Source organism: Pseudomonas sp. C6002, from assembly GCF_013385805.1.
Lineage (GTDB): Bacteria > Pseudomonadota > Gammaproteobacteria > Pseudomonadales > Pseudomonadaceae > Aquipseudomonas.
Window position 1 is genome coordinate 157,646 of sequence record NZ_JACAPH010000027.1, and the last position, 105,570, is coordinate 263,215.

Consider the following 105,570-nt stretch of genomic DNA (forward strand, 5'->3'; position numbering starts at 1 on the left):
CGCCCTGCTGTATACCGACTTCGATCCACAGGCGCTGAGCACGGAGTTATACACAGGCTTCAAGCAGCATGAGGTGACGGAGGTGGCGCGAATTCACGCCATGCTGGATCTGTTCGCCACAGAGGAGTGCCTGGGTTACCGCCTGGCGCACTATTTCGGCGATGAAAACGCGCCCCGGCAGTGCGGGCACTGCTCGGTGTGCCACGGTAACGTCGCCCACTTGCCGGCGCCGCCGAACTTGCCGCCGCTTGTGGATAAAAACTTTCTCGCGCTGTGCGGTGAATTTATCCACAGCCACCATGAATACAGCGGCGACTTGCCGAGCGCGGAGCGGCTGACACGGTTTTTATGCGGTCTCAGCGTGCCGTTGTTTACCAAGCTGAAGGCACGAGGGATTCCAGGTTTCGCGGTACTGGAGGAGTATCCCTATGCAGAGGTTCGTGAATGGGCGGAGGCAGGGTTGGAGGCACTCTGATTTCCGGTCTGGAGGGTCGCGCTTTCCCTTCCAGTGGCAGACGCCGCCGACAGCCGGACCGTGCCCGCAGGTGAGAAGGTTTGACGCTTCACTTCTTCTGCAAAGGAATTGCCCATGGCTTTTGGTTTTTCTCGTGGTGTTGTCCCCGGCGTCTTGCTGTTCGCCGGGTTGCTGGTCGCACAAGGCACGCTGGCCTCGGTCATCCCGTTGAGCGTGAATGACTGTCGGCAGATGCAGCTTCGCAACACTATCACCGCCGCCAATCCATTGCCCTGCGCACGCCTGGCGCGGGTGACGTTCAGCTATGTGGACTTTGGCGGAGTGCTGCATAACAACGGGCAGCTCGTGGTGCTGGATGCCATCGCACCCCATGTGGAGGAGATCTTCAGGCAGTTGCTGCAACGTCGGTTCCCGGTGCATCAGGCGGTCAGGCTGGAAACCTATCGAGGCAACGACAAGGTCTCGATGGCCCGCAACAATACCAGTGGTTTTAATGGGCGCCAGGTCAGTGGCGCTTCGGGGTGGTCGCTGCACGCCTATGGCGCCGCAATTGACCTTAACCCTCTGCAAAACCCATTCGTTTTGTTCGGGCGTAACCCGCGAGGTGAATTCACCGGCCAGGCCACTGTTGAGCCCAGGGCAAGTACCGCAAATGCCGTTAACCGCCTGGATGCCCGCCCCGGCAAGCCGGCGCGCCCTGGCCGGGCAGAAGAGGTGATTGACCTGTTCGCCGAACACGGCTTTTTGACCTGGGGTGGTTATTGGGATTTTCCGCTGGATTACCAACACTTCCAGATCGGCCGGCGTTCGTTCGTGGAGTATCTGGCGCGGGTCACGCCGCAGCAGGCCAGCGCTGCCGTCGAGACCTATATCACCGCCTATCGCCAGTGCCTGCAGCAATCGGCCGAGACGGATCAAGCGCTCAAGCGTATGGCGTGCGTCCAGCAAACGATTGAGCAAAGCCCAACCTAGGCTTGCGGGTAGTGCTTGAACCCAGTATCAAGAGAGCCTCCTCCTGCCCGGGTTTTACCGATGACCAACGCCATGCCACAACGCGCCGATTACCGCCACTTCCAGCCGATCATCACGCGCTGGCACGACAACGATGTATATGGCCATGTGAATAACGTCACCTACTACAGCTTCTTCGACACCGCGGTGAATACCTACCTGATCGAGCAGGGCGGGTTGGATATTCATGACGGCGAAGTGGTTGGGTTTGTGGTGAGTTCGGCGTGCGACTACTTCGCCTCGATTGCCTTTCCGGACCGCATCGAGATCGGCCTGCGGGTGGGCAAGTTGGGCAACAGTTCGGTGCAGTATGAGTTGGCGGTGTTCAAGGCGGGAGAAGAAGATGCCTGTGCTGCGGGGAGGTTTGTGCATGTGTTTGTGGATCGGGCGTCGAACCAGCCGGTGACGATCCCGGGGATGTTGCGCGAGGCGTTACAGCGATTGGTGATCTGAATACGATCTGCGAAGCAATGAAAATCAAATGTGGGAGCGGCGCACCGCCGCTCCCACATTAAACCCGCGTTGTTCTTTCGATTCGCGCGTTACCGGTGGTGGCGATAGTGATGCTTGTTTTTGCGATGCCCATAAGCATGGCCGCGCCCGCGATGGTCGTCGCGGTCATAGCGGCGGTTATCACGCCCACGGTAACGACGATCATCGTCATCGCTCTTGTTGCCCATGTAGTTGCCCAGTGCGCCACCGGCGCCACCGCCGGCTGCTGCGCCGATCAGGCTGCCGGTGCTGCCGCCGACACTGCGACCCACCACGTTGCCGCCGGCCGCGCCCAATGCGCCGCCGATGGCTGCTTCACCGCGGCTGCGCTTGTCTGCGCCCACCGCACTGCCGCCTGCGCCGCCAAGAGCCGCACCGATAGCTGAACCAGTGTTACCGCCCAACTGCTGACCTACGACAGAACCTAGAACCCCGCCCAATGCGCCGCCCACACCGGCTTCGGTGGTGCCACCGGCCATGGCTGCGCCACTGACCAGGCCAAGGGACAACAAGAGAATCGAGGAGAACTTCATAGAGGAACCTCAAGAGGATGACGGCGCGATCCTGAGGTTGTATCGAGACGGTGACAATCGAAACCCGACCAGTGGTATGGGTTGTATACAATTCTCTAAGTTACTGTTTTGTATGAGGAACTTAAATGAGTTTTGCGAGTCTTTAGTTACTTCGGAACGGCCGCTTTTATGCAAAAGCGGCCTTTTTTGTGCCCGTAAGAAACTCGGGTGCTGTCTGTGGCGAGGTGTCGCTTAGGCCGACTTCGCCATGATCAAGCCGGTTGCACTCGCTGCTTCCAGGCGGATCGCTACAAACTTCGACGTAGGCGTATGGCTGCCATCCCCCGTGCTTTCCAGCGGCACCAGCGGATTCACTTCCGGGTAATAAGCCGCAGCCTGCCCCGCCGGAATATCAAATGCCAGCAAGGTAAAGCCCTTCACCCGACGCTCACGGCCGTCGTCCCAGATCGACACGATGTCAGCCTTCTGCCCCGGCTTGAAGCCCAGGCGGATGATGTCGGCTTCGTTGACGAACAACACATCCCGCTGGCCCTTGACCCCGCGATAGCGGTCGTCCAGGCCATAGATGGTGGTGTTGTACTGATCGTGGGAGCGCATCGACTGCATGATCAGGTCCGGCAATTGCCCGGTGTTGCGGGTGCGTTCGTGCACCAGGTCCTTGGGCAGGATGTTCGGGCGGAAGTTGGCGCGGCCCGACGGGGTGTTCCAGCGACGGGCGCCAGCCGAGTTGCCCAGGTAGAAACCGCCCGGGTTTTTCAGGCGCTCGTTGAAGTCCTTGAAGCCCGGAATGGTGTCGGCGATCAGGTCGCGAATACGGTCGTAATCGGCCACCAGCCAGTTCCAGTCCACCGGCTTGCTGCCCAGGGTGGCGGCGGCAATGCCCGCCAGAATCGCAGGCTCGGATTTCATCTGTTTCGACAGCGGCTGCAGCTGGCCGTTGGAGGCGTGGACCATGCTGAACGAGTCTTCAACGGTCACGGCTTGCGGGCCTTCGGCCTGGATGTCGATGTCGGTGCGGCCCAGGCATGGCAGGATCAGCGCGTCCTTGCCATGCATCAGGTGGCTGCGGTTGAGCTTGGTGCTGATCTGTACGGTCAGGTCGCAATTGCGCAGTGCTTCAAAGGTGCGTGGGCTGTCCGGCGTGGCTTGGGCGAAGTTGCCGCCCAGGCCGATAAAGACCTTGGAGCGGCCTTCGAGCATGGCGTGAATCGCTTCCACCACGTTGTGGCCGTTATCGCGCGGCACCTGGAACTGGAAACGACGCTCCAGGGCATCGAGGAACGCCACCGGCGGGCGTTCGTTGATGCCCATGGTGCGGTCGCCCTGCACGTTACTGTGGCCACGTACCGGGCACAGGCCCGCGCCCGGGCGGCCGATGTTGCCGCGCAGCAGCATCAGGTTGGCGATTTCCTGGATGGTCGGCACCGAGTGGCGATGCTGGGTGATGCCCATCGCCCAGCACATGATCACGTTCTTGCCTTTGGCGTACATGCGCGCCGCTTGCTCGATCTCCACCAGGGTCAGGCCGGACTGCTCGACGATTTCATCCCATGAGGTGTCGTCGATCTTGCCCAGGTAATCCAGCACGTTGGCGGTGTGTTCGTTGAGGAAGTCGTGGTCGAACACGGCCTCCTTACCTTCGGCCTGGGCCTGGCGTTCCCACAGCAGCAGGAACTTGGCCATGCCCCGCAGGATGGCCATATCGCCTCCCAGCGCCGGGCGGAAGTAGGCGGTGTTGGTTGGCTTGTCGCCGTTGGTGAGCATTTCCAGCGGGTGTTGCGGGTGCTGGAAGCGTTCCAGGCCACGCTCTTTCAGCGGGTTGATGCACACCACCTGGGCGCCGCGTTTTACCGCTTCGCGCAGTGGCTCCAGCATGCGTGGGTGGTTGGTGCCGGGGTTCTGGCCCCAGACGAAAATCGCATCCGCATGCTCGAAGTCATCGAAGGTCACGGTGCCTTTGCCCACGCCTACGCTTTGCGCCAGGGCGACGCCGCTGGCTTCGTGGCACATGTTCGAGCAGTCCGGGAAGTTGTTGGTGCCGTAGGCGCGCACAAACAGTTGATACAGGTAAGCCGCTTCGTTGCTGGCCCGGCCCGAGGTATAGAACTCGGCCATGTCCGGGTTTGGCAGCGCATTGAGGTGCTTGCCGATCAAGTCGAAAGCCGATTCCCAGCTGATGGGTTTGTAACGGTCGGTTTCGGCGTCGTAGCTCATCGGCTCGGTCAGGCGGCCCTGGTACTCCAGCCAGTAGTCGCTCTGCTCCAGCAGCGCGCTGACGCTGTGCTTGGCGAAGAATGCCGCGTCGACCCGGCGCTTGGTGGCTTCCCAGTTGACCGCCTTGGCGCCGTTCTCGCAGAACTTGACCATGCCGCTTTCCGGCGAGTCGCCCCAGGCGCAGCCCGGGCAGTCGAAGCCGCCGTTCTGGTTGGTCTTGAGCATCATGCGGATGTTTTTCAGCGCGTTGTCGCTGGTCAGCCAGGCTTGCGCCACGCTGATCAGTGCGCCCCAACCACCCGCCGGGCCTTTATAGGGCTTGTAGCGCGGGGTGGGTTTGTCGTCGGCTTGATGATGATTGCTCACGCTTGATTCTCCATCGCAGGGCTATAGACCCGCGGCGCACTTTTCTGCGGCAGGTGGATGAGATTGAGGTTGTGCCGGCGAGCCCATTGCAGGGCCAGGCCGGTGGGCGACGACAGGCTGACCAGGGTCTGGATGCCTGCACGCAGGACTTTCTGGATCAGTTCGAGGCTGCAGCGACTGGTAACAATCGCCAGGCCGCCGTCGGTCGGAATGTTTTGGCGGATCAGCGCACCGATCAGCTTGTCGAGGGCGTTATGCCGACCGATGTCTTCACGGCCCAGCAGCAATTCGCCCTGGTTGTTCATGAACACCGCCGCATGCACCGCGCCGCTGTACTGGCCCAGCGGTTGGAACGCGCTGATGCGCTGGCGCAGGCCATCCAGCCATTCGGCAGGCGGCAACGGCGCGCCGGGCAACACCTTGAGGTTGGGCAGCGCCTGCTCCACGGCTTCTACGCCGCACAGCCCACAGCCGCTGGTGCCGGCGAGTTGCCGGCGCTGCTGCTTCATATTCCAGAACGCGCGGCTGGAAATCTGCACCTGAGCGTATTGGGTCGAGCCCGAACCGCTGATTTTCAGGTCATAAATGTCGCTAACGTCTTCGATAATGCCGCTACCGATGCTGAATCCGACGATAAAGTCTTCAAGGTCGGTCGGCGTCACCAGCATCACCGCCTGGCTGATGTCGTTATAGGCAATCGCCAACGCAACTTCCTCGGCAAGCGCGGTGCGGGCCGATTCGGTGTGTTCGAGATTACAAAACTGGTAGCTCTGGCTGGCGGCGGGCGCGGGCGTTTCGAGGGCGGGCGCCGCGCAGACTGGGCGCTGGGCGTTCATTGGGCATTACCACCGGGAGTATTCAGCTGTAAGACTAGGCGCGACAAAGGGTCGCGTCTAATCGTCAGTACTGATCTACCGATAGATGCCGTCGATCAAGTCTCGATCAGCGATTTCTGGTACAGCGCAAAACACGCTTCCGCCAAGGCCGAACGGGGTGCACTGCGGCGCATGATCAACCCCAGGCGAGCCAAAGTTTGAGCATCTTCAATGGGTTGCAGGCGCAGGTGCTCGGTGAGGGCGTCGAGGCCGCCGTCCAGTGGCATCACCGCGCAACACAGGCCGCCGTGCACCGCTTGTAACAATTGATGGACGGCATCGGTCTGCAACAGCGGCTGCGGGTTGAGGCCACGGCTGTGGAAGTTATGGTCGATGGACTGGCGAAAGTGCATGCCGCTGGTGAGCATGCCCAAGGGCAGTTCGATCAGCGCCTCCCAACTCAGGGGCTTGTCGCCGAAGCTGAAGAACCGTTGGTCGTACAGCAGGCCCATGCGGGTTTCGCCCAGGGCCAGGGAGTCGAAACGTTCGGCGTCCAGGCGCTCGAGGTACGACACACCGAGGTCCAGGCGGTTGCTGGCAAGTTGTTCAAGTATTTGCTCGGAGCTTAACGCGGACAACTCAAAGCGCAGGCTGGGGTGTTCCTTGTGCAGCTTCTGCATCAACGCCAGCGGATCGAAGCTCGACAACGGCACCACCCCCAGGCGCAACGTGCCTACCAGGTTGCCGCGACACGCAGCGGCCTCGGCCTGCAAGCCGTCATAGGCCGCCAGCACCGTGCGTGCCCAGGCCAGCACGCGTTCGCCGGGGGCGGTAAAGCCTTCGAAGCGCTGCCCGCGATTGACCAGCGGCAACTGCAGCTCGTCCTCCAGGCTGCGCAGGCGCATCGACAGGGTCGGCTGGGTAATGTGGCAGCGCGCCGCCGCCTGGCCGAAGTGACGGGTTTCGTCGAGGGCGATGAGGAATTTCAGCTGTTTGATGTCCATCTTCGCTCCGGGCTTATTCCAATGCGGTGGGATTCTAGCGTGTTTGGGTCTTTGGTCAGGCTGGAACCCAATTCTGTAGGACTGGTCTAGTCTTTGGCATCTGGAAATTAAATCCCAAGGAGAGCGCACCATGAGTCTTTTAAGCTTTGTTAAGGAAGCAGGCGAGAAGTTGATTGACCTGTTGACACCGGGTAATGCCAACGCGAGCGAGCAGTTAAAAGAGCACGTGGCCAAGGTTGGATTGGGTAACCCCAATGTGCAAACCACCGTCGACGGTGACAAGGTGACCGTGACAGGTGAAGTCGCCAGCCAGGAAGAGAAAGAGAAGATATTGCTGGCGCTGGGTAACATCGCCGGCGTTGCGAGTGTTGATGACCAGATCACTGTTTCCGGTCCTGCTGTCGCGGCGGCCCGCTTTGTCGTGGTGAAAAAGGGCGACACCCTGAGCGCTATTTCGCTGGCGGTGTATGGCAACGCCAACCAGTACAACAAAATCTTCGAGGCCAACAAGCCGCTGCTGTCCCATCCGGACAAAATCTATCCAGGGCAGACGCTGCGTATTCCTGAGTAATCCGCGGACCCAATGTGGGAGCGGGCTTGCTCGCGAAAGCGGTGGATCAGTCAATATATTCAGTGGCTGACACACCGTATTCGCGAGCAAGCCCGCTCCCACATTGGACCTTCAGTGTTGTTACAAACCTACGATCAAGTCCCGGTAATCCCCAACCGCTGCAAACTCCGCCGTGTCCTTGGGCCCCTTCCGGCTGTCCGGTTCCTTCACCGCCAGCAAGTGCCCCACGCCAAAATCCCGGGCGCTGCGCAGGATCGGCAAGGTATCGTCGATAAACAGGCTGCGGGCCGGGTCGAAGGCGATGTCGGCGTGCAGGGCGTCCCAGAACTGCGGGTTTTCCTTGGCAAAACCATAGTCATGGGAGCTGATCAGTCGCTCGAAATAAGGCGCCAACTCGATGCGTTCCAGCTTCAACGACAGCGAATCCCGATGGGCATTGGTGATCAGAATCACCCGCTTGCCCGCCTGTTTGATCGCCGCCAGGAAGGTGTCGGCATCCGGGCGCAAGGCAATCAGGTGCGCGGTTTCCAGCTTGAGCTCGCGCACCGGGATCTTGAGTTCGGCGCTCCAGAAATCCAGGCAATACCATTGCAACTGTCCGGCGTTACGCTCGAACAGCGGCTGCAGCTCCATCTCGGCCATGGCCCGGCTCACACCATGCAACTCGGCATAGCGCTGGGGCAGGTGCTCCATCCAGAAATGGTTGTCGAAGTGCAGGTCGAGCAAGGTGCCGTCCATGTCCAGCAGGACGGTGTCGATGGCGTGCCAGGGCAATGGAGGCATAAAGAACACTCATGTAAGAAAAGATATCCGACACAGACAATCGGAAAAGCCACGGTATAGTAACCCGATCACGCCAAGGAGCCGCTCATGCGCCAGAAACCCACCGTCCTCGCCCGCGAAATAGTCGCCAGTAGCCGTTTGTTCCGCGTGGAGGAAGTGCAATTGCGCTTTTCCAATGGCGTGGAGCGGACCTACGAGCGCCTGGTGGGCAGGGGTGCCGGATATGGCGCGGTGATGATCGTGGCGATGATCGACTCGGACCATGCGTTGCTGATCGAAGAATATTGCGGCGGCACCGACGAGTATGAACTGTCACTGCCCAAGGGCCTGATCGAACCGGGCGAAGACGTGTTGGCGGCAGCCGACCGTGAGCTCAAGGAAGAAGCCGGTTTCGGCGCCCGCCAGCTGGAGCACATCACCGAGCTGTCGCTGTCCCCCGGCTACATGAGCCAGAAAATCCAGGTGGTGCTGGCCACCGAACTGTATGAAGAGCGCCTGGAAGGCGACGAGCCCGAGCCGATGCGCGTCGACCGGGTCAACCTGCGGGAGCTCTCGCAGTTGGCGCAGAACGAGCAGTTCAGCGAGGGCCGCGCGTTGGCCGCGCTGTACCTGGTACGCGACCTGTTGACTCAACGTGGAGCGTTCCAGCCATGAGCGAACTGTTCCTGGGTCACCCGTTTATTGCCCCCGCGATCGAATTGGCCCGCCAGGCTGGCGAGGTCATCCTGCCGTATTGGCGCGCCGATGTTGCCGTCACCACCAAGACCGATGATTCACCGGTCACTGCCGCCGACTTGGCTGCCCATCACTTGATCCTCGCCGGGCTGACTGCCCTGGACCCGAGCATTCCGGTGCTCTCGGAGGAAGACGCGGACATTGACCAGAGCGTGCGCGCCGGTTGGCAGCGCTGGTGGCTGGTGGACCCGCTGGATGGCACCAAGGAATTCATCTCCGGCAGCGAGGAGTTCACCGTCAACATCGCGCTGATCGAAAAAGGCCGCGTGGTGTTCGGTGTGGTGTCGATGCCTACCAGTGGTCGGTGCTACTTCGGGGGGGCCGGGCTGGGTGCCTGGCGTTCCGATGTAGGTGCTGCGCCCAAGCAAATCCAGGTGCGCCAGACCCCGGCGAGCGGTGAAGCATTTACCGTGGTTGCCAGTCGTCGCCATACGAGCCCTGAACAGGATCGCTTGCTCGCTGGCTTGAGTGCCGGATTGGGCGAGTTGAAGCTGGCCAATATCGGCAGTTCTTTGAAGTTTTGCCTGTTGGCTGAGGGCAGCGCCGATTGCTACCCGCGCCTGGCGCCCACCTCGCAGTGGGACACCGCTGCGGCACAGGGTGTGCTGGAAGGAGCGGGCGGTGAAGTGCTGGAATTGAATGGGCAGCCGTTCAGTTACCCGGCGCGGGAATCGCTGTTGAATCCATTCTTTTTGGCACTGCCGGCCAAGGCTGAATGGCGTGAGCGGTTGCTGACTCTGGCCCGTTCTTAAACACAGCGCCGGTCAAAAATGTGGGAGCGGGCTTGCTCGCGAAGGCAGTGTGTCAGTCACCAGATGTATTGGCTGATCCACCGCTTTCGCGAGCAAGCCCGCTCCCACATTTGTTATGTGTGCAGGACGTACTGCCCGGTAAAGGCCACGGCCCGCTCTTCACTGCCCTCATTGACGATCCACGTCTCCAGCGCCAAGCGCGCCCGGCCATAACGCTTGTAGGTGGCGACGAATCGCTTCCACACCTTGTCATCAGGTGCCTGGCAAATCGCCGTCGCATCGGTGGTCACCGGCAGCGGATAACTGATCTGCCCTTCCTGAATCACGATGTGCCCGTCTTCAATCCCTTCCTCGCGCAACTGCAAATGCAGCCAGCCCCAACCTGCCAGAACGGCGCCGCAATACAGGCTGCCGCCAAACATGGTGCTCTTGTGGTTGATGTTGGCGTCGAGCGGCAAGCGCAGTTGCAGCTGCCGGTCCTGCCAGTCGATAACCTTGAGGCCCATTTCCCGGGTCAGGGGAATGTCGTGGTGAAGGATCGATTCCAGGTAACGGCTATCGCGACTCATGGTGGCCTCGTGGCAGGGGGAAAAGGGTCATTCGTCGTCAGCGTGACTGTTGCCGCTGTCAGCGAAGTTCAGCCCGTGCTTGCGCAGTTTGTCGTGCAGGGTTTTACGCGGCACGCCCAATGCCTCGGCGAGGCTGCGCATGGAATTGTGGGTGCGCGCCAGTTCGGCGGCGATCAGGCTTTTTTCAAACTGTTCGACCTGTTCGCTCAAGCCGCCGGGCGTGCTGGTGAGGATGCCCGGCGAAGGGCTGTCGGGGGTGCTGTCCAGCGCCAGTTCAAGGCCCAGGGCGAAACGCTCGGCGGCGTTTTGCAGCTCGCGCACATTGCCCGGCCAGCTGTGACGCAACAACAACGCGCGCTGGCCCGGTTGCAGCTCTTTCATCGGTAGCCCGTGGCGTGTGCTGGCTTCGTCGGCAAAGTGCTGGAACAGCATCAACGCATCCTCACCCCGTTCGCGCAGCGGTGGAATGCGCAGCGGCGCAACGTTGAGGCGGTAATACAAGTCCGCCCGGAAGCGCCCCTGGTCGGCGGACTGGCGCAGGTCTTCCTTGGTGGCGGCGATGATGCGGATATCCAGCGGGATCAGCTGGTTGCCCCCCAGACGCTCCACCACACGCTCCTGCAACAGCCGCAGCAGCTTGACCTGCACATCCAGGCTCATGCTTTCGATTTCGTCGAGAAACAGCGTGCCGCCGTTGGCGAATTCGAATTTGCCGATGCGCCGCTTCTGGGCGCCGGTAAAGGCCCCTGGCTCATGCCCGAACAACTCGCTTTCCACCACCGACTCGGCCAGGGCGCCGGCGTTGATCGCCACAAACGGGCCGCTGCGGCGGTTCGACAGATCGTGCAGCGCACGCGCTACCACTTCCTTGCCGGCACCGGTTTCACCGAGGATCAGCACATCAGCCTTGGTCGCCGCCAGCGCGCCAATCTGCTCGCGCAGGCGCAGCATTTGCGGGGAGTGGCCCACCAGGCGCGTACTCAATTGCTGACGGTCGCTCAGGGCCAGGCGCAGGCTGCGGTTGTCCAGCACCAGGCGGCGCAGGGCCAGGGCGCGGCGCACGCTGTCGAGCAGGGCGTCACTGGCGAAGGGTTTTTCCAGGAAGTCGTAGGCGCCGGTGCGCATCGCCTGCACCGCCAGTGGCACGTCGCCGTGGCCGGTGATCAGCAGTACCGGCAGCTCCGGGTCCTGGGCGTGGAGTTCCTTCAACAGTTCCAGGCCGTCCATGCCGGGCATGCGGATGTCGCTCACCACAACCCCCGGCCAATCCCGGGACAGGCGCGCGGTCAGGCCCTGGGCTTCGCCGAGGGTCAGGACTTTCAGCCCGGCCAGGTCCAGGGTCTGGCAGAGGGCCTGACGCAGGTGTGGATCATCGTCGATCAACACCACCTGAATCTGGTTATCGATACTCATACACTGCGGTCCTCGGACGGTTGCAGACTGACACCCGGTGCTCCGGCGCGCAGTTTCAAGGTTAACAGTGCGCCGCCTTCCTTGTGGTTAGCGAACAACAGTTCACCGCCAAAGGCGCGCATCAGGGTGTCGCAGATCGCCAGGCCCAACCCCAGGCCCTGGGTGCGGGTCTTGGTGGTGTAGAACGGCTCGCTGGCGCGGCCCAGGGCTTCCATGCAGAAACCCGGGCCGTTGTCGCGAATGTACAGGTTGACGCCCTGTTCGGTGGTTTGGGCACTCAGCCAGAGTTTGCGCGGCGGGCCTTTTTCGGTCAGGGCGTCCAGAGCGTTGGCCAACAGGTTGCCCAGCACCTGGCGCAGGCGGGTTTCGCCGGCCGCCACCCACAAGGTGGCCTCGGGCAGGTCGCGGATCAGTTCCACTTCCATTGCCCGCCGCCGCTTGGCCAGCAGCGCCAGGGCATCGTCCAGGGCCGGTTGCAGGGCCACGCTTTCCGGCGCATGCCGGTCGCGCCGGGCGAAGGCGCGCAAGTGGGCGATGATCGAGGCCATGCGCCCGGTCAACTCGCTGATCAGCTTGAGGTTGCCACGGGCGTCGTCGGTGCGCTCATGGTCGAGCAAAATCCCGGCGTTTTCCGCGTAGCTGCGAATCGCCGCCAACGGCTGGTTGAGTTCATGGCTGATACTCGCCGACATGGTGCCCAGCGCCGACAACTTGCCGGCCTGCACCAGGTCGTCCTGGGCGCGCACCAGTTCCTGCTGGGCATGTTCACGTTCCAGCACTTCCTGTTTCAGGCGTCGGTTGAGGCCTTCCAGGTCGCTGGTCCGCTCGATCACGCGCATCTCCAGTTCGCGACGGGCCTTGGCTTCGAAGGCGATGCGTTCCAGGTAGTGACGACGGCGCTGCATCATCAGGCCGAGCAACAGCATCAGCACCAGCAAGGCGGCGCCACCCACCGCGACCACGGTGCGCACCGGGCGGCTGATCAAGGTGCGCGGCGCGAGAATCTCGACTTTCCAGCCGGTTTCGGCGATGTCGGTGGATTGGCGCACCCACGCCGTCGGGCTGAGGCTCAGCGGCTGCGGGTCGCGGGTCGGATAGGGCTGGATGGCGATGATGGCGCGGCGTTCTTCATCCGTCAGCGGCCGGGTGGCGCGAAAGCGCCATTGCGGGCGCGAGGTCAGGATCACCACGCCGTTGTGATCGGTGACCAGCAGTTGTTCGGGGGTGTTGCCCCACAGGCTTTCGGTGTGGTCCAGGTCGACCTTTACCACCAGCACACCGATGATCTTGTCGCCATCGCGTACGGCGGCGGCGAAGAAGTAACCGCGCTTGGCCGAGGTGGTGCCCAGGCCGAAGAAGCGCCCGAGGCGCCCGGCCATGGCTTCGCTGAAGTAGGGGCGAAAGGAAAAATTACGCCCGACGAAGCTGTCCTGCTTGTCCCAGTTGGACGCGGCGAGGGTCTTGCCGGTGGTGTCCATCAGGTACATCACTTCCACCCCGGCCTGGGCGGCGACGTCCTTGAGCAGGTGGTTGGCGTTGACCAGGTTGGTGCTGACGTGAGGCGCGTCGATGGCGGTGCGCAGGGCCGGCAGGTCACCGAGGATTTGTGGCAACACTTCGTAGCGGTGCAGGGTGCCCAGCAGGTTGGCGACGTACAGGTCCAGCGTCTGGCGGTTCTGACCGGCCAGTTCGTTGCGGTAATAACGCTCGGCCAAGTGCTCCAGCGGCCACAACAGCGGTGCCAGGCATAGCGCCAGCAATGCCAGGCTGCGCCAGCGGGGTCTTCGCGGAAGGGGTGGAGTCATGGGAGTCGTGCGCCTGTGGGTACAGGCGCATTATGCCTAGTGCTGCTCGGCAAGACACTCGCGCAATGCGTCATGCCACTGCGGTTGCGAGACATGCCATTGCTGTTGCAGGCGGCTGCAATCGAGGCGTGAGTTCAGCGGGCGCCTGGCCGGCGTTGGATAGGCGCTGGAGGGAATCGCTTCCAGCTCGGCGCAGGCACGACCGTTGGCCCGTAGTTGCTCGCCGATGGCCTGGGCAAAGCCGAACCACGAGGTCTCGCCCTGGGCCGTCAGGTGGTAGACACCCCAATCACCGGCCTGGCCCGCCTGCCAGCGCTCGATCAGTGCACGGGTGCTGTTGGCGATGGTCCCGGCCCAGGTCGGCGCGCCGATCTGGTCGGCGACGATGCGCATCTGCGGTTTTTCCTGCAGCAGGCGTTGCATGGTCAGCAGGAAGTTCTTGCCGTGGGTCGAGTAGACCCAGCTGGTGCGCAGGATCAGGTGTTCACCGCCGACGGCCGCGATCGCCTGTTCGCCCGCCAGCTTGCTTGCGCCATAGACGCCCAGCGGGTTGGTTGCGTCGTCCTCGTTGTAGGGCGCGGCCTTGCTGCCGTCGAACACGTAGTCGGTGGAATAGTGAATCAGCGGAATGCCCAGTGCCTTGGCTTCCTCGGCAAAAATCCCGGGCGCGGTGGCGTTGATGGCGAAGGCCACGTCCGGCTCGCTCTCGGCTTGATCGACGGCCGTATGGGCGGCTGCGTTGATGATCAGGCCCGGGCGATGGGCGCGTACTTGGTCGCGGACCTGCTCGGGATGCGCCAGGTCCAGTTGATCGCGGCCCAGCACGATCAACTCGCCCAGGCCCCGGAGGCGCTGTTGCAACTCCCGGGAGACTTGGCCATGTTGGCCGCTGATAAGGATTTTCATGGGAACAGGTCGGCCTCTTGCAGGCTTTTCCCGGCCTGGTCCTTGGCGGACAGTTGCGGCGTCTCCGTCAGTTCCCAGTCGATGGCCAGCGTCGGGTCGTTCCAGAGGATGCAACGCTCGGCGCTCGGCTGATAGTAATCGGTGGTCTTGTAGAGGAACTCGGCGTAGTCGCTCAGCACCACAAAGCCGTGGGCGAAACCTTCCGGTACCCACAACTGACGATGGTTATCGGCGCTAAGCCGCACGCCCACCCATTGCCCGAAGTTGGGCGAGCTGCGGCGGATGTCGACGGCCACATCCAGCACTTCGCCGGCGATGACGCGCACCAGTTTGCCCTGGGTATGTTCGAGCTGGTAATGCAGGCCGCGCAGCACGCCTTTTTGCGAGCGCGAGTGGTTGTCCTGCACGAAATCACGCTTGAGCCCGGTGGCCTCTTCGAAGGCGCGGGCGTTGAAGCTTTCGTAGAAAAAGCCGCGCTCGTCACCGAACACTTTCGGTTCGATGATCAATACGCCCGGCAACGCCGTGTCGGTGACCTTCATTTTTGCTCCCCGGCCAGTGAATACAGGTATTGGCCGTAGCCGGTCTTGCCGAAGTACTTGGCCCGCTCCAGCAAGTGGTCACGGTCGATCCAGCCGTTCTCGTAGGCGATTTCTTCCAGGCACGCCACTTTCAAACCCTGGCGGTGCTCGATGGTCTGCACATACGTCGAGGCCTCCAGCAGGCTGTCGTGGGTGCCGGTGTCGAGCCAGGCGAAACCACGGCCGAAGCGCTCCACGTGCAGGTCGCCACGATTGAGGTAGGCGTTGTTGACGTCGGTGATTTCCAATTCGCCGCGCGGCGATGGCTTGACCGCCTTGGCGATCTTGATCACGTCGTTGTCGTAGAAATACAGGCCGGTCACCGCGTAGCTCGACTTTGGCTTGGCTGGTTTTTCCTCGATGGACAGCGCGCGGCCCTGGCTGTCGAAGTCGATCACGCCGAAACGCTCCGGGTCCTTGACCCAGTAACCGAATACCGTGGCGCCAGATGGGCGTTCGGCAGCAGTGCGCAGTTGTTCGCCGAAGTGCTGGCCGTGGAAGATGTTGTCGCCCAGGATAAGGCATACCGGGTCATCGCCGATAAACTCTTCGCCAATCAAAAACGCCTGGGCCAGGCCGTCCGGGGACGGCTGCTCCGCATAAGTGAACCGCACGCCAAACTGGCTGCCATCGCCCAACAGGTTGCGGTATTGCGGCAGGTCTACCGGGGTGGAGATCACCAGGATTTCCTTGATCCCGGCCAGCATCAGCACCGAGATCGGGTAGTAGATCATCGGCTTGTCATACACCGGCAACAGTTGCTTGGAAACGCCCAGGGTAATGGGGTGTAAACGCGTGCCGGAGCCACCGGCCAGTACGATTCCCTTCATCATGCGATCAGATCCTTAAAGTCGGTGTTGCCCAGTCGTTCGCCTTGATAACTGCCGTCCTGGACCCTGCGGCACCATTCCAGGTTATCGAGGTACCACTGCACGGTTTTGCGCAGGCCGGTTTCAAAGGTTTCCTGCGGAACCCAGCCCAGCTCGCGTTCGATCTTGCTGGCGTCGATCGCATAGCGCTGGTCGTGGCCCGGGCGATCCTTGACGAAAGTGATCAGGTCAGTGAATTTCTCCACGCCCGCCGGGCGTTGTGGTGCCAGTTCTTCCAGCAGGCCGCAGATGCTGCGCACTACGTCGATATTCTTCTGCTCGTTATGGCCGCCGATGTTGTAGGTCTCGCCTACCACACCTTCAGTCACCACTTTGAACAGCGCGCGGGCGTGGTCTTCGACGAACAGCCAGTCGCGCACTTGCAGGCCGTCGCCGTACACCGGCAATGGTTTACCTGCGAGGGCGTTGAGGATCACCAGCGGAATCAGCTTCTCGGGAAAGTGGAACGGCCCGTAGTTGTTCGAGCAGTTGGTCAACAGCACCGGCAGGCCGTAAGTGCGCTGCCAGGCGCGTACCAGGTGATCGGACGCGGCCTTGCTGGCCGAGTACGGCGAGCTTGGGGCGTAGGGCGTGGTTTCGGTGAACAGGTCATCGACGCCGTGCAGGTCGCCATACACTTCATCGGTGGAGATGTGGTGGAAGCGGAAGGCACTCTTGGCCGGTTCTTCCAGCTTCTGCCAATAACCGCGTGCGGCCTCCAGCAGGCTGTAGGTGCCGACGATATTGGTCTGGATAAAATCCGACGGGCCGTCGATGGAACGGTCCACATGAGACTCGGCCGCCAGGTGCATGATCGCGTGGGGCTCAAAGCGCGCCAGGACGGCGCTGACGGTGGCCTGGTCGATGATATCGGCCTGGACGAACTCGTAGCGGCTGTTGCTCGCGATGCTGGCCAGCGACTCAAGATTGCCGGCGTAGGTCAATTTGTCCAGGTTGAGCACTTCGTGCCCGGTGTGTTGAATCAGGTGCCGGATCAGAGCGGAGCCGATGAATCCGGCGCCGCCGGTGATGAGAATGCGCATGTCGGAGGCCCTTTTCCTTAGACAGACATTAAGCGAATGGAGCATAGCTTGAGTTGTGGAGCCAAGTGGTGCAAGGGGCCACAGTCAGATTGACGGCACTGCGCGGGACTGGGGGTTGCGTAACCCCCGTCAACAATGGCGATATAAGCGCCTGATAAAAAAGCCAGGGGTCTTCACATGTTGCTCGCCACGTTGATTCATCGCGCCAGCCTGCCTTGCCCGCAAGTCGGGCCTGTGCCTGCGACGCAGCTACTTGAGCAGCATTACGGCCTGGGTGGGGCGTTGCAGTCCCTCGGCAGCCAGCAAGACCTCAACTACCGTATCGACAGCGAGCGTGGCCGCTTTGTGCTGAAAATCTGCCGGGGCGACTACGCCGCCGTCGAGTTGCAGGCCCAGCACGCAGCCCTCAAGCATCTGCAGGGCCATTCGGATGTACGGGTGCCCAAGGTGATCTCGTCGCTTGCTGGCGAAGAACTGCTGACCGAGACCGTCGCCGGGCAAACCGTGCACCTGCGGCTGCTGGACTACATCGACGGCCAGCCCCTGACCCATCTGCCCCATCTGGGGCGCGAGGTGATCGCAGGCTTCGGCGAACTCTGCGGGCGGATGAGCCAGGCGCTGGCCGACTTCGAGCATCCGGGCCTGGAACGTACCCTGCAATGGGACCCACGCCATGCCCTTGAGCTGATCACTCATTTGCTGTCGACCCTCGAAAACCTCCCGCACCGGGCCGGGCTGGAGCGCGTGGTGGAGCAGGTCGGGCAGCGTCTGCGGCCGTTGGCCGACCGCCTGCCCTGGCAAGCCGTGCACATGGACATCACCGATGACAACGTGGTCTGGCAGCGTGATGCCCAGCGGCATTGGCAGATTGAGGGGGTGATTGATTTTGGCGACCTGGTGCGCACCTGGCGCATTGCCGACCTGTCGGTGACCTGCGCGGCGCTGCTGCATCATGCCGAGGGTGATCCGTTCGCAATCCTGCCGGCGATCCAGGCGTGCCACCGGATCACGCCGTTGCAGCACGAAGAGTTGCAGGTGCTATGGCCGCTGATCGTCGCGCGGGCCGCGGTGTTGGTGCTGAGCAGTGAACAGCAGCAACGCCTGGACCCGGATAACGCCTACCTGTTGAAGAATGCCGAGCATGAGTGGGAAATTTTCCACGTAGCCACCTCGGTGCCCTTTGAATTGATGGAGGCGGCGATCCTGAACTGCGTCGGTGCCGAATTGCCGCCGATTGTCGGTGAAGGCTTCGCGCCTTTGTTGCCGGGGCTCGTTGGGCGTGAATTCGCGTTGATCGATCTGGGCGTGCTCAGCCCGCATTTCGAGGCCGGTAACTGGGAGCAGGAGGGCATTGATCGCCGATTGCTGGAACAAGCGGCCGTGGTCCATGGCCTGGCAGCCAGTCGTTATGGTCAATACCGTCTGTCCCGCACCCAACCCGACAGTGCCGTGGAACCGGACACCTTCGCGCTTCACGTAGAGCTGCACATGCCCTTGGGCGCCACGGTGGAAGCACCGTTCGCCGGCACCTTGCGCCATGGCGCCGATGGCCTGCTGAGCCTGCATAGCGCCCAGTTGAGTGTTCGGTTGTGGGGCGTGAACGCCTTGTTGAAGCACGGCGCCGCAGTGGTAAAAGGCCAGGTAATCGGCGACGTGGTCGCGCCGCTGACAGTACAACTGTGCCGCGCCGAGCTTGAGCCACCGCTGTTCTGCTCGCCTTCCCGGGCGGCGGCATGGCAAACGCTCTGCCCATCCCCGGCTACCTTGCTGGGACTGGCCTGCGACGCCGAGCCGGAGCTGGACCCCGAAGCCCTGCTGGCGCGTCGGGACGCCAGTTTCGCCCGCTCGCAGAAGCACTATTACGTCGACCCGCCGCGCATCGAGCGCGGCTGGCGCAACCACCTGATCGACATGCAGGGCCGTTCGTACCTCGACATGCTCAACAACGTCGCCGTCCTCGGCCACGGTCATCCGCGCATGGCCGAGGTGGCAGCGCGGCAATGGTCGCTGCTCAACACCAACTCGCGCTTCCACTATGCGGCGATTGCCGAATTCTCCGAGCGTTTGCTGGCGCTGGCGCCGGACTCCATGGACCGGGTGTTCCTGGTCAACAGCGGCACCGAGGCCAACGACCTGGCGATTCGCCTGGCCTGGGCCTACAGCGGCGGGCGCGACATGCTCAGCGTGCTGGAGGCGTACCACGGCTGGTCGGTGGCGGCGGATGCGGTGTCGACCTCGATTGCCGACAACCCCCAGGCCTTGAGCAGCCGCCCGGACTGGGTGCACCCGGTGACCGCGCCGAATACCTATCGCGGCGAGTTTCGCGGGCAGGACAGCGCCCCCGACTACGTACGCAGCGTGGAACACAACCTGGCGAAAATCGCCGCGCAGAATCGCCAGCTGGCGGGTTTCATTTGCGAGCCGGTGTATGGCAATGCCGGCGGGATTTCCTTGCCGCCCGGTTATTTGCAGCAGGTGTACGCGCTGGTTCGTGAGCAGGGCGGCGTGTGCATCGCCGACGAAGTGCAGGTGGGCTACGGGCGCATGGGGCATTTCTTCTGGGGCTTTGAAGAGCAGGGCGTGGTGCCGGACATCATCACCATGGCCAAGGGCATGGGCAATGGCCAGCCGTTGGGCGCGGTGATCACCCGCCGGGAAATCGCCGAGGCGCTGGAGGCCGAGGGTTATTTCTTCTCCTCATCGGGAGGCAGCCCGGTGAGTTGCCGGATCGGCATGGCGGTGCTGGATGTGATGGAGGAAGAAAAGCTGTGGGAAAACGCCCAGGAGGTGGGCGGACACTTCAAGGCGCGGTTGGAGGCGCTGGTCGAGCAGTATCCATTGGTGGGCGCGGTGCATGGTTCCGGGTTTTACCTGGGGCTGGAATTGGTCCGCGATCGACAGACCCTGGAGCCGGCCACCGAAGAGACTGCGCTGCTGTGTGACCGGCTGCGGGAACTGGGGATCTTCATGCAGCCCACCGGCGACTACCTGAACATCCTCAAGATCAAGCCGCCGATGGTCACCTCACGGCACAGTGTGGATTTCTTCGTCGACATGCTGGCGAAGGTTCTGGAGGAAGGCTTGTAACAATAAACTCGATTGTTATCGGTAAAATTTGATCATTTTTCGATGAGCGGATATTTATTAGCTTCAAAAGCCGATTTTTATCCGCTATAAAGGCGTCCACTTGCCCGCCGCCGAGGAGATGATTCATGAGCCGTATCGTTACCGTTGCCGCGACCCAGATGGCCTGTTCCTGGGACCTTGATGCCAATCTCGAAACCGCTGAAAGGCTGGTGCGTGAGGCCGCCGCCAAGGGCGCGCAGATCATCCTGATCCAGGAGCTGTTCGAGGCCCCGTACTTCTGCCAGAAGCCGAACCCGGACTACCTGCAACTGGCGACCACGGTTGAAGATAACGTCGCGATCAAGCACTTCCAGAAGGTCGCCCGGGAACTGCAGGTGGTGTTGCCCATCAGTTTCTATGAACTGGCCGGCCGCGCCCGTTTCAACAGCATTGCGATCATCGACGCTGACGGCTCCAACCTCGGGATTTATCGGAAAAGCCACATCCCGGACGGCCCGGGCTACCATGAAAAGTATTACTTCAACCCCGGCGACACCGGCTTCAAGGTGTGGAACACCCGCTATGCGAAGATCGGCGTGGGCATCTGCTGGGACCAGTGGTTCCCGGAAGCCGCACGCAGCATGGCGCTGCAAGGCGCGCAAATCCTGTTCTACCCGACCGCCATCGGCAGCGAGCCACACGACAAGACAATTTCGTCCCGCGACCACTGGCAGCGGGTACAGCAAGGCCATGCCGGCGCCAACCTGATGCCGCTGATCGCCAGCAACCGCATCGGTAACGAAGAGCAAGACGGCTACGACATCACCTTCTACGGCTCGTCCTTCATTGCCAATCAGTTCGGCGAGAAAGTAGAAGAACTCAACGAAACCGAAGAAGGCATCCTGGTGCACCGCTTCGATCTCGATGAACTTGAACACATTCGCAGCGCCTGGGGTTCGTTCCGCGACCGCCGTCCGAACCTGTATGGTGCGCTTAAAACCCTCGACGGTTCCCTGGAGTCCTGAATCGCCATGACCACTTTGCACAGCACACCCCGCGCCGACGGCTTCTACATGCCTGCCGAATGGGCGCCACAGACCCAGACCTGGATGATCTGGCCCGAACGCCCGGACAACTGGCGCCTGGGCGGCAAGCCGGCGCAGGCCGCCCATGTGGCGGTGGCCAAGGCCATCGCACGTTTTGAACCGGTGACCGTGGCGGTCTCGGCCGGCCAGTACGAAAACGCCCGGGCGCGCCTGGACGTGCCGAATATTCGCCTGGTGGAAATGTCCAGCGACGACGCCTGGGTCCGCGATACCGGGCCGACCTTCGTGATCAACAACAGCGGTGAAGTGCGTGGTGTGAACTGGGACTTCAACGCCTGGGGCGGTTTTGATGGCGGCTTGTACTCGCCGTGGAACCGCGACTCCCAGGTGGGCGGCAAGATCCTCGAGATCGAGCGCAGCCCGCGTTATCGCACCGAAGGGTTTGTGCTGGAAGGCGGTTCGATCCACGTCGACGGCGAAGGCACCCTGATCACCACTGAAGAATGCCTGCTTAACCGCAACCGCAACCCGCACCTGCAGCGTGAGGAAATCGAAGCGGTGCTCAGCGCCAACCTGGCGGTGGATAAGATCATCTGGTTGCCGGATGGCCTGTTCAACGACGAAACCGACGGGCATGTGGATAACTTCTGCTGCTACGTACGCCCAGGCGAAGTGTTGCTGGCCTGGACCGACGACCCGCAAGACCCGAACTATGCGCGCTGCCATGCCGCCATGGACGTACTGCAAAGCAGCACCGACGCCCAGGGCCGCTCGTTCACAGTGCATAAAATGCCGATCCCGGGGCCGCTGTACGCCACCGAGGAAGAATGCGCAGGCGTGGACCCGGTAGACGGCACCCAGGAGCGCAATCCCACCGTGCGGTTGGCCGGTTCCTACGTCAACTTCCTGATCGTCAACGGCGGCATCATCGCGCCGAGCTTCGACGACCCGCTGGACAGCCGCGCCAAGGAGATTCTGCAGAGCCTGTTCCCGCAGCATGAAGTGGTGATGGTGCCTGGCCGCGAACTGTTACTGGGGGGTGGCAACATCCACTGTCTGACCCAGCAACAGCCGGCGCCGCATAAAAACTGAGTGCACTTGTAACAGCCTGGTGCCGGGTTTAACGGCAATCGAGTGCGCCATGTTTTGCGCGCTTACAGCAAGCCCGCGGCCCGTCAGGTTCGCGGGCTTTTTTGTGTGCAAGTGCCGACAAACCGGGCACATTGGCATAGCTCTTGTATCGCTGTTGCGACACACAGCACGGTGTATGACTAAGCGGTTCTGTCATAAACCTTGAGTAAGTTAGCCGCTCATGCCGTCGGAGAGAGCGCTGAAATGAATGCCGATATCAACCTGATGTACACGCGCACGTTCCACCCTTTGCGGGTGAACGGTGACGCGATCCACGCGCTGGCGCTCTGGTTGAAGGCAAACGGTTCGCGGCAGATCAGGACGCCCGACCCGCGCCGGGTGATGAGCGAACGGTACCCGGCGGGACTGTTCAGCGAGGACGAGGTGCAGGCGTTGTGTGAATTGATGCAAGGCTGACGGTTGTTTTCAATGTTGCACTGGACCTTGTGGTGAGGGAGCTTGCTCCCGCTGGGCTGCGCAGCAGCCCCAAAACAGATCATCGAGTTCTATCTGAAAAAACACAGTCGCCTATTTTGGGGGCGCTTCGCACCCCAGCGGGAGCAAGCTCCCTCGCCACGCAAGCCTGTTAGAAACTGTAGGTTCCGGTCACTACCAGACTGCGCGGGTCGCCGAACTGAATCTGCGCCGCACTCGTCGCTGACGCGTAGTATGTCTTGTCGCTGATATTGTTCAGCGCCGCCCGCACATCCCATTCCTTCTGCCGGAACCCGGCCAGTGCGTCCCAACGCCCATAACCCGGCAACGCCACCGTGTTGGCGTTATCCGCATAACGCTCACCCACCAGCGTCAGCCCGGTTTCCGCGTACCAGCCCATCTCCGGTTTCCAGGTGACGAACAGGCTCGCGTTGCGCTTGGCCACGTCGCTGATGCGCTTGCCTTCAAAGCCATTGTTGTCTTTCACCACCGTGGCGTCCTGCAGGCCGACGCCACCGCGCACGTACCAGTTGCCGATGATCTTGCCGGTAGCGGTCAACTCCACGCCACGGGAACGCTGCTCGCCGCTGAGCAGGGTGATGGTCGGGTCCAGCGGGTCGCGGGTGCGGCGGTTGTAGAGCTCCAGTTCATACACCGCCAGGGTGGTGCTCAGGCGGTCGTCGAGCCAATCGCTCTTGACCCCGATTTCCTTCTGTTTGGTCAGCTCCGGGCTCAGGTCGTTGGCGTTGCCCGTGGCATTGGGCGTGATGCCGATCAGGCCGCCGCCGGTCGGCGAGAACGTCTTGCTCCACGAGGCATAGAACGAATGGTGTTCCAGCGGCGTCCAGACCAGGCCCACGCGCGGGCTGGTGCTGTGGCTCACGACCTGTTCCGAGGCGTTGGTCAGCTTGTTGGTGGACTCCACATCAAAGCGGTCATAGCGCAAACCGGCGAGCAGTTGCCATTGATCGTTCAGGCGCAGTTGGTCCTGCACATACACGCCCTGGCTTTGCGCTTCGGTGTGACTGCTGCTGAATGCCGGCAGGCGACCGTAGTGGCGCAGGTCCGGGTTGGGGTTGTACACATCCACGCTCGGCACAGCGGCGAGCGGCGCTCGATAGAGTTTCGGGTCACGGCGCTGGTTGCCCAATTCCACTCCGGTGAGCAAGCGATGCTCCAGGCCGAAGGTGGTGAAGCCGCCTTCCAGTTCGACGTTGTTGAGGATGTTGCGGGTGGTCAAGTCCTGCTGCCAGCGCTGGCGCCCGACCTTGCCGGTTTTTGGGTCGTAGCTGACGGCGTAAGTGTTATCGAAGTCGCTGTCCAGGGTGAACACGCCCAACGTATGGCGCAGTTGCCAACTGTCGTTCAGCTCATAGGCAAGCCGCGAACGCAGGGATTGTGACGTGTCGTCGATGTAATCGCGCTTGTCACCATAAGTGGTGCCGCGGCTGACATCTGCCGGCCGCCCATTGACCCCGGGAATGCCCCGGTCCGGCGTGCGGTTGTAGCGGCTGTATTCGTACTGCACCAGCCAGTTCAGGTCGGGGCTCAGTTGCCAGCTCATGGACGGCGCAAACAGTTGGCGATTGCCGCTGACGCCGTCGCGGAAACTGTTGTTGTCCTGGTTGCCCATGTTCAGGCGCAGGCTGATGGTGTCGGTGGGGTCGGTGCTGAGGTCGGCGTACAGGCTGCGCAAATCATTGCTGCCGCCCTGGGCCTCGATGCTGGAGGCGCGACCGGCCTGGGGCAGCTTGCTCACACGGTTGACGATGCCGCCCTGGCCGCCGCGGCCGTACAACACGGCTGCCGGGCCTTTGAGCACCTCGATGCGTTCGATGTTGTGCAGGTCGCGCACGTATTGGCTGTCGTCGCGAACGCCGTCCAGGTAGAAATCGTTGCTGGCGTCGAAGCCGCGGATGCGCAGGCTGTCGAACCGTGTGTCGGCGCCGCTGCTGACGTTGGGTATACCGCTCAAGGCCTGGCCCAGGTCATTGGTGCCGTAGGAACGCAGGTTGTCGGTTTTTACCGAGTCGATGGCCTGGGGCACATAACGCACGGGTGTGGCGGTGCGGGTGGCGGTGCTGGTTTCCTTGACGCGCGGGTCGTCCTCGTCAGCTTCGGCGCTCACGGAGGTTTCCGGCAGGACAGTGGCAGCGCAGGTAAATCCGGCAGACAGCAGAACAGAGAGCCCAAGGGTCATGGGCGTCAGGCGAAGGGCAGGCATCGGGGTGTGTATCCAAAAAGGTTGGCAGGATAAAAGTGCGTTAATGGTAATGCTTACTATTTGCGCGGGTTATCTATTCCTAGGCGGACCTTTCTGAAAAATGTTACGGCGTATGTTTTTCAAGGGTATTCGACCGATTCTCGAAACAGTCTGAAAGCCGATCCGGGGTTTTTCCCAATTGTGCGTAAGACTAATCTGCCGGTCATCAACATCCATCGGAGCCCGTCATGTCGGCAGCCACACTTCACTACATTTACGACCCGCTGTGCGGCTGGTGTTACGGCGCCGAGCCGCTGCTGAGCGCCGCCCGGAGCGTGTTACCGATCCAGTTGCATGGCGGCGGCATGATGACCGGCGCAAATCGCCAATCCGTATCGCCGCAGTTGCGTGACTACGTAATGCCCCACGACCGGCGCATCGCCGAGTACACCGGGCAACCGTTTGGCGAAGCGTATTTCGAAGGTTTGTTGCGGGACCACGGTGCGGTGTTCGACTCAGCCCCGCCGACCAGCGCCGTGCTGGCCGCAGAAAAAATCGCCGGTCGAGGCCTGGAACTGCTGGCGCGTCTGCAAACGGCGCACTACGTCGAAGGTCGCCGAATTGCCGATAAGGACGTGCTGCTGACCCTGGCCGAATCCATCGGTTTGGATCCCCAAGCCTTCACCGCCGCTTTCAGTGAAATCCTTGGCGCAGCAACTCAAGCGCACATCAATGACAGCCGCCAATGGCTGGCAAAAGTCGGCGGCCAGGGCTTCCCCACACTGGCCCTGGAGCAGAATGGGCAACTGCAATTGCTCGATATCAGCCCCTGGTTGGGCAAGCCAGAAGCCTTCGTTGAGTGGCTGAGACAAAGAGTCGCAATTTCGATTCAACCCACCCAATCGAGTGCACCAATGTGTGGCCTGCAGGGGGGTGCAGATCCAGGAAGCGCTTGATAGAGCCTTGCGCAATGATGGCTATTTAATGTTTCTTAGACTTTTTTAGCCTAAATACAGAAGATTCACGAAATTGACACACAGTAAAGGGCGCGGATAGGATTCGCCCCAACGCCTGTGGCTAACCGCCATGACTTCCCCAATAAAAAAAGGCCCGCGGCATTTCACGTCGTCCGCGGGCCTTTTTTTATCTGGGAAAGTCGACACCAGAAAAGCAACACGGAGCCTGGTGTCACAGCGCGTACTCAACCAGTAATAAGGAATATAAGAAAATGTTGAAGCAACGGATGGGGCTGATCGCTCTGGGGATTTTGAGCGCTACGCAAGCAATGGCTGACGACCAATCCCAATCGAAGGGTTTTGTTGAAGACAGCCACCTGAACATCGCGGCACGCAACGCTTACATCAGCCGCGACTACAAAAACGGCAAGCAAGACAAAGCCGAATGGGGCCAGGGCTTCATCGGCAAGTTCGAATCCGGTTTCACCCAAGGCACCGTTGGTGTGGGTGTGGACGTGATCGGCCAATACGCCATTCGCCTGGATGGTGGTAAAGGTCGCAGCGGCGCTGGCGGTATCGACTTCTTCAAGCAAGGCGACAGCGGCGAAGCGGCCAACGACCTGGCCAAGGGCGGCGCTGCCGTCAAGGCACGCATCTCCAACACCGTGATCAAGTACGGTGATCAGATGCCAGCCGTGCCGGTCCTGGAATACGACAACTCCCGCCTGTTGTCCGAAACCTATACCGGTACCTCGATCGTCTCCAAGGAAATCGCCGGCCTGCAACTGGACGCTGGTCACTTCACCAAGGAAGCTCGCAAGAGCGCCGAGGGTTCCGACAGTGGCGCGCTGAAAAGCATCGACTACATCGGCGGTAGCTACAAATTCACCGAAAGCCTGTCGGCAGCGCTCTACGCTTCCAACATGCAGGACGTGCTGAAGAAGCAATACGTCAACGTCAACTACGTGCTGGCCCTGCCAGAGAAGCAATCGTTGACCTTCGACTTCAACGGCTACAAGACCAAGCTCGACCGTAGCTTCGCCCTGGAAAACCAAGGTGACGCCGACGCTCGCGACAACAAAATCTGGAGCCTGGGCGCCACGTGGGCCGTTGGCCCGCACAGCTTCACCGTGGCTCACCAGCGCAGCACCGGTGACACCGGTTACCTGTACGGCGGCTACCGCAACGCAGGCGGCATCGGCGACGGTGGCAACACCATCCTGCTGGCCAACTCCTACTGGTCTGACTTCAACGGCAAGGACGAGCGCTCCTGGCAAGCAGGCTACGGCCTGGACTTCAGCGCCTTCGGCGTGCCTGGCCTGACCTACAACATCGCCTACGTGCGCGGCACCAACATTGACGACGGTTCCAACCGCGGCAGTGGCACCGAGCGTGAAATCTTCAACCAGTTCAAATACGTAGTACAGAGCGGCCCGGCGAAAGACCTGAGCCTGCGTGCCCGTGCGTCGTGGTTGCGCGTTTCCAACAACGCCAGCAACTACAACGTGGGTGGTAACGAGATCCGCCTGTTCGCCGACTACCCAATCAACGTTTTCTAATTGATTCGGCGTCGCGCCTGATTCAAGGCGATAAAAAACCCCGACTGGTTCGGGGTTTTTTTATACCTGCGATCAGCGCTTGCTGGCGGCTGCGATGATCACATCTGCGACCTTTTGCGGCTGCGACAGCATCGGCACATGGCTGGTTTGCACCACGGTGGTGGTGGCATTGATTTTCTTCGCGTAGGCCTGCTCCAGGCCCGGGTCGATCATGCGGTCCTTGGCGGCGACGATGTAATAGTTGGGTTTGGTTTTCCAGGCGGCGACCGTGATTTTATCGTCGAACGCCTTGCCCAGAATCGGCCCCTGGGTCACGGCAATCAGGTTGGCCTGGTCGGCAGGCAAGTCCTGGGCGAAGTTTTTCGCCACGGACGCGGCGGGCAAATACAGGTAGCCGGAAGCGTCGGCACTGATGGTCTCGATACCCGGCGGGGTTGGGTAGCCTTTCTCGGACTCGGCAGAGCTCTGGCCCTCGGACGGCGCGAACGCGGCCACATAAACCAGTGCCTTGACCTTGTCGCTGGTGCCGCCCTGTGTGATCACACTGCCGGCCCACGAATGGCCCACCAGAACCACTCGCCCACTCTGGGCATCAATCACCCGCTGGGCGGCGGCCACATCATCGGCCAGGGACGTCAGCGGGTTTTGCACCGCCACCACCTTCAAGCCTTTGGCCTGCAACAGCGGAATCACCTTGTTCCAGCTGGAGCCATCGGCAAAGGCGCCGTGCACCAGCACCACGGTGGTGTCTGATGGCGCCGGGGTGGCGGCATAGGCCTGGCCGGTGAGCATCGCGGCGGCCATCAGTGTAGGCAGCAACAGGGTTTTGACTGTGGATTTAAGCATGTGGGGCACGTCCGTAAGTGAGGGGTTATCGGCCAGCACTCAAGGCGTTTGCAGCCTGCCTTAAGCATGTAGGCAAGACGCGCGGGGAGGGCGGTTATTCCAGGGAGCAGTAAAAAAAACGCAGCGCCGGACGTCTCGATTGATTACATAGCATCACTAATGAAGTACTCCGCCCCACCTTTATCCACCTCAGGCAACCTCTTAAATTGGCCTCACTGCCTGCCCACCATGTCGATGGGCAAGTCACTGGAGCCTTGTCATGCCATTTGTCAGCGTACGTATCACCCGCGACGGCGTTACCTCGGAGCAGAAAGCCCAGGTCATTGCCGAAATCACCGAAACCCTCGAACGCGTCCTCAACAAACGCCCCGACCTGACCCACATCGTCATCGAAGAAGTCGACACCGATAACTGGGGCTACGCCGGCATCACCACCACCCAGTACCGCAAACAGCTCGCGGAAAACCCTTCATGAGCACGCCCGTCACCATCGACTTCATCTCCGACGTGGTGTGCCCATGGTGCGCCCTCGGCGCCACCGCCCTGGAGCAAGCCATCGACAACCTGGCGGGCGAAGTGAAGGTTGAACTGACCTTCAAACCCTTCGAACTCAACCCCGACATGCCGGCCGAAGGCGAAAACGCCGTCGCCCACATGATGCGCAAATACGGGCGCAGCGCTGAAGAAGTTGCCAGCGGCAAAAGGATGTTGATGGAGCGCGGCGCGGCCATCGGCTTCACCTTCGACCTGGAAAAACGCAGCCACTTCTACAACACCTTCGACGCCCATCGGTTGCTGTTTTGGGCGTTGCAGCAAGGGCGCCAGCTCGAGCTGAAAAAGGCGCTGTTGCGCGGGTATTTCAGCGATGGCCAGAACGTCAGCGACCACGAAACCCTGGCGCGTCTGGCCGCCGAGGCCGGGCTGGACATTGAAGGCGCACGACGGGTGGTGGGCTCTACCGCCTACGCCAATGAAGTGCGCGAGCTGGAAGCGTTCTACCGCGAGCACGGCATCAACTCCGTACCGGCCATGGTCCTCAATGGCCGCCAGCTGGTCTCCGGGTCGCAATCCGTCAGTTACTACGAACAGATGCTGCGGGAAATGTCCGCCGCGGCTGCTTGAACCATCCCATTTTCCCTATAGAGGTTTCATCATGAGCAATTCGAAAAAAGTCGTTGTGATCACCGGCGCATCCCAAGGCCTGGGCGCTGCTGCAGTGAAGGCTTACCGTGAGCTGGATTACCGCGTGGTTGCCACCTCCCGGTCGATCAAACCGTCGACGGATCCGGACATCCTCACCGTGGCCGGCGACATCGCCGACCCGGCCACCGCCGAGCGCGTCATCCGCGAAGGCGTAGCGCGTTTTGGCCGCATCGACAGCCTGATCAACAACGCCGGGATCTTCGTTGCCAAACCGTTCACCAGCTACACCCACGAAGACTACGTAAACGTGTTGGCGGTGAACCTGAACGGGTTCTTCTACATCACCCAACTGGCGATTACCGAGATGCTGAAACAGGGCGCCGGGCACATCGTCAACATCACCACCAGCCTGGTGGACCACGCGATTGATGGCGTGCCTTCGGTGCTGGCCTCGCTGACCAAAGGCGGGCTGAACTCGGCGACCAAATCGCTGGCGATTGAATACGCCAAGCGCGGGATTCGCGTGAACGCGGTGAGCCCAGGGATTATCAAGACGCCGATGCATGGGGAAGAGACGCATGCGGCGTTGGGCAGCCTGCATCCGGTGGGGCACATGGGTGAAGCGCGGGATATTGCGCAGGCGATTGTGTACCTGGAATCGGCTGGGTTTGTGACCGGGGAAATTCTGCATGTGGACGGTGGGCAGAGTGCTGGGCACTAAGCGATACGGCTGAATAAAAAACGCCCCGGACCGTGATGGTTCGGGGCGTTTTTTGTGTGGCGGCTTCAAGCCAGGCAATCTAGAACAAGCAACAAAGATCCAATGTGGGAGCCGGGCTTGCCCGCGATGGCGATGGCCCAGCCAACACTTCCACAACCTGACACACCTACAGATTATTGCCCGGCGACTCCAACACCTTCACCACATCATCAATCACTGCCTTGCTCATCTCCTGCAGATAGTGCGAAGCCCAGGCGTAGCGATCCGTATCCCGAATCATCGCCGCATCCTCCGCCAACAGCTTGGCCACATGCAGCAAATCGGAAACGTGAGACAGCGCTTCGCTCAGAGAAACCCCGCTGTTAACGCGGAACAGAGGCTGGTCGGAATGAAATGAAAAAGGGGTAACGCCGAGGGTAGTGAAGCCAGACGGATTTGGAGCGCTCATCGGTAAAACTCCCATATCAAGTGAGAGCTACCACGTTCGTTCTCAGGCGAATGGGTGGCAGCTGTGCGCAGGCTGAGAACCGGAGATACAGGAACCCGGCAGACCCGAAGGTCTCCCACGCACAGCCGCCATTGCACGAAACTACGGGCATAAAAAAACGCCTGCAAATCGTGATTGGTGGCGCTGTTGCGCCTGCATCATGTCGGGTTCTCAGGCCCGGTCGCTGAATTTGCAGCGACGGGGCGAGGGTAGCGTGGTGGTGGGGTGGGTGCAACTGGGGAAATAGTTGTTTCGTTTTGCTGCTGCCGGGCTTGGTTCTGGCGGCCTGAATATGAGTCTGTCGCGTCTTCTCAAAACGCTGAGCTTGAAGGGCAGGTTTGCCATTCCTGCAGCCAGTTCAGGACGCAAAATCATGCGGCTCGTGCAGTTATGCCGTTTTATGGGTAAGCCATAATTATTGGCTATCCATAATTCTGCATAAAACGCTGAAGGCGGGACTTCGCTACGGGAATTGGTCTATCTGGAGGCTCACCGGCTTGTTCAGTTGGAGCGCCAGGCGTAGACAGAATATGAACACCCCCAGAAACAACAAAGCCCCCGCATTTCTGCGAGGGCTTCGTTTTGTATGGTGCCGGCACCAGACGAACGGTATGTTTCGGCGAGACGAGGTTTTTCGGGCGTCTGGAGTTCGTTGGAAAATTCGACGTACCCCAACTAGTAACTATAAATAAATCAGCTAGTTATGGCTTTCAGTGGAATCGAACCGGGGCCAGCAATTCTCGACCTTGGGTAGTCGTCAAAATATTGATACGGATGCTAAATCCTAGGTCCGAATATCTTTGACTAACACCAAGGGGAACGGCACGCCAAAAATGCTCGCCCATCGAATCGACCGATCAAGGAAGCGGCTCAGATCTGGGCGATGAACGAGCTGAAGCCGATTCAGGACCGCTTGCAGCAGATCAATGACTGGCTGGGCGAAGAAATTATTCGGTTCGAATCCTTTGAGTTAGGGCAGGGGTAGTAAGTATGCCCCTAACTAACAGGGCAGTGGCGTTATTTAATTTAGATTTATAGCATTCCAATTAGCTTGGAAATACCTTTCCAGAGAATAGTAAATAAAGTCGGGATGAGTAGCAGATAGATTATAAAAACAGGTATGCGACCAATTAGCGGGTGTGATGCAAGTAGCAGCATGAAGCTTGATTTCGGCTTGTGTTCATCCCACGCTGATGGAACTATTTGTTCATCTTGAATCAGGGGGCGCCAATACTTTTCAGCATGGTTGTTTTTAAGTTCGAAAAAATCGCTGTGTTCATAATCAAAGTAACGATCTGTTACACTGACGTTTTGAAATCCTCTACGACCAGAACTGCCATAGCCAAGCGTTGTAATTGTAGCAACTATCGGCCATATATCTCTTGTCCCCACGTCATTTACTATTGCATCTTTGCGCATACCCTTAGCATAAAGCGCCCAAGGAAAGTCTCTGCGAATAATAGAACCGCACAATATTATTTTTTCGAAAGAAATGTCAGGGTGTTCTGCGAGTATTTTGCTAGTTATATATGTGCCAAAGCTATGAGCTATCACAAAAATTTTTGCCATTGGCTCTTCGCTTTTTATTGTTCTAATATCTCTGACGACTTTGTTAATTGGGCCGGACCGAAATGGACACGCAAGCTGTATTCCCGTTACTACGTCGTAACCCAAATCGTGGACTTGCAGGTTCGGCACCGTTTTCATTTGTGCCTGAATCTGTTTTTGCCACGACCCATCAGTATGTATACCGTGGATTAAAACAAGAATTTTAGAGTTTGGGCTATCTTGCAAGCCATTTCTCTTGTTGTCTACTAGACCATCAAATAAAGTTAGATGCTCTGGTGGTACTGTAGTTCTTAAATATTTAAAAACTTCCCTTCTTTGATTGGGTACTGTGGCGTGCCAAAATTTCTCTACAAGCTCAATAACTTTAGTGCAGTCCATCTTTTACCACGCTATACATGGTTTCAAGGTCGTTATCACTAACTTCCATTGTTACATCTCGGAGCGGGTCATAAACTGAAAGTGGGCAGTCGTACCAACTGTCGACTTCCATAATGGCTGGGCCGAGCGGGGATCTAATTACATACTTTCGCTCTAAAATGCCAGCCTGTATCAATATAGTTGTGACTTTCGCAAATCGCGCGGAGCTTCCTGCTTGAGAGACGTCAAACAGCCGTCCTGGATTCATCTCGACGTCGAGAACTCGAATCCCATCACGCAATTCAATGCTGCCAAAGTGCTCGGCAACCCTTCTAATTGCGTCTGCCTCCTGTGGGAAGGCATTAATTAAGGGAGAGAATCTGTCCGCAAACATATGAATATTCTCCAGGAGTACAAGCCGCAGTCACCGCAAACTCATTAATTTCACCATTCAAAAGAACATGAATTTGCCGTTCTTCCTCGCCATTGATTATAAACCAAATATTGCTACCCGTCACAAAGCCTTTTTGTGCTAGAAATTCCTTCATCGCCGCTGATGAACCGTCATCTTCAGAAAGGTTCTGAGACAGGTTTGACGCTGCAAGGTTCATTGCGATGCCATAATCATTTCTAGCAGTTGTGCTGCTGTAACGAATAATGCCTTCAAATTCTTCCTTTTTCAAAAACAAGGTGTCTTTAGCCTTGCTGAGCGACAGGATTTCAAAAGAATCCATTGGGAAGAATTTGCTTGCCATTCTAATGACATCTGAAACTTGCTCGTGATACTTGGTTGAGTTATCTCGTGACGCAATGCGTATTTCAAGAAGCCCATCTAGAGTCAATGTTGCAATGTTAACCGCGCGCTTTTTAGTTACTTTGTAAGTTTTCGTACGAGAGCTGGTTACTGGGTCGTAATCATCATTAACAAGTTTGCTGGTTTCGCGGCATTCACTGATCTTTACGGTAAGAGAGACGGGGCCCGTACCGTTCGGGGCCTCTGGAAGTCGAATGTCGACAATCTTGGCCTCTTCAGGCATTTCGATATGCAGTGGGTGGGACAGCAACTCTGCAACTCCAAGGTCTTTAGCTATGGAGTGAATGCGCGTTTTGTTAAGTATTGCGCGTGCATCTGCTGTGCTGCACTTATACAGAAAAATATGCTGTCTACCGTGCTCTTCTACATCTTGTAGCAACGTTGCAAGATCTACTAGGTTAAGCTTTTTAGATTGAAGCGCAGGCAATATCCGATTGGAATATAGCTCGTCCCAGTTGGGTGCAGTAATTGCTATATCTTTTTCTCGCAAAAATTCACGAACAACTGTTTGGCTAGTTGCTTCTTTTAGCAGATTGAAAATTACCTGCGCTTGTTTCTCTTCCGCCTCACTCAGCACTTCTTCACTCCAATAGGGGACGTTTAATACTTTGCTCTCAACTATGTTGTAAGCATTATTAAGAAGGCTTGGGGCGTGCAGGGACTAAGATAAATAAAGCATCCTGCTGAACGATCCATGACCTTCCATAGACGCCCAGTTTCGCCTTTCACACGATTTTCTACAATGGCACATAGTGGCTTTTTGCTTTGAAAATCCCTTTTTGTCCGGACATTCGTCGGATGGGGAAGTGACGTGCTTCAAGATATGTGTAGCACCATAGTGGTGCGTGCAAAGGAAGTTCTACACCTGGCGCGCGCCGTCGTCCCCCCGCCACGCCGCGGGCTAAATGTGTCGTTTTTTCTGCCCCCCCCCTGCACTCAGTTCAAGCCGGCCGAAAAACGGGGTCAGGCCCCTATTCCCATGATGAACGCGTAAAGGGGACGGATTTATTTATCGCTCTGCGCTGTTCCGTCTCAACCCAAAATTTCGCATGCAAAGATCGATGCGAGCGTCGTTACAGAAGGTGGGGGTTTTGCAGAGGGCGTGGGAGCACGTAGATGATCAGCGGAAAGTAGAGAGGCTGCCAGATCAGGATCTGTGGTAAGAGCAATCCAGAAACAACAAAGCCCCCGCATTTCTGCGAGGGCTTCGTTTTGTATGGTGCCGGCACCAGGAGTCGAACCCGGGACCTACTGATTACAAGTCAGTTGCTCTACCAACTGAGCTATACCGGCGTGTTAGGGCGACGATTATAGCGATTGGCAAGCATCTGTAAACCCCTGAATTCTGACTATTTTTGCAACCGACCGGGTTTTCTCTGCGCGGCCTCGTTTCAGCCACCCCAACCCCGCCAATCCCACGCGCTGGATCACTGGAAAGGCCTGCGTGCAGAAAGCGGCAAGTGCCAGTTCCTGTCCTGGAACAACAACCTCAAGCCCGACGGCCGCTTCACCATCACGTTTGTCCGCGATGCGCAGCAAACCCAGCCGATTCAAACCGAACGGCACCTGGTGTGGCGGCGGACCCGACTGGCGATTGCCAGGAGGATTATGAGTTCACCGAGCACCGTATTCGCGGTTAATCCCATTTAGCTTCAGATGAAATTTTGTGGCGAGGGAGCTTGCTCCCGCTGGGCTGCGCAGCAGGCCCAAAACAGTGGGAGCGCTGCGCACTCCAGCGGGAGCAAGCTCCCTCGCCACAGGTTTTGTCGTTCAGCTTTTAGCTGCCTTCGTTACACGAATCGGCAAATTTCTTGTACTCAAACACCCGCTTCTGCCCATGGGAGTCCAGGTAGGTCATCCGCGCATTCACCACGCCACACGCCGCGCCTCCATCGTCCACGGTCGACAGTACCTGCTGTACATCCAGCTTGGGGCTGGCCTGGGCCGAAAAGGCGGCAACGTTGAGCAAGGCAAACAGGCTGCTGGCGATGAGGGTGTTGCGGTTCATGGTGGTGTCCTCTGAGGTTCAATAGGGTGTGTGTTGCGTTGGAGCCTATTGAGCGCCCGGGAGGTATCCGGCCTGTGTCATGCACCCCGGCGTTTTGCCTCGGCATGTGTTGAGAAGGGGATTGCATACAACTTGATACAGAAACATATCCATTAGAGGTATTAGTGCCTCAGGGTCTTTCTCTTAGATGTTTTCGACATAACGGTCATCGTTTTTCCCTTGAATAAGGTGAGTGTTACCGTATTCTGTTTCGAAATATTAAACGTCATATAAATAGCGGAATCGTTTAACCCGGTTTACGGAACGTTGGCGGTTAATTACTAAGTTGTAATTTGATTCGTCAGCTAAGCAATTTTTCCTGACCAGGCGGCCAGAAAAATTGTTAGAAGCCGCCGCAAGCTTCTGATCTGAAAGAAAATGATAAAAATTCGCCAAATAAGTCAAAAATACGGCACTAAGCCGCTCGTCTGAAATAATTAATCCAAAAGCATCAAAATACTGACACCATCAATCTGATATCACAGAATGCCGCCAGCCAACACATAACTAGAAAAACCAAGGTCAGCCCAACGGGCTGACCTTTTTAACGCCTTTAAAGCGTAATAACCGGGGAGGGCCGTGGGTGAGTCGCGCAGACGATATTTCAAAACTATTCAATAAGCTGGGCGCCAATCCAAATGGCTACCGGGAGATGTACGCCGTCCATGATTATCTTGAGGATGACGTGGTGGTCGAGCGTTTCGACGCCGTGCCCATCCCGGCCCAAACCGCTTGCACCGTCGCGCTGGATGAGCCGCCGTCGGCGCCATTGCTGCGCTTGCTCGAAGAGCTGACCCAGGGCGAAGCCGATCACCTGCAACCTCCCGAAGTGGTCGAAGGGCCGACCGGTGAGGTGTACTCGGATCAATCGTCACCCAAGGTGATCGTGGTGGTCTCGCTCAAGGGCGGTGTCGGTCGCAGCACGCTGACCGCGGCCATTGCCAGCGGCTTGCAGCGTCAAGGCCACCCGGCCGTGGCGCTGGACCTGGACCCGCAAAATGCCCTGCGTCATCACTTGTGCCTGGGCCTGAATTTGCCCGGCATCGGCGCGACGAGCTTGAGCAATGAGTCTTGGGAAGGCCTGGCTGAGCGCGGCTTTGCCGGTTGCCGCCTGGTGGCCTTCGGTGAGACCAACAACGACCAGCAAAAAAACCTCAATCGCTGGCTCGGCGAAGACGCCCAATGGCTGCCCCGGCACCTGGCCGGTTTGCAGTTGAATGGCCAGGACACGTTGGTGATCGACGTGCCCGCCGGCAACACGGTGTACCTGCACCAGGCCATGGCCCTGGCAGACGTGGTGTTGGTGGCGGTGCAGGCGGATGTTTCCTCATTCAGCACCCTGGCCCAGATGGACAGTGTGCTGGCGCCGTACCTTGAGCGCGAAAAACCGCCACTGCGTTACTACGTGATCAACCAACTCGACGGCGCCCACCGCTTCAGCCTGGACATGGCCGAAGTGTTCAAGGCCCGCCTCGGCGATGCACTGCTCGGCACGGTCCACCGTGACCCGGTGTTCAGTGAAGCCCAGGCCTGCGGCCGCGATCCCCTCGACCCTACCGTCAACAGTCTCGGCTGCCAGGACATTCATGCCCTGTGCCGCACGCTGCTCGAACGAATCGATTCGGACCTTCCATGACCGACACTACGTCCTCTACGCCCCACACTCCGGGGCGCGCCGAGCAGCGGCTGGACGCCGCGATTTCGCGCTTCAATCGCTGGCCCGATACGCTGCGCAAAGTGCTGGTGGTGATCAGTTGTGTGGTCGGCACCTTGCTGTTGGTGAGCATTGTCAGCGCCCCGCTGGACCTCTACAGCCAATGCCTGTTTGCCGCCGTGTGCTTCCTCGCGGTGCTGGTGCTGCGCAAGATTCCCGGGCGCATGGCGATCCTCGCGCTGGTGGTGTTGTCGCTGGTGGCGTCGCTGCGCTACATGTACTGGCGGCTGACTTCCACCCTGGGTTTTGAAACCTGGCTCGACATGCTGTTCGGCTACGGCCTGGTGCTCGCCGAGTTGTACGCGCTGGTGGTGCTGATCTTCGGCTACGTGCAAACCGCCTGGCCGCTGCGCCGCGAGCCGGTGTGGCTCAAGACCGAACCGTCGGAGTGGCCCACCGTCGACGTGTTCATCCCGACCTACAACGAGGCGTTGAGCATCGTCAAACTGACCATCTTCGCCGCCCAGGCGATGGACTGGCCCAAGGACAAGTTGCGCGTCCACGTGCTCGACGATGGCCGTCGCGACGACTTCCGCGATTTCTGCCGCAAGATCGGCGTGAACTACATCCGCCGCGACAACAATTTCCACGCCAAGGCCGGCAACCTCAATGAAGCGTTGAAGGTCACCGACGGCGAGTACATCGCGCTGTTCGACGCCGACCACGTGCCGACCCGTTCCTTCCTGCAAGTCAGCCTCGGCTGGTTCCTCAAGGACCCCAAGCTGGCGATGCTGCAAACGCCGCACTTCTTCTTTTCACCCGACCCGTTTGAAAAGAACCTCGACACCTTCCGCGCCGTGCCCAACGAGGGCGAGTTGTTCTACGGCCTGGTGCAGGACGGCAACGACCTGTGGAACGCGACGTTCTTCTGCGGCTCGTGTGCGGTGATCCGCCGCAAGCCCTTGCTGGAAATCGGCGGCGTGGCCGTCGAGACCGTCACCGAAGACGCCCACACCGCGCTCAAGCTCAACCGCCTGGGCTACAACACCGCTTACCTGGCGATCCCGCAAGCCGCGGGCCTGGCCACCGAAAGCCTGTCACGCCACATCAACCAGCGCATCCGTTGGGCGCGGGGCATGGCGCAGATTTTCCGCACCGACAATCCGCTGCTGGGCAAAGGCCTGAAGTGGGGCCAGCGCATCTGCTACGCCAACGCCATGCTGCACTTCTTCTATGGCTTGCCGCGGTTGGTGTTCCTCACCGCGCCACTGGCCTACCTGATTTTCGGCGCGCAGATTTTCCACGCCTCGGCGCTGATGATTGTCGCCTATGTGTTGCCCCACCTCGTGCATTCGAGCCTGACCAACTCGCGGATCCAGGGGCGCTTCCGCCACTCGTTCTGGAACGAGGTCTACGAGACCGTACTGGCCTGGTACATCCTGCCGCCGGTATTGGTTGCATTGGTCAACCCCAAGGCGGGCGGCTTCAACGTCACCGACAAGGGCGGGATCATCGACAAGCAGTTCTTCGACTGGAAACTCGCCCGGCCGTACCTGGTACTGCTGGCGGTGAACCTGGTCGGGCTGTGCTTCGGTCTTTATCAGTTGATCTGGGGCGACGAGTCCACCGCGGTCACCGTGGCGATCAACCTGACCTGGACCCTCTACAACCTGATCATCACCAGCGCGGCAGTGGCGGTGGCTTCCGAAGCGCGGCAAGTGCGCTCCGAGCCGCGGGTCAGCGCGAAATTGCCGGTCAGTGTGATCTGCGCCGACGGTCGTGTGCTCAAAGGCACGACCCAGGATTTCTCGCAGAACGGCTTCGGCCTGATCCTCGCCGACGGGCACCAGATTGCCCGGGGCGAACAGTTGCAGTTGGTGCTGTCGCGCAACGGACAAGACAGCCTGTTCCAGGCGCGGGTGGTGTTCAGCAAGGGCGCGCAGATTGGCGCGCAATTCGATGCACTGTCCCTGCGCCAACAAAGCGAACTGGTACGCCTGACGTTTTCCCGCGCCGACACCTGGGCCGCGAGTTGGGGTGCCGGCCAGCCCGATACACCGTTGTCAGCCCTGCGTGAAGTCGGTGCCATCGGCATCGGCGGCCTGTTTACCCTGGGTCGCGCCACGCTGCATGAATTGCGTCTGGCCCTGCGCCGCACTCCCTCACAACCGCTCGATACGCTGATGGACAAGCCATGACTTCCACACTATTTGCCCGCCCGCAGTCGCGCGGCGTGCTCGCGCTGATGATCGCTTCGCTGCTGGGCCTGGGCTCGCAGGCACAGGCCGCTGCACCCGCTGTTGCGGTGCAGAGCACTGACGACGGCTACAGCCTGACCCTCAAGCAACTGGGCCGTCGCGACACCATGAACCTGCAAGGCGTGGAAGCGTCCGACAGCGTCAACTTCGACATCCGTGCCGATGAAGTGGTGAAGGGCGCGCAACTGTTGCTCAAGTACAGCTACTCGCCGGCGCTGCTGGCGGACCTGTCGCAGATCAACGTGCTGGTCAACGACGAAGTCGCCGCCAGCCTGCCGCTGCCCAAGGAAGGCGCGGGCATCCAGCAGGAAAAACTGGTGCAGATTCCGGCGCACCTGATCACCGAATTCAACCGCTTGAGCCTGCAGTTCATCGGCCACTACACCATGTCCTGTGAAGACCCGCTGCACAGCAGCCTGTGGGCCAAGATCAGCAACAGCAGTGAGCTGAAAGTGCAGGTGCAGCCGATCGTCTTGAAAGACGACCTGTCGGTGCTGCCGCTGCCGTTCTTCGACAAGCGCGATGCGCGCCAGGTCAGCCTGCCGTTCGTGTTTGCCAGCGCGCCGGACAACGCCGCGCTGGAAGCTGCCGGCGCGCTGTCGTCGTGGGTAGGCGGCTTGGCCAGCTACCGGGGTGCGACGTTCCCGACGACCCTTGGCGAGATTCCGGCCAAGGGCAACGCCATCGTGCTGGTGCAAAGTACCCAGGCCGTGGACGTACACGGTGTGGCGGTCCCTGAGCCTAAAGGGCCGACCCTGACCCTGATCACCAACCCCAACGACCCGAATGGCAAGCTGCTGATCGTCTCCGGCCGGGATGGCGCCGAACTCAAGCGTGCCGCCACCGCCGTGGTGCTGGGCAACCCGGTGTTGACCGGCAACAGCGTGGTCATCACCAGGCTCGACACCCTGGCCCCGCGCAGCCCTTACGACGCGCCGAACTGGCTGCCCAGCAACCGTCCGGTACGCCTTGGCGAGCTGGTAGAACTGAAAAAGCTCAACGTCTCCGGCTACAACCCGGGCCCGATCAGCGTCGACCTGCGCCTGCCGCCCGACCTGTTCAACTGGCGTGAAGAGGGCGTGCCGCTCAACGTCAAATACCGCTACACGCCGCAGCAGGTGTCCACCAACTCCTCCTTGCTGATCGGCCTGAATGACCAGTTCATGAAGTCTGTCGCGTTGCCGTCGGTGAGCAACCTGGGCGGCGGGCAGAGCCTGCTGGACCAGCTGAAGAAAGACGAAACCCTGCCCCGTGAAGTGACGACCCTGTTGCCGATCAGCTCGGCTTCGCCCAAGTCCAAGCTGCAACTGCGCTTCATGTACGACTACATCAAGGAAGGCGAATGCCGGGACATCATCGTCGACAACATGCGCGGTGCGATTGACCCGGACTCGAGCCTGGACCTGAGCAGCTACCAGCACTTTATCGCCATGCCGAACCTCGGCGTGTTCAACGATTCCGGCTTCCCGTTCACCCGCCTGGCTGACCTTTCGGAGTCGGCGGTGGTGATGCCGGACAACGTCGGCACCGATGAGTTGAGCGCCTACCTGACTGTGATGGGCCGCTTCGGCGAGTCCACCGGCTACCCGGCCACCGCCGTCAAAGTGGTGCAGGCCAAAGACGTGCAAAGCGTTGCCGACAAAGACCTGCTGGTGCTCGCCACCGGCGGCAACCAGCCGCTGCTGCAGCAATGGCAGCAATACCTGCCGGCCACCAGTGACGGCCTGCAGCACCACTTCCTGTTGTCTGACCTGCCACGTTATGTGCGCAGTTGGATCAGCCCGGACGCCGCGGCCAACCAGCATACGGCCAATGCCGGCATCACCTTCAGCGGCCTGAGCAACAGCACCTGGTTCGCCGGCTTCCAATCGCCGCTCAAGGCCGGGCGCAGCGTGGTGCTGATCGCCAGCAACCAGCCTCAGGGCCTGCTTGAAGCGACCTCGGCGCTGATTGGCGGTGACGACTACAAAGACTCGATCCAGGGCAGCCTGGCGGTGGTGCAGGGCACGCAGATCAGCTCGTTGGTCGCGGACCAGCAGTACTACGTCGGCGACCTGAACTACTTCAAATTCATGCAATGGCAGCTGTCCCAGAACCTGGGCTGGATGCTGGCGATTACCTTCCTGGGGCTGCTGGTGCTGACCTGCCTGATCTACCTGGCACTGCGTGCCCGTGCAAAACGGCGGTTGGCATGAGCCCTTTGCGTAGCGCGATCCTGGCGGTGATTGGCAGCACATTGCTTGCCGGTGCCGCCCAGGCACAGACCTGCGATTGGCCGCTGTGGCAGAACTATGCCAAGCGCTTTATCCAGGACGATGGCCGGGTGTTGAACTCGTCCATGAAGCCGACGGAAAGCAGCTCGGAAGGGCAGTCGTACGCGATGTTCTTTGCCCTGGTGGGCAACGACCGGGCGACCTTCGACAAGCTCTGGACCTGGACCAAGTCCAACATGGCGGGCGCCGACATCGGCCAGAACCTGCCGGCCTGGCTGTGGGGCAAGCGTGACGATGGCAAGTGGGGCGCGATCGACAGCAACTCCGCCAGCGACGCCGATTTGTGGATGGCCTATGCGTTGCTCGAAGCCGCGCGCGTGTGGAACGCACCGCAGTACCGCAGCGACGCGCAACTGGTGTTGGCCAACGTTGAACGCAACCTGATCGTGCGCGTACCGGGCCTGGGCAAGATGCTGTTGCCGGGGCCGGTAGGCTATGCACACGCGGGAGGCCTGTGGCGCTTCAACCCCAGCTATCAAGTACTGCCGCAACTGCGCCGCTTTGCAAAAGAGCGCCCGAACGCCGGCTGGAACGAAGTGGCCGAGAGCAACGCGAAGATGCTCGCCGACCTGCCGAGCAATCCCCATGGCCTGGCGGCCAACTGGGTCGGTTATCGCGCCACCAGCGCAAACACCGGGCTGTTTATCGTCGACCCGTTTTCCGATGACCTGGGCAGCTACGACGCGATCCGCACTTACCTCTGGGCCGGCATGACCGCCAAGAGCGACCCGCTGGCCGCGCCGATGCTCAAGGCCTTGGGCGGGATTTCCCGTGCCACCGCTGCGTCGGTCAACGGTTTGCCGCCGGAGAAAGTCCACGTGCTGACCGGTGAAGTCGAGAAAAACAACGGCTACACGCCGACGGGGTTCTCGGCCTCCACCATGGCCTTCTTCCAGGCCCGGGGCGAAACCGCCCTGGCGCAATTGCAAAAGCAGAAAGTCGACGACGCCCTCGCCAAGGCGCTCGCGCCTTCGGCCCCGGACAGCGCCCAGCCGATTTACTACGACTACATGCTCAGCCTGTTCGGCCAGGGCTTCGCTGATCAAAAGTACCGTTTCGAACAAGACGGCACGGTGAAATTATCCTGGGAGTCTGCATGCGCCGTCACACGCTAGCCATTGCGATTCTGGCGGCCCTGGCTTCCAGCGCCAGCTTTGCCGAAACCACTGACCCGCAAAGCCTGCTGATCGAGCAGGGCTATTACTGGCAGTCGAAAAAGAACCCGGAACGCGCCCTCGAGACCTGGCAGAAACTGCTGCGCCTGAGCCCCGAACAGCCGGATGCGCTGTACGGCATTGGCTTGATCCAGGTGCAACAACAGCGTCCGGCCGAAGCGCAAAAGTACCTGGCCCGCCTGCAGGCGCTGAGCCCGGTACCGCGCCAGGCCTTGCTGCTGGAGCAGGACATCACCGTCAACATCCCGGCCAACGCCAAGTTGCTGGAACAGGCCCGTGAACTCGGCGAGCCTGAAGAAGAGCGCGAACAAGCGGTGGCGCTGTATCGCCAGATCTTCCAGGGGCGCCAGCCCCAGGGCCTGCTTGCCCGCGAGTATTACAACACCCTGGGCTTCACGCCCAAGGGCACAAACGAGGCCATCGCCGGCTTGCAGCGTTTGTCCCGCGAGCGGCCGAACGACCCGATTGTGGCGCTGTTCCTGGCCAAGCATCTGGCGCGTAACCCGGCCACCCGCGCCGACGGCATCCGCGCCCTGGCCAAGCTGGCACCGAACAACGACGTGGGCGGCAACGCCGATGAAACCTGGCGCTTTGCGCTGATCTGGCTCGGCCCGCCGAAGAGCGACCAGGTGCCGTTGTTCCAGCAGTTTCTGGCGGCGCATCCGGACGACAGCGAAATCCGTGCGCTGATGAACAAGGGCATTGCCCAAGGCAAGACCGGCGCCGGTTGGCAGCGTGATCCGCAGATGACCAAGGCGTTCAAGGCGCTGGATGACGGCGACCTGAAAACCGCCGAGCCGCTATTGGCGGCGCGCCTCAATGAAAAATCCAATGACGTCGATGCCCTCGGCGGCATGGGCGTGCTGCGTCAACAGCAGCAGCGCTTCAGCGAGGCTGAAAGCTACCTGGTTCAGGCCACCCGTTTGCCGGGTGGCGCGGCATGGCAGTCGGCGCTCAATGATGTGCGCTACTGGAACCTGCTCAACCAGGCCCGTGACGCCCAGCGTGGCGGGCGCGGCAGCCAGGCCCGCGACCTGGTGGCCCAGGCCGAACGCTTGAACCCTGGCCAGCCCGGCGCTGCCGTGGCACTGGCGGGTTTCCAGGCTCAGGACAATCAGTTCGACACCGCCGAAGCCGGCTACCGCAAAGTGCTCGCCCGTCATCCTGGCGACCCGGACGCGCTGAGCGGCTTGATCAACGTGCTGTCCCAATCCGGGCAGCCGGAAGAAGCCTTGAAGCTGATCGACTCGGTGTCGCCCGCCGAGCGCGCGAAGTTCGCGCCAAGTGTGAAAATCACCGCGTTGCGCGCTACCCAGGTGGGCAAGCTGGCCGAGCAGCGGGGCGATTTGAAAGCCGCGCAAGCCGCCTACAAACAAGCCCTTGATGCCGACCCGGAAAACCCGTGGACACGCTTCGCCCTGGCGCGCATTTACCTGCGCGACGGCCAGATTCGCAACGCCCGTGCCTTGATCGACGGCTTGCTGGCCAAGCAGCCGAACCAGCCGGACGCGCTGTACACCAGCACGCTGCTGTCGGCGGAGCTGGGTGAGTGGAAAAAGGCTGAAGAGACCCTGGCGCGTATCCCTGCGGGGCAACGTACCGCTGACATGAACGAGCTGGGTATCGATATCGCGCTGCACAAGCAGACCGACATCGCGATCGAGACCGCCCGCCGTGGCCAACGCCCGGAAGCCCTCGCGCTGCTGGGCCGCAGTGAAGCCATGACCCGGCAGAAACCTGAGCGCCTGGCAGTGCTGGCGGCCGCTTATGTGGAAGTCGGCGCGACGCAGCAGGGCCTGGATATCATGCAGAAGGTTCTGGATAACAATCCGAACCCGACCGTCGACCAGAAACTGCTGTACGCCAATGTCCTGCTCAAGGCCAACCACTACACCGAGGCGGGCGACATCCTGCGTGAAGTGCAGGGCAAGCCGCTGAGTGAAACCGGTCGCCAGCGTTACGACGATTTGATCTACCTGTACCGGGTCAAACAGGCTGATGCCCTGCGTGAGAAAAACGACCTGGTCGCGGCCTACGACATGCTGTCGCCGGCCCTTGCCCAGCGTCCCAACGACGCTATGGCGGTAGGTGCCCTGGCGCGGATGTACGCGGCCAGCGGCAATAGCAAAAAGGCCATGGAGCTTTATGCGCCGCTGATTCAGCAGAACCCGAACAACGCTCGCCTGCAACTGGGCCTGGCGGATATCGCGCTGCAAGGCCGTGATCGTGGCCTGGCGGAAAGCGCCAGTGAAAAGGCGCTGTCCCTGGAACCGGGCAACCCCGAGATCCTCACCTCGGCTGCGCGCATCTATCAGGGGCTGGGCAAGAACAACGAAGCCGCTGCACTGCTGCGCAAGGCGTTGGCGATTGAGAACAGCCAGAAGAGCCAGACGCAATTGGCTCAGGCCGGCTCCCAGGGCGTGCCTTACAACCCCTTCGTCGGCTTGCCGGGCCAGCGTCGCCAGGTCACCGACCTGACCGTTGCCGGCGCCGTGCCGCCGCCGATTGATGCACCGACCAATGTCGTGCCGGACAATGCCCTGGCAGCCTCCGCGCGTCCGGCATCGAACAACTGGAACGAGCCGTTCGAGCCACCGTCGAGCATTGCTGCACTCGACACCGCCAACCTCAGCCCGGCACGTCGTGCGCTGGATACGATCCTGCGGGATCGCACCGGTTACCTGGTGCAGGGCTTGAGCGTTCGCAGCAACAATGGCGAAAGCGGCTTGAGCAAAATCACTGACGTCGAGGCGCCATTCGAAGCGCGGATGCCGGTGGGTGATCTGAACGTTGCGCTGCGCGTGACGCCGGTGCATGTGAGTTCCGGCAGCGTGAAGAGCGACTCTGCCACACGCTTTGGCGGTGGCACGGCCAACCCGGCAGGCTCCCAGAGCGACACGGGCGTTGGTCTGGCCGTTGCCGTGGAGAACCCGGATGAAGGCCTCAAGGCCGACATCGGTGTGAGCCCGCTGGGCTTTCTGTACGACACCATCGTCGGTGGCGCCAGCGTCTCGCGACCGTTCTCCCAGGGCTCCAACTTCCGTTACGGGGTCAACGTTTCGCGGCGCCCGGTCACCGACAGTGTGACCTCCTTTGCCGGTTCCGAAGACAAGCGTACCGGCGAGAAATGGGGCGGCGTGACCGCCAACGGCGGGCGTGGCGACCTGAGCTACGACAACCAGAAGCTCGGTGTGTATGGCTACGCCTCGTTGCACGAGCTGTTGGGCAACAACGTCGAAGACAACACCCGCCTGGAGCTGGGCAGCGGCATCTACTGGTACCTGCGCAATACCCCGACCGACACCCTGACCCTCGGCATCAGCGGTTCGGTCATGGGCTTCAAGGAAAACCAGGGTTACTACACCTACGGCCAGGGCGGTTACTTCAGCCCGCAGCGCTTCTTCTCCCTGGGTGTGCCGGTGCGCTGGGCGCAGAGTTTTGATCGGTTCAGCTACCAGATAAAAAGTTCGGTGGGCATCCAGCATATCGAGCAAGATGCGGTCGATTATTTCCCGGGGCATAGCGATTACCAAAATGACCCGACCCGGGGCGATCCGAAATACGCCAAGGACAGCAAGACCGGCATCGGCTACAGCTTCAATGCCGCCGCCGAATACCGCCTCAGCTCGCGCTTTTACCTGGGTGGCGAAGTCGGTCTCGACAACGCTCAGGACTATCGCCAGTACGTCGGTAACGCCTACCTGCGCTACTTGTTTGAAGACCTGAGCGGGCCTATGCCCTTGCCGGTCAGTCCGTACCGTTCCCCTTATTCGAATTGATTTGATAGGAGTCATCCATGCCTGTTTCCGCTTCTGCTATTGCCGGCCTGACCCTGCTGGTATTGGGCGAAAGTCACATGAGCTTTCCTGATTCACTGCTCAACCCGCTGCAGGACAACCTCACCGCCCAGGGCGCCAAGGTTCACTCCATCGGCGCGTGCGGCGCCGGTGCAGCCGACTGGATCGTGCCGAAGAAAGTCGAGTGCGGTGCCGAGCGCCTGCCGGTTGGCAAGGCCGAGATTTTCGGCAAGAACGCCATGAGCACCACTCCGATCAAAGACCTGATCGCCAAGGACAAGCCGGACCTGGTGGTGATCATCATCGCCGACACCATGGCCTCGTACCCGGAGCCGCAGTTCCCGAAAGTCTGGGCCTGGAAAAGCGTGACTTCCCTGACCAAGGCCATCACCGAAACCGGCACCAAGTGCGTGTGGGTCGGGCCGGCATGGGGCAAGGTCGGTTCGCAGTACAAGAAGGATGATGCGCGCACCAAGGTGATGTCGCAGTTCCTCGCCACCAACGTGGCGCCGTGCACCTACGTTGACTCGCTGACCTTCTCCAAGCCGGGCCAGTGGATCACCACCGACGGCCAGCACTTCACCATCGACGGCTACCAGAAGTGGGCCAAGGCGATCGGCGACTCCCTGGCGAAGTTGCCACCGGCCGCCGTGGGCAAAGGAGCGCAATAATGAAACGGATCACCCTGGGCCTGGCGACCTTGCTCGCCAGCGTCAGCGCCTACAGCGCCGACATCCCGCTTTACCCCACCGGCCCGGAGAAGGATTCGGCCTTCCTGCGCCTGGCCAACGGCACCGACGGCGAGCTGAAATTGCTGCCCCAGGGCTCCAAGGCCAGCCTGGTGTTGGGTGGCGACAAACTGGTGTCTGACTACCTGCCGGTGTCGGGCGGCCAGACCCCGATCAAGGGTGTGTTGAGCCAGGGCGGCAAGGATTCCGAGCTGGCCGTGACCGTCGCGCCGGGCGAGTTCGCCACCGTAGTGGCCGTGCCGGACGCCAAGGGCGGCACGCGCCAGTTGGTGATCCACGAACAGCCGGATGACTTCAACGCACTGAAGGCCTCGCTGGCCTTTATCAACGCCGATGCCGCCTGCGCCGACGCGAGCCTGGAAGCCGTGGCGCAAAAAGCCGAGCTGTTCAAGAAGGTCGCCGAAGGCTCGATTTCGCGCCGCATGATCAACCCGGTGGAACTGTCGGTGCAGCTCAAGTGCGCCAACGCGCCGGTGGGCCAGCCGTTGACCTTCACCCTCAAGGCCGGCGAACGCTACAGCGTGCTCGCACTGCCATCGGCCGCCGGTTCGAGGTTGCTGTTTACCTCCGACACGCTCGCTAACTGATCGGGCCCGACACCACCATGGTCTTTGCCTCACTGGAATTCCTCACGCTGTTCCTGCCGGCCTTCCTGTTGATTTATGCGCTGGCCCGTCCGGGCTGGCGCAACGTCATCCTGTTGATCGGCAGCTGGCTGTTCTACGGCTGGTTGAGCCCGCTGTTCCTGTTCCTGCACATGGTGTTGACCGTGGTGGCGTGGGTCGGCGGTTTGCTGGTGGACCGTTCCCGTGAAGACGGCAAGGGCCGGGTGCGGCTGTTGATCGCGTTGATCGTGTTCAACACCGCGGTGCTGTGTTGGTACAAGTACGCCAACATCGTCGCGGGCACCGTGAGTGAGGTGATCACCTGGTACGGCGCGATGCCGCTGGATTGGCAGCGCGTGGCGTTGCCGGCCGGGTTGTCGTTCATTGTGCTGCAGGCGATTTCGTACCTGGTGGATGTGCACCGGCACACGGTGCCGGTGGAGCGCAGCTTCATTAATTACGCGACCTATATCTCGATGTTCGGCCACTCGATTGCGGGCCCGATCATTCGTTATGACTGGGTGCGGCGCGAGCTGAACCAGCGCTATTTCAACTGGCCGAATTTCAGCCTTGGCGCTCGGCGTTTCATGATCGGCATGGGCATGAAAGTGCTGGTGGCCGATACCTTGTCGCCGCTGGTGGACATCGCCTTCCACCTGGAAAACCCGAGCCTGGTGGATGCCTGGATCGGCTGCCTGGCGTACTCGTTGCAACTGTTTTTCGACTTCGCCGGCTACAGTGCCATGGCCATCGGCCTGGGCTTGATGCTGGGCTTCCACTTCCCGGAAAACTTCAACCGGCCATACCTCGCCAGCAGCATCCAGGACTTCTGGCGGCGCTGGCATTTGTCGCTGTCCAGCTGGCTGCGGGACTACCTGTACATCGCCCTCGGCGGTAACCGCGATGGCGTATGGCGTACCTACCGCAACCTGTTCCTGACCATGGCGATTGCCGGGTTATGGCATGGCGGCGACAGTTGGAACTACCTGTTGTGGGGTTCGGCCCACGGTATCGCGTTGTGCATTGACCGGGCGTGGTCGCGCTCGAGCCTGCCGAGCATTCCGCCGGTGCTGTCGCACATCTTGACGCTGCTGTTTGTGTGCCTGGCCTGGACGCTGTTCCGCGCACCGGACTTCCATTCGGCACTGACCATGTACGCCGGCCAATTCGGCATGCATGGCATGGCCTTGGGTGATGCGTTGGCCGTGGCCATGCGCCCGGCTCATGGCATGGCCGCGTTGCTCGGTTTGGTGTGCATCATCGCGCCGATCTGGCAGACCCGCTGCGAGCAGCGTTTTGGTACGCAGCCCTGGTTTGTGGTGGCCGCATCCCTGTGGCCGGTTGCCGGGTTTGTGTTGTCGTTCGCGCTGATTGCCAGCCGCGATGCCGTGCCGTTTCTGTACTTTCAGTTCTAAGGAAGCCTGACGATGCCCGCCCCTACCGCGCCGACCCCACCGAGTGAATTGGCCGTCCGCACCAGCCCCCTGGCGGGCTGGGTGTTGGTGCCTTTCCTGGCGGCGGGGCTGTTGTCTTGCGTCTGGCTGATGGTCAAGGGGCCGGTGAGTTTCCTGCCGCCCAAGGTCGACAGCGACATGCTGCTGCACGGTGAAGTGACCCATCGGTTTGCCAAGGAACTGTCCAAGGCACCGATGGCCATCGAAGCGGCAAACCTGGAGCGCGGCGCCAGTTGGCTGGCGTTCGGCGACACCGGGCCGCGGGTGCGCCAGGGCTGCCCGGGCTGGCTGTTTATCAGCGATGAACTGAAGCTCAACCGGCATGCCGAAGACAATGCGCGCACCAAGGCCGACGCGGTGATCGACCTGAAAAAGCAGCTAGGCCAGCGCGGTATTGATCTGCAAGTGATGGTGGTGCCGGATAAAACCCGCATCGCCGCTGCCCAGCGTTGCGGCTTGTATCGTCCGGCCGTGCTGGATGGCCGGATCCAGCAATGGAGCACGCTGTTGCAAGCGGCGGGCGTTGAAGTGCTGGATTTGACCGACACCCTGAAACCCCTCGGCCCGGACGCCTACCTGCGTACCGACACGCACTGGAGCGAAATCGGCTCGAATGCCGGCGCCCGCGCCGTGGCCCTGCGCATCCAGCAGCGCGGTATCCAGGCCACGCCGGAGCAAGCCTTCGACATTACCCAGGCACCGCTCGCACCGCGTCCGGGTGACCTGGTGCGCCTGGCCGGTCTCGACTGGTTGCCGCCGAAGTTACAGCCGGTGGGCGAGCAGGTTGCGGCCAGCACCGCGCATGAGAACGGCCCGGCGGCGTCGAGTAACCCTGACGATTTGTTTGGTGACGCCGGCCTGCCGAACGTGGCGCTGATCGGTACCTCGTTTTCGCGCAATTCGAATTTCGTGGGTTTCCTGCAAAAAGCCCTGAACGCTCCGGTGGGTAACTTCAGCAAGGACGGCGGCGAATTTTCAGGCGCCGCCAAGGCTTATTTCGACAGCCCGGCGTTCAAGCAGACGCCGCCCAAGCTGCTGATCTGGGAGATCCCCGAGCGGGATTTGCAAACACCTTACGACCCGATAAAGATTAGTCAGTAAATTGACCATTTACCGCTCGTCTTAAAGATTTCTTCAGAAACACCAAAATAATGACACTTTCATTCCTTTGTCACAGAATGCGTACACAAAGGCGCCCACAAAAAGACCTGCGGTAAGCATCAGTACAGCTGACCTTTCACGTCTTTAAGATGCGTCGTGAGGGAGTGTTGGCGATGAGCCGTACCGATGATCTTTTTTCGTTGTTCGATAAGACGACTGCCAGTGATGTTCAAGGGATGGATTCGATGCTGCAGTTCTTCGAAGACATGCCGGTCGACGACAGTGCCAGCCTCAATATGGGCAGTGGCGCGTCGTTCTCCCGACATTCCCCTTGTGCCAACGAGCAGTCCCGCGAAGCCGCGAACATCCGGGCGAAGGTGGTAGCGCTGGTTTCGGTCAATGGCGGCGTCGGGCGCAGCACCCTGGCCACCGCGCTGAGCAGCGGTTTGCAGCGCCTGGGGCAGCCAGTGGTGGCGCTGGACCTGGACCCGCAAAACGCGCTCTATCACCACTTCGGCCTGGGCCACACCTTGCCCGGCATCGGGCGCACCAGCCTGCATAACGAGCGCTGGAGCCAGATCCTTCATTCAGGCTTTGCCGGTTGCCAGGTGATCACGTTTGGCGAAACCGATATCCGTCAGCAGGAAGACCTCCAGCGCTGGCTGAAACAGGAGCCGCATTGGCTGGCGCAACATTTGTCGGCCCTGGGCTTGGGTGAGCAGGACACGGTGATCATCGACACCCCGGCGGGTAATAACGTCTACCTGCATCAGGCACTGAACGTGGCCGATGTGGTGCTGGTCATCGCCCAGGCGGATGCGGCTTCCCTTGGCACCCTGGAGCAGATGGAGCAGTTGCTGGCGCCACACCTTGATGATCGGCCGGCGCTGCGTTGCCACTTCGTGATCAACCAACTCGACGAGACCTCGGGCTTTAGCCTGGACATGGTCGAGGTGTTCAGGAAGCGCCTGGGTGACAGCCTGTTGGAGGTGGTGCATCGGGATCCGGCGATCAGCGAGGCCCTGGCTTTTGGCAGCGATCCGCTGGATAACCAAGCCGCAAGCATGGCCTGTGACGATATAAACGCGCTTTGCCGCCTGCTGGTTGCCCACTGAAAAGCCCGGGTTATGCCGCTAACCTCAGATGCTTATGCACAATCGGTTGGTTCGACCTGTCATCAAACCGCAATTTTGCGGAGCGGTTCTCATCACGCTGCAACTGCCTGTTTTGCGTGCGTTTTATTTTGTGAACAAAAAATGACCAGTCAGCATTTTGCCCCGCGAAGCTTGCCGGCAGGGCCTCTGCCAGAATTCCATCAACAGAGTTATCCACAGGGCACGCTGCGACAAAATGCCCTTTAATTGCGCTCGGCGAGCAGCATCAGGTTGCGCGGGGTGAGCGGTGTTTCGCAGAAGCTGCCGACTTGAACCCTGTAACCGTTTTCTTCGAGAAACAATGCCCGGTCCAGTACCAGCCACATTTCCAGCGGGCGCCGAAACAGACCACGCACTAATTCCAGGTTTCGCACCTGTGCCAAGCGCTGCCAGCCTTGGGCCTCCAGTGCCGACCAATCCTGTTCCCCTGTGGATAATCCCTTGAGGGCCGCCAGTTCGCGGCAGTAGTCGGCGAACGGCTTGGCCAGCCAACTCGCGGGCAGGGACGGAGTGGGCAGGTAAGCATCGCTCTTGCGCAGTTGCCGCTGCAGAACATCAAAACCCAGGCGCCTGGCCATCGACGTATCGCGCTGCTGACGCACCCGCGCGCCTGCGGTAACGGTTTCGCTCAGCGGCAGGCCGAGGTCTTCCACCGATAAATGCAGTGACGACGCCTGGGCGGCAATCGACAGCGGCTGGTACTGCTCGGCGCGGATGCGGTTGTAGCAGCAGGGCGCCACGGCCAACTGCTGGCAGCCGGCGGCGCTGGCCAGTCGGAGCAGGCGCACATGCAGGTCGCCGCAGGCGTGCAGTGCCACAGGGGTTTGGTCGCGGCTGATCTGTACGTCGGCCATCACGTCTTGCAGGCGATGGGTGACGGGCAATTGATGGTGTTCGCTGAGGGCTTGCCCTGAGGCGATGAGGGCCGGGTCGTATTCCAGGCAGGTCAGTTGCTGCTCGGGTTGCAACAGGCGGCGGCCGAGGTGGCCCTTGCCGGCACACCAGTCGAGCCAGTGTTCGGGGGTTTGGCGAAATTGCAGCGCGGCGCCGAAGGCTTCGATCTGCTGCCATTTGCGGCCGGGTACATCGACGTTCAGGCGATGACGGGCGGCCGGTAGCGGGCGGGACGGTAAGTTATCCACAGCACTGAGATTCAGCGACTGCATGGCCAGCTCAGGGAAAGGCGCAGGCGCCGGCAGGTGGTGAGGCTGGTTATGGCTGCTTTCCGCTTCGGCCAGCGAGCGCTGGCGCAGCCAATGGGCCAGTTCGGGATGCTGGGTTTCCCACGGCAATTGCAGGTGAGTAAAGGGCCGTGGTCGCCACAGCCCTTGATGTTCGGTGAGGAACGCATCCAGCGCCTGGAAGCGGGCGAGCAGTTGCTCACCCGTCAACAAGGCGTCAGCGGCCCTGGCAGGCATCGACCCGCAACCAGCGCTCCAGCAGCTTGAAGAAGCGCACCAGGACGTAGGACATCAGCAGGTAGAACAACCCGGCAGCGAAGAAGATCTCTACCGGCAGGTAGGTGCGGGCAATGATCGTGCGGGCCATGCCGGTCAGTTCCAGCAGGGTCACGGTACTGGCCAGGGCGCTGGCCTTGAGCATCAGGATCACTTCGTTGCTGTAGGCCGGCAGGCCGATGCGCGCGGCACGCGGCAGGATGATGTAGAACAGCGCCTTGGGCCTGGACATGCCCAGCGCCCGCGCGGCTTCGATTTCACCCGACGGGATGGCCTGGATCGCGCCACGCAGGATCTCGGCGATATAGGCGGCGGTGTGCAGCGTCATGGTGGCGGTGGCGCACCAGAACGGGTCCCGCAGGTACGGCCACATGAAGCTTTCACGCACGGCGTCGAACTGTGCCAGGCCGTAGTACACCAGGAACAGCTGCACCAGCAGCGGCGTGCCGCGGAAGAAGAAAATGTAGCAGTAGGGCAGGGTGCGCACGTACCACAGGCGTGACGAGCGGGCGATGCCCAGCGGGATTGCCAGCAGCAGGCCGGCGATCACGGCGATGGCCACCAGCTCCAGGGTCAGGGTTGCGCCCTGGGCCAGTTTCGGCAGCCATTTGATGATCACGGCCCAGTTCAGGCCCAGGTCGAAATGCGACAGCCAGCTGTAGTCGCCACTCATTGCGTGCTCCTCGCAAAGCCGCGCGCGGCACGTTTTTCCAGGAAGTGCATGCCGGTCATCGCCAGGACAGTGAGGCCCAGGTACATGAAGGCCGCGACCATAAAGAAGGTGAAGGGCTGCTTGGTGACGGTCACGCCGATCTGCGCGTGGCGCATGATTTCTTCCAGGCCGATCACCGAGACCAGCGCGGTGTCCTTCATCAGAATCATGAACAGGTTGCCCAGGCCCGGCAGCGCGATGCGCCACATTTGCGGCATGATCAAGCGGGTGAAGATCCGGACTTTCGACAAGCCCAGTGCGACACCGGCTTCACGGTGGCCCTTGGGAATGGCCAGGATCGCGCCGCGGAAGACTTCCGTGGCGTAGGCGCCAAAGCACAGGCCCAGGGCGATCACCCCGGCGGCGAAAGCGCTGAGGGAAAGGTCGGGGTTGCCGAAAAACTCCCCGAGGGAGCGCATCAGGTTGACCGTGCCGAAATAGATCAGCAGGACCCACAGCAGTTCCGGGATGCCGCGAACCAGGGTGGAGTAGCTGCCGCCAAGCCATTGCAGCGGCTTGTACGGGGAAGTCTTGGCCAGGGCGCCGGCCAGCCCGAGCACCAGCCCGAGGCACAGGGCGGTGAGCGCCAGCTTGACGGTCATCAGCGCGCCGGCGGCGAGCGCCGGGCCGAATCCGTAGAGGTCGAAATTCATGGTTTAGTCGTTTCGCAAGGCAAAGCTCAGGACCGGCGCACTCAAGCGAGCACGCCGGGCAGGCCATTCAGGATCACTCGATACTGAAAGGGAAGTACTTGTCGTTGATCTTCTTGTAGGTGCCGTCGGCCTTGATTTCAGCCAGGGCTTTGTTCAAGCGCTCGCGCAGCGGGTCGCCTTTGCGTACGGCGATACCGATCTTGTCGCTCTCGACCACCGGGTCGCCCTTGAATTCGTAGGCGGAGCCGTCTTTGCTTTTCAGCCACTCGTACTGCACGTACTTGTCGGCGAGCATCCCGTCCAGGCGGCCGGAAGTCAGGTCGAGGTAGGCGTTTTCCTGGGTGTCGTAGAGCTTGGCGGTGGTGTCCGGCAGCTTGTCTTCCAGGTAGGTACCGGCCAGCGTTGCGCGCTGTGCACCGATGATCTTGCCCTTCAGGTAGTCCGCGTCGGTCTTGAAGTCTTTGTTGGCTTTGGGCGCGATGAACTGCAGCTTGTTGGAATAGTACGGGTCGGTGAAGTCGACGGCCTGCTTGCGTTCATCGGTGATGGACAGCGAGGAGACCAGGAAGTCGAACTTCTTGGCATTCAGGGCCGGGATAATGCCGTCCCAGTCGGAGACATACACTTCGCACTTCTCGACTTTCATCTTGGCGCACAGGGCGTCGCCGATGTCCTTGTCGAAGCCGACGACGTTGCCGCTGGCATCTTTATTGTTGAACGGCGGGTAGGCCGCTTCGATCCCCATTTTCAAGGTTTCAGCCATCGCCGTGGCGCTGAACGCCATCGAAACAGCGGCGGCCAAGAGGAATTTTTTATAGTTCTGCATGCATGTTGCTCCGTTAGCGGTTGCTGGACATGAATTGTTTGCAGCGCGCCGAAAGCGGGTTTTCAAATACCTGCTGTGGCGATCCTTGCTCTTCGACCAGGCCCTGGTGCAGGAACACCACTTCACTGGACACCTGGCGGGCAAAGCCCATTTCATGGGTGACCAGCAGCATGGTGCGGCCTTCTTCGGCCAGGGCGCGGATCACATTAAGTACTTCCTGAACCATTTCCGGGTCAAGGGCCGATGTGGGCTCGTCGAACAGGATGACTTTGGGCTGCATGGCCAGGGTGCGTGCGATCGCGGCGCGTTGTTGCTGGCCGCCGGACAGTTGCGCGGGGTAGGCATGACGCTTGTCACTGATGCCGACCTTGGCCAGCAAGGCTTCGGCGATTTCAGTGGCTTCGGCCTTGCTCTGGCCGAGCACGCGGCGCGGGGCCTCGATGATGTTGTCGAGGACGCTCATGTGCGGCCACAGGTTAAAGTTTTGAAACACAAAACCGATTTCGCTGCGCAGGCGGTTGATCTGTTTGCCGTCGGCGGCCACCAGTTCGCCGTTTTTCGCAGCCTTGAGCTTGAGCTCTTCACCGGCCACCAGGATTTGCCCCTGGTGCGGGTTTTCCAGCAGGTTGATGCAGCGCAGGAACGTGGACTTGCCGGAACCGGAGGAACCCAGGATCGAGATCACATCGCCGTCGCGGGCGGTCAGCGAGATACCTTTAAGCACCTCCAGCTCACCATAGCGTTTATGCAAGTTGCGGATTTCAAGCGCGGGCGTGGCCTCAGCCATGTGCGGTCCTCATTGTGTTCATTGCGCTCCTGCTGTTGGCCCGCCTTCCTGGCGAGGCGCCAAGCTAGCATAGCGTCCGGATGACAGCCAACAGCCCTGCAGGCGGTAAACAGACGGTCTGCGGCAGGGTGTCGCATCGGCACAGCAGTGTGTCGCGCCATCAACAACCGAACAGCCGTTTGAACCAGTATTCCTACAGGTTTCGCGTAAAAAAGGGCGCGATGGTGCCAGCTTTGGCCGGGTGTTGGAAGGGTTAAACCGGCGAACGGTCCTTATCAGCCCTTTTATGGGGCGTCACGCACAAATTGTGTGTGTTTTTGGTGCGCTAATTCGTCTTTCAAGTGAGTCGCACAGTAACGCTATAGCGGAATGCCATTAGTGTCAGTGACTTACGAGAGCTATTGAGTTTCCCTACAGCCCGCGTCAATCGCGGCTCTGTAACATTTTGGCGCAAATCTTGCGTAAAAAATAAAGAACGCCCCGTTGGTTTCTTTTCACGAGAAAGACGCCAGACCGGGTGGACCGTATTCGCAATTCCTCGCAAAGGTGTGTCAATGAGTAGTACGCAAAGCTCCAATGACCTCGAACAGGGGCTCAAACCGCGTCACGTCACCATGCTGTCGATTGCCGGCGTTATCGGTGCCGGGTTGTTTGTGGGCTCCGGCCACGCGATTGCTGCGGCGGGCCCGGCCGTGCTGCTGGCTTATGCCGCCGCCGGTACGCTGGTGGTGTTGGTGATGCGCATGCTGGCCGAGATGGCCGTGGCATCGCCGGACACGGGTTCGTTCTCTACTTATGCCGACCGTGCGATCGGGCACTGGGCCGGTTTCACCATCGGCTGGTTGTACTGGTGGTTCTGGGTGCTGGTGATTCCGCTGGAAGCCAACGCTGCCGCGACCATCCTGCACGCCTGGTTCCCCGGCGTGGCGATCTGGGCCTTCACCCTGATCATTACCTTGCTGCTGACCGCGACCAACCTGTTCAGTGTGAAGAACTACGGCGAGTTCGAGTTCTGGTTTGCGCTGATCAAAGTGGTGGCGATCATCGGGTTTGTGATTCTCGGCATCCTGGCGATCTTCGGCTTCCTGCCGGGCAGTCAGGTCAGCGGCGTTTCGCACCTGTTCGACACCCAGGGCTTCCTGCCCAACGGCATGGGCGCGGTATTGGCGGCGATCCTGACCACCATGTTCTCGTTCATGGGCACCGAGATCGTGACCATCGCGGCCGCTGAATCGAAGAACCCGGGCCAGCAGATTTCCAAGGCCACCAACTCGGTGATCTGGCGGATCGGCTTGTTCTACCTGGTGTCGATCTTCATCGTCGTGGCCCTGGTGCCGTGGAATGATCCTGCGCTGGCAGCGGTCGGTTCCTACCAGACCGTGCTGGAACGCATGGGCATCCCGAATGCCAAGCTGATCGTTGACCTGGTGGTGCTGGTGGCCGTGACCAGTTGCCTGAACTCGGCGCTGTACACCGCTTCGCGCATGATGTTCTCCCTGGGCCGTCGCGGTGATGCACCGGCGGTGTCCAAGATCACCAACAAGAGCGGCACGCCTTACTGGGCGGTGTTGCTGTCTACCGGCGCGGCGTTCCTGGCGGTATTCGCCAACTACGTGGCACCGGCGGCGGTGTTTGAATTCCTGCTGGCCAGCTCCGGCGCCATCGCGCTGCTGGTGTACCTGGTGATCGCCGTGTCGCAACTGCGCATGCGCCAGAAACGCACGGAAGCGGGCGAGAAGATTGCCTTCAAGATGTGGCTGTTCCCGGGCCTGACGTATGCGGTGATCGTGTTCATCGTGGGCGTGCTGACGATCATGTTGTTCCAGGAAGCGCATCAGGTGGAGATCATTGCCACCGGGATCCTGAGCTTGCTGGTAGTTGCGGCGGGGCTGATGGTGTCGCGTCGGCGCAAGGGCCGGAAGGTTGGGGCTGCGGTGCTTAACTGACGGAGTGCTTTCGTCGCAATACCGTTGATCAAATGTGGGAGCGGGCTTGCTCGCGAATGCGGTGGATCAGTCGACATTTGAGCTGACTGACACACTGCCTTCGCGAGCAAGCCCGCTCCCACATTTCGTTTTGTATCAGTCTTCGGAGCTAACCAGCGCCTGTGACGCCGCGACGTAATCGGCCTGAAACTCCGGCGATTCAATCCACGCCAGCGCTGCCGCTTCATCCTCGGTATCCGTGGCCCACTGGCGATACTCAATCAGCGCCGCGAGGATAAAGTCCGTCGCTTCTTCTTCGCCTTCCTGCTCCAGTACCACTGCCAGCAGCGGGTGCGCCAGGAACGCGGAACACAGCGCCTGCTGGCTGGTTTCGCCAGCGGTGCGCATCTCCAGGAACAGCTCGGTCAAATCCACCGATTCAAGATCAATGCGGCTGTCATCGCCGGCAAAGGCATCCGGCTTGGTGGCGACGGCGCGTTGGGTGCGATTCTGCTTGGCCTTGGCTTTTGCCCGGTGGGCGCGTTTTTGCTGCTTGTTCGGCGAAGCCATGGGCTCACGTCCTTGGTGTCAGGATCTGGGGGTGGGGTATTGAAGCGCAGGTCTGGAGAAATCCCAAGGCTTTCTAGGTGCGATCCGTCACTTGGCGCCCCGGCGTGCCGTTGGCCAACTCTCCCCTTTGCAGCCAAGCCAATGCAATCGGCCACAACCGATCTTGATACTGGCTGCGAAAGAATGCGAAGTGTCCGACCTCTTTTTCGCCGATATCTTCAGGCGCGATTCGCAGATGCGTGCGCTCGCTGCCGTCGAAGTAACCCAGCAGGCGTTCGATTGCTGCGACGGTACCAAACGGATCGTCGGTAATGCTGATGGCCAATATCTGTGCCTTCACCCGCGAAAACGGCAGCTCGGGCAAGGCTCGCCCACTCGGACGTTTTTCATAACTCGGCGTCGGCGTACTCCAGTCGCGTACCACGCCCGCCGGGGTATCCTCCAGCCAGCCTATGCGTTTGCCCGGGAAGTAGCCAAAAACCGCTGTCACCAGCGGCATCACCACATGCCATTTGGCAAGCATCCGCCAGCGCCCGCTCGCCTCGTAGTCGCGCCAGTAGGCAAACTGCGCGCCTACCGTCACCAGGCGCCGAATCACTGCGCCGGAAGCCCCGAGTCCCGCCGCACATCCGCCAAAACTGTGCCCGACCACATCAATCGGTTGGCCGGCAAACTCCCGCTGGGCCCGCTGCAGGATCGCTTCGAAGTCCAGCACGCCCCAATCCGACCACGAGGCCTTGAACCCTTTCAGCGAGCCGCTGCGGGATTCGCCGATGCCGCGGTAGTCGTAGGTGATGACGTCGAAGCCATTGGCAAACAGGTAATCGGCAAACCGTGAGTAGTGACGGCAGCGTACGGAGGTGGCGGCGTTGATGATGACGACCGGGCGTTCAACGTCTGTGCGCGGATGGCGCCACGTGAAGCCGCCGATGGAATGCCCATCGGCTGTGGGCTCGCGGAATGCTTCGGCTTGAGTTCGGGCTGGCAGGTTCATGAACAGGCTCGATCATTGCGCTTTCGATGGGGTGTCAAAGGCCCGTGCGCAGTTTTATGAGAAGTCGAAACTAACAAATTTCTGCTATGAAGACCCCGGGGATTTTTCTGAGGCTCGACCTGAGCGGCACAGATGCCTAGGCTTAGACCCTTTCGCCCACCAGAGCCGGCCCATGACCCGCGACACCCTCGAACAAAACCAGATCCCGATCTACTTCGCCAGCGTGGTGCTGGCTGCCGTTGTCGGCCTGCTGGCGCCCTCCATGTCTCAAGGTGTGGCCGCCCTGGTTACGCCCGCCATCGCCGTGCTGATGTACGCGATGTTCCTGCAAATCCCGTTTCTGGACCTGCGCCAGGGGCTGGGCAACAAACACTTCATGGCCGCGTTGCTGCTGGCCAACTTCATCCTGATTCCGCTGCTGGTGTGGGCGCTGACTCGGGGCCTGGTGGAACACCCGGCGATCCTGGTGGGTGCGTTGCTGGTGCTGTTGACGCCGTGCATCGACTACGTGGTGGTGTTTACCCATATCGGCAAGGGTGACTCGCGGTTGATGCTGGCAGCGACCCCGATTCTGTTGTTGCTGCAACTGCTGCTGTTGCCGGTCTACCTGGGGTTGATGCTGGGGGCGCAGTCGCAGGTAGTGGTTGCAGTGGGGCCGTTTGTCGAGGCCTTCCTGCTGCTGATCGTTGCCCCCATGATTCTGGCGGTGCTGACCACTTCCCAGTCCCGGCGCTCACCGGTCGTCAGTGCCTGGAACGATGCCTGGGCCTGGCTGCCCGTGCCGGCCATGGCGCTGGTGCTGATGGTGGTGATCGGTTCGCAGATCACCGCCGTGGTCCGCGATATCGGCCTGCTGGCGCCGGTGATCCCGGTGTATATCGGCTTCCTGTTGCTGGCCCCGCTGATGGGGGCGCTGGCTTCGCGCCTGTTCAAGCTATCGGCGCCCACGGCGCGGGCGGTCACCTTCAGCGCCTCCACGCGTAATTCCCTGGTGGTGCTGCCGCTGGCGCTGGCGTTACCCGAAGAGATCCGTGGGCTCGCTGCTGCCGCAGTGATCACGCAAACCCTGGTGGAATTGGTAGGGGAGCTACTCTATATCCGGCTGTTGCCGCTGCTGATCTGGCCCGCTCGTCGTTAGGCGGATGAATGTTTGATTCCGTTCAGGGGTTATTCAGGGTGGCGTTCGGCAACATGAGCCGGTTTACCCCACCTGACAGGCTGAATAATGGATCAACACAATCGCTTTCGAATGGAATCGCTGGGTATTTTCCTTATCGCCTTGCTGCTGTTCACCCTGGGCATCTGGGACCAGCAGCCACAGGGCTTCGACGGTCGCTGGGCCGTGTTCATGCAAGAGATGTTTCGCCACGGTGCGAGCCTGTTTCCTACCACCTACGGTGAGCCTTACCCGGACTATCCGGGCACCGCGACCTACCTCAGCTACCTCTTTGCCTGTTTATTCGGCGCGCCCAACGACCTGGCTAACGTGATGCCCACCGCCCTGGCGTCTGCCGGGGTCATGGCGCTGATCTACCGCTTGCTGGTGCCGTCGGGCCGGGCGTGGGCGCTGCTGACGGTGCTGCTCACCGCATTGACTGCCCAGTTGCTGGAGAAGTCGCGCTCGGTGTGCCTGGACCAGATGATCTCGTTGTTGTGCCTGGGGTGTTTCTACCTGCTGCATACCGGTGAGCGCCTGGGCTCGCGGCTGCGCCAATATGCGATCTTTCCGTTGTTCGTGGTGGCGTTTGCCATTCGCGGGCCGCTGGGGTTGATCGAGGTGTGCGGGGTGGCCTGTGTCTACTGGGCGCTGGGCACCGCTCGTACGCGGCAAGAGCGGATTGCACTGCTGAAAAAGGTGATTGCCCACGGCGTGGTCGGTTTGATCCTGCTGGCCGGCTGTTGGTGGGCGCTGTTGAAACTGGCGCGGATCAGCGGGGGCGATGCTTTCGTCGATGATGTGCTGCGGATGCAATTCACCGGGCGCCTTGATGAAACCGGTGAGGCGTTCTACTTCTACTTCAAGCTGAGCCTGTACCGCTATTTCCCGGTGGTGCCGCTGGCCCTGGCGACGATGATTGCCCTGCGCCACAAATGGTCGGCCCGCCACGACGATGCCGATGTGCAGTTGATGCTGCGTTTGGCCGCCTGCGGACTGATGATTTTGCTGGGCTTGTCGGTGCCGCACTTCAAGCGCGCCTATTACATCGTCCCCATGGTCCCGATGTTTGCCGCGGTGGCCGCCTATGGCTTGCTCCAGGCCCAGGGCTGGTTGCTCGGCGTGCGGCGTGGCTATGAGTGGCTGGTGGCGGTCCTGCCGGTGCTGGGCATTGTCGTGGTGTTTGTCTGTCGGCATCTGTGGCACAAGCACGGCTACTGGCCGGACGTTTCAGTGCCGGCGCTGGTGGGTGTGCTGATCGTGCTGCAACTCGCAGCCGTGATTGCCTGGCGCCGTTTGCAGGGCAATCTCGGCCAGCGCCTAGTGGTGCTCAGCCTGATTGCGCTGGCCACCCAATGGCTGGTGCTGGTGAAGGTTGTGGAGCCGGCCAAGGACCTGCAATTCGACACCAGGAACTTCGTAAGCGCGGTGGAAAAGCTGCGTGCCGATAATCCCGGGACCCTGGTGTTCGTCGATCTGGCCAAGGACACCTGGGCGATTCGCTACATCATGAACCTGGATCACGACGAGCAGCCGCTGTTCATCGGGCGCAACCAACCCTTGCTGGTGAATACACTGCCGCGCCCCGCCTGGGTGATTGTGGAGCGCAAGCAAACCGCATTGCTCAGCGGCACGCCGCTGGAACACATGGCGCCGGTGTTCAATGGGCGGTTGAATGACAACCCGCTGCTGGTGTTCCTGGTGAAGTGACTCAGTCGCCTTGACATCCTTGTCGGTGGTAACGCCGACAAGAGTGGCGATCACTGGGGAATTAAGGATGGATCAATAGGGTCGGAATGAGGTGTTGATAACCGGCGCTTTGGATCGTCTTACTGTATGGTCGCCGCCTGGATGACCGGTTGGTCTAATTGGAGTGCTTTGCAGCCTGCCGCAAAACAGGCGCCTGCTAGGCTTGGGTACTTTCGTGGTGATGAGTTTGGGTGCGACATGGAAGCAGTAAAAATGGATTTTGAGTATGCCGGTGCCGAGAGCGTCGGTAGTGCCCACGTGATCGGCCGTTCCTGGCTTGGCGGCCTCAGCATCTGTTTTGACGGAGGCTGCAGCTACCCCTCGATGATCAGCGTGCTGGAGGCTGTGTTCAGGCGCTACGGACGCCTGGTGCGTTTTGGCGAGTCGCTCTCGGCGCAGGATTGGATTGCGCGCGTGGAGGAGAGTGGTTTTCACATCTCCGAGCAGGAGCGGGTTGCGGTGTTGACGTTGATGCGGGGCGGGGGCTGAAGGAGTCAAAAACGCCAGGCAACAAAAAACCCGCACCAGGCGGGTTTTTTGTGTGTTTCAGATGACGTTTGCACCACCTGAAACTAATTAGTGGTGCCCAGAGACGGAATCGAACCGCCGACACGGGGATTTTCAATCCCCTGCTCTACCGACTGAGCTATCTGGGCAACGGGGCGCATTAAACGGGTTTTTCAGGGGGTCGTCAAGCAAGTTTTCAAAAAATATTTAATTATTACCGTCGCTTACGGGCCAACCCCCAAATTTGATCAATTATTCAGCAGGTGGCACGTAGCCGTCGGCCTTGGCGTAATCCTCGCCGGAAAAGTACTTGTCCATTTCGCCCTGCAGGTATTTGCGGTCTTCGGCGTTCATCATGTTCAGGCGCTTTTCGTTGATCAACAGGGTCTGGTGCTTTTGCCAGTCAGCCCAGGCCTTGGCGGAGACGTTGTCGAAAATGTCCTGGCCCTTGGCGCCAGGGAACGGGGCGCGCTCCAGGGCGGGCAGTTCTTCGTGGTACTTGCGGCAGATGATGGTGCGGGTCATGACGGAACTCCTGCGTTCAATACTTCAGCCGCGCGCTTCAGCAGTTTTTTCACCGGGGCGGCAAGGCCCAGGCGCGGCGGGGTGGCGAGGTTATACCAGAGCCAGTCAGCCTCGGCCACGTGATGGGCAGACTCCTGGACCTGGACCAGCCAGGGTTCGATAGCCAGTTGGAAGTGGCTGAAGGTGTGGATCAGGCTCGGCAGCTCCTGGTGTTTGCCCAGCGCCAGCGAGTGCTGGTTGGCCAGGTGTTCCAGGTCGGCCAGGTCATCCAGCTCCGGCAGGCTCCACAAACCGCCCCACAGGCCTGTGGAGGGGCGACGGTAAAGCAGGATCGCGCCCTCGCCATTGGCCAGCATCGGCATCAGCGTGCGCTTCTGGGGCACGGTCTTGCGTGGCTTGGGGATCGGGTAGCGGGTTTCCAGGCCGAGCAGGTGCGCTTCGCAGCCCTTTTCCAGCGGGCACAGCAGGCAGCTGGGCTTGCTGCGGGTGCAGAGGGTGGCGCCCATGTCCATCATGGCCTGGGTGTAGGCGTTGACGCGGTCATGGGGCGTAAAGCGCTCTGCGGTGGCCCACAGCTGTTTGGCGACCTTCGGCTCGCCCGGGTAACCCTCTTGCGCGGTAAAGCGCGCCAGCACGCGTTTGACGTTGCCATCGAGGATCGGCGCTCGCAGGCCCATGCTCAGGCTGGCAATCGCACCCGCGGTGGACAGGCCAATGCCGGGCAGTTCGGTGAGTTTTTCGACGTCACGGGGAAACTCGCCGCCATATTCGGCAACGACGATCTTCGCGGTCTTTTGCAGGTTGCGCGCCCGGGTGTAGTAACCCAGCCCGGTCCACAGGTGCAGCACTTCGTCTTCCGGCGCGGCAGCCAGGGCTTCGACCGTTGGCAAGGACGCCATGAACCGGTCGAAGTAGTTCAGCACGGTGCTGACCTGGGTCTGCTGCAACATGATCTCCGAGACCCACACCCGGTAAGGCGTGATGCCCTGTTGCCAGGGCAGGTCATGGCGACCGTGGCGGTCGTACCAGTCGAGCACCGCCGTTGAAAACTGCTCGTTTCTCATCGTTTGAACAGGCCTTTAAGCGCGTCTTTCAGCTGTGGATTGACCTTGTCGAGCTTCTGTTCAAGCTTCTCGCTGAGCTTGTTGCCCGCCGCCTTGATGGCGACCTGGCTCAAGCCGTCCTTGTCCAGGCGGCAGGCCTTGGCGCCCAGTTCCAGCGGGCCACGGCAGCGCAGCGGGACTTCGATGTTCTGGAAGTTGGAGCCCACCTGGCAAGCCGGGTCCGGCACGTCGCGCTGGTCGCCTTCGACGATGATGCCGACGCGGTAGTCCATGCCCAGCACGCGCAGGTCGACGTCACCGTCGCCGTTGACGGTCAGGCCCGGGATGCGCACTTTCAGGTCGGGGTTGCTGGCCACGCCATTGCGGAAGGTCAGGTTGCCCTTGAGTTCCTGGAACGGGGTGTCCTTGCCGCGCTGGTCGCCGCTGAGGGTCTTGCGGTTGAGCAGGGCGATGCCGGTGCACAGCTGTTGCTCGATGTTGGCGTTGAGCAGCACGCCGTTGTTGATCGCGAAGCTGGCGGTACCGTTGAGGCTGTCGATCAGGGCTTTCTGGCTATTGCCGCGGCCGTTGAGGTTGCTGTCGAGGGTGAGCTGGCCCTTCACCGGCGGGTTCTGCCCCTGGGCTTGCAGGATGCGTTCGACCGGTACCTGCTTGATGCGGGTTTGCAGCGCCAGCAGCGGGATGTCCTGGCGCACGTCAAGGTTGCCGTTGGCCTGGAAGGTGCCGTTGTAGAGGCCGCCGCTCAAGGTATCGAGCTTGAGCTGGCCATCGAGGCCGGAGGCTTTCAGGGCGGCATTCTGGATCGGCAGCTTGCTCAGGGTCAGTTGGCCAAAGGACAGGTCGGCGTTTACGTCCAGGGTGCGCAGGCGGGTCAGCGGCAGCAGCTTGTCGGTACTCCACGCGGCTTTGGTCGGGGCGTCCGGCAACGGTGTGGTGCCACCGGCCGCCATGGCGCCGGCTTCGCTGTTCTGCACTTCAGCCTGGCGCGCGGCCGCAGCGCCCTTGGCGGCTTCGGACTTGGCCGGCAGGTAGTTGTCGGCGTTGAACGTATCGGCCTTGAGCTGCACCCGCAGGGATTGCCTGGCGAAATCATCCACGGCCACGCGACCGGTGAAGGTGCTGTCGTCGAGTTTCAGGTTGAGGTCTTCAAGCGCCAGGCTGGTCGGCGTGCCCTTGAGGCGGCTGACCAGTTCGACCTTGCTCAGGCTGCCGGCGGCCATCGGTGGCAGCGGGTTGCCGACGCTGTCGAGGAACTTGGCCAGGTCAAACTGGGCAATCGACAGGGCGCCGCTGAGCTGTGGAGTCTTGTCCAGGTCGTTGACCTTCAGCTCGCCCAGGGCGCGCAGTTGGTTCAGCGACAACTTCATGCCGGTCCATTCGGCGATATTCGCAGACTGGTCCACCAGCAATTGGCCCTGGGTCGAAAAGGTCACGGTCTTGCCTTGCAGCGGCTCGCCGGTGGCTTCACCAGTGACCTTCATGTCTTCGAACTGGTAGCGCTTGAGGGCGCGCTGAATGCGCAGGTTGCCGTTGACCTCGGTCTTGACGCGCATCAGCGGCTGGTTGGTGCCGAAGAACGCGGTGAGTTTGACCGGGATGCTTGCACCTTCGTGCACGGCGCCGGCACTCAGCTGGATGCTTTCGGCGCTGAACTGCTTGCCGGTCTGCTCGTCGTTGTATTCGACGCGGGCGTTGTTGATGGTCAGGCTGTCGATGTCCAGGCGGATCGGCTGCGGCGGCTTTTCAGGCTTGGGCGGTGTGGCCGCTTCAGCCACGGCAGGCGTGGTGGCGGCGGTAGCCGGGTCCGGCACATTCTTGCCGATGTCTTCCCAGTTGCCGTGGCCATGCACGTCTTTGTTCAGGCGCAGGTTCAGGCCTTCGACACGTACATCGCTCATCTGCACTTCACGGCGCAGCAGCGGCAGCACGCGCACCGACAGGCCGAGCATCTGCAGATCGGCAAACGGTTGGCTCGGATTGGTCAGGGTCGCAACGCTGGCCTCGTGCAATTCAAGACCGAGCCAGGGGAACAGGCTCCAGCCGATGTCGCCATTGAGCGTCAGCTCGATGTGGGCCTTGTCGCGGGCAATCTGGCGAATCTCGTCTTTGTAGTCGTTGGGATCGAAGAGATGGGTCAGGGCAAAGCCTAGAGCCACAATGATCAGCAACAGCCCGAGAAGTACCAGACCCAGGATTTTGCCGAACGCTTTCATGGGCGAGTCCTTGTATGTCGATTTTAAAATTTAGCCGAAGAGTATAACGCTCGTAGCCCTATGGCTGTTTAGGGATCGTTACATGGCGTCAAACAAATCAGATAACTCCAGAAAGGTGATATCAGTTTGGTTTTTCTGTCATCCACAGATGCTAATCTGCGCATGTTCGTCTGCCGTCTGCGACTAAACGTCGCGTTTAAAAGGAGCTTTACTCAACAAAACGGCCACGCCTTGCGTGTAAGGCCGAGGGAGAGAGCGCCCGACGGACACATACTAATAACTGGGGGAAACACCAATGAGCACTAGCACTGCGGCGGGTAATACTGCTGCACAGCCTGCGTTCCTGTCCAAGGAACGCATTATCGCCAAGCCCGGGTTCAACCGTTGGCTGGTACCACCGGCCGCCCTGGCGATCCACCTGTGTATCGGCATGGCCTACGGTTTTTCGGTGTTCTGGCTGCCGTTGTCCAAGGCGCTGGGGATCACCGCACCGGTCGCCTGCGCGCCGGACATGAGCTTCATCAGCCAGGTCTTCTCGTCGCAATGCGACTGGCCCATCTCCATGCTGGGCTGGATCTACACCCTGTTCTTCATCTTCCTCGGCTGCTCTGCGGCGATCTGGGGCGGCTGGCTGGAACACGCCGGGCCACGCAAGGCTGGTGTCGTTTCGGCCTTGTGCTGGTGTGGCGGCCTGCTGATCTCCGCGCTGGGGATCTACACCCACCAGATCTGGCTGATGTGGATCGGCTCCGGGGTCATTGGCGGTATCGGCCTGGGCCTGGGCTATATCTCGCCGGTCTCGACCCTGATCAAGTGGTTCCCGGACAAGCGCGGCATGGCCACCGGCATGGCGATCATGGGCTTCGGCGGCGGCGCGATGGTGGGTGCCCCGCTGGCAGCCGCCTTGATGGGCCACTTTGCCTCGCCGACCAGCGTTGGCGTGTGGCAGAGCTTCGTGGTCATGGCCGTGATCTACTTCGTGTTCATGATCGGCGGCGCCTTGTCCTATCGCGTTCCGCCGACCGGCTGGAAGCCTGAGGGCTGGACTGCCCCGGCGAAAAAAGCCAGCAATGCGATGATCACCCACCGTCACGTGCACGTGAACGTGGCCTGGAAAACCCCGCAATTCCGCCTGGTGTGGCTGGTGCTGTGCCTGAACGTGTCTGCCGGCATCGGCATCCTCGGCATGGCTTCGCCGCTGCTGCAGGAAGTGTTCGGCGGCAAGTTGCTGGGTAACGGCCTGGCATTTGGCCAACTGGATGCCGGCCAACTGGCTTCCATCGCGGCCATCGCCGCCGGCTTTACCGGCCTGTTGAGCCTGTTCAACATCGGTGGCCGGTTCTTCTGGGCATCGTTCTCCGACTACCTGGGCCGTAAAAACACCTACTTCGTGTTCTTCGCATTGGGCTTTGCCCTGTACGCGTTGATCCCGAACCTGGGTCACCTGGGCAACGTCGCGCTGTTCGTGGCGGCGTTCTGCATCATCCTGTCGATGTACGGCGGTGGCTTTGCGACCGTCCCGGCTTACCTGGCGGACCTGTTCGGTACGCAAATGGTGGGTGCGATCCACGGTCGCCTGCTGACCGCTTGGGCAGCGGCGGGCGTACTGGGCCCGGTGCTGGTGAACTACCTGCGTGAGTATCAGTTGAGCATCGGCGTTGAACGCGCTGCCGCCTACGACATCACCTTGTACATCCTCGCCGGCCTGCTGGTGCTGGGCTTTATCTGCAACCTGCTGGTACGGCCGGTGGCAGACAAGTACTTCATGACCGACGCCGAACTGGCTGCCGAGCAGGCGCTGGGCCATGACAAGGGCGCCGATTCCAGCACCGTGCTGGAGTGGAAAGCCTCCTCCGGCAGCGTGCCATTGGCGGTTGCCGCCTGGCTGGCGGTGGGAATTCCGTTGGCGTGGGGCGTGTGGGTCACCCTGCAGAAAACCGCAGTACTGTTCCACTAACACCGCGTAACCCTTGTGGGAGCGGGCTTGTGTGTGAGCGGGCTTGCTCGAGAATGCGATGGACCAGTCAGCCCATGTTGGCTGACACACCGCTTTCGCGAGCAAGCCCGCTCCTGCACAAAGCTGCTCCCACACTTGTACTGACATGTCTATCCCCGACACTCCATCAGTCTTATCCCCTCCGATGTTTCTGTTTAGCGCCCGCGCCCCTATAATGGCTGCCTTTTTCGCCCAATGATTTTGCGGAGCTGGTGATGGCCGAACGTAAGGCGTCCGTCGAGCGCGACACTCTGGAAACCCAGATCAAAGCCTCGATCAACCTGGATGGCACCGGAAAGGCCCGATTTGATATCGGTGTACCTTTTCTTGAGCACATGCTGGACCAGATCGCCCGTCACGGGCTGATCGACCTGGATATCGTCAGCAAGGGCGACCTGCATATCGACGACCACCACACGGTGGAAGACGTCGGTATCACGTTGGGCCAGGCATTTGCCAAAGCCATCGGCGACAAGAAAGGCATCCGTCGCTACGGCCACGCCTATGTCCCGCTGGATGAAGCGCTGTCGCGTGTGGTCATCGACTTCTCCGGCCGCCCGGGCCTGCAGATGCACGTGCCGTACACCCGCGCCACCGTGGGCGGCTTCGACGTCGACCTGTTCCAGGAATTCTTCCAGGGTTTCGTCAACCACGCCCTGGTCAGCCTGCACATCGACAACCTGCGTGGCACCAACACCCACCACCAGATCGAGACCGTGTTCAAGGCTTTCGGCCGTGCCCTGCGCATGGCCGTGGAGCTGGATGACCGCATGGCCGGGCAAATGCCGTCGACCAAGGGCGTCCTGTAATGCAGACGGTCGCGGTTATCGACTACGGCATGGGTAACCTGCACTCGGTGGCCAAGGCCCTCGAGCACGTAGGTGCCGGCAAGGTCCTGATCACCAGCGATGCCGACGTGATTCGCGAAGCCGACCGGGTAGTGTTCCCGGGGGTTGGCGCGATTCGCGACTGCATGGCCGAGATTCGCCGCCTGCGCTTCGACAGCCTGGTGCGTGAAGTGAGCCAGGACCGGCCGTTCCTCGGCATCTGCGTGGGCATGCAAGCCTTGCTCGACAGCAGTGAAGAGAACGACGGCGTCGACTGCATCGGTCTGTTTCCGGGCCAGGTGAAGTTTTTCGGCAAGGACCTGCACGAAGACGGCGAGCACTTGAAGGTGCCACACATGGGCTGGAACGAAGTGCGCCAGACCGTGGATCACCCGCTGTGGCACGAAGTGCCGGACCTGGCGCGTTTCTATTTCGTGCACAGCTATTACATCGCCGCCGGTAACCCGCGCCAGGTGGTGGGTGGCGGGCACTATGGCGTCGACTTCGCCGCGGCCCTGGCCGACGGTTCGCGCTTTGCCGTGCAATTCCACCCGGAGAAGAGCCATACCCATGGCCTGCAATTGCTGCAGAACTTCGCCGCGTGGGACGGGCGCTGGTAATGGCCAAGAAGGTCAAGCCGCCGATCTTGAACCTCACTCCCCAGCAGGAGAGTGAGGCCACCGACAAGATCAAGCGTTTCATGGAAGACCGCTTCGAGCTCAAGCTCGGCTCGTTCGAGGTCGCAGAAATCCTCGAACTGTTCACCACTGAAATTGCTCCGCACTATTACAACAGGGCGATTTTCGATGTGCAGACGCACCTTAAAGAAAGGTTCGAAAGCATCGAAAGCGACTTGTGGGCGCTCGAGAAACCCTGATTTCCCGAGCAACGCTGAATATCGAATAAGGTTTGCCAGATGCTGATTATTCCCGCAATCGATCTCAAGGACGGCGCCTGCGTACGTCTGCGCCAGGGCCGCATGGAAGATTCCACGGTGTTCTCCGATGACCCGGTGAGCATGGCTGCCAAGTGGGTGGAAGGCGGTTGCCGTCGTCTGCATCTGGTGGACTTGAACGGTGCGTTCGAAGGCCAGCCGGTCAACGGTGAAGTCGTCACGGCGATCGCCAAGCGCTACCCGAACCTGCCGATCCAGATCGGCGGCGGTATCCGCTCCCTGGAAACCATCGAACACTACGTGAAAGCAGGCGTGAGCTACGTGATCATCGGCACCAAGGCCGTGAAAGACCCGGCCTTCGTCGCCGAAGCCTGCCGTGCGTTCCCCGGCAAAGTGATCGTGGGCCTGGACGCCAAGGACGGTTTCGTCGCCACCGACGGCTGGGCCGAGATCAGCACCGTCCAGGTGATCGACCTCGCCAAGCAGTTTGAAGCCGACGGCGTCTCCGCCATCGTTTATACCGACATCGCCAAAGACGGCATGATGCAGGGCTGCAACGTACCGTTCACCGCTGCGCTGGCCGCCGCCACCAAGATCCCGGTGATCGCTTCCGGCGGTATCCACAACCTGGGCGACATCAAGTCGCTGCTGGACGCGAAGGCGCCGGGGATCATCGGCGCGATCACCGGCCGGGCGATCTATGAAGGCACCCTGGACGTCGCTGAAGCCCAGGCTTACTGCGACGCCTACAACGGCTGAGGACTGACCATGGCGCTGGCCAAACGCATCATCCCTTGCCTGGACGTCGACAACGGTCGCGTGGTCAAGGGCGTCAAGTTCGAGAACATCCGTGACGCCGGCGACCCGGTGGAAATCGCCCGTCGCTACGACGAACAGGGCGCCGACGAGATTACCTTTCTCGACATCACCGCCAGCGTCGATGGTCGCGACACCACGCTGCATACCGTGGAGCGCATGGCCAGCCAGGTGTTTATCCCGCTGACCGTGGGCGGTGGCGTGCGTACCGTGCAGGACATTCGCAACCTGCTGAATGCCGGCGCGGACAAGGTTTCGATCAACACCGCCGCGGTGTTCAACCCGGAATTTGTCGGCGAAGCCGCACAGCACTTCGGTTCGCAATGCATCGTGGTTGCCATCGACGCCAAGAAAGTCTCCGGCCCGGGCGAAACCCCGCGCTGGGAGATCTTCACCCACGGCGGGCGCAAGCCGACCGGGCTGGATGCCGTGCAGTGGGCGATGAAGATGGAAGCCCTGGGTGCCGGTGAAATCCTGCTGACCAGCATGGACCAGGACGGCATGAAAAACGGCTTCGACCTGGGCGTGACCCGCGCCATCAGCGACGCGCTGGGCATCCCGGTGATTGCTTCCGGCGGCGTCGGCAACCTGCAGCACCTGGCCGACGGCGTGATCGAAGGCCACGCCAGCGCAGTGCTGGCGGCGAGTATTTTCCACTTTGGCGAATACACCGTGCCTGAGGCCAAGGCCTACATGGCGGCGCGCGGTATCGTCGTACGCTAAACGTCACTGGACACCATGGCAGGCTCGCGGCACTCTCTGGGCTTGCCATGGATTCCGGTAACTTTCATGTTCAAAGACCTGCTGCTCGCCCTCGCCAGTACCACCGTTCTGCTGACGGGTTCGGCTTACGCTGATGAACCGTCCGACGGCGCTTCCCTGGTGTTGCTGACGGAAAACTTCCCGCCGTACAACATGGCGAAAAACGGCAAGAACTTCGCCAAGGAAGAGAACATCGAAGGCATTGCCGTGGACATCGTCCGCGAGACGTTCCAGCGTGCCGGTATTTCCTACAACCTGACCCTGCGGTTCCCTTGGGACCGGATCTACAAACTCGCCCTGGAAAAACCCGGTTACGGCGTGTTCGTGATGGCGCGCTTGCCGGACCGTGAGGCGCTGTTCAAATGGGTCGGCCCCATCGGCCCGGACGATTGGGTGCTGCTGGCCAAGGCTGACAGCAAGATCCAGCTGAGCGACCTTGAGCAGGCGCGGCGCTACAAGATCGGCGCCTACAAGGGCGACGCCATCGCCGAGAGCCTGGAGAAGCAGGGGCTCAAGCCGGTAATCGTGTTGCGGGATCAGGACAACGCGAAAAAGCTGGTGGATGGCCAGATCGACCTGTGGGCCACCGGGGACCCGGCGGGCCGTTATCTGGCACGCCAGGTCGGGGTGACCGGGCTCAAGACTGTGTTGCGTTTCAACAGCGCGGAGCTGTACCTGGCGCTGAACAAAAACGTGCCGGATGACGTAGTGGCGAAACTCCAGGCGGCCCTCGATCAGTTACGGCAGGAGGGTGTCGTCGATGAAATCATGGGGCGTTATCTCTAGGTTGTTTTCTGTGGGCTCGGGCACCGCTGCTGGTACTTCCTCTGGCTCCTCAACAGCAGTAACCGCCGCTTCAGGTTGCAGCAGCTCGCTGAAGTAGACGTTATCTCCGCTGGCATAGGTCAGGGTTGGCCCGAGCTGGCTGCCGTCAGCCCGCAATAGCTCGTATCGGCTTTTGACCAGGTAGGCAGCGATGGATTTATTCGCCGGGATGTAAGCCATCACATCCGCCACGCCCTCCCGTTCCCAGCCTTGTGCGGTCAAGCCCGTATGCGTGAAGTCGCGATTGAGGTTGGCACTGATACTCAACGGATGCCGGGGTGCCCAGGCAGCCTTTATATCGACGCCGGTCAAGGAGCGCAGGCCCAAGGAGAAGTCACTGATCTCTCCTTTTGCGAATACCCAACTGAAGGTTTGGCTTGCTGGCGTGGTGTTTTGACCGCTGGCTACCAAGCTGTACTGGTCGATTCTTTTCAACCGATATACCGGGCACGTTTGCAGTTTTTCCAGGGGCGTCAGGGTCGGGTCGTTCACGGTAAACCAGGGCAGTTCGCACACATGAATGCCCTCTGTTACCTGCTCCGGCATCGTGCGTCCTGGTGCCATTTCGGGTGAAAGTGGCGGCAAATCTTCGGAATGAAGCGCAAGGTCCAGCCGCAGGGCGTGCACCGGGCGTTGCCTGGTTGGCTTGGCATAGCCCTCGGCGCCGGTAAAGGTGCCCGGTGCCAGGTAGGCTTGACCAGGAGCTGCTTGCGACGGGGAGACACCCCAGGCGCTGAAGTCCCGGTGGGCGCCGCTGCCTTGGTCGCTCCAGATCAACTGGTCGACATAGGCCTGAGTCACCAGGTCTTCTCTGACACAGCGGATGGTATTGCGTGGTGGTTTGTCGTTACCGAGGCCACAGACCAGCCCCATCGCCACATAACCTTCTGGAGCGGTGGGCCGCCAGATTGAGAAATTGGCGCGTGCCCTTGGTCCCGAGTGTTCCCAGACTCTCTCGAAGTCGACGGGGGGCCGCAAGGCGGTGCCATTCTCCCGGTCAACTTCGCTGACAACAGCGACGATGTTCAGTTGATTGATGTTGTGGTAACCCGCCACCGCCACATCACCCAGCGGGACGAAGTTGCCCAGCGCGTCGGAGGATGTGCTCGGGCGCCAGAAGGTCACGGGTTTCTCGGCGCGAGTGCCTTTGTCGTTCCATACAGGAACGAACTCGGTGGTGAAGTTGATCAGCAGGTCTTTGTATTGCAGTGAGTTCATCTACAGACTCTCCAGTGGATACGAAGATCCACTATCGAAGAGTCCGCTCGGTCAGGCGCGGTAGCTATATAGCACTAGCGGTAAGTGCCGTTTTTTCCGTGGCCGGCCATGGCCTGGTTGCTGCGCAGGCTGATCATCAACTTGATGTCGATCCACTCGACGCCCTGGGCCTTGAGCTTGGGCAGCTCACGTTCGAGTACCGCCAGGGTCTGTGGATAAGGGTGGCCGATCATCACCGCCGACCCCTGTTTGTGGGCCAGCTTGATCGCGGTCTGCAGCTGGGTGGTGATGGCCGCTTCGGTGCGTTCGTCGTCGAGGAACACATCCCGCGAGACGCTGGCCAGGCCAATCTTTTGCGCCTCGGCGGCGGCGACGGTTTTAGCGCTGGTGCGGCTGTCGACGAAGAACTTGTGGCGTCGTTGCAGCTCACCCATCAACCAGGCCATGGCCTCCGGCTGGGCGGTCATGCGGCTGCCCATGTGGTTGTTGATGCCGGCGGTGTAGGGCACGGCCTTGAAGGCCGCGTCCAGGCGTTTGCCCAGCTCTTCGATAGGCAGGTCGGGGTGCCAGGCGAACGGGCCGGTGGCCGGGTCCATGGGCATGTGCAGGATGACGATCTTGCCGGCCTTGTGGGCTTCGCGGGCGAATTCGGCGGCGTGGGGTGTGTCGGGCATGATCGCCGTGGTCACCGGGCCGGGCAGGGCGAGCACACGACGATCCCGGGGCAGGTTTTGCCCAAGGTCGTCGATGATCAGGGTCAGGTAGGCTTTGTGTTCAGCGGGGGCTGCACTGGCGGGGTTGCCTTGGGCGACTCCCGCCAGACAGCACAGCAAAGCGATGATCAGTCCACGGCGCATATCAACGGCTGCGCGTAATGCTCAGGCCCTTGAGCAGGCTCAGCGCCTGGGCCAACTGATAATCGTCGTCCTGCGGCATCGGCTTGGCTTTCGAGCCGCTGCCGGTCGGCTGGTCGGCGCCGCCGTTGCCATTGCCCAGGTGGCCTTGCAGGTCCGCTTCCTTGTAGAACTCGCTGTCGGCTTCGTTGGTGATCTTGGCCTTGCGCACTTCGATGTCCGGCACGATGCCCTGGGCCTGGATCGAGCGACCGTTCGGCGTGTAGTACAGCGCCGTGGTGATCTTCAAGGCACGCTCGTTGTTCAGCGGCAGCACGGTTTGCACCGAGCCTTTGCCGAAGCTGGTGGTGCCCATCAGCACGCCGCGTTTCTGGTCTTGCAGGGCGCCGGCGACGATTTCCGAAGCCGAGGCGCTGCCGCCGTTGATCAGCACAACCATCGGCACGCCTTCGCTGAGGTCGTTGCCGGTGGCCGAGAAGCGCAGCTCGGAGTTGGCGATACGGCCCTTGGTGTAGACGATCAGGCCCTTGGTGATGAAGTGGTCGACCACTTCCACCGCGGCCTGCAACACGCCGCCCGGGTTGTTGCGCAGGTCAAGCACGATGCCGCTGAGTTTCTTGCCGTTGTCTTTGCGCAGCTTGGCGAGGGCCTTGGCCACTTCGTCGCCGGTCTTGACCTGGAACTGGGTGATACGGATGTAGCCGTAGCCCGACTCCAGCAGCTGGCTCTTCACGCTCTTGACCGTGATGGTGGCGCGGGTCAGGGTCACGTCGAACGGCGTGCCGCCGTCGCGCACCAGGGTCAGGGTGATTTTCTGGCCGATCTTGCCGCGCATCTTGTCGACGGCTTCGGTCATGGTCTGGCCGCGGGTCGGCTGGCCGTTGATCTTGACGATAAAGTCACCGGCCTGGATGCCGGCCTTGGACGCAGGGGTGTCATCGATCGGCGAAACGACCTTGATGTTGCCGTCGTCGGCGCCGACTTCAATGCCCAGGCCACCGAATTCACCACTGGTGCTCTCCTGCAGCTCGGCGAAATCTTCCGGGCCCAGGTAGGCGGAGTGCGGGTCAAGGTTGCTGAGCATGCCCTTGATGGCATTTTCCAGCAGGGTCTTGTCGTCCACAGGTTCGACATAAGCGGCCTTGATCCGGTCCATGACCTCGGCAAAGGTGCGCAACTCGTCCAGCGGCAGCGGGGCCTTGGTGGTCGCGGCCGTGGCCGACTGGGCGGTCTGGTCGGCGAATGCCAAAGGCGCGCCGATCACCAGAGCGATCGTCAGGGCCAGCGATGTGAGGCGGGACAAATGCAGCATGTCGAACGAACTCCTAATGTAGATGCGACCCTTATCCTTGGGTACGGCACCATTGTGCCGGGTCGCTCGGGCGGCCCTGCTGACGAATAGCGAAGTACAGCGCCGGGGTGTCCTGGCCACCACTGTTACCGACAGTGGAGATGGATTCACCGGCTTTTACAACATCACCTGCCGCTTTAAGCAAAGTTTGATTGTGGCCGTAAAGGCTCAAATAGCCATTGCCGTGGTCAAGAATCACCAACAAACCTGCGCCACGCAGCCAATCGGCGAATACCACGCGGCCGCCGTGGATAGCGTGGACCTGGGTGCCGGCACCGGCACTGATCATCACACCGTCCCACTTGGCGCGGGTGTCATCGCCACGGGTTTCACCAAAGCGTGCCAGTAATCGACCATCAACTGGCCATGGAAGTTTGCCCCGAGCTGAAGCAAAAGGTCCGCCGAAGGATTCGCCGGCGCTGGAAACCAGCGGGCCAGGCGCTGCACGCGCCGGTTTACGCGGGGCCGGGGCGTCGGTAGTGGCGCTGGCGACTGCCTCGGCGGCTTCACGCTCGCGCTTTTTTTCGGCTTCCTGCTGGGCAATCAGCGCTTTTTGCCGCGCCTGCTCTGCCTCACGGGCCTGGCGCGCCAGGGTTTCCTCGATGGTTTTCAGGACTTTACCGAGGTCGGCCTGGTCTTGCTCGCGGGCCTGGAGCTTGGCGTCACGGGCCTTCACGTCGTCATTCAGCTTGGCCAGCGCCTGCTGGCGCTCCTTGCGGACCTTGTCCAGTTCGTCGCGCTGGCTGTCGAGGGCGGTTTTCTGGTCGAGCAGCTGCGACTGCTGGTTGGCGATTTCCTGCTCGACGTTGGCCAACTGGCGCAGGGTCTCGTTGAAGCTTTTCAGTTGCTCCAGGCGGGCCTTGCTCAGGTAGTCGTAATAGGTAAGGGTGCGGGCGAACTTTTCCGGGTTCTGCTGGTTGAGCAGCAGCTTGAGGTATTCCTGGCGGCCGTTCTGGTAAGCGGCGCGGGCCTGGATCGCGATCAGGCGTTGCTGTTCAACGCGGGCGCTCTGGAGTTTTTTTTTCTCAGCGTCGAGTCGCTCCAGTTCCGACTCGCTCTTCTTTAGTTCTTTTTGCAGCTCCTGGACCTGCTTCTCCAGCTTGCCCATCTCGGTTTCCGTGCCGCGCAGGTCTTTCTGCACGCCGGACTTCTCTTCCTGGAGCTTGCCGAGCAGCTTCTTCAGCTCGGTAATGTCCTGACGCGTAGCGTCCAACTGTTGTTGGGTTTGTGCGCGCTCATCGGCAAACGCCGGTTGGAGCAGGCAGACAAGAGCAAGGGTAATCAAGGCGCGAAGCATAGAGGCGGGCGACACCAGGGAAAGGGACGGCCTAGTATGCCCGCCAAGCGCTGCAAAAAAAACGCCCAATTCGGCTTGGCAGGCAAGTTAGGTGCCCAGTGGCCGCATTCTGCAAGCAATTGTGGGCAAGTCCCATAGCCCTTTGAAGGCGACGAGCGGTTGAGAGCGTCGTGTCGTGCTTCTGCAGTTGTTTTGTGTGCTTCGCGAAATGCCTTGAAATGCTCCACCCTGACGGTGCATTTGCGCTCGGAATAGACTCTTCGGCCCTGTTAATCCGACGGTCGGCATAGTCAGTAATGCCTTGTATTCACGAGTCAAAAGGCCAGCAAACGTGGCTTGATTATGGGCTTCCCGATCTTCGTAGTCTGGATCGGGCTTTGCGAGCGCGTCCACTTGAGGAAGTGGCCGCCGGCAATGACGTCGAAGCGGCCATCGATATAGTCGCAATGCATTTTGGCATTGCCCATTCGAGCTGTTCGGAAGTGGAAGTTGCCTCGCCTTTGGGGCAAATAGCGATCAGGCGTAGCTGTCTGCAGCACATTGTTGAAAAGCGGCAGGACGCCAGAGAGCGTTATGTCAGGTTCGCCTTGGACACATTGACGGGGCCTCTGGAAATATGGCGTGTTGCTTATAGCGATTGCTCCGCTCGTTTAGCATTCATTGGGGCTTATGAATCCAGGAGGCAGATGCTGGTGGTGGTCAATATTCAGGCTGGCAATGTGCTGTGGAACTTCATGCAGACAGACGCCAAGGCCTTGAACAAGCATCGTCATGGTGAGTTGCTCTACAAGCGTTACGAGCTTTTGTGACGCCCAAAGAAAAGGGCAGCTCTTTCGAACTGCCCTAAGTAGTGCTTGCTTGATATTCATATACACACCCTCAAGCAGGGGTGTGGAGGTCTCACCCTACGCGGATATCCAGCCATCTGCGGGGTTCCTACGCCAGTTATCGCCGCTGGAGGCAACTGGTTTCGCGCTCGAGTCCATTATTGACGGGCTGCCTGTTTTGAGCAACCCCTGAACTGTGTCAGACCAGAATCGAAGTGCCAGTCATCTCTTTCGGCTTCTCCAGCCCCATCAGCATCAACATGGTCGGTGCCACGTCGGCCAGCACGCCGCCATCACGTACTTTAAAGTCACGTTTGCCGACGTAGATGAATGGCACCGGCTCGGTGGTGTGGGCGGTGTGGGCCTGGCCGGTAGATTCGTCGGACATTTGCTCGCAGTTGCCGTGGTCGGCGGTGATCAGCGCTTCGCCGCCCACCTTGTCCAGGGCGTCGACGATGCGGCCGACGCACAGGTCCAGGCATTCCACGGCTTTTACCGCCGCTTCCAGGTTGCCGCTGTGGCCCACCATGTCACCGTTGGCGTAGTTGACCACGATCACGTCGTAGCGCTGGTGTTCGATGGCGTCGACGATCTTGTCCGTGACTTCCGGGGCACTCATCTCCGGCTGCAGGTCGTAGGTGGCGACTTTCGGCGACGGGATCAGGATGCGTTCTTCACCCGGGAACGGTTCTTCACGACCGCCGGAGAAGAAGAAGGTCACGTGGGCGTACTTCTCGGTTTCGGCAATGCGCAGTTGGGTCTTGCCGTTTTTCGCCAGGTAATCCCCCAGCACGTTTTCCAGGCTGCCCGGGGCGAATGCCGACGGGGCCGGGATGTTGGCGGCGTATTGGGTCAGCATCACGAATTCGACTTTCGGCTGGCGGGCGCGCTCGAAGTCCTTGAAGCCGGCATCGACGAATACGTGGCTCAGCTCGCGGGCACGGTCGGCGCGGAAGTTCATGAACACCACGGCGTCGCCATCTTCGACCTTGACCGGTTCGCCGATGGTGGTGGCCTTGACGAACTCGTCACTCTCGCCACGGGCGTAGGCGGCTTCCAGGCCTTCCTGGGCGGTGGCGGCGTTGAATTCGGCCTGGCCGTCGACGATCAGGTTGTAGGCCTGTGCCACGCGGTCCCAGCGGTTGTCGCGGTCCATGGCGAAGTAGCGGCCAACCAGGCTGGCGATGCGGCCTTTGCCGAGGGTCTTGAAGGTTTCATCCAGCAGTTCGATGGAGGACTGGGCACTTTTCGGCGGGGTGTCGCGGCCGTCGAGGAACGCGTGCAGGTAGATCTTCTCGGCGCCGCGCTTGAAGGCCAGTTCGGCCATGGCGATCAGGTGGTCCTGGTGGCTGTGGACGCCGCCGTCCGACAGCAGGCCCATGAAGTGCACGGCCTTGCCGGCCTTGACCGCTTTATCCACTGCCGCGCAGATGTTTGGGTTCTCGAAAAACTCACCGTCGCGGATCGCTTTGGTCACGCGGGTGAAGTCTTGATAGACCACTCGTCCGGCACCGAGATTCATATGGCCGACTTCCGAGTTGCCCATTTGGCCGTCCGGCAGGCCAACATCCATGCCCGAGCCCGAGATCAGGCCGTTCGGAACGGTAGCGCTCAGACGGTCCAGTACTGGCTTGCTGGCCGAGTACACGGCGTTGTCGTGGTGGCTTTCACTGTGTCCGAAGCCATCGAGAATTATCAGGACCAAAGGTTTAGGCGTAGTAGTCATAGATCCTCTCGCGGCGGTAATGAATGAAGGGAATAGAAAAGGGAGTGGCAGTTTAAAGCGAAGTTCCGACCACGTCACCGCTTTACGGGGGTTGGCCGACCATGACGGCTGTGTATACTTACCGCCATTTTAACGCCCTGGAACCTCCTTGATGGTTGATCACCTGATTGCATTTGCCACTACCCACTATTTGCTCGCTGGTGCGTTCGTCGTACTGCTGGCGCTGCTGATCGCTCACGAATTGAGCCGCGGTGGCCGCAGCCTCAGCACGTCCGAGCTGACCGCGCTGGTCAACAAGGATGAGGCCGTAGTGGTGGACATTCGTCCCGCCAAGGATTTCGCCGCCGGTCACATTGTCGGCGCGCTGAACATTCCCCAGGACAAACTGATTTCGCGCCTGGCCGAGCTGGAAAAGCACAAGGCCAAGACCATTATCCTGGTCGACGCCCAGGGCCAGCACTCCGGCACCCACGCCCGCGAGATGCTGAAAACCGGCTTCAACGCCGCCAAACTGTCGGGTGGTATTTCCAGCTGGCGTGGCGATAACCTGCCGCTGGTGAAGTGATATGAGCCAGGTTGTCGTTTATTCCAGCGATTATTGCCCTTATTGCATGCGGGCCAAGGCCCTGCTTGTGAAAAAGGGCATTGCCTTCGAAGAGATCAAGGTTGATGGCAAGCCCCAGGTGCGCGCCGAGATGACCAAGAAAGCGGGACGCACGTCCGTGCCGCAGATCTGGATCGGTGACAAGCATGTCGGTGGTTGCGATGACCTGTTCGCACTCGAGCGCGCCGGTAAACTGGATGCGCTGCTTCACGTCTGACTCCTAACCCCTAAAAGACCCCAAGATCACGAAGGATCTGCGATGACTGACCAACAGAACACCGAAGCGGCAGCAGAAGAAGCTCAAGGCCCACAATTTTCCCTGCAGCGTATTTACGTACGTGACTTGTCGTTCGAAGCGCCGAAAAGCCCGGCCATCTTCCGTCAGGAATGGACCCCGAGCGTTGCGCTGGACCTGAACACCCGTCAGAAGGCACTGGAAGGTGACTTCCACGAGGTCGTGCTGACCCTGTCGGTCACCGTCAAGAACGGCGAAGAAGTGGCCTTCATTGCTGAAGTGCAACAGGCCGGTATCTTCCTGATCCAGGGCCTGGACGAAGCGTCCATGAGCCACACCCTGGGCGCGTTCTGCCCGAACATTCTGTTCCCGTATGCCCGTGAGACCCTGGATAGCCTGGTCACCCGTGGCTCGTTCCCGGCGCTGATGCTGGCTCCGGTGAACTTCGATGCCCTGTATGCGCAAGAGCTGCAGCGCATGCAACAGGAAGGCTCGCCAACGGTTCAGTAAGCTGTTCTGAGCAACGACGCCGATCCAATGTGGGAGCGGGCTTGCTCGCGAATGCGGTACTTCAGTCGATATCTTCGTTGACTGGCACTCCGCTTTCGCGAGCAAGCCCGCTCCCACATTCGTTATGCAGTGTTACTTGAACCCCAGTTGCCGCCAACCTTCGTAAACCGCGACGGCCACGGTATTGGACAGGTTCAGGCTGCGGCAGCCTTCGCGCATCGGCAGGCGCAGGCGGTGGCCGTCTGGCAGGGCGTCCAGCACGTCTGCCGGCAGGCCGCGGCTTTCCGGGCCGAACAGGAAGGCGTCGCCTTCGGCAAAGCTGGCATCATGAAACGGCCGCGAACCCTTGGTGGTAAACGCGAACAACCGTGGGTGGTTCAGGCTTTCCAGGCAGCTGGCAAGGTCGGCGTGGCGTTGCAGGGTGGCGTACTCGTGGTAGTCCAGCCCGGCGCGGCGCAGGCGCTTGTCGTCCATGTCGAAACCCAAGGGCTCGATCAAATGCAGGTGGCAGCCACTGTTGGCGCACAGCCTGATAACGTTGCCGGTATTCGGCGGAATTTCTGGTTGAAAAAGGATGACGTGAAACATGCACGGCTCCGAAGGCAAAGATGCGCTGCATTCTACCCCTGAAGAAGACCCCAGGCCGAAGCTATTGCCACGGGTTTTAGGCTCGTTGGCGATTGTCGGCTTGATGGTAGGCCTGATGATCGGCCGGCTGACCACGCCAGACCCGGTTGAGCTGCAGCAGGTAGAGCCCGCCGCCGATGGCCTGGTGGTGTGGTTCAACAGCGAACCCAAGCTGCACGGCGAGCATATCGACGGCACCGTGGCGCTGCTGTTCGATGCGCTTGGCAAGGCCCAGGGCGGCCAATTGAAGGTCAATGACAAGGATGTGAACTGGCGCGTACGCAAGACCGATGGCGGCTTGCTGCTGAACCTGGTGGCGGCTCGGCCGTTGCGCGGGGAGTGGTCGGGAGAGAAGGCCGATGGACGCTGGCGGGTGGAGATCCATCTCCAGGAGCAATAAAAGAGGGAATCCCCGGCCTGCCTGTACCAAGGTTCCCAAAACGGGCTGGGGCTATGGGCGCGTTGCCTCATAAGCCCCGGGTGTAAAGAAGGGAGTTCCCGGCCTGCCTGTACCAGGGCTCCCAAAACGGGGTGAAGCCAAAGGCTTCGGTGTTAAAGAGGGAATCCCCGGCCTGCCTGTACCGAGGTTCCCGAAACGGGTGTGGGGCGCGACGCGATCCGCATCAAGCACCCCGGGTGTTAAAGAGGGGATTCTCGGCCTGCCTGTACCAAGGTCCCCGAAACTGGGTAGTGACAGGGTTATTGCAGGGCGCGTGCCAGAAATGTGAAGTGGCGCCAAAAAATTTCTTTAGAAAGCGCAAAGCCCCGGAATACGGGGCTTTGGCTTTTTCGGGTTTTAATATTTTCTTAACAAGGCATGGGTTTCAGGCGTTGGATAAGTGCGCGATGCCGGTTCGTGGTGCATTGAAGCGGTGCACAGTGCTGAAACCTTGTGGAGATCCAAATGTGGGAGCGGGCTTGCTCGCGAAGGCGGCGCGTCAGTCGATACGTATGTTGACTGAACCATCGCCTTCGCGAGCGAGCCCGCTCCCACACTGGATCTTCGGTGTACTTGAGGGATCAATCAGCCTTCATCGCCCTCATCATCATCCCCACCGTCAACCTTCATCCCCAGCTCCTTGATCTTGCGTGTCAGCGTATTGCGGCCCCAGCCCAGCAGCACGGCGGCGTCGCGACGACGTCCAGCAGTATGCTTGAGGGCGGTTTCGATCATGATCCGCTCGAAAGCCGGCACAGCGCTGTCCAGCAGGTTCGACTGGCCACGTGCCAGGGCCTGGTCGGCCCATTGGCGCAGCGCCTGCTCCCAGTTGGTCACCGGTGCCGAATCCTGCGGCAGGCTCAGCAGCTCAGGCGGCAGGTCGCTGATATGCACTTCGCGCCCCGAAGCCATCACCGTGATCCAGCGGCAGGTGTTCTCCAGCTGACGCACGTTGCCCGGCCATGGCAGGTTCTTCAGGTATTCCTCGGTCTCGCTTTTCAGCAGCTTCGGCTCGACGGCCAGCTCCTGGGCGGCGCGGCTGAGGAAGTGACGGGCCAGGGTCGGGATGTCCTCGCGACGGTCCGACATCCGTGGGATGTGGATGCGGATCACGTTCAGGCGGTGGAACAAGTCTTCACGGAATTTCCCGGCGTGCACCAGGGTTTCCAGGTTCTGGTGCGTCGCCGCGATGATACGTACGTCGACCTTGACCGGCGTGTGCCCGCCTACCCGATAAAACTCGCCGTCGGCCAGGACCCGCAGCAAGCGCGTCTGGGTATCGGCCGGCATGTCGCCGATTTCATCGAGGAACAGCGTGCCGCCGTCGGCCTGTTCAAAACGGCCACGGCGCAGGTTGGCCGCACCGGTGAACGCGCCTTTTTCATGGCCGAACAGTTCCGACTCCATCAAGTCTTTCGGGATCGCCGCCATGTTCAGCGCAATGAACGGCGACGCCGCCCGTGGGCTGTGACGGTGCAGGGCGTGGGCCACCAGCTCTTTACCGGTACCCGACTCGCCATTGATCAGCACGGTGATGTTGGAGTGGCTCAAGCGCCCGATGGCGCGAAACACTTCCTGCATCGCCGGCGCTTCACCGATGATTTCCGGGGTACGGGTCAGGGCCGGCGGGGCTTCCTGGTTCTGCTGTTCCTGGGCGTGCTGGTTGGCGCGTTTTACCAGCGCCACCGCTTCGTCCACGTCGAACGGTTTTGGCAGGTATTCAAAGGCGCCGCCCTGATAGGACGCGACAGCGCTGTCCAGGTCCGAGTGCGCGGTCATGATGATCACCGGCAGGCGCGGGTGCTGCTCGCGAATCCGCGCCAGCAAGTCCAGGCCACTGGCGCCGGGCATGCGGATGTCGGAGATGATCACGTCGGGCTGCTGGCGAGCCAGGCGGCTCATCACCCCGTCGGCGCTGTCGAAGCTCTGGGTGGTCATGCCTTCCTGTTGCAAGGCTTTCTCCAGGACCCAGCGGATAGAACGGTCGTCATCGACGATCCAGACAGTTTCACTACGGCTCATGTCGATGGGGCTCCTTGTTCCAGTGGCAGAAAGATCGAGAAGGTGGTGTGACCGGGATGGCTCTCACATTCGATCAAACCCTGGTGCTGGCTGATGATGTTCTGGGTAATGGCCAGGCCGAGCCCGGTACCGTCCGGGCGGCCGCTGACCATTGGGAAAAAGATGGTTTCCTGCAGTTCTGCAGGGATGCCGGGGCCGTTGTCGATGATCTCGACCTTGGTCACCAGGCGATGGCGCACGTGGCCAATGGTGAACTGGCGCAGGGCACGGGTGCGCAGGCTGATGCGCCCCAGGCGCAGCTCGTTCTGGCTGCTGATGGCCTGCATGGCGTTGCGCACGATATTGAGCACCGCCTGGATCATCTGCTCGCGGTCGATCAATACGTCGGGAATGCTCGGGTCGTAGTCGCGCACCAAGGTGATGCAGCCCTGGCTTTCGGCCTCCACCAACTGGCAAACCCGCTCCAGCACTTCGTGCACGTTGGTCATTGCCAGAGACGGCAGCTTGTTGGAGCCGAGCATGCGGTCTACCAGGTTACGCAGGCGGTCGGCTTCCTCGATGATGACGTTGGTGTAGTCCTTGAGGTTTTCGTCCGGCAGCTCGCGGGCCAGCAGCTGTGCGGCACCGCGAATCCCGCCCAGGGGGTTCTTGATCTCATGGGCCAGGCCGCGCACCAGCATCTTGCTGGTTTCCTGCTTGGACAGCTGCGCCTCTTCCTTGGTGATGCGCAGCAGGCGATCGCGGGGATGCACCTCCAGCAGCAACAAGGTGGCGCCGTGGCTGAGGATCGGTGTTACCGCGTAGTCGACGGTGAGGGTCTGGCCGGTGAGGGCGGTGAGCATCGCTTCGCGCTTGGTGAACGGGTGCGCCTGCTCCACGGCCTGGCGCAACGAGCTCAAGGCCTCGGCCGACTCAGTGAACAGCTCACTGATGAATTGCCCATGGCTGCGCTGCCCGCTGATGGCCAGCAGCATCTCCGCCGCCGGGTTCATGTACTCAAGGCGCAGTTCGTCATTGAGCAGAATGGTCGCGGTGGTCAGGTTGTCGAGTAACAGGCGGTGCAGTGCGTCGCTGATGGTCATTAGGACCTCTTTTGGAGCAAGGCGCGGGCTTGAGGCACACGCTGATACAAGGAAAATGCAAAAACCAAACCAAAGCTCCGAAAAGAAGCGTTAAAGCCCTGAAATGGGGGCTTAAGGCGCGAAACTGTGGCGTTCTGCCAGCTTGGACGGGAAGTTTCGAACCAAAATGGGTTGCGTAAGTGGGAAGGGTGCAGCGTATCGCACCAATATAGTGCGGTTTTGAAAAGTCTGTTCAGGAAGCTGGTGGCAGCGACTGATTGGCTGAATGGGTCGGATCTAAATTGTGGGAGCGGGCTTGCTCGCGAAGGCGGCGTGTCAGTCATGCATATATCAACTGACACACCGCCTTCGCGAGCAAGCCCGCTCCCACATTTGATGGCGTTCGCAATTTTAGATTTTATAGAGGCACAGCTCGGCGGTGGCGCGGATCATCGCCAGTTGGCGCAGCGGGTCATGTGCAGCCGCGTGATTGGCCTGGGCCAGCCATTGCGGACACTGGGGGTTGGTGCGTTCTGGGGTGAAGTCCGCCAGCTGTTGCAGCAGGCGTTTTTGCAGCAGGTCCAGTTTAGGGCGGATCTGGCCGACCAGATCCGGGCGTGGGTCATTCGGCGCCTTGCCTTGCAGCTGCCAATCGGACAGGTGGGCGTATTGCACCAGTTTGTTCGCCTCGATCTGGGCCGAGAAAAACTGCTCGGCCTGTGCCGGTGCCAGTTTGTAGCTCGGCGCCTGGGCGACGACGCTGGCGATCACGTCCTGCTCCCGTGGGCGGTCCTCGACGGGCTTGTGGCTGTCCCATTTGCTCAGGGCCACCTGGTCGGCAATCGCCAGGCGTTCGGCAATGCTGTCGAGCAGCGGGGCGAGAGTGGGTGGTGCTGCGAATACATTGGCGCTGATGGCCAGCAAGATGAACCCAGTTTTGAGTTTCAAGGCAGATCCCTCTTCTGTAGGAGCGAGCTTGCTCGCGAAGGTCGTTAACGATAACGCGTAAGTATTGAAGAAATGCGGTGCCTTTGAATTTTTCGCGGGCAAGCCCGCTCCCACAGGGTTTTGCGGGCAAAAAAAAGACCTCCCGAAGGAGGCCTTTTTCGTCACGCCGCGTTACGCAGCGCTACCGGATCAGCAGCTGTAGTACAGCTCGTATTCCAGTGGGTGTACGAAGGTGCGGACCTTGATTTCTTCTTCGCTTTTCAGGGCGATGTAGGCATCGATAAAGTCGTCGCTGAACACGCCGCCTTTGGTCAGGAACGCACGGCCCTTGTCCAGCTCTTCCAGGGCTTCTTTCAGGCTGCCGCACACTTGTGGGATCTCTTTGGCCTCTTCAGGCGGCAGGTCGTACAAGTTTTTGTCGGCGGCATCGCCAGGGTGGATCTTGTTCTGGATACCGTCCAGGCCGGCCATGACCAGAGCAGCGAAGGCCAGGTACGGGTTGGCTGCCGGATCCGGGAAACGGGCTTCGATACGGCGAGCGCGAGGGCTGGACACGTAAGGAATACGGATCGAAGCGGAACGGTTGCGAGCCGAGTAGGCGAGCATTACCGGAGCTTCGAAACCTGGGACCAGACGCTTGTAGGAGTTGGTCGACGGGTTGGTGAAGCCGTTCAGGGCCTTACCGTGCTTGATGATACCGCCGATGAAGTACAGGGCAGTGTCGGACAGGCCGGCATAACCTTCGCCAGCGAAGGTGTTCTTGCCTTCTTTGGCGATGGACAGGTGAACGTGCATACCCGAACCGTTATCGCCGTACAGAGGCTTAGGCATGAAGGTAGCGGTACGGCCGTAGGCATCAGCCACGTTGTGTACGCAGTACTTCAGGGTCTGAACTTCGTCAGCCTTGGCAACCAGGGTGTTGAACTTCACGCCGATTTCGTTCTGGCCGGCAGTCGCCACTTCGTGGTGGTGAACTTCGATGACCAGGCCCATCTCTTCCATGGCGTTGCACATGGAGGTACGGATTTCGTGGTCGTGGTCGAACGGAGGAACCGGGAAGTAGCCGCCTTTGATACCTGGACGGTGGCCTTTGTTGCCGCCTTCCACGTCCTGGTCGGACATCCACGAACCTTGTTCGGAGAAGATCTTGAACATGGAGCCAGAGATGTCGGACTTGAACTTGACCGAATCAAAGATGAAGAATTCTGGTTCCGGGCCTACGAATACGGTGTCGCCGATACCGGTCGACTTCAGGTATTCCTCGGCACGCTTGGCGATCGCACGTGGGTCACGGTCGTAGCCCTGCATGGTCGAAGGCTCGATCACGTCGCAGACGATGATCAAGGTTGGGTCTTCGGTGAACGGGTCGAGTACGGCAGTGCTGTCGTCCGGCATCAGGATCATGTCGGACGCTTCGATGCCTTTCCAGCCAGCAATGGAGGAGCCGTCGAACATTTTGCCTTCTTCGAAGAAGGCGTCATCCAGCGCGTCGCGAGCCGGCATGGTCACGTGGTGCTGAGTGCCTTTTGTGTCCGTGAAGCGCAGATCAATCCATTTGACGTCATGATCTTTGATGAGTTGAACCGACTTCGACATAGTGTCCTCCGGGTGGCTTCGGGCTGGGGTAGTGGAGTAGCCCTTAGAATGTGGGTGATGCCGGCGCGAATACTCGACCAAGGCAACCTGCCTCACAAGAGAGCAAATTGCATGCCAGTGCCCCGACATGGGTTTTTTGCCACAAAAACGCCCCTATAAAGGTGCAATCCGCTGAAACGGAAGAAATTGCGCACCGCAATGTAGCGCTTATTTTGGTTTATGACCCGTTTTGGTGCGCGAAAGGTCAGTTGCATATTAACTGGTTAAACCTTGAGCGATTTCCGCTATAATCCGCGCCCCCCTTTTTCGGCTGGGCCTGCGCGCGCTGTTTTCATGAAATTAATCGTTAAAGTCTTCCCCGAGATCACCATCAAGAGCCGACCGGTACGGATGCGTTTCATCCGTCAATTGGCCAAGAACATCCGTGCCGTGCTCCGCGATCTGGACCCGGCTGTGGTGGTGAATGGTGTGTGGGACAATCTCGAGCTGGAAACCCGCCTCACAGACCCCAAGGCCCTGAAGGACATGACCGAGCGCCTGAGCTGCGTGCCGGGCATCGCGCATTTCCTGCAGGTCGACGAGTACCCGCTGGGCGACTTCGACGACATCACCGAAAAGTGCAAGCAGCACTACGGCGATGTGCTGGCAGGCAAGGTGTTTTCAGTGCGTTGCAAACGCGCCGGCAAGCACCCGTTCAGCTCCATGGATGTCGAGAAATACGTGGGCAGCAAGCTGCGTCGCGAGTGCGGCGCTGCCGGAATTTCCCTGAAAGAGCCGCAAATTGAAGTGCGGATGGAAATTCGCGACCAACGGTTGTTTGTGATCCACAGCCAGCACGACAGCATCGGCGGCTACCCTCTGGGTGCCCTGGAACAGACCCTGGTATTGATGTCCGGCGGTTTCGATTCCACTGTCGCGGCCTACCAGATCATGCGCCGCGGGCTGATGAGCCACTTCTGCTTCTTCAACCTGGGCGGGCGTGCACACGAATTGGGCGTGATGGAAGTCGCGCATTACATCTGGAAGAAGTACGGCAGCTCGCAACGGGTGCTGTTTGTCAGCGTACCGTTCGAGGAAGTCCTGGGAGAAATTCTCGGGAAAGTCGATAACAGTCATATGGGCGTAGTATTGAAGCGTATGATGTTACGCGCTGCGTCCCGAATCGCGGATCGGCTGGAAATCGACGCACTGGTCACCGGTGAAGCGATTTCCCAGGTGTCCAGCCAGACCCTGCCGAACCTGTCGTTGATCGACTCTGTGACCGAGAAGCTGGTACTGCGCCCGCTGATCGCCAGTCACAAGCAAGACATAATCGACCTGGCGACCCAGATCGGCACGGCGGATTTCGCCAAGCACATGCCGGAATATTGCGGGGTCATCTCGGTGAACCCCAAGACCCACGCCAAGCGCAACCGCGTGGAGTACGAAGAACAACAGTTCGATATGGCGGTGCTCGAGCGTGCGCTTGAGAACGCCAAGCTGGTGCCGATCGATCGGGTTATCGACGAATTGGGCCAGGATTTGCAGATCGAAGAAGTCAGCGAGGCTCTGGCCGGTCAGATCATCATCGACATCCGTCACCCGGATGCCGCTGAAGACGAGCCGCTGGAAATTGCTGGCATCGACGTACAAACGCTGCCGTTCTATGCATTGAATGCGCGTTTCAAGGAACTGGATGACAGCCGTCAGTACCTGTTGTATTGCGACAAAGGCGTGATGAGTCGCCTGCATGCCCACCATTTGCTCAGTGAGGGGCATGCCAATGTGCGCGTTTATCGACCGAGCTAAGAGCCCGGGGCTGTTTGCCTGTGGCCTGCGTCACCGGCCCCCCGACTCTGCCGTCAAGCTGTAACGGCAAGGCCTGACTCTACTGTTAATCGCTGCCACGACCTGTCAGCACACCGAATCCTCTGATCGAGATACACAAGTGATCGAAAATCTACGCAACATCGCCATCATTGCTCACGTTGACCATGGTAAGACCACCCTGGTAGACAAACTCTTGCGTCAATCCGGCACCCTGGAGCGCAACGAGCTCAACGACGAGCGCGTGATGGACTCCAACGACCAGGAGAAAGAGCGCGGTATTACCATTCTGGCGAAAAACACCGCCATCAACTGGAACGGCTACCACATCAACATCGTGGATACCCCGGGCCACGCCGACTTCGGCGGCGAAGTTGAACGCGTAATGTCGATGGTTGACTCCGTTCTGCTGCTGGTTGACGCTCAAGACGGCCCTATGCCGCAAACCCGTTTCGTGACCAAGAAGGCTTTCGAAGCCGGCCTGCGTCCGATCGTGTGCATCAACAAGGTTGACCGTCCAGGCGCGCGTCCGGACTGGGTTCTGGACCAGATCTTCGACCTGTTCGACAACCTGGGTGCCACCGAAGAACAGTTGGACTTCAAAGTCGTCTACGCCTCGGCCCTGAACGGCATTGCCGGTCTGGAACACACCGACATGGCTGAAGACATGACCCCGTTGTACCAGTCGATCGTCGACAACGTACCGGCTCCGAAAGTTGACCGTGAAGGCCCGTTCCAGATGCAAATCTCGGCACTGGACTACAACAGCTTCCTGGGTGTTATCGGTGTTGGCCGTATCGCTCGTGGTAGCGTCAAGCCGAACACTCCGGTGGTCGCCATCGGCGCCGACGGCAAGAAGCGCAACGGTCGTATCCTGAAGCTGATGGGTCACCACGGCCTGCACCGCATCGACGTTGAAGAAGCGTTTGCCGGTGACATCGTGTGTGTGAGCGGTATGGACTCGCTGTTCATCTCCGACACCCTGTGCCAGCCGGACAACGTCGAGGCGATGAAGCCTCTGACCGTTGACGAGCCAACCGTTTCCATGACCTTCCAGGTAAACGACTCGCCTTTCTGCGGTAAAGAAGGCAAGTTCGTGACTTCCCGTAACATCAAGGAACGTCTGGACAAAGAGCTGCTGTACAACGTTGCTCTGCGCGTTGAAGAAGGCGACTCGGCTGACAAGTTCAAGGTTTCCGGCCGTGGTGAGCTGCACCTCTCGGTACTGATCGAAACCATGCGTCGCGAAGGCTTCGAAATGGGCGTTGGTCGTCCTGAAGTGATCATCCGCCAGGTTGACGGCGTGAAGCAGGAACCGTTTGAAAACGTCACCATCGACACCCCTGAAGAATCCCAGGGCAAGGTCATGGAAGAGATGGGCCTGCGTAAGGGCGACCTGACCAACATGGTGCCGGATGGCAAAGGCCGTGTGCGTCTGGAATACAACATCCCTGCTCGTGGTCTGATCGGTTTCCGTAACCAGTTCCTGACCCTGACCAACGGTGCTGGCATCCTGACCTCGATCTTCGATCGCTACGACACCATGAAGTCCGGCGACATGTCCGGCCGTCAGAACGGTGTTCTGGTATCGGTAGAAACCGGCAAGGCGCTGACCTACTCCCTGGAAACCCTCCAGGCGCGTGGCAAGCTGTTCGTTGAACACGGTCAAGAGATCTACAACGGTCAGATCGTTGGCCTGAACAGCCGTGACAACGACATGGGCGTCAACCCAACCAAAGGCAAGAAGCTCGACAACATGCGTGCTTCGGGTAAAGACGAAACCATCGCTCTGGTTCCACCTGTTCGCTTCACCCTGGAACAGGCTCTGGAATTCATCCAGGACGACGAGCTGTGCGAAGTTACGCCTAAGTCGATCCGCCTGCGTAAGAAGATCCTGGACGAAGGCGAGCGTACCCGCGCTGCCAAGAAAGCCAAGAACTGAGTTAACTCAGGCTGAATGAAAAACGCCCCCGGTCGAAAGGCCGGGGGCGTTTTTTTATGCCTGCAATATCTGTAGTGACTGTGCGGGCCCCTTCGCGAGCAAGCCCGCTCCCACATTCGACCGCGTTTTTTCAAGATGAGTAAGGTCAAGTGTGGGAGCGGGCTTGCTCGCGAAAGCGGTAGTTCAAGCAATAAAAAATCTGGATCAGAACCTGTCGAGGGTCTTGAACCTGGTCTCGCGCACCACTTCCTTCGGCTTGTACGCGCAATACCCCGGGCGCGGCCCGATTTTCGGGTGATTGCGGCAAGTATCCGGGCGCTTGTCATAAATAGTGCAGAAGCGGCTCTTACGATCCAGGTACAGGCAATCGTTGTTGCTCATGCGCTGCAGGGTGAAGATCTCGGATTTGGCGTTGAAGCGCTCGACGATGCCTTCCTTCTGCAAGCGCTTGGCGATGTTCTTCGGCGGGTCGCCACGCTCGAACTCATCGACGATGCCGATGCGGATCAGGTCCTTGATCTTCACCTCAACCGGCAGGGTGCAGCAGCTCGACACACAGCCGCCACACATATGGCTTGAGTATTTCTGCCAGGTCTCGAGACGGTCGAGTTCCGCGGCGGCGATCAGTTGAGGCTTCATCAGGTTTCCAAGAGGGGTGTTATCCGGCGCGGGATCATACCGGAACTGGTGGTTTTTTGAACAATATCTTCCAGCTTTCAGCTCGAAGGCTGTGCCGGGCCACAAACGGGCACGGCCCCTGCATCAAATTCCCGCAAAGGTGAATGAGTTAAAAAACTGCCGAACCAGAGCGTCTACCGTCTGTCAGACCGTCTAGGCTCTAGCAACTCCTTCTATCTCGCCCGAGGTCGCATCGATGTCTCAGGAACCGCTTGTACGAGAAGCAGAGGTAGCCGCATTTCGCGATGCCGTCTTGACCAAACTTACCTATGCGGTGGGCAAGGACCCCGATCACGCCTTCGACCACGATTGGTTTGAAGCCATCGCACTGGCCGCCCGCGACCACATGGTCGACCACTGGATGGACCACACGCGGCACATCTACCGCAAGGGACAGAAGCGGGTCTATTACCTCTCGCTGGAATTCCTGATCGGCCGTCTGCTCTACGACAGCCTGAGCAACCTTGGCTTGCTGGACGTGGCCCGTGAGGCCATGAGCGAGTTGGGTGTGGACATGGAGCGCATTCGCCTGCTGGAGCCCGACGCGGCCCTGGGCAACGGTGGCCTTGGCCGCCTGGCGGCCTGCTTCATGGAAAGCATGTCGACCCTGGGCATCGCCGGCCATGGCTATGGCATTCGGTATGAGCACGGGCTGTTTCGCCAGGCGATTGTCGATGGCTGGCAGCAGGAGCAAACCGAACGCTGGCTGGATTTCGGCAACCCCTGGGAGTTCGAGCGCGCCGAAGTGATCTACCCGATCGGCTTTGGCGGTGGTGTGGAAACCGTGCTGGACGCGTCCGGCAAGTCGATCCAGGTCTGGTCGCCGAATGAAACCGTACGCGCGGTGGCTTATGACACCCCGGTCGTCGGCTGGCGCGGCGCAAGCGTCAACACCTTGCGCCTGTGGCGTGCCCGTGCGGTGGAAGACCTGCACCTGGAACGTTTCAACGCCGGTGACCACCTGGGCGCCGTCGCCGAGGTGGCCCGCGCCGAAAGCATCTCCCGAGTGCTTTACCCGGCCGACAGCACCGAAGCAGGGCAGGAGCTGCGCCTGCGCCAGGAGTACTTCTTCGTCTCCGCCTCGTTGCAGGATCTGCTGCGTCGCCACAAGAACATGCACGGCTCGGTATTGAGCCTGGGCGAGCACGCGGCCATCCAGCTCAACGACACTCACCCGTCGATCGCGGTGGCCGAGTTGATGCGTCAGTTGGTGGACCTGCACGACATCCCGTGGGATGCCGCCTGGGACGTCACCGTCGAAACCCTTTCGTACACCAACCACACCTTGCTCCCCGAGGCGTTGGAAACCTGGCCAGTCGGCCTGATGGAGCGCATGCTGCCGCGGCACATGCAGATCATCTACCTGATCAACGCCCAGCATATCGACTCGCTGCGGGCCAAGGGCATCCATGACTTCGACGTGCTGCGTGCCGTCTCGCTGATCGAAGAAGACAACGGTCGCCGCGTACGCATGGGCAACCTGGCGTTCCTCGGCTCCCACAGTGTCAACGGCGTATCCGGCCTGCACACGCAACTGATGCGCAGCACGGTGTTCTCCGAACTGCACAAGCTCTACCCGGACCGCATCAACAACAAAACCAACGGCATTACCTTCCGCCGCTGGCTGTACCAGGCCAACCCCAAGCTCACGGCGATGCTGGTGGAAGCACTGGGCCCGGACGTGCTGGATAACCCCGAACAGCGCCTGGCAGACCTGGAACCGTTCGCCGAGAAGCAAGCCTTTCGCAAGGCCTTCGCCGAACAGCGCCTGCACAGTAAGCGGGCACTGGCCGACATCATTCACGAGCGCCTGGGGATTTCGGTCAACCCGGCGGCGATGTTCGATGTGCAGGTCAAGCGGATCCACGAGTACAAGCGCCAGCTGCTGAACCTGATGCACACCGTCGCGCTGTACCAGGCGATCCGGGCCGAGCCGGGCACCGACTGGGTGCCGCGGGTGAAGATCTTCGCCGGCAAGGCCGCGGCCAGCTATCACCAGGCCAAGCTGATCATCAAGCTGACCAACGACATCGCCCGTACCGTCAACAACGACCCTACTGTGCGCGGGTTGCTCAAGGTGGTATTCCTGCCCAACTACAACGTCAGCCTGGCGGAAAGCATCATTCCGGCGGCCGACTTGTCGGAGCAGATTTCCACCGCCGGCTTTGAAGCCTCGGGCACCAGCAACATGAAATTCGGCCTCAACGGCGCGCTGACGATCGGCACCATGGACGGCGCCAACGTCGAGATGCACGAGCGCGTGGGTGCCGACCACATGTTCATCTTCGGCCTCAGCGCCCAGCAGGTGGAAGCGCGCAAACACGCGGGCGAATTCAACGCCGGGCCAGAGATCGCCGCGTCCCATCGCTTGAATGATGTGCTGCAAGCGATTCGTGGCGGGGTGTTCTCACCGGATGATCCGGGCCGTTATGCCGGGTTGGTGGATTCGCTGATCGACTACGACCGCTTCCTGGTCTGTGCCGACTTCGATTCCTACTGGGATGCCCAGGCGCGGGTCGAGGCCCATTGGCACGACTCCAAGGAATGGTGGCGTTCGGCGGTGCTCAATACCGCGCGCATGGGCTGGTTCTCGTCGGACCGGACCATCCGCGAATACGCGACGGAAATCTGGAAAGCGTTGGATTAGACACTGCAATAAAAAATGTGGGAGCGGGCTTGCTCGCGAAAGCGCAGCGTCAGTCGACAAATTTGTGACTGATCCACCGCCTTCGCGGGCAAGCCCGCTCCCACATGGGGTCCGTGTCGATATACTGAGCATCGCCTTTGCCCGCTTCGGGCTGCTTAGGGATATCGACCATGCAATGGATTTTCATGCTGATTGGCCTGGTGCTCGGCTGGACACTCGACGAGTCGTTCAGTGATGCGGGCATTGGTGCGCTGCTCGGTTTGGGCATTGGCCAGGCGATTCGCCTGTCGATGCTCGCCTCGCGTACGGAGGAACAAGGCCGTCAGTTGGAGTCTGCCCGCAACGCCCTGAAAGTGGTCGAGCAACGCCTGGCCTTGCTGGAAAGGCCTGCCGCCGTTGAAACCCCCGGACCTGTGTTTGTCGAAGAGCCGCTGCCGGTAGCGGCGCCGCCTGAACTCGTCTGGGAATTACCCGCCGAACTGGAACCTGCCTACTCAAGTGTGGTGGCCGAACCCAGCCAGCCATTGCCGGCTGATGTGTGGCGGGCCGAACCGAGCGCGAAAATCCCTGAACAACCTGCCGCGCCTGCGGTGCCTCGCGGCCCCAACTTTATCGAGCGCGCAATCAGCGGTGCCCGCAACTGGCTGTTCGGTGGCAACACCGTGCTGCGGGTCGGCGTGGTGTTGTTGTTCCTCGGCCTGGCCTTCCTGCTGCGCTATGCCACTGAAGGCATGGTGGTGCCAATCGAGTTGCGTTACGCAGGTGTCGCCGGTTGCGCATTGGCACTGCTGGGCCTGGGTTGGTGGCTGCGGCTGCGCAACAGTAATTACGGGTTGATGCTGCAGGGCACCGGCATTGCGGTGTTGTACCTCACGGTGTTCGCCGCGATGCGCCTGCACCCGCTGCTCGACCCCGGCGCGGCACTCGGCTTGCTGGTGGCGGTCACCGTTTTCTCGGCGATCCTGGCGATTACCCAGGACGCCCTCGGCCTGGCCTGCGCCGCTGCACTCGGCGGTTTTGCGGCACCGATCCTCACGTCCACCGGCGCCGGCAACCATGTGGCGCTGTTCAGCTATTTCGCCCTGCTCAACGCAGGCATTCTCGCCATCGCCTGGTTCAAGGCCTGGCGCCTGCTCAATTTGATCGGTTTTGTCGGCACCTTCGGCATCGGCTTCGCCTGGGGCATGCGCTCCTATACACCGGAGTTGCTGTGGAGCACCGAGCCGTTCCTGATTCTATTTTTCCTGATGTACCTGGGCATCGGCCTGTTGTTCGCCCGGCGCAAGTTGCTGGAGATGCGCGACGCGCCGGACGATGACAGCCGTGGCGCGTTGCTGCGCTGGTCGGCGGCCAAGGGCGATTATGTCGACGGCAGCATGCTGTTCGGTCCGCCGCTGGTGGGCTTCGGTTTGCAGTTTGCGCTGGTGCAGCACCTGGAATTTGCCGCTGCGTTCAGCGCGCTGGCCCTGGGCATCATCTATATGGGCCTGGCTCGTTTGCTGAATGGCGGGCGCGCCTTGCTGCTGGCGGAAACCTGCCTGGCGCTGGGTGTGATCTTCGCCAGCCTGGCGATTCCGTTGGGCCTCGACGCACGCTGGACCGCGGCGGCCTGGGCCGTGGAAGGCGCCGGGATTTTCTGGCTCGGCCTGCGTCAGCAGCGGCCTTTGGCACGGGCGTTTGGCTTGCTGTTGCAAGTCGGTTCGGCGCTGGCGTTCCTCAGCGAATTGCGGATTGGCGAGACCAGCCTGCTGGACGGTGCACCCTTGGGTGCGTTGTTGCTGGGGGCGGCCTTGCTGTTCAGTTTTGACCAGTTGCGCAAGGCGCCGGTGGAGCACGCGGCGCAGTGGGAGCGTCGAGGTTTGCCGGTATTGGCCTGCGTCGGCCTTGGCTTCTTGTACCTGCTCGCACCGTTGCTGCTGTGGACCCAAGGCACTGCCATCAGTTGGGCGCTTGCCGGTCTTGCGACCTTGCTGGTGGGCCTGCGCATCGGCTCGCGTACGTTCCTCTTCACCGCGTTTGCCGTGCAACTGCTGGGTGGTGCGCTGTTCCTGCTGCGCCTGCAAGCGGGTGCTGATTCAGGCGCGGTGTTCAGTGCGGGCTGGAGCGGCTTGCTCACCGCATCGCTGATTGGCCTGGCATTGATCGGCGGCATGCTGCTGGCCGCGCGGGACACCATGGTGCGCAGCGATGTGCGGTTGTTGCGTGGCCTGTCGGTGGTGTTGCTCGCCGGGTTGGTGCTGATCAACCTGGCGGTGCTGTTTGTGCTGCCGTGGGAGACCGCCAGCGGCGTGTGGGCGGCCAGTGGTTTGTTGATCATCTGGCTGAGCCTGTACCTGCAACAGCGCGTCAGTTTTGTCTTCGGGTTGTTGCTGCAAGTGATCGGCGGCGCTTCGTTCCTGATCGCGGTGCCGGACCTGCTCGGGCCGCTGACCAGCGAGGGTTTGCGTCCTTTGGGCCATAGCGGTTTCTGGACGCCAATGGTGCTCGGGCTGGCGGCGCTGGTCGGTGCCTGGCGCTTGCAGCGCAGGCCTCATGCGCCGGTGTTCGAGGCGTTGAGTTTGCAGCGGCTGTCCGACGTGCTGCTGGTGTGGGGTGCGGGTTGGTGGACGCTGGCGTTGGTCAGCGAAGTGCTGCGTTTTGCACCGTCGATGCTGCAAGGCACCTGGCTGTTGGCGGTAGCGGCGGTGAGTGTGGCGATCTGGGCGGTATTGGCCCTGAGGCTGCAATGGGCGTCGCTGGGCTTGCTGTGCACGCTGTTGATGCCGGCGGCGGGCGTGGTGTTGCTGGGCTCGTGGGGCTCGCGTTATCACCCGGCGGCGAACTTCGCCTGGCTGGCATGGGCGGCGGTGTTTGCGGTGCACTTCGTGTCGCTGCGACGCCTGGCTTCGGTCATTCCGGAGAAAGCCCTGAGCGCCGCGCATGTGCTTGGTTGCTGGCTGCTGATCGGCGTGCTGGCGCTGGAGCTGCGCTACGGCCTGTTGCTGCTGTCCGAGGAATACAACGCCTGGCGCTGGCTGGGCTGGGCGATCCTGCCGAGCCTATACCTGGTGCTGGCCGCCGCGCCACGCAGTTGGCCGTGGCCGGTGTCGGCGTACCCGCGCGAGTACCGGTTGTATGCCGCGTTGCCGCTGGCGATGTTGATGCTCGGCTGGTTCTGGCTGGCGAATATCTTCAGCGACGGCACCGCCGAGCCGCTGCCGTATGTGCCGCTGCTCAACCCGCTGGATATTGGATTGCTATTCGCGCTGCTGGGTGTGTACCTGTGGTCCCGCAGTGCCGCACCGCAACGCGGCCCGCGCGCCGAACTGGTCGCCCAGGCGGTCGCCGGTGTCTCGTTGTTCGCCTTCTTCACTGCGCTGGTGATGCGCACGGCTCATCACTGGGGTGGCGTGCCGTTCCATCTGGATGCGTTGCTGGAGTCGATGCTGGTGCAGGCCGGGCTGTCGATCGTGTGGACCCTGATTGCCCTGAGCCTGATGATCGGCGGCCATCTGCGTCACCGGCGTGAGGTGTGGCTGATCGGTGCGGCATTGATTGCCGTGGTGGTGGCCAAATTGTTCTTCGTCGAATTGAGCAACCGCGGCGGGCTGGCGCGGATCGTATCGTTTATCGGTGTGGGCGGGCTGTTGCTGGTGGTGGGCTATTTCGCCCCGCTGCCCCCCAAGCGCCCCGAGCCGGTGGTTGAAACTGAAGGAGTGGCCTCTTGATGGGCAAGCTGAGTGTGGCGCTGTTGGGGTTGTGCACGACGTTATCGGCCTGGGCCCAGGAGACGCCCGCCGATTTCACCACGCGTGTGCCGCTGACGGTCAGTGGCGAAGGCCCGTGGTACCGCCTGGAACTGCCGCTGGCGGTGCAATTGAGCGCCCGTCAGGCCGACCTGGGTGATGTGCGGGTGTTCAACGCCGCTGGCGAGCCCCAGGCTTACGCACTGGCGCGGCAGTCGGCGCAAAGCACCGAAAGCCGCAGCCTGTCCAACGTGAAGTGGTTCCCGTTGTACGCTGCGGCTGACTCCTCCGAAGCCGTGCCCAGCGTGCGTGTGCAATCCACGTCCACCGGCACGCTGGTGCAAGTGCAGCCGCCGAGCCAACTGGAGGCCGGCGAAGAAGTGCTGCGCGGCTGGCTGCTCGATGCGAGTGCGATCAAGGCCCCGTTGCAGCAACTGATCCTCGACTGGACCAGCGAGCGCGACGGCTTCCAGCGTTTCAGCATCGAAGCCAGCGACGACTTGCAGCACTGGCGCGCCTGGGGCGAAGGGCAGGTGGCGCGGTTGTCGTTCGCCGATGAGCGCGTCGAGCAGCATGAAGTGAGTTTGCCGGGGCAGTCGGCGCGGTATCTGCGTCTGCTGTGGAAAGGCCAGGCGGCACCGGCGCTGACGTCGGCGCAGTTGGAGAGTGTCAGCGCCCACAGCCTGCCGTTGCCGCTGGTGTGGTCGCAGCCGTTGTCGGGCAGCCGGCTCAAGGCCGGGGAATACAGCTGGCAGTTGCCCAACGCACTGAACGTCGAACGCTTGCGAATCGACTTGAGCCAACCCAACAGCCTGGCGCCGGTCACCTTGTCGGGCCGCCGGGAAAGTAATCAGGCCTGGCAGCCCATGAGCAGCGGTTTGCTCTACCGGTTGACGCAAAATGGCCAGGACGTTTTACAGAACGAACTGCAGTTGCCGGGCCAGGCTGTTGCCCAGCTCAAGCTCGACGTGGACGAACGTGGCGGTGGCCTGGGCGTGGAGGCGCCGACCTTGAGCTTTGCGGTGCGGGCCACGCAGTTGGTGTTCCTGGCGCGGGGCGAGCCACCGTTCACCCTTGTGCTCGGCAATCCGTCGGTGAAAGGCGCGAACTTGCCGCTGTCGACCCTGATTCCGGACTACAGCGCCGAACGTCTCGCGGGGCTTGGGCAGGCCAAGGTGGCGGGCGAGGCGGTGGTCACATCGGCTGCGGTCGCGGCCCCGGTTGTTGCCGGGCCGAACTGGAAAAAGCTCGGTCTTTGGGCCGTGCTGCTGCTCGGTGTGGCGGCCCTGGGCGCCATGGCCTACAGTTTGCTGCGCAAGCCACCGGTGGCACGTTAAATAAAGTCCATGAACTCTATTGGGTTTAAATCCTCTGATAGGAGGAAATACGCCCCGACTCGCGTTAAACTGCGCGGGTTTTTAGCCCCCCATTTCCGGAGCCTTCCATGTCCCGCGTTACCCTGAGTCGCTATTTGATCGAGCAGACCCGCAGCAACAACACGCCTGCCGATCTGCGCTTCCTTATCGAAGTGGTGGCGCGTGCTTGCAAGGAAATCAGCCACGCCGTGTCCAAAGGCGCGCTGGGTGGTGTCCTGGGCAGCATGGGCACTGAAAACGTACAAGGCGAAGTGCAGAAGAAGCTTGACGTGATCTCCAACGAAATCCTGCTCGAAGCCAACGAGTGGGGCGGTCACCTGGCCGGCATGGCGTCCGAAGAAATGGACAATGCCTACCAGATCCCGGGCAAATACCCGAAAGGCGCGTACCTGCTGGTATTCGACCCGCTGGACGGTTCGTCGAACATCGACATCAACGCGCCAGTCGGCACCATCTTCTCGGTACTGCGTTGCCCGAACGAATACCTGAGCCAGAACGAAGCCCTGAACGAAAAGGCCTTCCTGCAGCCGGGCACCGAGCAGGTAGCTGCCGGTTACGCGATCTACGGCCCACAGACCATGCTGGTGCTGACCCTGGGCGACGGCGTCAAGGGCTTCACTCTGGACCGCGAAATGGGCAGCTTCGTGCTCACCCACGAAGACATCACCATTCCTGCGTCCACCCAGGAATTTGCAATCAACATGTCCAACCAGCGTCACTGGGAAGAGCCGGTTACCCGCTACGTGGGCGAGTTGATGGCCGGCGAAGAAGGCCCGCTGAAGAAGAACTTCAACATGCGCTGGGTGGCTGCGATGGTTGCCGACGTGCACCGCATCCTGACCCGTGGTGGCCTGTTCATGTACCCACGCGACAGCCGCGAGCCGTCCAAGCCAGGCAAGCTGCGCCTGATGTACGAAGCCAACCCGATGTCGTTCCTGGTTGAGCAGGCGGGCGGTGCGTCCACCGACGGCCACCAGCGCATCCTCGACATCCAGCCTGAAGGCCTGCACCAGCGCGTAGCGGTGTTCCTGGGTTCGAAGGAAGAAGTTGAGCGTGTGACCGGCTACCACAAGGCGTAAGTCCTTGCGGTAAGCAAAAGCCCCGAAACGTTTCAGCGTTTTCGGGGCTTTTTTGTTTTCGCTCGTCGGGAACCAGACACCTCTTTTCCCTTCTAAGCTTCTGGCAGACCCCCAAGCTGCTTCGTCTCTCCAGGAGTTTTTCCATGTCGTTACGCCGTCTCGCCCTGTTGTCGTTTTGCGTGCTTCTGGCCGCTTGCAGCAAGGTCACTCAAGAAAATTACGCAAAACTGTCGGCCGGCATGCCAAAGGCCGAGGTGGAGTCGTTGTTGGGCAAGCCGACTGATTGTTCTGGCGCGCTGGGTATGTCCAGTTGCACCTGGGGCGATAAAAACAGCTTTATCAGCGTGCAATATGCCGGTGACAAAGTACTGATTTTTTCCGGGCAAGGCCTGAAGTAAACCGGGGCGAAAGCCTGCGGGAGAAAAACAACATGATGCGTTTCGTTCTCTACCTCTGCGCCAGCCTGTTTTTGGCGGGCTGCGCCAGCCATTCTGGCGATGATCTGCAACCCAAGACTGTTGGCAGCGTCAACCTCAAGCGTTACCAGGGCACCTGGTATGAGCTGGCCCGTTTGCCGATGTACTTCCAGCGCAATTGTGCGCAGTCCGAAGCCCGCTACACGCTGTTGCCCGATGGCAACATGTCGGTGTTCAACCGCTGCCTGACCCCTGAGTGGAAGTGGCAGGAAGCCAAGGGCACCGCAACGCCGCAGGTCGCCGGCAAGACCGACAAACTGTGGGTCGAATTCAATAACTGGTTCACCTCGCTGTTGCCGGGCGTGGCCAAGGGCGATTACTGGGTGCTGTACGTCAGCGATGACTACAAGACCGCCATTGTCGGCAGCCCGAGCCGGCGCTACATGTGGTTGCTGTCGCGCACGCCGACGGTCAGCGCCGACACCCGCGAAGACCTCCTGAGCAGGGCGCGGCAGCAGGGGTATGACACCACGCGTTTGATCTGGCGTACGTCGGACAAGCAGATGGCGAAGACCTCGCAGTAATACGAAACAGCGCCAATCCAATGTGGGAGCGGGCTTGCTCGCGAAGGCGGTGTGACAGTCACCAGATGTATTGACTGATCCACTGCTTTCGCGAGCAAGCCCGCTCCCACATTTGTTATGTGTCGTCTGTCAGCCCAGCAAATCCCGCAAGACCTGGGTAAACGCCCGGCTGCTGTCTTCTTCGGCGGCGTGATGCCCGTCGCGAATCACCCACTGGCCGTTGACCAGCACGTCGCGCACCTGGCGATCACCACCGGCAAACAACCAGCGATTGAGGATCCCGTCTTCGTTCGCTGTCGCCAGGTACGGATCGTTGCCGTCCAGCACCAGACAGTCCGCACGCTTGCCAACTTCCAGGCGCCCAATCGGCTGCCCCAACGCTTCGGCACCGCCGTCCAGCGCGGCATCGAACAGCGTACGCCCAACCATCGGCTGATCGCTGCGATACAGCCGGTTGCGCCGCTGGTCCCGCAGCCGCTGCCCATATTCCAGCCAGCGCAATTCTTCCACCACGCTCAGTGATACATGGCTGTCGGAACCAATCCCCATGCGCCCGCCCTGGGCCAGGAAGTCCACCGCCGGGAAAATCCCGTCGCCCAGGTTGGCTTCAGTGGTTAGGCACAACCCGGCAATCGCCCGGCTCCTGGCCATCATCGTCACTTCTTCCGGATTGGCGTGGGTGGCGTGCACCAGGCACCAGCGCTGATCCACTTCAACATGGTCATACAACCATTGCAGCGGGCGCTGGCCGCTCCAGGCCAGGCAGTCGTCGACTTCCTTCTGCTGCTCGGCGATGTGGATGTGCACCGGGCACGCCTTGTCGCTGGCGGCCAGCACTTCGCTGATCTGTTGCGGTGTGACGGCGCGCAGCGAGTGGAAACACAGGCCCAGCCGTTGTGCCGGTTGCGCGGCCAGAATCGGTTGCAGGCGTGATTGCAGGCTCAGGTAATTTTCGGTGCTGTTGATAAAGCGGCGCTGGCCTTCATTGGGTGCCTGGCCGCCGAAACCGGAGTGGCTGTAGAGCACCGGCAACAACGTCAGGCCGATACCGCTGCTGGCGGCGGCCTGGCTGATTTGCCGCGACAGCTCCGCAGGGTCGGCATAGGGCTGGCCGCTGACGTCGTGGTGCACGTAGTGAAATTCGGCCACCGAGGTGTAGCCGGCCTTGAGCATTTCGATATACAACTGGCGCGCGATGACCTGCAACTGGTCGGGGCGGATCTTGCCGACCATCCGATACATCAGGTCGCGCCAGGTCCAGAAACTGTCATTCGGGTTGCCGGCCACTTCCGCCAGCCCGGCCATCGCGCGCTGGAAAGCGTGGGAATGCAGGTTCGGCATGCCCGCCAGCACGGGGCCCCTGAGCCGTTCGGCACCGTCTGCACTGGCATTGGGCTCAACCTTGGTCAGCAGGCCATCGGCGCTGACTTCAAGACGTACATCGTTGGCCCATCCATTAGGCAGCAGCGCGCGTTCGGCAAAGAAAGCGGACATGATTCAGGCACCCCAGTCGTGTGTTTATTTGTATATACATATACAGACGTTTGCCTGCTCGGTAAACTCCGGCAAGCTATGCTTCTTTTTCACCTACAAGGATTTCCTGTGTCGACTCCGCCCGCCAAGTCTCCACTGGCTGCCCACATGGACGAAAGTCCGGCGCCCTTGTATGCCCGCGTCAAACAGATGATCAGCCAGCAGATTCTCAACGGCAACTGGCCGCCGCATTATCGCGTGCCTTCGGAAAGCGAACTGGTCAACCAGTTGGGCTTCAGCCGCATGACCATCAACCGCGCCCTGCGCGAGTTGACTGCCGAAGGCCTGCTGGTACGCATGCAAGGTGTGGGCACCTTTGTCGCCGAGCCCAAGAGCCAGTCGGCGCTGTTTGAAGTGCACAACATTGCCGATGAGATCGCCTCCCGCGGTCATCGCCATACGTGCAAGGTCATTACCCTCGGTGAAGAAGCCGCCGGCTCCGAGCGCGCCGTCGCGCTGGAAATGCGCGAAGGCGGGCGGGTGTTCCACTCGTTGATCGTGCACTACGAAAACGACATTCCGGTGCAAATCGAAGACCGTTTCGTCAACGCCCTGGTAGCACCGGAATACCTGCAGCAGGATTTCACCCAGCAAACGCCCTATGCCTACCTCAACCAGGTGGCGCCGCTGACCGAAGGCGAGCACGTGGTCGAGGCGATCCTGGCCGACGCCGACGAATGCAAGCTGCTGCAAATCGAAACCAGCGAGCCATGCCTGCTGATTCGCCGCCGCACCTGGTCTGGCCGCCAGCCGGTCACGGCCGCACGTTTGATCCACCCCGGTTCCCGTCATAGCCTGGAAGGACGTTTCAGTAAATGAGTTCGATGAAAGTCTGGCGCGCTACCGATTACATTCGCATGCCGTGGAAAAACGGTGGCGGCAGCACTGAAGAAATCACCCGTGACGCGGGGGAGGGCCTGGACGGTTTCGGCTGGCGCCTGTCGATTGCCGATATCGCCGAGTCGGGCGGGTTCTCCACCTTTGCCGGGTACCAGCGCATTATCACCGTGCTGCAAGGCTCGGGCATGGTGCTGACGGTGGATGGCGAGGAACAGCTCGGGTTGTTACCGCTGCAGCCATTCCCGTTCAAGGGTGACAGCCAGGTGTCCTGCCGCTTGATCGGCGGGCCGATCCGCGATTTCAACCTCATCTATTCGCCGCAGCGCTATCAAGCGCGGTTGCAATGGATGGACGGCACCCAGCGTTTCTTCAGTGCCGCGCACACCGTGCTGGTGTTCAGCGTGGCCGATGAAGTGAAGGTGCTCGGTGAGCGGCTGAACCGTCACGACTGCCTGCAACTGGGCGGTAACACCGGCCTGCTGGACGTCAGCGTGATTGGCCGTTGCTGCGTTATCGAATTGACTGCCGCCGCTTGAGCAGGTGGGGGTTTCTTCCCCCACATTTTGTTTCCCTCTTCCCGCACCAACTTGTTACCGAACGCCCCAGCATGGCGCAAAGCCCTGCCTCGATGACAAGTCTCCCGCACTGTAAAAATCCCCCGTAAGAAAATTCATCATGCTGCGAAGCCTTGTTTTCCAAGGCTTCCACCCTCGTCCCGGAAAAATCTTCAAACCTTGCGCGCAAAGTTGGCCGCTTGATTGCATATGCTTGTATGTACAAGTAAAGATGTGTGCGTAAGAGTCCATGAGCATCCTCTTCGCACCCATCAATGT

General features: G+C 60.8%; 91 protein-coding genes and 2 tRNA genes (1 of these 93 running past the window's edge). 51 read left to right on the forward strand and 42 right to left on the reverse strand.

Features of this window, described 5'->3' with window-relative positions; genetic code table 11:
- The 3 genes from HX817_RS17945 to HX817_RS17955 form a co-directional block, all read left to right on the forward strand.
- A protein-coding gene (locus tag HX817_RS17945; protein ID WP_177040746.1) for an ATP-dependent DNA helicase RecQ crosses the window boundary here: on the forward strand, positions 1-475 show its 3' end. It extends 1,463 nt beyond the left edge of the window; only the last 475 of its 1,938 coding nucleotides appear in the window; its start codon lies off the left edge, out of view; the stop codon is at positions 473-475.
- 114 nt (positions 476-589) lie between these two features.
- Complete coding sequence (locus tag HX817_RS17950) at positions 590-1,447, forward strand: M15 family metallopeptidase (protein ID WP_003213205.1); 858 nt, start codon at positions 590-592, stop codon at positions 1,445-1,447.
- Between the two features lie 60 nt (positions 1,448-1,507).
- On the forward strand, positions 1,508-1,939 hold the full coding sequence (locus HX817_RS17955) for a thioesterase family protein (protein WP_003213207.1): 432 nt from the start codon (positions 1,508-1,510) through the stop codon (positions 1,937-1,939).
- Positions 1,940-2,028: 89 nt separating this feature from the next.
- Here HX817_RS17955 and HX817_RS17960 read toward each other — a convergent pair whose 3' ends face one another.
- The 4 genes from HX817_RS17960 to HX817_RS17975 all read right to left on the reverse strand — a co-directional run bounded on the left by HX817_RS17960 (position 2,029) and on the right by HX817_RS17975 (position 6,910).
- Positions 2,029-2,511, reverse strand: a complete 483-nt coding sequence (locus HX817_RS17960; protein WP_008435777.1) for a glycine zipper domain-containing protein — start codon at positions 2,509-2,511, stop codon at positions 2,029-2,031.
- A gap of 231 nt (positions 2,512-2,742) precedes the next feature.
- Positions 2,743-5,091 (reverse strand): FdhF/YdeP family oxidoreductase, encoded by a 2,349-nt coding sequence (locus tag HX817_RS17965; RefSeq protein WP_003213210.1) that lies wholly within the window; start codon positions 5,089-5,091, stop codon positions 2,743-2,745.
- Positions 5,088-5,927 carry a formate dehydrogenase accessory sulfurtransferase FdhD gene (gene fdhD / locus HX817_RS17970; RefSeq protein ID WP_177040748.1) on the reverse strand — a complete coding sequence of 280 codons (840 nt, stop codon included), beginning with the start codon at positions 5,925-5,927 and terminating at the stop codon, positions 5,088-5,090. The genes HX817_RS17965 and fdhD overlap by 4 nt, the downstream gene beginning before the upstream one ends.
- 95 nt (positions 5,928-6,022) lie before the next feature.
- Complete coding sequence (locus tag HX817_RS17975; protein ID WP_177040750.1) at positions 6,023-6,910, reverse strand: LysR family transcriptional regulator; 888 nt, start codon at positions 6,908-6,910, stop codon at positions 6,023-6,025.
- A 130-nt stretch (positions 6,911-7,040) separates the two neighbouring features.
- Between HX817_RS17975 and lysM the strand changes: the two genes are divergently transcribed.
- The gene (lysM, locus tag HX817_RS17980) at positions 7,041-7,481 is read left to right on the forward strand and encodes a peptidoglycan-binding protein LysM (protein ID WP_003213215.1); all 441 of its coding nucleotides are present in this window, start codon (positions 7,041-7,043) and stop codon (positions 7,479-7,481) included.
- Between the two features lie 120 nt (positions 7,482-7,601).
- Here the strand turns inward: lysM and yrfG are convergent, their stop codons facing one another.
- Positions 7,602-8,264: a GMP/IMP nucleotidase gene (gene yrfG / locus HX817_RS17985; protein ID WP_003213217.1), complete on the reverse strand. Its 663-nt coding sequence runs from the start codon at positions 8,262-8,264 to the stop codon at positions 7,602-7,604.
- Positions 8,265-8,351: 87 nt separating this feature from the next.
- Between yrfG and nudE the strand changes: the two genes are divergently transcribed.
- Both nudE and cysQ read left to right on the forward strand, forming a co-directional pair.
- Positions 8,352-8,918 (forward strand): ADP compounds hydrolase NudE, encoded by a 567-nt coding sequence (nudE, locus tag HX817_RS17990; protein ID WP_003213218.1) that lies wholly within the window; start codon positions 8,352-8,354, stop codon positions 8,916-8,918.
- Positions 8,915-9,751: a 3'(2'),5'-bisphosphate nucleotidase CysQ gene (gene cysQ, locus HX817_RS17995; protein WP_003213220.1), complete on the forward strand. Its 837-nt coding sequence runs from the start codon at positions 8,915-8,917 to the stop codon at positions 9,749-9,751. The genes nudE and cysQ overlap by 4 nt, the downstream gene beginning before the upstream one ends.
- A 113-nt stretch (positions 9,752-9,864) precedes the next feature.
- Here cysQ and HX817_RS18000 read toward each other — a convergent pair whose 3' ends face one another.
- From HX817_RS18000 to rfbB, 7 genes are read right to left on the reverse strand one after another with little or no spacing between them, the layout of a single operon-like run.
- Complete coding sequence (locus HX817_RS18000; protein WP_003213222.1) at positions 9,865-10,320, reverse strand: YiiD C-terminal domain-containing protein; 456 nt, start codon at positions 10,318-10,320, stop codon at positions 9,865-9,867.
- Positions 10,321-10,347: 27 nt separating this feature from the next.
- The gene (locus HX817_RS18005) at positions 10,348-11,733 is read right to left on the reverse strand and encodes a sigma-54 dependent transcriptional regulator (RefSeq protein ID WP_003213224.1); all 1,386 of its coding nucleotides are present in this window, start codon (positions 11,731-11,733) and stop codon (positions 10,348-10,350) included.
- Positions 11,730-13,538: an ATP-binding protein gene (locus HX817_RS18010; protein ID WP_023659335.1), complete on the reverse strand. Its 1,809-nt coding sequence runs from the start codon at positions 13,536-13,538 to the stop codon at positions 11,730-11,732. The genes HX817_RS18005 and HX817_RS18010 overlap by 4 nt, the downstream gene beginning before the upstream one ends.
- Before the next feature lie 36 nt (positions 13,539-13,574).
- Positions 13,575-14,444 (reverse strand): dTDP-4-dehydrorhamnose reductase, encoded by an 870-nt coding sequence (gene rfbD, locus HX817_RS18015; protein ID WP_177040751.1) that lies wholly within the window; start codon positions 14,442-14,444, stop codon positions 13,575-13,577.
- Positions 14,441-14,986, reverse strand: a complete 546-nt coding sequence (gene rfbC / locus HX817_RS18020) for a dTDP-4-dehydrorhamnose 3,5-epimerase (RefSeq protein WP_177021900.1) — start codon at positions 14,984-14,986, stop codon at positions 14,441-14,443. The genes rfbD and rfbC overlap by 4 nt, the downstream gene beginning before the upstream one ends.
- Complete coding sequence (gene rfbA / locus HX817_RS18025; RefSeq protein WP_177009293.1) at positions 14,983-15,858, reverse strand: glucose-1-phosphate thymidylyltransferase RfbA; 876 nt, start codon at positions 15,856-15,858, stop codon at positions 14,983-14,985. The genes rfbC and rfbA overlap by 4 nt, the downstream gene beginning before the upstream one ends.
- A complete protein-coding gene (rfbB, locus tag HX817_RS18030; protein WP_008435746.1) occupies positions 15,855-16,937 on the reverse strand; it encodes a dTDP-glucose 4,6-dehydratase in 1,083 nt (360 codons plus the stop codon). Before rfbB ends, rfbA begins: the two co-directional genes overlap by 4 nt.
- A gap of 177 nt (positions 16,938-17,114) precedes the next feature.
- On the opposite strand from rfbB, the gene HX817_RS18035 reads away from it, so the two are divergent.
- The 4 genes from HX817_RS18035 (at position 17,115) to HX817_RS18050 (ending at position 22,597) form a co-directional block, all read left to right on the forward strand.
- Positions 17,115-20,024, forward strand: a complete 2,910-nt coding sequence (locus HX817_RS18035; RefSeq protein WP_177040753.1) for an aminotransferase — start codon at positions 17,115-17,117, stop codon at positions 20,022-20,024.
- Positions 20,025-20,149: 125 nt separating this feature from the next.
- On the forward strand, positions 20,150-21,028 hold the full coding sequence (gene aguB / locus HX817_RS18040) for an N-carbamoylputrescine amidase (protein ID WP_177036533.1): 879 nt from the start codon (positions 20,150-20,152) through the stop codon (positions 21,026-21,028).
- A 6-nt stretch (positions 21,029-21,034) separates the two neighbouring features.
- Positions 21,035-22,141 carry an agmatine deiminase gene (aguA, locus tag HX817_RS18045; protein WP_102604451.1) on the forward strand — a complete coding sequence of 369 codons (1,107 nt, stop codon included), beginning with the start codon at positions 21,035-21,037 and terminating at the stop codon, positions 22,139-22,141.
- A gap of 243 nt (positions 22,142-22,384) precedes the next feature.
- Positions 22,385-22,597: a hypothetical protein gene (locus HX817_RS18050; protein ID WP_003213240.1), complete on the forward strand. Its 213-nt coding sequence runs from the start codon at positions 22,385-22,387 to the stop codon at positions 22,595-22,597.
- Between the two features lie 169 nt (positions 22,598-22,766).
- Here HX817_RS18050 and HX817_RS18055 read toward each other — a convergent pair whose 3' ends face one another.
- Positions 22,767-24,839, reverse strand: coding sequence for a TonB-dependent siderophore receptor (locus tag HX817_RS18055; protein WP_177040756.1), 2,073 nt, complete (start codon positions 24,837-24,839; stop codon positions 22,767-22,769).
- 227 nt (positions 24,840-25,066) lie between these two features.
- Here HX817_RS18055 and HX817_RS18060 point away from each other — a divergent pair, with 227 nt between their 5' ends.
- On the forward strand, positions 25,067-25,774 hold the full coding sequence (locus tag HX817_RS18060) for a DsbA family protein (RefSeq protein ID WP_177040758.1): 708 nt from the start codon (positions 25,067-25,069) through the stop codon (positions 25,772-25,774).
- Between the two features lie 272 nt (positions 25,775-26,046).
- Entirely contained in the window at positions 26,047-27,333 is a 1,287-nt protein-coding gene (locus HX817_RS18065) for an OprD family porin (protein WP_003218115.1), read from the forward strand.
- Positions 27,334-27,405: 72 nt separating this feature from the next.
- Here HX817_RS18065 and HX817_RS18070 read toward each other — a convergent pair whose 3' ends face one another.
- On the reverse strand, positions 27,406-28,179 hold the full coding sequence (locus HX817_RS18070) for an alpha/beta fold hydrolase (RefSeq protein WP_177040760.1): 774 nt from the start codon (positions 28,177-28,179) through the stop codon (positions 27,406-27,408).
- A 259-nt stretch (positions 28,180-28,438) separates the two neighbouring features.
- On the opposite strand from HX817_RS18070, the gene HX817_RS18075 reads away from it, so the two are divergent.
- The 3 genes from HX817_RS18075 to HX817_RS18085 are packed head-to-tail and all read left to right on the forward strand — an operon-like array spanning position 28,439 to position 30,043.
- Positions 28,439-28,654 (forward strand): 4-oxalocrotonate tautomerase family protein, encoded by a 216-nt coding sequence (locus tag HX817_RS18075; RefSeq protein ID WP_003218111.1) that lies wholly within the window; start codon positions 28,439-28,441, stop codon positions 28,652-28,654.
- Positions 28,651-29,301, forward strand: coding sequence for a DsbA family oxidoreductase (locus HX817_RS18080; protein WP_177040762.1), 651 nt, complete (start codon positions 28,651-28,653; stop codon positions 29,299-29,301). Before HX817_RS18075 ends, HX817_RS18080 begins: the two co-directional genes overlap by 4 nt.
- 31 nt (positions 29,302-29,332) lie before the next feature.
- On the forward strand, positions 29,333-30,043 hold the full coding sequence (locus HX817_RS18085; RefSeq protein WP_003218108.1) for an SDR family NAD(P)-dependent oxidoreductase: 711 nt from the start codon (positions 29,333-29,335) through the stop codon (positions 30,041-30,043).
- A 166-nt stretch (positions 30,044-30,209) separates the two neighbouring features.
- On the opposite strand, the gene HX817_RS18090 is transcribed toward HX817_RS18085, so the two are convergent.
- The 5 genes from HX817_RS18090 to HX817_RS18110 all read right to left on the reverse strand — a co-directional run bounded on the left by HX817_RS18090 (position 30,210) and on the right by HX817_RS18110 (position 35,278).
- Positions 30,210-30,491, reverse strand: coding sequence for a DUF3077 domain-containing protein (locus HX817_RS18090; RefSeq protein ID WP_102370209.1), 282 nt, complete (start codon positions 30,489-30,491; stop codon positions 30,210-30,212).
- A 1,071-nt stretch (positions 30,492-31,562) separates the two neighbouring features.
- On the reverse strand, positions 31,563-32,477 hold the full coding sequence (locus HX817_RS18095; protein WP_177040764.1) for an alpha/beta fold hydrolase: 915 nt from the start codon (positions 32,475-32,477) through the stop codon (positions 31,563-31,565).
- Positions 32,478-32,818: 341 nt separating this feature from the next.
- The gene (locus HX817_RS18100) at positions 32,819-33,847 is read right to left on the reverse strand and encodes a hypothetical protein (protein WP_177040766.1); all 1,029 of its coding nucleotides are present in this window, start codon (positions 33,845-33,847) and stop codon (positions 32,819-32,821) included.
- Between the two features lie 640 nt (positions 33,848-34,487).
- Positions 34,488-34,563: transfer RNA gene (locus HX817_RS18105), tRNA-Thr, on the reverse strand.
- Between the two features lie 484 nt (positions 34,564-35,047).
- Positions 35,048-35,278 (reverse strand): DUF2790 domain-containing protein, encoded by a 231-nt coding sequence (locus HX817_RS18110; RefSeq protein ID WP_003218078.1) that lies wholly within the window; start codon positions 35,276-35,278, stop codon positions 35,048-35,050.
- A 691-nt stretch (positions 35,279-35,969) separates the two neighbouring features.
- Here HX817_RS18110 and bcsQ (HX817_RS18115) point away from each other — a divergent pair.
- The 10 genes from bcsQ (HX817_RS18115) (at position 35,970) to bcsQ (HX817_RS18160) (ending at position 51,498) form a co-directional block, all read left to right on the forward strand.
- Positions 35,970-36,953 carry a cellulose biosynthesis protein BcsQ gene (gene bcsQ / locus HX817_RS18115; protein ID WP_177040768.1) on the forward strand — a complete coding sequence of 328 codons (984 nt, stop codon included), beginning with the start codon at positions 35,970-35,972 and terminating at the stop codon, positions 36,951-36,953.
- The gene (gene bcsA, locus HX817_RS18120; RefSeq protein ID WP_177021033.1) at positions 36,950-39,169 is read left to right on the forward strand and encodes a UDP-forming cellulose synthase catalytic subunit; all 2,220 of its coding nucleotides are present in this window, start codon (positions 36,950-36,952) and stop codon (positions 39,167-39,169) included. The genes bcsQ (HX817_RS18115) and bcsA overlap by 4 nt, the downstream gene beginning before the upstream one ends.
- Positions 39,166-41,424, forward strand: a complete 2,259-nt coding sequence (gene bcsB / locus HX817_RS18125) for a cellulose biosynthesis cyclic di-GMP-binding regulatory protein BcsB (RefSeq protein ID WP_008435714.1) — start codon at positions 39,166-39,168, stop codon at positions 41,422-41,424. Before bcsA ends, bcsB begins: the two co-directional genes overlap by 4 nt.
- Positions 41,421-42,617, forward strand: a complete 1,197-nt coding sequence (gene bcsZ / locus HX817_RS18130) for a cellulose synthase complex periplasmic endoglucanase BcsZ (protein ID WP_177040770.1) — start codon at positions 41,421-41,423, stop codon at positions 42,615-42,617. The genes bcsB and bcsZ overlap by 4 nt, the downstream gene beginning before the upstream one ends.
- Entirely contained in the window at positions 42,599-46,456 is a 3,858-nt protein-coding gene (locus HX817_RS18135; protein ID WP_008435712.1) for a cellulose biosynthesis protein BcsC, read from the forward strand. Before bcsZ ends, HX817_RS18135 begins: the two co-directional genes overlap by 19 nt.
- A 17-nt stretch (positions 46,457-46,473) precedes the next feature.
- A complete protein-coding gene (locus tag HX817_RS18140; protein ID WP_003218072.1) occupies positions 46,474-47,145 on the forward strand; it encodes an SGNH/GDSL hydrolase family protein in 672 nt (223 codons plus the stop codon).
- A complete protein-coding gene (locus HX817_RS18145) occupies positions 47,145-47,810 on the forward strand; it encodes an alginate O-acetyltransferase AlgF (RefSeq protein WP_177040772.1) in 666 nt (221 codons plus the stop codon). The genes HX817_RS18140 and HX817_RS18145 overlap by 1 nt, the downstream gene beginning before the upstream one ends.
- Positions 47,811-47,827: 17 nt before the next feature.
- Positions 47,828-49,243, forward strand: a complete 1,416-nt coding sequence (locus tag HX817_RS18150) for an MBOAT family protein (protein WP_003218070.1) — start codon at positions 47,828-47,830, stop codon at positions 49,241-49,243.
- 12 nt (positions 49,244-49,255) lie between these two features.
- Positions 49,256-50,383: a cell division protein FtsQ gene (locus tag HX817_RS18155; RefSeq protein ID WP_008435708.1), complete on the forward strand. Its 1,128-nt coding sequence runs from the start codon at positions 49,256-49,258 to the stop codon at positions 50,381-50,383.
- 173 nt (positions 50,384-50,556) lie between these two features.
- On the forward strand, positions 50,557-51,498 hold the full coding sequence (bcsQ, locus tag HX817_RS18160) for a cellulose biosynthesis protein BcsQ (protein ID WP_008435707.1): 942 nt from the start codon (positions 50,557-50,559) through the stop codon (positions 51,496-51,498).
- A 242-nt stretch (positions 51,499-51,740) separates the two neighbouring features.
- Here bcsQ (HX817_RS18160) and HX817_RS18165 read toward each other — a convergent pair whose 3' ends face one another.
- From HX817_RS18165 to HX817_RS18185, 5 genes are all read right to left on the reverse strand, one after another.
- Positions 51,741-52,955, reverse strand: coding sequence for a methyltransferase (locus HX817_RS18165; protein WP_177040774.1), 1,215 nt, complete (start codon positions 52,953-52,955; stop codon positions 51,741-51,743).
- Positions 52,936-53,625 (reverse strand): ABC transporter permease, encoded by a 690-nt coding sequence (locus HX817_RS18170; RefSeq protein WP_177040799.1) that lies wholly within the window; start codon positions 53,623-53,625, stop codon positions 52,936-52,938. Before HX817_RS18170 ends, HX817_RS18165 begins: the two co-directional genes overlap by 20 nt.
- Positions 53,626-53,663: 38 nt before the next feature.
- Positions 53,664-54,359, reverse strand: a complete 696-nt coding sequence (locus tag HX817_RS18175; protein WP_003218063.1) for an ABC transporter permease — start codon at positions 54,357-54,359, stop codon at positions 53,664-53,666.
- A 73-nt stretch (positions 54,360-54,432) separates the two neighbouring features.
- Entirely contained in the window at positions 54,433-55,185 is a 753-nt protein-coding gene (locus HX817_RS18180) for an ABC transporter substrate-binding protein (protein ID WP_003218061.1), read from the reverse strand.
- A 13-nt stretch (positions 55,186-55,198) separates the two neighbouring features.
- A complete protein-coding gene (locus HX817_RS18185) occupies positions 55,199-55,972 on the reverse strand; it encodes an ABC transporter ATP-binding protein (RefSeq protein ID WP_003218059.1) in 774 nt (257 codons plus the stop codon).
- A gap of 554 nt (positions 55,973-56,526) precedes the next feature.
- Between HX817_RS18185 and gabP the strand changes: the two genes are divergently transcribed.
- Positions 56,527-57,918: a GABA permease gene (gabP, locus tag HX817_RS18190; RefSeq protein ID WP_003218057.1), complete on the forward strand. Its 1,392-nt coding sequence runs from the start codon at positions 56,527-56,529 to the stop codon at positions 57,916-57,918.
- Positions 57,919-58,053: 135 nt separating this feature from the next.
- On the opposite strand, the gene HX817_RS18195 is transcribed toward gabP, so the two are convergent.
- Both HX817_RS18195 and HX817_RS18200 read right to left on the reverse strand, forming a co-directional pair.
- Positions 58,054-58,467: a hypothetical protein gene (locus HX817_RS18195; protein ID WP_177040776.1), complete on the reverse strand. Its 414-nt coding sequence runs from the start codon at positions 58,465-58,467 to the stop codon at positions 58,054-58,056.
- A 73-nt stretch (positions 58,468-58,540) separates the two neighbouring features.
- Entirely contained in the window at positions 58,541-59,461 is a 921-nt protein-coding gene (locus tag HX817_RS18200) for an alpha/beta fold hydrolase (RefSeq protein ID WP_102367918.1), read from the reverse strand.
- Between the two features lie 172 nt (positions 59,462-59,633).
- Here HX817_RS18200 and HX817_RS18205 point away from each other — a divergent pair, with 172 nt between their 5' ends.
- The 3 genes from HX817_RS18205 to HX817_RS18215 all read left to right on the forward strand — a co-directional run bounded on the left by HX817_RS18205 (position 59,634) and on the right by HX817_RS18215 (position 62,855).
- Positions 59,634-60,599: an arsenic resistance protein gene (locus HX817_RS18205; protein ID WP_177040778.1), complete on the forward strand. Its 966-nt coding sequence runs from the start codon at positions 59,634-59,636 to the stop codon at positions 60,597-60,599.
- An 87-nt stretch (positions 60,600-60,686) separates the two neighbouring features.
- Positions 60,687-62,327 (forward strand): glycosyltransferase family 39 protein, encoded by a 1,641-nt coding sequence (locus tag HX817_RS18210; protein ID WP_177040780.1) that lies wholly within the window; start codon positions 60,687-60,689, stop codon positions 62,325-62,327.
- Positions 62,328-62,579: 252 nt separating this feature from the next.
- Positions 62,580-62,855, forward strand: a complete 276-nt coding sequence (locus HX817_RS18215) for a hypothetical protein (protein WP_008435692.1) — start codon at positions 62,580-62,582, stop codon at positions 62,853-62,855.
- A gap of 91 nt (positions 62,856-62,946) precedes the next feature.
- On the opposite strand, the gene HX817_RS18220 is transcribed toward HX817_RS18215, so the two are convergent.
- From HX817_RS18220 to HX817_RS18235, 4 genes are all read right to left on the reverse strand, one after another.
- Positions 62,947-63,022, reverse strand: a tRNA-Phe gene (locus tag HX817_RS18220).
- A 103-nt stretch (positions 63,023-63,125) separates the two neighbouring features.
- Positions 63,126-63,398, reverse strand: a complete 273-nt coding sequence (locus tag HX817_RS18225; RefSeq protein ID WP_087693327.1) for an oxidative damage protection protein — start codon at positions 63,396-63,398, stop codon at positions 63,126-63,128.
- Positions 63,395-64,462: an A/G-specific adenine glycosylase gene (mutY, locus tag HX817_RS18230; protein WP_008435691.1), complete on the reverse strand. Its 1,068-nt coding sequence runs from the start codon at positions 64,460-64,462 to the stop codon at positions 63,395-63,397. Before mutY ends, HX817_RS18225 begins: the two co-directional genes overlap by 4 nt.
- On the reverse strand, positions 64,459-66,675 hold the full coding sequence (locus HX817_RS18235) for an AsmA family protein (RefSeq protein ID WP_177040782.1): 2,217 nt from the start codon (positions 66,673-66,675) through the stop codon (positions 64,459-64,461). Before HX817_RS18235 ends, mutY begins: the two co-directional genes overlap by 4 nt.
- 295 nt (positions 66,676-66,970) lie before the next feature.
- On the opposite strand from HX817_RS18235, the gene HX817_RS18240 reads away from it, so the two are divergent.
- The 7 genes from HX817_RS18240 (at position 66,971) to HX817_RS18270 (ending at position 72,757) form a co-directional block, all read left to right on the forward strand.
- The gene (locus tag HX817_RS18240; RefSeq protein WP_003218039.1) at positions 66,971-68,632 is read left to right on the forward strand and encodes an OFA family MFS transporter; all 1,662 of its coding nucleotides are present in this window, start codon (positions 66,971-66,973) and stop codon (positions 68,630-68,632) included.
- Between the two features lie 254 nt (positions 68,633-68,886).
- The gene (hisB, locus tag HX817_RS18245; protein ID WP_003218037.1) at positions 68,887-69,480 is read left to right on the forward strand and encodes an imidazoleglycerol-phosphate dehydratase HisB; all 594 of its coding nucleotides are present in this window, start codon (positions 68,887-68,889) and stop codon (positions 69,478-69,480) included.
- A complete protein-coding gene (gene hisH / locus HX817_RS18250) occupies positions 69,480-70,118 on the forward strand; it encodes an imidazole glycerol phosphate synthase subunit HisH (RefSeq protein WP_087693331.1) in 639 nt (212 codons plus the stop codon). Before hisB ends, hisH begins: the two co-directional genes overlap by 1 nt.
- On the forward strand, positions 70,118-70,375 hold the full coding sequence (locus tag HX817_RS18255; RefSeq protein ID WP_003218033.1) for a DUF2164 domain-containing protein: 258 nt from the start codon (positions 70,118-70,120) through the stop codon (positions 70,373-70,375). The genes hisH and HX817_RS18255 overlap by 1 nt, the downstream gene beginning before the upstream one ends.
- Positions 70,376-70,414: 39 nt before the next feature.
- On the forward strand, positions 70,415-71,152 hold the full coding sequence (hisA, locus tag HX817_RS18260) for a 1-(5-phosphoribosyl)-5-[(5-phosphoribosylamino)methylideneamino]imidazole-4-carboxamide isomerase (protein WP_003187784.1): 738 nt from the start codon (positions 70,415-70,417) through the stop codon (positions 71,150-71,152).
- 9 nt (positions 71,153-71,161) lie between these two features.
- Positions 71,162-71,932 (forward strand): imidazole glycerol phosphate synthase subunit HisF, encoded by a 771-nt coding sequence (hisF, locus tag HX817_RS18265; protein WP_003218030.1) that lies wholly within the window; start codon positions 71,162-71,164, stop codon positions 71,930-71,932.
- Between the two features lie 66 nt (positions 71,933-71,998).
- Positions 71,999-72,757, forward strand: a complete 759-nt coding sequence (locus HX817_RS18270) for an ABC transporter substrate-binding protein (RefSeq protein WP_003218028.1) — start codon at positions 71,999-72,001, stop codon at positions 72,755-72,757.
- Here HX817_RS18270 and HX817_RS18275 read toward each other — a convergent pair.
- The 4 genes from HX817_RS18275 to HX817_RS18290 all read right to left on the reverse strand — a co-directional run bounded on the left by HX817_RS18275 (position 72,710) and on the right by HX817_RS18290 (position 77,516).
- Entirely contained in the window at positions 72,710-74,014 is a 1,305-nt protein-coding gene (locus HX817_RS18275; protein WP_177009270.1) for a Vps62-related protein, read from the reverse strand. The genes HX817_RS18270 and HX817_RS18275 overlap by 48 nt on opposite strands.
- Before the next feature lie 74 nt (positions 74,015-74,088).
- Positions 74,089-74,871 carry a divergent polysaccharide deacetylase family protein gene (locus HX817_RS18280; RefSeq protein ID WP_008435686.1) on the reverse strand — a complete coding sequence of 261 codons (783 nt, stop codon included), beginning with the start codon at positions 74,869-74,871 and terminating at the stop codon, positions 74,089-74,091.
- A 1-nt stretch (position 74,872) separates the two neighbouring features.
- Positions 74,873-76,180, reverse strand: coding sequence for a S41 family peptidase (locus tag HX817_RS18285; protein ID WP_003218023.1), 1,308 nt, complete (start codon positions 76,178-76,180; stop codon positions 74,873-74,875).
- Between the two features lie 31 nt (positions 76,181-76,211).
- A complete protein-coding gene (locus HX817_RS18290) occupies positions 76,212-77,516 on the reverse strand; it encodes a murein hydrolase activator EnvC (RefSeq protein ID WP_087693335.1) in 1,305 nt (434 codons plus the stop codon).
- Between the two features lie 296 nt (positions 77,517-77,812).
- Between HX817_RS18290 and HX817_RS18295 the strand changes: the two genes are divergently transcribed.
- Positions 77,813-78,325 carry a PBECR2 nuclease fold domain-containing protein gene (locus HX817_RS18295; protein ID WP_166742138.1) on the forward strand — a complete coding sequence of 171 codons (513 nt, stop codon included), beginning with the start codon at positions 77,813-77,815 and terminating at the stop codon, positions 78,323-78,325.
- Between the two features lie 217 nt (positions 78,326-78,542).
- Here HX817_RS18295 and gpmI read toward each other — a convergent pair whose 3' ends face one another.
- The gene (gpmI, locus tag HX817_RS18300) at positions 78,543-80,069 is read right to left on the reverse strand and encodes a 2,3-bisphosphoglycerate-independent phosphoglycerate mutase (protein WP_087693337.1); all 1,527 of its coding nucleotides are present in this window, start codon (positions 80,067-80,069) and stop codon (positions 78,543-78,545) included.
- A gap of 151 nt (positions 80,070-80,220) precedes the next feature.
- On the opposite strand from gpmI, the gene HX817_RS18305 reads away from it, so the two are divergent.
- The 3 genes from HX817_RS18305 to secB are packed head-to-tail and all read left to right on the forward strand — an operon-like array spanning position 80,221 to position 81,418.
- Entirely contained in the window at positions 80,221-80,634 is a 414-nt protein-coding gene (locus HX817_RS18305) for a rhodanese-like domain-containing protein (protein ID WP_003218014.1), read from the forward strand.
- 1 nt (position 80,635) lies between these two features.
- Complete coding sequence (grxC, locus tag HX817_RS18310; protein WP_177028519.1) at positions 80,636-80,890, forward strand: glutaredoxin 3; 255 nt, start codon at positions 80,636-80,638, stop codon at positions 80,888-80,890.
- A 42-nt stretch (positions 80,891-80,932) separates the two neighbouring features.
- A complete protein-coding gene (gene secB / locus HX817_RS18315) occupies positions 80,933-81,418 on the forward strand; it encodes a protein-export chaperone SecB (RefSeq protein ID WP_003218009.1) in 486 nt (161 codons plus the stop codon).
- 132 nt (positions 81,419-81,550) lie between these two features.
- Here secB and HX817_RS18320 read toward each other — a convergent pair whose 3' ends face one another.
- Positions 81,551-82,006, reverse strand: a complete 456-nt coding sequence (locus HX817_RS18320) for a tRNA (cytidine(34)-2'-O)-methyltransferase (protein WP_003218007.1) — start codon at positions 82,004-82,006, stop codon at positions 81,551-81,553.
- Between HX817_RS18320 and HX817_RS18325 the strand changes: the two genes are divergently transcribed.
- Positions 82,005-82,445 carry a hypothetical protein gene (locus HX817_RS18325; protein ID WP_003218005.1) on the forward strand — a complete coding sequence of 147 codons (441 nt, stop codon included), beginning with the start codon at positions 82,005-82,007 and terminating at the stop codon, positions 82,443-82,445. The genes HX817_RS18320 and HX817_RS18325 overlap by 2 nt on opposite strands.
- Before the next feature lie 624 nt (positions 82,446-83,069).
- On the opposite strand, the gene ntrC is transcribed toward HX817_RS18325, so the two are convergent.
- The 4 genes from ntrC to glnA all read right to left on the reverse strand — a co-directional run bounded on the left by ntrC (position 83,070) and on the right by glnA (position 88,111).
- Positions 83,070-84,506, reverse strand: coding sequence for a nitrogen regulation protein NR(I) (gene ntrC, locus HX817_RS18330; RefSeq protein ID WP_003218003.1), 1,437 nt, complete (start codon positions 84,504-84,506; stop codon positions 83,070-83,072).
- Positions 84,503-85,588 carry a nitrogen regulation protein NR(II) gene (glnL, locus tag HX817_RS18335; RefSeq protein WP_003218001.1) on the reverse strand — a complete coding sequence of 362 codons (1,086 nt, stop codon included), beginning with the start codon at positions 85,586-85,588 and terminating at the stop codon, positions 84,503-84,505. Before glnL ends, ntrC begins: the two co-directional genes overlap by 4 nt.
- Positions 85,589-85,978: 390 nt before the next feature.
- Positions 85,979-86,515, reverse strand: a complete 537-nt coding sequence (locus tag HX817_RS18340) for a chorismate mutase (protein ID WP_177040783.1) — start codon at positions 86,513-86,515, stop codon at positions 85,979-85,981.
- Between the two features lie 189 nt (positions 86,516-86,704).
- Complete coding sequence (gene glnA / locus HX817_RS18345; protein ID WP_003217999.1) at positions 86,705-88,111, reverse strand: glutamate--ammonia ligase; 1,407 nt, start codon at positions 88,109-88,111, stop codon at positions 86,705-86,707.
- 333 nt (positions 88,112-88,444) lie between these two features.
- Here glnA and thiI point away from each other — a divergent pair, with 333 nt between their 5' ends.
- Both thiI and typA read left to right on the forward strand, forming a co-directional pair.
- The gene (gene thiI / locus HX817_RS18350; protein WP_023659343.1) at positions 88,445-89,899 is read left to right on the forward strand and encodes a tRNA uracil 4-sulfurtransferase ThiI; all 1,455 of its coding nucleotides are present in this window, start codon (positions 88,445-88,447) and stop codon (positions 89,897-89,899) included.
- 139 nt (positions 89,900-90,038) lie between these two features.
- Positions 90,039-91,859, forward strand: a complete 1,821-nt coding sequence (gene typA, locus HX817_RS18355) for a translational GTPase TypA (RefSeq protein WP_003217997.1) — start codon at positions 90,039-90,041, stop codon at positions 91,857-91,859.
- 204 nt (positions 91,860-92,063) lie between these two features.
- Here typA and HX817_RS18360 read toward each other — a convergent pair whose 3' ends face one another.
- Complete coding sequence (locus HX817_RS18360; protein ID WP_177040785.1) at positions 92,064-92,498, reverse strand: YkgJ family cysteine cluster protein; 435 nt, start codon at positions 92,496-92,498, stop codon at positions 92,064-92,066.
- 235 nt (positions 92,499-92,733) lie between these two features.
- On the opposite strand from HX817_RS18360, the gene HX817_RS18365 reads away from it, so the two are divergent.
- The 6 genes from HX817_RS18365 to HX817_RS18390 all read left to right on the forward strand — a co-directional run bounded on the left by HX817_RS18365 (position 92,734) and on the right by HX817_RS18390 (position 102,364).
- On the forward strand, positions 92,734-95,184 hold the full coding sequence (locus tag HX817_RS18365; RefSeq protein ID WP_003217995.1) for a glycogen/starch/alpha-glucan phosphorylase: 2,451 nt from the start codon (positions 92,734-92,736) through the stop codon (positions 95,182-95,184).
- Positions 95,185-95,354: 170 nt separating this feature from the next.
- Positions 95,355-98,891 (forward strand): DUF2339 domain-containing protein, encoded by a 3,537-nt coding sequence (locus HX817_RS18370; protein ID WP_177040786.1) that lies wholly within the window; start codon positions 95,355-95,357, stop codon positions 98,889-98,891.
- Positions 98,891-100,246: a DUF3999 domain-containing protein gene (locus HX817_RS18375; RefSeq protein WP_177040789.1), complete on the forward strand. Its 1,356-nt coding sequence runs from the start codon at positions 98,891-98,893 to the stop codon at positions 100,244-100,246. Before HX817_RS18370 ends, HX817_RS18375 begins: the two co-directional genes overlap by 1 nt.
- 107 nt (positions 100,247-100,353) lie before the next feature.
- Positions 100,354-101,364: a class 1 fructose-bisphosphatase gene (locus HX817_RS18380; RefSeq protein WP_003217989.1), complete on the forward strand. Its 1,011-nt coding sequence runs from the start codon at positions 100,354-100,356 to the stop codon at positions 101,362-101,364.
- 143 nt (positions 101,365-101,507) lie between these two features.
- Entirely contained in the window at positions 101,508-101,762 is a 255-nt protein-coding gene (locus tag HX817_RS18385; protein ID WP_003217986.1) for a hypothetical protein, read from the forward strand.
- A 32-nt stretch (positions 101,763-101,794) separates the two neighbouring features.
- Positions 101,795-102,364 carry a lipocalin family protein gene (locus HX817_RS18390; protein ID WP_003217984.1) on the forward strand — a complete coding sequence of 190 codons (570 nt, stop codon included), beginning with the start codon at positions 101,795-101,797 and terminating at the stop codon, positions 102,362-102,364.
- Between the two features lie 129 nt (positions 102,365-102,493).
- Here HX817_RS18390 and HX817_RS18395 read toward each other — a convergent pair whose 3' ends face one another.
- Positions 102,494-103,858 (reverse strand): formimidoylglutamate deiminase, encoded by a 1,365-nt coding sequence (locus tag HX817_RS18395; RefSeq protein ID WP_177040791.1) that lies wholly within the window; start codon positions 103,856-103,858, stop codon positions 102,494-102,496.
- A 78-nt stretch (positions 103,859-103,936) separates the two neighbouring features.
- Here HX817_RS18395 and hutC point away from each other — a divergent pair, with 78 nt between their 5' ends.
- Together hutC and HX817_RS18405 are read left to right on the forward strand one after the other, a co-directional pair.
- Positions 103,937-104,716: a histidine utilization repressor gene (hutC, locus tag HX817_RS18400; RefSeq protein ID WP_173406113.1), complete on the forward strand. Its 780-nt coding sequence runs from the start codon at positions 103,937-103,939 to the stop codon at positions 104,714-104,716.
- A complete protein-coding gene (locus HX817_RS18405; protein WP_177040793.1) occupies positions 104,713-105,273 on the forward strand; it encodes a HutD family protein in 561 nt (186 codons plus the stop codon). The genes hutC and HX817_RS18405 overlap by 4 nt, the downstream gene beginning before the upstream one ends.
- The last annotated feature ends 297 nt before the right edge of the window (positions 105,274-105,570 follow it).

Excerpts from the sequence above, each read along its gene's own strand:
- HX817_RS18285 (WP_003218023.1), bottom strand. The coding sequence starts at position 76,180 with ATGCTGCATTTGTCCCGCCTCACATCGCTGGCCCTGACGATCGCTCTG.
- HX817_RS18065 (WP_003218115.1), top strand. The coding sequence starts at position 26,047 with ATGTTGAAGCAACGGATGGGGCTGATCGCTCTGGGGATTTTGAGCGCT.
- HX817_RS17960 (WP_008435777.1), bottom strand. The coding sequence starts at position 2,511 with ATGAAGTTCTCCTCGATTCTCTTGTTGTCCCTTGGCCTGGTCAGTGGC.
- HX817_RS17975 (WP_177040750.1), bottom strand. The coding sequence starts at position 6,910 with ATGGACATCAAACAGCTGAAATTCCTCATCGCCCTCGACGAAACCCGT.
- bcsA (WP_177021033.1), top strand. The coding sequence starts at position 36,950 with ATGACCGACACTACGTCCTCTACGCCCCACACTCCGGGGCGCGCCGAG.
- thiI (WP_023659343.1), top strand. The coding sequence starts at position 88,445 with ATGAAATTAATCGTTAAAGTCTTCCCCGAGATCACCATCAAGAGCCGA.
- yrfG (WP_003213217.1), bottom strand. The coding sequence starts at position 8,264 with ATGCCTCCATTGCCCTGGCACGCCATCGACACCGTCCTGCTGGACATG.
- secB (WP_003218009.1), top strand. The coding sequence starts at position 80,933 with ATGACTGACCAACAGAACACCGAAGCGGCAGCAGAAGAAGCTCAAGGC.
- HX817_RS17955 (WP_003213207.1), top strand. The coding sequence starts at position 1,508 with ATGACCAACGCCATGCCACAACGCGCCGATTACCGCCACTTCCAGCCG.
- HX817_RS18325 (WP_003218005.1), top strand. The coding sequence starts at position 82,005 with ATGCACGGCTCCGAAGGCAAAGATGCGCTGCATTCTACCCCTGAAGAA.
- HX817_RS18255 (WP_003218033.1), top strand. The coding sequence starts at position 70,118 with ATGGCCAAGAAGGTCAAGCCGCCGATCTTGAACCTCACTCCCCAGCAG.
- ntrC (WP_003218003.1), bottom strand. The coding sequence starts at position 84,506 with ATGAGCCGTAGTGAAACTGTCTGGATCGTCGATGACGACCGTTCTATC.
- HX817_RS18295 (WP_166742138.1), top strand. The coding sequence starts at position 77,813 with ATGCCTTGTATTCACGAGTCAAAAGGCCAGCAAACGTGGCTTGATTAT.
- rfbA (WP_177009293.1), bottom strand. The coding sequence starts at position 15,858 with ATGATGAAGGGAATCGTACTGGCCGGTGGCTCCGGCACGCGTTTACAC.
- bcsB (WP_008435714.1), top strand. The coding sequence starts at position 39,166 with ATGACTTCCACACTATTTGCCCGCCCGCAGTCGCGCGGCGTGCTCGCG.
- aguA (WP_102604451.1), top strand. The coding sequence starts at position 21,035 with ATGACCACTTTGCACAGCACACCCCGCGCCGACGGCTTCTACATGCCT.
- gabP (WP_003218057.1), top strand. The coding sequence starts at position 56,527 with ATGAGTAGTACGCAAAGCTCCAATGACCTCGAACAGGGGCTCAAACCG.
- HX817_RS18195 (WP_177040776.1), bottom strand. The coding sequence starts at position 58,467 with ATGGCTTCGCCGAACAAGCAGCAAAAACGCGCCCACCGGGCAAAAGCC.
- rfbC (WP_177021900.1), bottom strand. The coding sequence starts at position 14,986 with ATGAAGGTCACCGACACGGCGTTGCCGGGCGTATTGATCATCGAACCG.
- HX817_RS18275 (WP_177009270.1), bottom strand. The coding sequence starts at position 74,014 with ATGAACTCACTGCAATACAAAGACCTGCTGATCAACTTCACCACCGAG.
- HX817_RS18055 (WP_177040756.1), bottom strand. The coding sequence starts at position 24,839 with ATGCCTGCCCTTCGCCTGACGCCCATGACCCTTGGGCTCTCTGTTCTG.
- HX817_RS18035 (WP_177040753.1), top strand. The coding sequence starts at position 17,115 with ATGTTGCTCGCCACGTTGATTCATCGCGCCAGCCTGCCTTGCCCGCAA.
- HX817_RS18360 (WP_177040785.1), bottom strand. The coding sequence starts at position 92,498 with ATGAAGCCTCAACTGATCGCCGCCGCGGAACTCGACCGTCTCGAGACC.
- HX817_RS18240 (WP_003218039.1), top strand. The coding sequence starts at position 66,971 with ATGAGCACTAGCACTGCGGCGGGTAATACTGCTGCACAGCCTGCGTTC.
- HX817_RS18140 (WP_003218072.1), top strand. The coding sequence starts at position 46,474 with ATGCCTGTTTCCGCTTCTGCTATTGCCGGCCTGACCCTGCTGGTATTG.
- HX817_RS18185 (WP_003218059.1), bottom strand. The coding sequence starts at position 55,972 with ATGGCTGAGGCCACGCCCGCGCTTGAAATCCGCAACTTGCATAAACGC.
- grxC (WP_177028519.1), top strand. The coding sequence starts at position 80,636 with ATGAGCCAGGTTGTCGTTTATTCCAGCGATTATTGCCCTTATTGCATG.
- fdhD (WP_177040748.1), bottom strand. The coding sequence starts at position 5,927 with ATGAACGCCCAGCGCCCAGTCTGCGCGGCGCCCGCCCTCGAAACGCCC.
- HX817_RS18225 (WP_087693327.1), bottom strand. The coding sequence starts at position 63,398 with ATGACCCGCACCATCATCTGCCGCAAGTACCACGAAGAACTGCCCGCC.
- HX817_RS18180 (WP_003218061.1), bottom strand. The coding sequence starts at position 55,185 with ATGCAGAACTATAAAAAATTCCTCTTGGCCGCCGCTGTTTCGATGGCG.
- hisF (WP_003218030.1), top strand. The coding sequence starts at position 71,162 with ATGGCGCTGGCCAAACGCATCATCCCTTGCCTGGACGTCGACAACGGT.
- HX817_RS18380 (WP_003217989.1), top strand. The coding sequence starts at position 100,354 with ATGTCCCGCGTTACCCTGAGTCGCTATTTGATCGAGCAGACCCGCAGC.
- bcsQ (WP_177040768.1), top strand. The coding sequence starts at position 35,970 with ATGTACGCCGTCCATGATTATCTTGAGGATGACGTGGTGGTCGAGCGT.
- HX817_RS18165 (WP_177040774.1), bottom strand. The coding sequence starts at position 52,955 with ATGCCTGCCAGGGCCGCTGACGCCTTGTTGACGGGTGAGCAACTGCTC.
- nudE (WP_003213218.1), top strand. The coding sequence starts at position 8,352 with ATGCGCCAGAAACCCACCGTCCTCGCCCGCGAAATAGTCGCCAGTAGC.
- HX817_RS18290 (WP_087693335.1), bottom strand. The coding sequence starts at position 77,516 with ATGCTTCGCGCCTTGATTACCCTTGCTCTTGTCTGCCTGCTCCAACCG.
- HX817_RS18060 (WP_177040758.1), top strand. The coding sequence starts at position 25,067 with ATGTCGGCAGCCACACTTCACTACATTTACGACCCGCTGTGCGGCTGG.
- HX817_RS18200 (WP_102367918.1), bottom strand. The coding sequence starts at position 59,461 with ATGAACCTGCCAGCCCGAACTCAAGCCGAAGCATTCCGCGAGCCCACA.
- HX817_RS18010 (WP_023659335.1), bottom strand. The coding sequence starts at position 13,538 with ATGACTCCACCCCTTCCGCGAAGACCCCGCTGGCGCAGCCTGGCATTG.
- HX817_RS18135 (WP_008435712.1), top strand. The coding sequence starts at position 42,599 with ATGCGCCGTCACACGCTAGCCATTGCGATTCTGGCGGCCCTGGCTTCC.
- HX817_RS18235 (WP_177040782.1), bottom strand. The coding sequence starts at position 66,675 with ATGAAAGCGTTCGGCAAAATCCTGGGTCTGGTACTTCTCGGGCTGTTG.
- HX817_RS18365 (WP_003217995.1), top strand. The coding sequence starts at position 92,734 with ATGTCTCAGGAACCGCTTGTACGAGAAGCAGAGGTAGCCGCATTTCGC.
- HX817_RS18110 (WP_003218078.1), bottom strand. The coding sequence starts at position 35,278 with ATGAACCGCAACACCCTCATCGCCAGCAGCCTGTTTGCCTTGCTCAAC.
- HX817_RS18305 (WP_003218014.1), top strand. The coding sequence starts at position 80,221 with ATGGTTGATCACCTGATTGCATTTGCCACTACCCACTATTTGCTCGCT.
- hisB (WP_003218037.1), top strand. The coding sequence starts at position 68,887 with ATGGCCGAACGTAAGGCGTCCGTCGAGCGCGACACTCTGGAAACCCAG.
- bcsZ (WP_177040770.1), top strand. The coding sequence starts at position 41,421 with ATGAGCCCTTTGCGTAGCGCGATCCTGGCGGTGATTGGCAGCACATTG.
- HX817_RS18085 (WP_003218108.1), top strand. The coding sequence starts at position 29,333 with ATGAGCAATTCGAAAAAAGTCGTTGTGATCACCGGCGCATCCCAAGGC.
- bcsQ (WP_008435707.1), top strand. The coding sequence starts at position 50,557 with ATGAGCCGTACCGATGATCTTTTTTCGTTGTTCGATAAGACGACTGCC.
- mutY (WP_008435691.1), bottom strand. The coding sequence starts at position 64,462 with ATGAGAAACGAGCAGTTTTCAACGGCGGTGCTCGACTGGTACGACCGC.
- gpmI (WP_087693337.1), bottom strand. The coding sequence starts at position 80,069 with ATGACTACTACGCCTAAACCTTTGGTCCTGATAATTCTCGATGGCTTC.
- HX817_RS18385 (WP_003217986.1), top strand. The coding sequence starts at position 101,508 with ATGTCGTTACGCCGTCTCGCCCTGTTGTCGTTTTGCGTGCTTCTGGCC.
- lysM (WP_003213215.1), top strand. The coding sequence starts at position 7,041 with ATGAGTCTTTTAAGCTTTGTTAAGGAAGCAGGCGAGAAGTTGATTGAC.
- rfbB (WP_008435746.1), bottom strand. The coding sequence starts at position 16,937 with ATGCGCATTCTCATCACCGGCGGCGCCGGATTCATCGGCTCCGCTCTG.
- cysQ (WP_003213220.1), top strand. The coding sequence starts at position 8,915 with ATGAGCGAACTGTTCCTGGGTCACCCGTTTATTGCCCCCGCGATCGAA.
- HX817_RS18395 (WP_177040791.1), bottom strand. The coding sequence starts at position 103,858 with ATGTCCGCTTTCTTTGCCGAACGCGCGCTGCTGCCTAATGGATGGGCC.
- HX817_RS18405 (WP_177040793.1), top strand. The coding sequence starts at position 104,713 with ATGAGTTCGATGAAAGTCTGGCGCGCTACCGATTACATTCGCATGCCG.
- hisA (WP_003187784.1), top strand. The coding sequence starts at position 70,415 with ATGCTGATTATTCCCGCAATCGATCTCAAGGACGGCGCCTGCGTACGT.
- HX817_RS18005 (WP_003213224.1), bottom strand. The coding sequence starts at position 11,733 with ATGAGTATCGATAACCAGATTCAGGTGGTGTTGATCGACGATGATCCA.
- HX817_RS18080 (WP_177040762.1), top strand. The coding sequence starts at position 28,651 with ATGAGCACGCCCGTCACCATCGACTTCATCTCCGACGTGGTGTGCCCA.
- HX817_RS18070 (WP_177040760.1), bottom strand. The coding sequence starts at position 28,179 with ATGCTTAAATCCACAGTCAAAACCCTGTTGCTGCCTACACTGATGGCC.
- hutC (WP_173406113.1), top strand. The coding sequence starts at position 103,937 with ATGCTTCTTTTTCACCTACAAGGATTTCCTGTGTCGACTCCGCCCGCC.
- HX817_RS18050 (WP_003213240.1), top strand. The coding sequence starts at position 22,385 with ATGAATGCCGATATCAACCTGATGTACACGCGCACGTTCCACCCTTTG.
- glnA (WP_003217999.1), bottom strand. The coding sequence starts at position 88,111 with ATGTCGAAGTCGGTTCAACTCATCAAAGATCATGACGTCAAATGGATT.
- HX817_RS18270 (WP_003218028.1), top strand. The coding sequence starts at position 71,999 with ATGTTCAAAGACCTGCTGCTCGCCCTCGCCAGTACCACCGTTCTGCTG.
- HX817_RS18090 (WP_102370209.1), bottom strand. The coding sequence starts at position 30,491 with ATGAGCGCTCCAAATCCGTCTGGCTTCACTACCCTCGGCGTTACCCCT.
- HX817_RS18145 (WP_177040772.1), top strand. The coding sequence starts at position 47,145 with ATGAAACGGATCACCCTGGGCCTGGCGACCTTGCTCGCCAGCGTCAGC.
- HX817_RS18095 (WP_177040764.1), bottom strand. The coding sequence starts at position 32,477 with ATGGACTGCACTAAAGTTATTGAGCTTGTAGAGAAATTTTGGCACGCC.
- HX817_RS18000 (WP_003213222.1), bottom strand. The coding sequence starts at position 10,320 with ATGAGTCGCGATAGCCGTTACCTGGAATCGATCCTTCACCACGACATT.
- rfbD (WP_177040751.1), bottom strand. The coding sequence starts at position 14,444 with ATGAAAATCCTTATCAGCGGCCAACATGGCCAAGTCTCCCGGGAGTTG.
- HX817_RS18370 (WP_177040786.1), top strand. The coding sequence starts at position 95,355 with ATGCAATGGATTTTCATGCTGATTGGCCTGGTGCTCGGCTGGACACTC.
- HX817_RS18075 (WP_003218111.1), top strand. The coding sequence starts at position 28,439 with ATGCCATTTGTCAGCGTACGTATCACCCGCGACGGCGTTACCTCGGAG.
- HX817_RS18280 (WP_008435686.1), bottom strand. The coding sequence starts at position 74,871 with ATGCGCCGTGGACTGATCATCGCTTTGCTGTGCTGTCTGGCGGGAGTC.
- HX817_RS18205 (WP_177040778.1), top strand. The coding sequence starts at position 59,634 with ATGACCCGCGACACCCTCGAACAAAACCAGATCCCGATCTACTTCGCC.
- HX817_RS17950 (WP_003213205.1), top strand. The coding sequence starts at position 590 with ATGGCTTTTGGTTTTTCTCGTGGTGTTGTCCCCGGCGTCTTGCTGTTC.
- HX817_RS18320 (WP_003218007.1), bottom strand. The coding sequence starts at position 82,006 with ATGTTTCACGTCATCCTTTTTCAACCAGAAATTCCGCCGAATACCGGC.
- HX817_RS18175 (WP_003218063.1), bottom strand. The coding sequence starts at position 54,359 with ATGAATTTCGACCTCTACGGATTCGGCCCGGCGCTCGCCGCCGGCGCG.
- aguB (WP_177036533.1), top strand. The coding sequence starts at position 20,150 with ATGAGCCGTATCGTTACCGTTGCCGCGACCCAGATGGCCTGTTCCTGG.
- HX817_RS18375 (WP_177040789.1), top strand. The coding sequence starts at position 98,891 with ATGGGCAAGCTGAGTGTGGCGCTGTTGGGGTTGTGCACGACGTTATCG.
- HX817_RS18155 (WP_008435708.1), top strand. The coding sequence starts at position 49,256 with ATGCCCGCCCCTACCGCGCCGACCCCACCGAGTGAATTGGCCGTCCGC.
- HX817_RS18210 (WP_177040780.1), top strand. The coding sequence starts at position 60,687 with ATGGATCAACACAATCGCTTTCGAATGGAATCGCTGGGTATTTTCCTT.
- HX817_RS18150 (WP_003218070.1), top strand. The coding sequence starts at position 47,828 with ATGGTCTTTGCCTCACTGGAATTCCTCACGCTGTTCCTGCCGGCCTTC.
- HX817_RS18390 (WP_003217984.1), top strand. The coding sequence starts at position 101,795 with ATGATGCGTTTCGTTCTCTACCTCTGCGCCAGCCTGTTTTTGGCGGGC.
- hisH (WP_087693331.1), top strand. The coding sequence starts at position 69,480 with ATGCAGACGGTCGCGGTTATCGACTACGGCATGGGTAACCTGCACTCG.
- HX817_RS18215 (WP_008435692.1), top strand. The coding sequence starts at position 62,580 with ATGGATTTTGAGTATGCCGGTGCCGAGAGCGTCGGTAGTGCCCACGTG.
- glnL (WP_003218001.1), bottom strand. The coding sequence starts at position 85,588 with ATGACCATCAGCGACGCACTGCACCGCCTGTTACTCGACAACCTGACC.